Source organism: Candidatus Clostridium stratigraminis (assembly GCF_045310675.1).
GTDB lineage: Bacteria > Bacillota > Clostridia > Clostridiales > Clostridiaceae > Clostridium_AT > Clostridium_AT stratigraminis.
Genome location: NZ_JBJHZZ010000007.1, coordinates 1 through 115343, shown reverse-complemented (window position 1 = coordinate 115343; position 115343 = coordinate 1). Strand labels below are relative to the sequence as shown.

The window sequence follows — 115343 nt, the reverse complement described above, 5'->3', positions numbered from 1 at the left end:
CTGAAGTAGCTGCTAAGGCCGCAATGGAACATGGCTTAAGAAGTATTGAAGTATATGTTAAAGGACCAGGAGCAGGTAGAGAAGCTGCAATAAGATCTCTTCAAGCTGCAGGACTAGAAGTAACTTTAATAAAAGACGTAACTCCAATACCACATAATGGCTGCAGACCACCTAAGAGAAGAAGAGTTTAGTTAGCAGCTGTATTCACATATAAATACAGGAGGTGTAGAATTTAATGGCAAGATATACTGGAGCTCACTGCAGACAATGCAGAAGAGAAGGAATGAAGCTATTCCTTAAAGGGGATAGATGTTATACAGATAAATGTGCATTTGCTAGAAGAGGCTATGCGCCAGGACAGCACGGACAAGGTAAGAAAAAGTTATCTAACTATGGTGTTCAATTAAGAGAGAAGCAAAAAGCTAAGAGAATCTACGAATTACTTGAAGGTCAATTCAGAAAGTACTATGAAAAGGCTGAAAGAATGAGGGGAATCACTGGTGAAAATCTTTTAAAACTTCTAGAGATGAGACTTGATAATGTAGTATTTAGATTAGGTTATGGATCTTCAAGAAGAGAAGCTAGACAGTTAGTAAATCATGGACATTTCTTAGTAAACGGAAGAAAGGTGGATATTCCATCATTTGAAGTTTCAGTAGGTGATGTTATAACTGTTTCAGAAAAGAGCAGAAGTAGCGAGAGATTCAAAGTATTTGCTGAAAATCCTAAGGCTCTTCCAAATTGGATACAAGGAAATGTAGAAAATTTTGAAGGAAAAATTGTTGCTGAACCAGCTAGAGCTGACATAGACATTCCAGTAAATGAAACATTAATAGTTGAGTTATATAGCAAGTAATAAAAAGGAATCAGTTGCCCTCATAATAGAGATAAATTAATAAATAAGGAGGGTTATAATAATGTTAGAAATAGAAAAGCCAAAAATTGAATGTACTGAGCTTAATGAAGATGGCAGCTATGGTAAATTCGTAGTTGAGCCATTAGAACGTGGATATGGTATAACACTTGGCAATGCACTAAGAAGGATTTTATTGTCTTCACTACCTGGTGTTGCAGCAACTTCTGTAAAAATCGAAAATGTACTTCATGAATTCTCAACTGTTCAAGGGGTAAAAGAGGATGTAACAGAATTAGTGCTGAATATTAAAGGTTTAGCAATAACAATGATTGGTGAGGGTCCAAGAACAATATATATCGATGCTAAAGGCGAAGGCGAAGTAACAGCAGGAGATATTAAAACTGATGGAGATGTTGAAATAATCAATAAGGATTTACATATAGCAACCTTAGATAATAATGGCAGGCTTTATATGGAAATTATTATTGATAGGGGTAGAGGTTATGTATCTCAAACTAAGAATAAGAATGAGAACCTACCAATTAATACTATTCCTGTAGACTCAATTTATACACCAGTTAAAAGAGTTAATTTTACTGTTGAAAATACTAGAGTAGGTCAAATAACTGACTATGATAAATTAACTTTAGAAATATGGACTAATGGTACTATTAACCCTGATGAAGCTATAGGATTATCTGCAAGGATTCTTATAGAACATTTTAAACTATTTACTACATTAACTGATCATGCAAATAATGTAGAAATTATGGTTGAAAAAGAAGAAGATAAGAAAGAAAAAGTTTTAGAAATGACAATTGAGGAACTTGATCTTTCTGTTAGAAGCTATAATTGCTTAAAGAGAGCTGGAATTAATACAGTTCAAGAATTAACTCAGAGATCTATGGATGATATGATGAAGGTAAGAAACTTAGGTAAAAAGTCTTTAGAAGAAGTTGAGCAAAAGCTTGATGCTTTAGGACTAGGCTTAAGGGTAAGTGAAGAATAATAAGGCTGTTTGTAATTTCAAATGAGTCTTATAAACAACTTAACTTTCTAAATTGATTCGTATTTCACGAGTTTATAAAAGGAGGTAAAGACATGGCAGGATATCGTAAGTTAGGTCGTCCAACAGACCAAAGAAGAGCAATGCTTAGAAACTTAGTTACAAGTTTTCTTAAGCATGGAAAGATAGAAACTACTGATACTAGAGCAAAGGAAACTAGAAATATTGCAGAAAAGATGATCACTCTTGCAAAAAGAGGAGATCTTCATGCAAGAAGACAAGTACTTGCTTTTGTTACTGAAGAAACAGTAGTAAATGATTTATTTGAAAAGGTTGCACCAAAGTACGCTGAAAGAAACGGTGGATATACTAGAATGTACAAAGTAGGTCCAAGAAGAGGCGACGGAGCAGAAATGGTTATACTAGAGTTAGTATAATGTGAAAAGGGATTAAGTTACTAACTTAGTCCCTTTTTTGCAATAGAGGCATAACAATAGCAGATTGTTATGTGCCCTTGGGGAATACAAGGAGCAAAACAATGAATAATTGTTTTGTGCTCCAAAGGGATACTTGGAGGTTTTTTATGAATAACAATATGGTGGAGTGTAAGAATCTTCTGTACAAATATACTTCTGAAGATAATACTGCTGGTAAAATAGCAGTTAATGACATAAACTTAGAGGTTAAAAAAGGTGAGTTTATAGTTGTCCTAGGACGTAATGGTTCTGGGAAATCAACCCTAGCTAAACATATCAATGCCTTACTTTTACCTAGTGGTGGAAAAGTTTTAGTGGATGGCTTAGATACATCTAATCTATCAGAGGTCTGGAATATTAGAAATAAGGCAGGTATGGTATTTCAAAATCCAGATAATCAATTAGTTGCTACTATTGTGGAAGAGGATGTGGCTTTTGGACCGGAAAATTTGGGTATAGAACCTAAAGAAATTAGAAAAAGAGTAAATGAGGCTTTAAAAACTGTTGACATGCTGGAATACAGAAGACATGCACCTCATCTTTTATCTGGTGGTCAAAAGCAGAGAATAGCCATAGCAGGCATATTAGCTATGAGACCAGAGTGCATTGTTTTCGATGAACCTACAGCGATGCTGGATCCAATAGGTAGAAGAGAAGTTATGAAGACAATAAAGCAAATAAATAGAGATTTTGGAATTACTATTATTCTTATAACTCATTTTATGGAAGAAGCTGCACAAGCAGACAGAATTATAGTTATGGATGAAGGCAATATTATTATGCAGGGAAAACCAAGGGAAATTTTTAATCATGTATCTGAAATGAAAAAGATTGGCTTGGATGTTCCGCAGGTAACTGAGCTTGCCTATGAACTTAAGAAAAGCGGACTCAATATTAATACAGATATATTAACGATAAATGAGATGGTGAGTGCATTATGCCAATTAAAATAGAGAATTTAACGCATACTTATATGAAAAGATCTCCATTTGAAAAAAAAGCCTTAGATGATGTATCAATAGAAATAAGGGATGGAGAGTTTGTTGCACTTATAGGACATACAGGCTCCGGAAAGTCTACATTGATACAACATATTAATGGGCTTCTAAAAGCTGACAGCGGCAAAATATATGTTAATGATATTGACATTACTGAAAAAGGTGTAAAACTGAGTGATATTAGAAAGAAAGTTGGCCTTGTATTTCAATACCCAGAATACCAATTGTTTGAAGAGACAATTGAAAAAGATATAGCTTTTGGACCAAAAAATTTGGGCCTTTCTGAAGCTGATATAAATAAAAGGGTTAGAAAAGCTATGGAAATGGTTGGGCTTGACTATGAGACCTATAAAGATAAATCTCCCTTTGATCTAAGCGGAGGACAAAAAAGAAGAGTAGCTATTGCTGGGGTTGTAGCAATGGAACCTTCTGTGCTTATTTTAGATGAGCCAACTGCAGGATTAGATCCTAAGGGCAGAGATGATATATTAAATCAAGTCAAACTTCTTCATAATGAATACCATATGACAATCATATTGGTTTCACATAGCATGGAAGATGTTGCTAAGGTAGCAGATAGAATATTAGTAATGCATAAGGGTAAATGCATATTAGATGGCCCGCCAAGTAAAATATTTAATGAAATAGACACTCTGGAAAGTGTAGGGCTAGCTGTTCCTCAAGTTACTTATTTAATGCGAAGCCTTAATGAAAAAGGCTTTCCTGTATCTAAGGAAGCATATACAATTGATCAAGCTAAGAAAGAGATATTAAAGGTTTTAAGGGGGGCTGAAGATGATTAAAGATATTACTATTGGCCAATATATACCTGGCGAATCTTTCGTACATAAGTTAGATCCTAGGGTTAAAATATTAATCTCTATAGTCTACGTTATATCTCTATTCTTAGTCAATAATTTTGAAGGATATATTTTTGTTATAGCATTTACTGCAATTTCAATTGCTATATCTAAAATTCCTTTCAGGTATATTTATAAAGGCTTGAAACCTATTTTTGTGTTATTGTTATTTACTGCCATAATTAATATACTTATGACAAATGGAACTGGGGAGCCCTTGTTCCATTATGGAGTTATAAGAATATATAGAGAAGGCTTAGTGCTGGCTGCCTTTATGATACTGAGACTAACCTTTTTAATTATAGGAACTTCCTTATTGACCCTGGCAACTTCACCAATTGAGCTTACAGATGGTATAGAAAAATTATTAAATCCTTTTAAAAAAATTGGAGTTCCTGCTCACGAGCTTGCTATGATGATGACTATTGCATTAAGATTCATTCCCACACTTATGGATGAAACTGATAAAATAATGAAAGCTCAGAAGGCAAGAGGGGCAGATTTTGAAAGCGGAAATTTACTAAATAGGGCAAAAAATTTAATACCTTTACTAGTACCGTTGTTTATCAGCTCCTTTAGAAGAGCAGATGAGCTGGCAATGGCAATGGAAGCACGATGTTACAGGGGTGGAGAAGGCAGAACAAGAATGAAAGAACTGCATCTTACAAATAAAGATTTTCTTGGAGGCCTCTTTACAATTATATTTACCATATTGTGTATCGCAAGCAGGTTCTGGTGGAAGGCAGTATAGTGTAATTAATTATGAGAAATATTAAGCTTACCATTGAATATGATGGAACAAATTACGCAGGCTGGCAGAAACAAAAAAAGGTTATTACAATTCAGCAGAAACTAGAAGAGGCTATTGAATCAATTATTAATAATAGGGTTAAGGTTATTGGCTCAAGTAGAACAGATGCTGGTGTACATGCACGAGGCTTTGTTGCAAATTTTATGACAGAAAGCAATATAAGTATTAAAAGCTTTAAAGATGCAATAAATAGCAAGCTGCCAAAGGATATTGTAATTCTTAGTTCTGAAGAAGTTAATATGGATTTTCACTCTAGATATTCATCAATCGGTAAAAGGTATAGTTATACTATTTTAAATAGGCATGAGCCAACTGCACTGGAGAGAAATTATCTATATCATTATAAAAAGCAGCTTGATTTTCATGCTATGGAGGCGGCTTCCACCTATTTTATTGGTGAACATGATTTCTCTGCCTTTAAGGCTGCAGGAAGTTCTGTGAAAACTACTGTGAGAAATATTAAAAGTGCATATCTGCAAAAACATGAAGATAAAATTATATTTTACATTGAAGGCGACGGCTTTTTGTATAATATGGTTAGGATAATGACTGGTACACTTATAGATGTTGGAATTCATAAGCTTAAACCTTATGAGATTTTAAATATAATAAAATCTAAGGATAGAACTAAGGCAGGCAAGACAGCTCCTGCATCAGGGCTATGTTTAGAAGTTGTTTATTACTAGAGGAAAATTGTTGACACGCCTGGAAGAATGTATTATAATGAATAATGTTGTATTATGTTGTGTATAAGATCCACTAGCCCCGGATCTTGACATAGATAAAGTTTTTTATGTAAAGTTCAGGGAGGGAAAAAAATGAAATCATATCTAGCTAAGAAAAATGAAGTTGAAAGAAAATGGTATGTTATCGATGCAGCTGGAAAGCCACTAGGAAGAGTTGCTAGCCAAGTTGCTACAATATTAAGAGGAAAAAATAAGCCTACTTTTACACCAAATGTTGATACTGGAGATTTTGTTATAATTATTAATGCTGAAAAGGTGCTTTTAACAGGCAAAAAGCTTGATCAGAAGATGATGAGACATCACTCATTATATCCAGGTGGATTAAAAGAAACTCCTTATAGAGAAGTTTTAGCAAAGAAGCCTGAATTTGCTTTCCATGAAGCTGTAAGAAGAATGCTTCCAGATGGACCTTTAGGAAGAGATATGCTTAAGAAACTAAAGGTATTCAGAGGAGCAGAACACACTCATGAAGCTCAAAAACCAGAAGCACTTGAGTTAAAGTATTAATTGGAAGCAGGAGGGAATATATAAAATGGCTAAAGTTCAATATATAGGAACTGGAAGAAGAAAAAAATCAGTTGCAAGAGTTAGACTTGTACCTGGTGAAGGAAAAATCACAATCAACAAAAGAGATATCGAAACATATTTCGGATTAGACACTTTAAGATTTATAGTTAATCAACCATTAGTTTTAACTGGAACTAAAGAAAAATTCGATGTTATAGTAAATGTTCATGGCGGTGGCTTTACAGGTCAAGCTGGAGCAATCAGACATGGTATATCCAGAGCTTTACTAAAAGCTGATGAAAATTTAAGACCAGAGCTTAAAAAAGCAGGTTTCTTGACAAGAGATCCAAGAATGAAGGAAAGAAAGAAATACGGTCTTAAAAAGGCAAGAAGAGCTCCACAATTCTCAAAGAGATAATATTATACAAAAAAAGAACCCCACAAATGTCAGCATTTGTGGGGTTTATTTTTTTAAAAACTTATAAAAAAGCGTTGGATTTCTCATTAGATCATTAAACTCACTATGAAGTGGTGTTAGAGGCAACAATCTTTCGAAAAATTAGAAGGAAATATTAAACTAAGCTAGAATATAGTTATATTGGACCTATAGGTTAATATTACAGCAATAGAAAGAGAGTATAAATATATGTTAAGAAGCAGACGTATTTTTTCAGTAATATTAGCTATGCTCTTTTTGTGTATGGCTTTAAACACAACACCAGTTTTTGCACAGGATACCAACGTAGAAACTGCAAGGCTATATGGAAGTGATAGATATGCTACTTCAGTGGCTGTTAGTAGATATGGCTGGGTACAAGCTAATACAGTTATTATAGCTACAGGATTAGACTATCCAGACGCATTGTCAGCATCAGCTCTTGCAAAATCAAATAATGCACCAATATTATTAACCGAAAAAGATGCATTAAGATTGGATATTTTGACTGAAATAGAAAGATTAAAGGCCACAAAAGCTTTCCTTGTCGGTGGCACAGGTGCTATAGGTGTTAGGGTAGAGGAACAGCTGAAAGGTGCAGGAATAAACACTACCAGGATTGGGGGAGTTAATAGATACGAAACGTCAAAATTAGTAGCAGAGCAACTTGGAATAGATAATGGAATTATCATAACTACAGGACTAAACTTCCCAGATGCATTATCCATAGCTCCAATTGCGGGTATTAAATCTATGCCTATTTTGTTATCTCCAAATGCGTACCTAGATCCGTATGTATCGTCCTTTATTAAAGATAAGAATATATCTGTTTCGTATTTAGCAGGCGGAACAGGGGTTATAGCTCCTCAGATAGCTTCAACAGTAACAAACAGTAAGAGACTTGGCGGTGTTGATAGATATGAAACTAATCAGATTATTAATAATGAGTTTGCAGAGGACTTAAATTTTGATACAGTTTATTTAGTTACAGGCAACAATTTTCCAGATGCATTAAGTGGTTCAGCCTTAGCTGCTAAGAATAATGCTCCAATATTTCTAACTGATAAAAATTCAATATCTTCAAATGCAATTAATCAATTAAAAGATAAAGGTGTAAAGAAAGTAATAATCCTAGGTGGAACTGGTGTAGTTAGTCAAAATGTAGAAGATAGTATCACTAATATGTGGAAAAATCAATTAATAATTGATAAGATAAAAGGAAAGGGAGATGCTGAACAGGCCATAGTAGTTACTACCAGTGATTTTAATACTGCAAATGCTACAGTCACTACCTTTGAAAAAGCTAACGGCACTTGGAAGCAGATCCTTTCAGTTCCTGGAGTAATCGGTATAAATGGATTCTCCTCTAATAGACATGAAGGAGATTTAACTACACCTGTTGGTATTTATTCATTAGGGACAGGCTTTGGTAAGTACGGTAATCCGGGTACTGCAATGCCATATCGGCAAACTACTCCTAATGATATTTGGGCAGACGATGAAGCTCACTATAACACATGGGTAACGGATCCTTCAATTAGCGGGGAACATTTGTTAAGGTCAGATTGGCTTTATGATTACGCTTTTGTTATTAATTTCAACATCCCTGAGAGAACCCTTGGAAAGGGATCAGGTATCTTTTTTCATTGTTGGAGAAGTTATAATAACGGTACAGCAGGATGTGTAGCTACCGAAGAGAGCAATACCCTAAAAATTTTAAGATGGCTTGATCCATCAAAACAACCTGTGATTATAATGGGGCCAATATCATCAGTATTAGGGATGTAATAAAAGGTTGTGAAACATGTAAACAAATTACTTTCTTAGCCTAGTATGTAGCAGTACAATGATTTCTAATTCCATTATTAATGGGAGAGTCTTAAAATGAAAATAATAAGATTTTTTATTATATTTTTATACTTAATTTCTATTTTTACAGGATGCTCAATGGTAGAAAAACCTGTGAAAAATAACGATCCTGATAGTGCGATAGTTAAGCCTAAACCTAGTATTGTAGAAAAACCAGCTGTTAAACAACAAGAGATAACTAAATCAATAAATGAAAATCCCGAATTTATGGATATAATAAAGCAGTCCTATTCAGCTTATGCTTCCGATGAGCCAGTTAAGGAAATAGGTGGATTTGTTTTACTATCATCTTTAGATAAGGATATAGTAATTGACCTAAAATATGCTACAACTGATAATTTTACAAAGAGAGTTATTTATCCTAATAGTGTTTGTGTTTTAAAGAAAAACACAGCTGAGAAATTAGTTAAGGCCAATACTCAGTTAGAAAAGCTAGGATACAGAATTAAAGTTTGGGATGCATATAGACCTATTTATGTTCAGCAGATATTCTGGAATATTGTTAAGGATAGTCGTTTTGTTGCTAACCCTAAAACTGGAGGTTCCATCCATAATAAAGGTTGTGCTGTTGATATAACTCTTGTTGGTAAAGATGGGAAAGAATTAACTATGCCTTCAAAGTTTGATGACTTTTCCACCAATGCTTACAGAACTAACTCTAAAATTTCAATTGAGGCTAAGAAAAATATGAACTTATTAACTAAGTATATGGTAGACAGTGGATTTACTACAATTAATACTGAATGGTGGCATTTTGATGATTCTGATTCAAAAAAATATAAGGCTGCTGATATTAATTTAGAGCAGTTTAAAAATTAGTTATTAGTAAAGTTGCTTAAATGAATGGTTTATAATTATTAAAGAGATAATTTCTACAAATTGTATAATCCTCCAAACGCTTATGTTTGGGGGATTTTTACTCTAAAAAAATCTTTAAGAAAAAATGATGGTTTTAGAGTTTGGTAATGAGTACATTAATTATCAAAAGAAGACATTAATAAAAAATAAATTAAAAAAAGACATTATGCACAAACTATAACTAATTGCGACAGAATTACTTAATTGAAAATATAAATTATAATTTTTATCCCAAGGATAAATTTGATTGTTTACTTTAATTACAAATTAACTTCTCGTCGCAAAATTCCTTTAGGAGGATAAAAGATGAACTTTGGAAAAAATATTGTTATAGGCATAATGTTATTGTGCATTTTGTTAATTCCAACATATAATGTATTTGCTGAGAATTATGAAGAAGTGACTGCTGAAAAAAAAATAATATTAATAGACCCTGGTCATGGGGGCTATGATGGCGGGGCAGAAGGGAAAACTGGCATTAAGGAAAAGAATATTAATTTAAGTATAAGCATGAAATTAAAAGAAATGCTAAAAGCTGAGGGCTTTCAGGTTTTCATGACTAGAGAAAAAGACGAGGCTTTAATAGATCAAAGAAGTTCTAATTACAGTACTAAAAAAAGTCAAGACTTAGCCAATAGATGTAAAATTAAAAAAGAAGTAAATCCTGATTTATTTATTAGTATTCATCAAAATCATTTTCCTGAGGGACAATATTATGGTTCGCAAGTGTGGTATTCAGATTTCAAAGAAAGCAGTGTACTTGCACATCTTATTCAGGGAAATCTTATAATTGACTTAGACAAAAATAATAAACGTGTTGAAAAGCCCGCAAGGGACAACTATAAAATACTTAGGAATAATGATACTATGCCTTCTGTATTGGTAGAGTGTGGTTTTCTATCTAATTATAATGAGGAATTAAAGCTTAAGAGTGAGGATTATCAAGCTTTAATAGCAAAATCCTTAACAAGATCCATTAAAACCTATTTAGATGAAAATTAATATGAAAAGCGACATATTCCCTGGGAAATATGTCGCTTTAATTTTAATTTGCTAAATAATGATGAATTATAATACTCTAAGAAACAAAGTGAAAACCTTATATGTAGAATTTTCTTGTAATTTAACATATGAAGAAAATCTATCATTATTTATAAAATTTGCAATAAAAACTATCAAAATTATATTCAACATATTGAAGTGGATGGAGCTATGTGATACAATAAAGTTGACTAATGGATTAGTCCATTAGTCCATTAAAATTAACGCCCTAATATTGAAGCATTATTGAATTTAGAGGTGATTAAAATAAATATTCAAATTAAAAAACAAAGTGGTGTTCCGCTATATTTACAAGTCAAAAAACAGATAATGGATCAAATAAGAGATGGTTCTCTGAAAGTTGGATATAAAATGCCTACTGAAAGAGAGCTTTCTGAAAATTTAAAGGTAAGCAGAAATACTGTTAGTATGGCTTATAAGGAACTTGAACAGGAAAGGGTGCTAAAGTCCTATCAAGGCAAGGGAACCTTTGTAGCTGAAGAAGCCAGACCATGGAAAGCACAAGGCCTAAAAGATAAAATAATTAAACTTGTAGACTTAGGGCTTGAAGAGGCTTTAGAAGTTGGCATGGATGTCGATGAGTTCCTAGAAATGGTAGTACAAAGAGTAGAAGAAAAGAAGGAACACATGAGCAAGATGACAGCAGTTTATGTGGAATGTAATATTGAACAAGCTAGGATGTTTAGCCACCAGCTTAGTAAAGATACTAATATGAATATAATTCCACTAACCGTACCAGACCTCACAAGAATGGAACCTGAGACAAAGGACACTATAGAAAAGGCTCAAGTAATAATTGCCACCTTTAATCATGTTAACGAAGTAAAAGATCTTACAAGAGATTTTCATAGAGAAGTGCTAGGAATAGCAATTAAGCCGGATTTAGGAACAATTGTTAAAATTGCAAGATTTCCAGATGGCATAAAGTTTGGCTTTCTATGCATATCTGAGGAATTTAAGTTTAAAATCCGCGGCGCCATTGAAGAATCAGGGCTTGGAAATATAAATATAGTGTATTCAAATACTCAAAATGAGGAAGAACTAATAAATATAGTAGATAATTCTGACGTACTAATTGTATCTCCAGGTAGATACAAGGATGTTGAAAAATTTAATAAGGATAATAAAGAAATTATAAGATTTATATACACTTTAGATGATGGTTCAGTTAAAGCATTAAAATCAAAAATATTAGAAATAAATTATCAAAAATAAGGAAGGATGTCATTATGAAAACAATAGTTCTTGGAGTTATAGGTTCAGATTGCCACGCAGTAGGTAACAAAATATTAGATCATGCACTAACAGAAGCAGGCTACAATGTTATTAACATTGGAGTTTTATCACCACAAGAAGATTTTATAAATGCAGCTGTTGAAACAAGTGCAGACATGATTCTTGTTTCTTCCCTTTATGGACATGGAGAAATTGACTGCAGAGGCTTAAGAGAAAAATGCGATGAGGCAGGCCTTAAAGGCATAAAACTATATGTAGGTGGAAATATAGTTGTAGGAAAACAAAATTGGGAAGATGTTTATAATAGATTTAAAGCTATGGGCTTTGATCGAGTATATCCACCAGGAACTTCTACTGAGACTGCTATTAGAGATTTAAGAGAAGACCTTGGAGAATAATAATTAATAATGAAGCTTAGTAACTTATATACAATATATAATTAAGAATTTTAAGCATTAAACTTGTTTAATTCTTAATTTAGGAGTGGTAGAGTTGAAGGCATATTTGCTTATTGATTTTGGGAGTACTTATACAAAACTTACTGCAGTTGATATTGAAAATGAAGAAATTTTAGCAACAGCAAAGGATATTACAACTGTTGAAAGTGATATAATGCTCGGCTTTAATAAAGCCTATGAAAAGTTAATGGAAGAACTTAAAGGTAAGGAAATTAACTTTGTTAAAAAGCTGGCTTGTTCTTCTGCAGCAGGTGGACTTAAGATGGTAGCCGTTGGACTTGTTCCCGAGCTTACAGCAGAAGCAGCTAAAAGAGCTGCATTAGGAGCTGGTGCTAGAGTATTGAAAGTTTACAGCTATGAGCTTACTTCTAAGGAAATAAATGAAATAAAGAATTCAAATTTAGATATTCTTCTATTGGCAGGGGGCACTAATGGAGGCAACAAGGAATGTATAATTCACAATGCTAAAGCCCTTGCAGAGGCAGGAATAAAGCTTCCTGTAGTTGCAGCTGGTAACAAAGTTGCCATAGACGAAGTAGAAGAAATTTTAAATAGCAATTCGATTTTTTACAGAGCTACTGAAAATGTTATGCCAAGGCTAAACGAATTAAATGTAGAACCTGCTAGAGAAGAAATAAGAAAAATTTTTATGGAAAAGATAATAGAAGCAAAAGGTATGAAAAAAGCAGAGAGCTTTATAAGCGGCATTTTAATGCCAACTCCTGCTGCTGTACTAAAGGCTGCCAGGGTCCTTAGTGAAGGCAGTGATAAGGAAGAAGGTATTGGGGACTTAGTAGTTGTAGATATAGGCGGAGCCACTACAGATATTCATTCTATTGCAGACGGTGAACCTACTAAGCCGGGAGTTACCTTAAGAGGACTACAGGAACCCTTTGCCAAAAGAACAGTTGAAGGGGACTTAGGCATGAGATACTCAGCTCTCTCCTTATGGGAAGCCTCTGGAACAAGAAAACTTCAACAGTATCTTCAAGATAAAAGCATTAATGTAGAAGAAAACTGCAAATTTAGAGCTGAGAATATAAAAATGGTTCCAGATAATGAAGAAGAGATTAAATTTGATGAAGCTATGGCAAAGGTAGCAACTGATTTGGCTATGGAAAGACATGTAGGTGTTATTGAAAGTGTTTATACCCCTATGGGTGTTATTTATTCACAGGTCGGTAAGGATTTAATGCAAACTAAGTATTTCATTGGAACTGGAGGAGTACTTGTTCATAGTAATAATCCAGGTGAAATATTAAAGGCTGGAACCTTTAATATAAATAGTCCTACCTACTTAAAACCTGAGAATCCAGGGTATTTAATAGATAAAACTTATATAATGTCCGCTATGGGACTTTTAGCAGAGGATTATCCAGATATGGCAGTTAGAATCATGAAAAAATATTTAGTGAAATTAGCCTAATATAGGGGGAAAAAAACATGGAATTAAAGAATAAGAAATGGACAGAGGAACAATTTTTTACAACAAGAAAAGAAGTCTTAAATCAATGGAAAACAGGTAAGGATGTAGATTTAAATAAGGCAGTAGATTTTTTAAAGTCAGTTCCAGAACACAAAAACTTTTCTGCTAAATTAAGAAAAGCTAAAGAAGAAGGAATAACTTTAGCACAGCCAAGAGCTGGTGTTGCATTAATAGATGAGCATATTGAGCTTTTAACATACCTGCAGGATGTTGGAGAAGCAGATTTATTGCCTTCAACTATAGATAGTTATACAAGACAAAATAGATATGATGAGTGTGAAGTTGGAATAAAAGAAAGTTTAGCAGCAGGACGTTCTCTTCTAAATGGTTTTCCTGGAGTAAACCATGGAGTTGAAGGCTGCAGACGAATATATGAAGCAGTAAATCTTCCGCTGCAGGCAAGACATGGTACTCCAGATGCAAGACTTTTATCTGAAATAATTCATGCAGCTGGCTGGACTTCAAATGAAGGCGGCGGTATATCTTATAATATACCTTATGCTAAAAATGTAAGTATTGAAAAGACTTTATTAGATTGGCAGTATTGCGATAGATTAGTTGGCTTTTATGAAGAACAAGGAATTTCTATAAACAGAGAACCCTTTGGACCTTTAACAGGAACCTTAGTACCGCCAAGTACTTCAAATGCAGTCGCAATAATAGAAGCATTACTTGCAGCAGAACAGGGAGTAAAGAATGTAACTGTTGGTTATGGTATGTGTGGAAATATGATTCAAGACGTAGCTGCAATGAGAGCTCTTGAAGAACAAACAAATGAGTATCTAAAGAAATACGGCTACAATGATGTATTTGTTACTACAGTATTCCATCAATGGATGGGAGGCTTCCCAGTAGATGAAGCTAAGGCCTTTGGATTAATTTCCTTAGGAGCAGCAACAGCAGCACTTGCAGGAGCAACAAAGGTTATAGTAAAAACTCCTCATGAAGCAATAGGAATTCCAACTAAGGAAGCTAATGGACAGGGAATTAGAGCTACAAAAATGGCTTTAAACCTTCTTACTGGTCAAAGATTACCACTTTCTAAGGAATTAGAAACTGAAATAGCTATTATTAAAGCAGAAACTAAATGCATGCTTGATAAGGTATATGAAGTAGGTAATGGAGATTTAGCTATAGGAACTGTTAAGGCCTTTGCGGGTGGAGTTATTGACATTCCATTTGCGCCAAGTAAGTATAATGCAGGAAAGATGATGCCAGCAAGAGACAACAATGGTGCTGTTAGATATCTTCAATTTGGTAATATTCCATTATCAGAGGAATTAAAAGCTTATAACAAGAAAAAGCTAGAAGAAAGAGCTAAGTTTGAAGGAAGACAAGTAAGCTTCCAAATGAGTATTGATGATATCTTTGCTGTTGGTAAGGGAGTACTTATTGGAAGACCTGAGAAATAATTAAAATATAAAAGTTATTAGGCTTGAAAATTCCCAGCGGAATTTTCAAGCACTATATATAAAACGAAAGAGGGTTTTTTATATGAAAATTATTGATGTGGTTTGTTCTGGTGGAAGAACCGGATTTTATTTTGATGATCAAAGAGCAATTAAAAAAGGAGCTAAGCATGATGGCTTTACTTATGTTGGCGAACCTGTAACAGAAGGCTTTAAGGCTGTTAGAGTAGCTGGAGAATCAATATCTGTTATGCTTATTTTAGAAGATGGCCAGGTAGCTTATGGAGACTGTGCTGCAGTACAATATTCAGGAGCAGGCGGAAGAGATCCATTATTTTTAGCAGGAGATTTTATTCCAGTTATAGAAAAGGAAATAGCACCTAAGTTAATTGGAAGAGAGCTAAATAGCTTTAAGGCACTTGCAGAAGAATTTGACCATATGACTGTAAACGGAAAAAGACTTCATACCGCTATAAGATATGGTATAACTCAAGCAATTCTTGATGCAGTTGCAAAATCAAAAAAAGTTACAATGGCTGAAGTAGTTAGGGATGAATATAATACTGGAGTGGATATAAAGAGAATTCCAATATTTACTCAATCAGGTGATGATAGATACGATAACGCAGACAAGATGATAATTAAAAATGCAGACGTTATGCCTCATGCATTAATTAATCATGTTGAAGATAAATTAGGCTTAAAGGGAGAAAAGCTTCTTGCTTATGTAAGCTGGCTAAGAGACAGAGTATTAAAGCTAAGAACTAGTGGAAACTATCTTCCTGTATTCCATATTGATGTTTATGGAACAATAGGCGTTGCCTTTAATAACGATATTAAAGCTATGGCAGCTTATTTAAAGACATTAGAAGAAGCTGCAAAGCCATTCCATTTAAGAATTGAAGGACCAATGGATGTTGAACACAGAGAAAGACAAATGGAAGCTTTAAGAGATTTAAGAGCAGAGCTTGATAATAGAGGAATAAAGGTAGAATTAGTTGCAGATGAATGGTGCAATACCTATGAAGATGTTGTATTCTTTGCTGACAATAAGTCTGGTCACATGCTTCAAATTAAAACTCCAGATTTAGGCGGAGTAAATAATATTATAGAATCAATTCTATACTGCAAAAAACATGGTGTTGGGGCTTACTGTGGAGGAACTTGCAACGAAACAAATAGATCTGCAGAAGTTACAACTAATATAGCTATTGGCTGTGGAGCTGATCAATGTCTAGCAAAACCTGGAATGGGCGTTGATGAAGGATATATGATTGTAAATAATGAAATGAACAGAGTTGTTGCTCTTGTTAATAGAAGAAAGAACAAATAACTGAATTAATAATGTAGAAGATCCCCTAGGGGATTTTCTTATAATAAAATATTTATTTAACAGGTAAAACGGAAGAATCACTGAAAACACTGAAACAGATATTAAGATAATGACTTTTCTGTGCTTTCAGTGTCTTTTGTTTATTTTGTTACAAAATTTATGTTAATATTTTAGAGAGGAGATTAGTTATGAGAGAAATACATGTTTCAGAAATAATTAAGGCCATTAGAAAGCTTTGCATAGATGCTAATTATTATTTATCAGATGATATTAAAGAAAAATTAGAAGAGGCTCATAATGAGGAAGATTGGAATATAGCAAAAGATATTTTAGGAAAAATTTTAACTAATGCAGGTATAGCTAAAAGAGAGAATATGCCAATGTGTCAAGATACAGGAATGACATGTGTATTTATTGATCTAGGTCAAGAGGTTCATATAGTCGGCGGCAATCTTGAGGATGCAATAAATGAGGGTGTAAGAGAAGGTTATGATGAGGGTTTTTTAAGAAAGTCAGTAGTTAAAGACCCATTAAATAGGGTCAATACTGGAGATAACACTCCAGCAGTCATTCATTATAATATTGTACCAGGGGAAAGAATACATATCACAGTTTCTCCAAAAGGCTTTGGGTCAGAAAATATGAGCAAGCTTAAGATGTTAAAGCCAGCTGACGGAATTGAAGGCGTAAAAGCATTTATACTTCAGACAGTTAAAGAAGCAGGCCCAAATCCTTGTCCACCAATTATTGTAGGTGTGGGCATTGGAGGTACCTTCGAAAAAGCTGCTGCTATAGCTAAAAGATCATTACTTAGACCTGTAACTCAGAGAAATAGTGATCCATTTTATGCTGCACTTGAACAAGAACTTCTTCAAAAGGTTAATGCTTTAGGAATAGGACCTCAAGGCTTTGGTGGAAGAACAACGGCATTATGCGTGAATATAGAAACATATCCTACTCATATAGCAGGTCTTCCTGTTGCAGTTAATATTAGCTGCCATGCTACAAGACATGCTGAAATAGAACTTTAATATCGGGGGTAAAAGCTATGGAAAAGAGAATTACAACTCCACTTACTAAGGAAAAGGTAAAAGAATTAAAGGTTGGAGATACAGTACTTATTACAGGTACTATCTATACTGCCAGAGATGCAGCTCATAAAAGATTAGTTGAGCTTATAGATAAGGGAGAAAAACTCCCAATGAACGTAGAAGATTCTATTGTTTATTATGTAGGACCAACTCCTGCAAAACCAGGGCAAGCAATAGGTTCTGCAGGACCTACTACAAGCTATAGAATGGATTCATATTCCCCTAAGCTTATAGAGCTTGGCTTAAGAGGAATGATAGGTAAGGGGTTAAGAGGACCAGAAGTTATTGAGGCAATAAAAAAGCATACGGGAGTCTATTTTGGTGCCATTGGCGGAGCAGCTGCACTTATAGGCAAATCAGTTAAAAAGGCTGAGGTAATAGCATATGAAGACTTAGGAGCAGAGGCTATAAGAAAGCTGGAAATTGTAGATTTTCCAGTGGTTGTTGTCATAGACTGCGAAGGAAATAATCTTTATGAAATCGGACAAAAGAATTATTTAGATTCAGTAAATAAATAACAATTAATAAAGAATGAATGATGAATTATTAACATTCATCATTCGTTCTTTATTAATTATCATTACCTAAAGGCGGGTGAAAATATGAACATTACTAAAGTAGCTAAGGCAGGCACACTTGAATCAAATGATATATTAATTATGGTTATGCCTAATGAAAAGGGCGGAATTGAGCTTGAGCTTGAAAGCATAGTAATAAAGCAATTTGGCGAGCAAATTAAAAAAGTCATTATAGATAAAGTAAATGAGATGAAGGTTATGGATATTTCCATAAAGGCTCAGGATAAAGGAGCTTTGGATTATACAATTGCAGCAAGGGTAGAAACTGCAATTAAAAGGGCGGTGTAATAAAATGAAAAAATTAAGAAGAACAATGCTTTTTATGCCTGGTAATAATCCTGGAATGCTTCAAAATGCAGCAATATTAGGTGCTGATTCTATTATACTTGATTTAGAAGATGCTGTTAGTATTCCTGAAAAGGATAGTGCAAGAATCTTAGTAAGAGAAGCAATAAAAAACGTGGATTATTCAAAAGTTGAGGTAGTAGTTAGAGTAAATCCCTTAGATAATGAATTTGGTGCAGTAGATGTTGACACCATAGCTAGAGTGAAACCTGATACTATTATGGTTCCTAAAGCTGATGAGGAAGAAATTAAGTTAGTCCATGAAATGCTGAATAAAATTGAAAAAGAAGAAGGCTTTGAAGAAGGAAGCATTAAGCTAATTCCGTTAGTTGAAACTGCCTTTGGACTGGAAAATGTGTATAACATAATTAAGGCATCAAATAGAGTAACAGCAATTTTATTAGGCGGAGAAGATTTAACTGCTGATTTAGGCATAAAGAGAACTAAAGAGGGAGAGGAAATTTTTTACGCTAGAAACAAGGTTGCAACTGCCTGCAAGGCTTTAAAGGTGGATGCTATAGATACTCCCTTTACAGATACAAATGACTATGAGGGCTTAGAAAAGGATACTGCAAGGGCTAAGAGCCTTGGAATGACCGGGAAAGCTTCCATAAATCCAAGACAAATTGATACAATACATGCAGTGTTTGCACCTACAGAAATGGAAATAAAACATGCCCTAAGAATTTTAGATGCCATGGAAGAGGCAAAGAAGGAAGGCAAAGGAGTTTTCTCAGTTGATGGGAAGATGGTGGATGCACCTGTTATTAATAGAGCAGTCACAACAGTAGAATTAGCAAAAAGACTAGCACTAATTTAGTTAGCTAAAGGTGGGTGAAGATATGAAAAATATATTAGGCAGAGAAATTCCTGAATTTATTGAGGGCTACGGCAAGGTTAAGCCTTTTCAGGGAGCCTTTTCAAATATGGGAACTAAGGAAAGAAAAGCTGTTAAAGTAAATTCAGCTGTTCCAAATGATAAAAAAATACTCAAAAGCATTGATGAAGCAATAGACACTCTTAATATAAAAGATGGAATGACCATATCCTTTCATCATCATTTAAGAAATGGTGATTATGTATTAAACATGGTTCTTGAAGCAATAGCTAAAAAGGGAATTAGAGATATTACAGTTGCAGCAAGCTCAATATTTCCTATACATGCTCCTATGGTTGAACTAATAAAAAATGGTACAATAACAGGTATATATGCAAATTATATGTCAGGACCTGTGGCAGATGCGGTTTCTAAAGGTAATCTTAAAAAATGTGCTGTTATGCACACTCATGGAGGAAGGCCAAGGGCAATTGAAAGCGGAGACCTGCATATAGATGCAGCATTTATTGCTGCTCCTACTGCTGATATCTATGGAAACATTAATGGTGTTCAAGGGAAATCAGCCTGTGGTGCCCTAGGCTATGCAGTTTCAGATGCAGAATTTGCAGATAAGGTAGTTGCAGTAACAGATAATTTAGTACCTTATCCAGCATGTCCTATAGAAATAAGCCAAATTTATGTTGATTATGTAGTTTCGGTTGATTCTATTGGAAATCCTGAAGGCATTGTATCAGGAACTACAAGAATTACAAAGGACCCTGTTGGCCTTAAAATAGCTAAAATGGCCGCTGAGGTTATTAAGGCTTCCGGACTTATAAAAGACGGCTTATCCTTCCAAACAGGTGCAGGTGGAACATCACTTGCAGTGGCAGCAGAGCTTAAAGATATAATGAAAAAAGAAAAGGTAGTAGGAAGCTTTGCAGCTGGAGGCTCAACTGGATATATTGTTGAAATGCTTGAGGAAGGCTTATTTAATAGCATACTAGACGTCCAGTGTTTTGATTTAAAGGCAGTAGAATCCTATAGAGATAATCCAAAACATCAGCCAATGTCTGCTTCTATGTATGCAAATCCTCATAATAAGGGAGCAGTTGTTAATAACTTAGATATTATGATATTAGGTGCTACTGAAATAGATACAGACTTTAATGTAAATGTTACTACAGGTTCAAATGGAGTTATTATGGGAGGGTCAGGTGGACATAGTGATACTGCTGCAGGTGCTAAGCTTGCAATAATAGTTACTAACTTAGTTAAAGCAAGGCTTCCTATAATTAAAGATAAGGTTACAACTGTAACTACTCCAGGTGAAAGCATAGATGTAATAGTTACTGAGAGAGGTATTGCAGTTAATCCTAGAAGAGAGGATTTAATAGAAAGATTAAAGAAAACTAATCTTCCTATTATGACTATAGAAGAACTTAAAAATTTAGCTGAAAAAATGACAGGTAAGCCAAAGGAAATTCAGCTTTCTGATGATATTGTGGCAGTGGTTGAATATAGAGACGGCACTGTTATTGATGTAGTTAAAAAGGTTATTGAATAAGAGCTTAAGTACCCTAAATATACCTTTACGAGCGATCTACTTGATGGAAATTCATATAGTTTGCTCAATGTTTCTAGTGGAGGGAAAAACTATGTATAACATGGAAGTACAAGAAGTAAATTTAAAGGATGAGAAGGAGCTAAAAGAAGTAGAGAATTTCCTTAAAAGGTTTGATCTTATCTTAGATAAGGATGTAGATTATACTATAGTTATAAGGCAAGAAGAAATTATTAAAGCAACCTGCTCAAAGTCTCGTAACGTACTTAAATGTTTTGCAGTAGATAAGGAACTTAGGGGAGAAGGTATAACCTCTTCCCTAAGTTCCAACCTAATTGATAAACTCTTTGAAGAAGGTGTTTATCACAGCTTTATTTTTACTAGGCCTGAAAACATACAAATATTCTCTTCCTTAAATTATAAGCTGCTTCATGAGGTGAAGAAGGTAGCTCTTTTAGAAAATGGGATTTATAATATAAATAGCTATTTAGATAAATTAATAAAAAACTATAATATAGATAATAGTAAAAAGGCTGCAATTGTAATGAACTGCAATCCATTTACACTAGGACATAAATATCTAATTCAAAAAGCAGCATCAGAAAACGAGAATGTTATTGTTTTTATGGTAGAAGAAGATAGATCGTTATTTCCTTTTAATATTAGATACGAATTAGTTAAGAAAGGGACAGAGCATTTAAAAAATGTTACAGTAGTACCTGGAGGAGAATATATTATATCTTCAGCTACTTTTCCCTCCTATTTCCTCAGAGAAGAAAATGATAGACTAAGGGCATATACAGAGCTAGACGCTGGAATCTTTGGGAAGTATTTTTGCAGAAGACTTAATATAGAAAAAAGATATGTTGGAACAGAACCCTATGACAAGGTTACAAACAGTTATAATGAAGCACTAATTAGCACTTTAAAAAGTTATGAGGTTGAGGTAAGACTTACTCCGCGTAAAGAAATAGGTGGAAGTGCTATAAGCGCTTCCAGAGTAAGACAGCTTATTAAAGAAGATAATTTTACTGAGCTTAAAAATATACTTCCTGAAGTTACACTTGAATTTCTAAGCAGCGAAAAAGGCAGGGAGATTATTGAAAAAATAAAGGTAAGCAACTCGCCACACTAGAACTAGCGTGTGAGACATTTTGCTGATAGATAATGCTGATAATGATAAAATACTAGACATTATAAAATAATATTCAAAAAGCACCTTTACCATACAAAATGTAAGGGCGCTTTTGTTAATGTATATAATTATAAGGGGAATCAAAAGTTTACTTAATATATAACTTATTATAATATTCTTCTAGCATTCTCTTAGTTGAAAAGGTATCCTTTGTGGTTCTTATGCTTTCCTTCATCATTTCAACCCACTTTAAATTATTATTGTAATAGGTAGGGACTACCTTATTTAATAAAACATCATATAGAGCTTCTCTATCATGCTCATTAATATCCGGAATTTCTCCTTCAGAAGCTCCACCTCCAAATTGCCAGCCATTAACGCCATCAATGCATGCCTCTGGCCACCAGCCATCAAGTATGGAACAATTAAGTACACCATTCATAGCTGCTTTCATTCCTGAGGTACCTGACGCCTCCAAAGGTCTAATTGGATTATTAAGCCAAATGTCAGAGCCTCTAGTAAGCATTCTGCCAATATTCATATCATAGTTTTCCAGGAATACTACTGCCTTTGGATATTTCTTCATCATGGCAACTAAGTTAGCAACTATTTCCTTGCCTGTATCATCTAGTGGATGAGCTTTACCAGAGAAAACTATTTGGATTTTACCTTCTTTAAGGTAAGGCTCAATAACTTTTCTCTTGCTAAAGATTAAATCGCTTCTCTTATAAGGAGCTGCTCTTCTTGAAAAGCCTATTAGTAATTTATCTGCATCAAGCTCTATGCCTGATCTATCCTTTATAAAGGCTATTAAATCTCTCTTTACTTCCATATGGGCAGACCAAAGATCTCCATTTGATTGGTAAGCCTTTGTTATTCTTTCATCTACCCAAGTAGGAGTGTGGATAGCATTGGTTATTCCTATTATTTCAGAACGGCCAGCAACATTGTTCCACATTTTATTAGCTGTTTCAGCATGAAGTTGTGCAACTGCATTAGCCTTTCTTGAAAGTCTTAAGCCTGCAACTGTCATGTTAAAGGGACTACCCCCAAGGCTAATCATTTGATCTTTGGTGAGACCATTAAAGGCTCCCATATATTCAAGCTTGTCAATTGGGTGAGATTCGTTTCCTTGTATTATTGGAGTATGTGTTGTAAATACAACCTCATCCCTAGTGGCTTTTAAGGCTTCTTCAAAGCTTAAGCCAGAGCACATTTTTTCTCTTATTAGCTCTATTGCAGCTAAATCAGCATGTCCCTCATTAAAATGATAAACATCAACAGGTATCTCAAGTGCTCTTAGAGCTTTTATTCCACCTATACCAAGCACAATTTCCTGAGCTATTCTTTCTTCTCCAAACCAGCCATAAAGCTGACCAGTTATCCACTGTTCACTGTTTTCAGGAATATCAGTATCTAAAAGGTATAATGGATTATTTTCAAACTCTTCAGTTTTCCAAACCTTACATACTACATCCTCATTTCTTATTTTAACAGTTACCATAACGCCGGTATCTTCTAAGAAGTCATATTTATAGTTTTTGTAAGCATCATAAGGCCTTCCATCTGCTCCAATCACTTGATCACCATAGCCTTGCTTCCACTTTAGACCTATTGCTACTAGAGGAAGCTCTAAATCCTTAGCACCTTTTAAATGATCACCTGCAAGAATTCCAAGCCCTCCTGCGTACATTTTAAAGTCAGAATGAAGTCCATATTCCATACAGAAATATGCAACCCATGGAAGTTTTTTATTATCCATAATTTCCTCCTTTTTCTTAAATCCTTGATCTTAATATTTATTTAATAAGATTATACACTTTAATAATTCTATGTTCAATCGATTGCATAAAAATATTAAGTATTCTTTCCCCCAATAAAAAGCTGTATTTAGCAAATTATGTAGTATAATTAATTTAATATCTAATTAACATACGGAGGATTTTTATGTTCAGAAAGTTATCAATGGGGAGAAAAATAATTATATTTGCTATTGCAGCAGCAATAGGCATTGGAATAATAGTTTATAATGCTGTGAGCAATTGGAAAATAGCTCAGCTTAAAATAGAAAATAATAACGCCAGTGGTGCAATAATGGCTGTTAGTAGTAGCAAGGAGGCATTAGATAAGGAAAAGCAGCTAAGTGAAGAAGCGGCGAAGAAGAAAGAAGAAGAAGCTAAAAAGGCTGAACTAGAAAAACAGCTAGAAGAAAAATATCAAACAGCTTTTACAGACTTCCATAGTAAAAAGTACAGTACTGCTATAAAATTAGCTGACGAAATTATAAATGCTGATAATAATTTTTATAAGGCCTATAGTATTAAGGGAATTGCTCTATGTTATTCAAACAAATATATAGAAGGCATGAAAAATATTGACAAAGCTTTAGAAATAAAAAGTGATTATGGTTACGGACTCTTTAATAAGGCACTGGCACTAGAGCTTTACGCAAAATATGATGATGCCCTTGTATGGTATGATAAAGCTTTATCAGTAGAAAGCTACATTTGGAGCTATTATGGTAAAGCCAGTATATATGGAAGAAAAGGTGATGTTCCAAACACCATTAAAAACTTAAAAACTGCAATTGATATAGACAGCAGCGTAAAGGAACTTGCCAAAGAGGAGCCAGATTTTAATAATGTTAGAAACAGTCAGCAGTTTCAACAGCTGCTTAAGTAAAAAAGCAAATATAAGCATAATATAAATGCTTATATTTGCTTTTTTCATAGTCAGCATAGCAGGATTTCTCACTGCTTCTTTATTTTGAATATTACACTGTAACGTTTTAAAGGATAATTTTACTTTGTAGACTAATACCTTGACATACATGAGTTTATACATTATAATCTTAACAAATAATCATAAATAATCACATATGAGCATAAATAATTAATGAAAAGAGCTGTTATGCATGTTTTCTGAAGAAAGACATATTAAAATTTCAGAATTGTTAAAAGAAAAAAGCAGTATTAAGGTAAATGAATTATCAAATATATTTAAGGTATCAGAATCTACCATTAGAAGAGATCTGCAGGAAATGGAAGAAAAAGGACTCCTCAACAGAACTCATGGTGGAGCAGTAAGTAAGGGAAAATCCATTTTTGAACCTAGCTTTAAAGAAAAAGAAGATAGAAAGTATATTGAAAAATTATATATTGGAAAAATAGCTGCAGCCATGATTGAGGATGGAGATACAATAATACTGGATTCAGGAACCACAACCCTGCAGCTGGCAAATTGTATTAAAGCTAAGAATATTACTGTAATAACAAATTCCATAGATATTGCCTCAGCGCTTTCTAATAGAAGTGATATAGAGCTTATTGTAACTGGGGGAACCTTTAGAATAACTACAAGAGCTTTAGTTGGACCAATTTCAGAAGGGGTATTAAAGAATTTTAAAGTGGATAAGGCCTTTATCGGAGCAAATGGCATATCTATTAAGGAAGGTATAACTACTCCTAATATTTCGGAAGCTCATATTAAAAGGGAAATGATGAAGGCGGCTAGCAAGGTTATTATAGTCGCTGACAGCTCCAAGTTTAATCAAGTGAGCTTTGCTGTAGTAAGCCCAGTTACATTAGCAGATTTAATAATTACAAATTCAGATTTTAATGAAAATGTTGTTAAGGAATATCAAGAAATAGGGGTTGAAATTATTAAGAAAGGGAATGAAGAATTATGGTAATTACAGTTACTCTAAATCCAGCATTAGATAAGACTTTAACCATTGACAATTTTAATTTGGGCATAGTAAATAGAGCAGCCAGCGTTAGACATGATATTGGGGGAAAAGGTATTAATGTTTCTAAGGTATTGAAAAATTTCAATATTGATTCAGTCTGTACAGGCTTTTTAGGCGGGGTCTGGGAGAATTACTTTCTGGATGAACTTAATAAAAGAAAAATTGACACAAGCTTTGTTCATATAGATGGAAGCACAAGGACCAACACAAAGGTAGTAGACTCAATAAATAAGATTTACACTGATATAAATGAAGCAGGCCCAGAAATAAGTAATGAAGAATTAGCTTGTTTTTTAGATGAATTTGAAGCACTTTGCAGTAAAGGTGATATTGTGGTGCTTTCTGGGGGAGTAAGTTCTTCCATTCCTATAGACATTTATGGAAAACTAATAAAGCTTGCAAGAAAGAAGGACGCTATTACAGTGCTTGATGCAGATGGAGAGCTATTAAAGCATGGATTAAAGGAAGGACCTGATATAATAAAACCAAATATTCATGAACTTCAAAAGTTAATGGGCTTTAAAAAGGAAGATGAAGAAGCAGTAATTAATGCGGCAAAGCAGCTTATTGAAACTGGGGTTAAAAAGGTGTTGGTATCCTTAGGGGAAAAAGGAGCCATTTATGTTACTAAAGCTGGTATAAATTCCTGTGAAGGTTTAAAGGTAAATGTAAAAAGCACTGTTGGAGCAGGAGATTCCATGGTAGCAGCTCTTGTTTACAGCTTAATAAACAGCTTAAGTGATGAAGAAGCACTTGCCTTCGCGAATGCCTGTGGAGCGGCATCTGTTGAAACGGAAGGGACAGAGGCTTGTTCATTAGAGGAAGTAAATAAATTAGTACAAAAGGTTAACGTTAAGCATATATAAATTAATTTGTATATTTAAGCAATATTAAAAAGGACCTGTGAAACTACTTATTAGTGTAGTTTTATAAGTCCTTTTATTACAAAAAATGGAATTGTATAAAAGTTTTTATTATTATTTTTAATTAATTAATCTATTTATCTACATAGCTAATACCATATTTAACACACTTAAGAGACACAGTTCTATGGGTAAGCCCAAGGGCCTTTCCTGCCTTGTTGAAGCTTTTGTATTTTTTCATAGCAAGCTTTATAAGTTCTTTCTCGTATTCTTCTAAAGGAAGGATATCTCCATCTACTAAGTTAACTAGGCTAGTACTACTTTGCTTTATATTTGTTATATAAATAGGCAAGTCCTTTAGGGTTAATGAGCTGTTATCACATAGATTTATGGCTCTTTCAATTATATTCTGAAGTTCTCTTATATTGCCCGGCCAGTTATAGCTTTGCAAATATTGTATAGCCTCTTTATCAATATGAGAAATTTTCTTATTTAAGGTAAGGCTTAATTTATTGATAAAGTGCTCGATTAAAAGGTTTATATCTTCTTTTCTCTCTCGAAGGGGAGGAAGGGATATAGAGATAACATTTAATCTATAGTATAGGTCTTCTCTAAATTCGCCGCTTTTTAGCATTTCCTCTAAGTTTCTATTGGTAGCTGCTAGGACTCGTACATCTACCTTATGGGTTTCGTTGCTGCCTATGCTTTCAAATTCTTTTTCCTGAAGCACTCTTAAGAGTTTAACCTGCATAGTCCTTGGCATATCTCCAATTTCATCTAAGAAAATTGTACCCCCATCAGCTAGAAGGAATTTTCCAGGCTTATTTTTAGCGGCACCTGTAAAGGCTCCCTTTTCATAACCAAAAAGCTCGCTTTCCAAAAGATTTTCTGGGATAGCAGCACAATTTACACGTACAAAAGGCTTATCCTTCCTTTTGCTATGGTTGTGTATAGCCTTTGCAATTAGTTCCTTTCCTGTTCCGCTTTCACCTCGAATTAATACAGTGGAGGTGGAGTGTGATGCTTTTTCAGCAATTAGCAAGGCTTCCTTTAAGCTGCCACTTGAGCCAATAATATTAGCAAAGTGATTATTTTTTAAGGTGTGCTTTTGAAGCTCTTCTTTGTAGTAGTTTAGCTCTTCCTGATATTGCTCCAGTTTTTTAGCAAGCTCAGATATATCTTGAAATACACCAATAGCTCCTATTGCCTTATTATTTGAAATAATAGGAGAACGGTTTGTAATTACAATATGTTCATTTATCTGCATAGTTTCGCCAGTGCTCTTTTCTTTGGTTTTTATAACCTTTGGAAGACAGGAATAGGGAATAACTTCATTTATATTTCTTCCAAGTACCTCACTTATATTTTTATTTACTAGTTTTAAGGTATATTCATTTGCAGAGGTTACATTGGAATTGGCATCTATAACTATTACACCTAGAGGCAGGTTTTCTAAGATCTGTTCATTGGCAATTGTATTTTCTTCTATTAAGGCATCTATATTAGTCAATATTTTTCCTTGAGGCTCGATTTGTGTTGTTATAAAATTACATAATTCTAGAACAGAATTTCTTCCGGCTGTTGTTTCCTCAATTGAAGAAATTTCTACAATCTCGTTTTCTCTGATTTTTAAGGATAAAAGAGCAAGCATACTAATAGCTATAGGATCCTTACTATCTAGCTTTCTTATATAAAGATTTATATTATATTTTCCCTTAAGTTCTGCGGCCTTATGAACTATCATGGCAGCAATTCTTGTATGCACTCCGTTTTGAACATTTACAACTATACTATTTTTATACATGGCCTTCTCCTGTTGATAAAAAATATCAAGTATGCTATAATATTGATAAAAAGTATCAATATTATGATACACTAAGTATTTTATTATGTCTAGATTAATATTAGCACAAAAACTAAAGTATAAATATTGTTCCTTTGATAGAAAATATCAAGTGAAATATTAAGATTGCTTGAATTTAGGCATTTTTAAATTTGGCATAAAACTTGCTGTTAATATAATAGTATAGATATTATTATATTTTTATAAGGAGTGTATTGGTATATGAAGAAAGGAATTGCAGCTTCAAGAGGCTATGCTATTGGAAAGGTAGCTCTAAAAGTTAAAAAAGAGCAAACTATTATAGAAAGAAAAATTGAGAATATAGAAGAAGAGAAAATCAGATTTGATGAAGCTGTTGAAAAGTCAAGATTGCAGCTAACAAAGATTAAGGAAAAGACAAAAGTAGAAATGGGAGATGATAAGGCAGAGGTTTTTGAAAGTCATTTAATGCTTTTAGATGACCCTGAATTTACAGGCTCTGTTGTAAGCAGTATTGAAGGCAATCAGATAAATTCAGAAAAGGCTTTAAAGGATGTTGTAGATATGTTTCTTTCCATGTTTGAAGCTATGGATGATGAATACATGAGAGAAAGAGCAGCAGACGTTAAAGACGTAGGTAATAGAATACTCAATAACCTGCTTGGAATAGCTATGGAGGGTATGGGCAGCTTGGACAACAACACTGTTGTTGTTGCACATGACTTAACACCATCAGATACAGCAGAGCTTGATAAGAGTAAGGTTATAGCCTTTTTAACTAACATTGGAGGAAGAACCTCTCATAGTGCTATTATGGCTAGAACCTTAGAGATTCCAGCTGTTGTTGGACTCGGAGATATAACCGAGGCAGTTAAAAATGGGGATAGGATTATTGTTGATGGAATAGAGGGTACAGCAATTATAAATCCTACTGAGGCTGAAATAAAAGAATACACAGCTAAGAAGGAAAAATTAGAAGCTGAGAAGGAAGAACTGAAAAAGCTTATAAAGCTTGAGACTAGAACAAAACAAGGTAAGAGGGTTGAAGTTGTAGGTAATATAGGAAAGCCAGAGGATGTACTTAGGGTAATTGAAAATGGCGGAGAAGGAGTTGGTCTCTTTAGAACTGAATTCTTATATATGGATAGAGAAACAATGCCATCTGAAGAAGAACAGTTTAAAGCCTATAAATTTGTAGCGGAAAAGCTTGATGGAAAGCCTGTTGTTATAAGAACTCTAGATATTGGTGGGGATAAGAAGCTTCCTTATTTACCTTTGCCAGAGGAAATGAATCCATTCTTAGGCTATAGAGCTATAAGAATTTGTTTAGATAAGGTTGATTTATTTAAGATTCAGCTTAGAGCACTTTTAAGAGCCTCAGCCTTTGGAAACATAAAAATAATGTTTCCTATGATATCATCCTTATCAGAATTTATACAGGCAAAGGATATATTAAATCAGTGTAAAGAGGAATTAAAAAGTGAAGACAAAAATTTTAATGAAGCCTTAGAAACTGGAATAATGGTAGAAATTCCTGCTGCTGCAGTTATGGCAGATGAACTTGCAAAGCATGTAGACTTCTTCAGTATTGGGACAAATGATTTAATCCAGTACACATTAGCAGCTGACAGAATGAATGAGAAGATTTCTTATCTTTACAACCCAATGCACCCAGCTGTACTTAGACTTATAAAAATGACGATAGATGCAGCTCACAAGGAAGGCAAATGGTGTGGAATGTGCGGAGAAATGGCAGGAGAGGAAACAGCTATAGAAACACTATTAGAGTATGGATTAGATGAATTCTCCATGAGTGCTTCTTCAATATTAAGAGCTAAGCAGATAATTATAAATAAATAATACGTAACAAGAGCCGCCCTATTGCATATAAGACAATAGGCGGCTCTTGACTTATTGGTAACTTTCTATATAATTTTTCGTATATAATAATAAACATACATGAATTAACATATTAAAGGTGGGGATTTAATAATGGAGGAGGATCTTAAACTAGTTTTAGAAATACTAAAAGGCAATATTGACAGCTTTAACATATTAGTTAATAAATATGAGCTAAGTATACTGCGATTTGTATATAACACTGTAAAAGATAAGGAAGCTGCAGAAGATATAACTCAGGAAGTTTTTATTACAGTTTATAATAAATTATATACCTTTAATAAAGAATATAAATTCTCGAACTGGCTTTATCAAATTGCTAGAAATAAATGCATTGATTACATAAGAAAGTATAAAAGAGTATATGAAGCAAATGTTGAAGAGGTGGGAGAAATGGTATCTAAAGAGATATCCCCAGAACAAAGTACAGAATTTAAAGAAGTTAAGAAATTAGTGGAGGGTTTTATAGAGACCTTAAGCGATACAGATAAGCAGATTATTTTGCTTAGGTACTCAGACGAAAACATGACCTTTTCAGATATTGCAGAGGTACTTAGGCTTGGGGAGTCTGTTGTGAAAAAAAGGTATTATAAGACTAGGGAGAGATTTAGAGAATATAGAATCATAAAGGAAATGGGGTGTAGATAATGGATTGCAATATATTTAAGAAAAGAATCAACGATATGCTTGAAGATAATTTATCCTACGACCTCAGAAAGGCTATGCTTGAACATGCAGAGAGCTGTAATAACTGCAGTACCTTATTTAAGGAAGAGCTGGAGATGGACGATATATTTAAGGCAGGCTTAGTAGTAGAAATGCAAAATTTTAGAAGCTTAAGGAGTGATATTATGAAAAACATCGATAAAAATAAATATGGTACAGGTTCTGGTAAAAAGTTAATTAGGCATTTTAAAAGTCATATTACAACCTATAGCTCTTTAATAGCCATTGTAGCAGTTTTTGCCTTCCTAATTCCCTATGTTAAAACCCATGGACTTTTAGGCGTAAACAAAACAGCTAGTATGGCTCCACAAAATCAAGTAATGTCAACAAAAGAGGCGGCAAGCAGCAGTACCGCAGATAAGTCACAAACCGATAATTCCCAAAAATATGATCAAAAATCCGGCAGTGCTTTGAAAGTTAATTCCTATATGCCGCAATTTGAAAAGAAACAATTAAGTAAAGACTTTACTGTAAAATTTAATACTCCATGGGAAACATCTGTAAGTAATAAGTTTAGTGCAACTGTTGAAGGTAAGGGCACTGAAGCTATAGAAGAAGGTATTGCAAGCATTATAGTAAAAAATTCAAGCAGTAAAGATCAGTGGAGCTTTAGCCTAATTAATAATGATAAGCAATATACGCCTAAAGCAGTTAAATGGATTGATGATGAAAATCTTTTAGTAATTGTAGGACATGGCCAAGGCATGGTTGATCTTGGCGGAGAATTATATATTCTTAATGTAAATACTGGACATATTGCAAAGGCTGATCCACAAAATACAGCAAAATTAAATACACTATCTCAAATTACTAAAATTAAATCAGTTAAAGCCATTAATGCAAATACTCTAAGTATTAATACTGAGGTTCTTGTATATGAAGATAATACGATGAATAAGAATCACAGCGAAAATAGAACTATAACCTCACCCTTTGGTGAAATTGTTAATACAATTAAGTAATTCAAAATTAAAAGCAGGATAATTCTCCTGCTTCTTTTACTGTTCTTGAAGTTATATTATAATAAGTAGTATGAAAGATAAATGGTTAAATATGTATTTATAATATGAGGTAGCTGCATGAATAATTCAATTGAACTATATAATAAAGCTGTAAGATTTTACAACGAAGGGTATATTGATAAAGCACTTGAATATTGTGAAAAAAGTATATCAAGTAATTTAAAAAATACAGCTGCTATAAATCTTAAAGGATTGCTGTATTATTTTAAGGGCGACCTAGATTCCGCTGAGGCCCTATGGAAGATGAACTTTCAGGTAAACAGAGACTTGGTATCAAAAAAATATTTAGAGGATATTAGAAATGATAGAGATAAGCTCCTTATTTATAAGGAAGCTTTAGCAACTATAAATGAATTAAGGCTTAAAGAAGCAGTAAATTTGCTAAAGAAATGCAAAGAGAGTGATTTTAATTGTATTAATGTAAAAAATTCTTTAACTATTTGTTATATAAAGCAAGGGGATTATAATGCTGCAGTTAAATTCATTGAGGAAGTACTTAAAATTGACAGGAAAAATGATATTGCGATAAAAAATAAAAAAGAACTTATAAGTTTAGGTATAGTGAAGAAAAAATTAAAATTTAAGTATATTGCTATACCAATTGCATGTATAATCATAGGTTTGGCTTTAGGTTTTGTAGTCAAAAATATAAACAAGGCAATAGCAGCCAAAAACAACATAAGTGAACAAGCTAAAATATCTGCAGGTAAAAACAATACAAATGAACCTGCCAAAGCTCCTACAGTTAGTAGTACTAATGCTGCAAATGATACAATAGCAGCAAATGAAAATACTAAAACTGTAAATGAAAATATATTTAAAAGTGAAGAGTTTAAAAGTGCTGTAACTAATCAAGACTATGAAAAACTGTACAGCATGGCAAATGAGTGGAAGGACAAAGAATTAAATATAAATGATAAGACCTTGCTTCAAAAAGGTATAGAACTACTACAAAGCAGCGGTATAGAATATTTTTATGGTAAAGGCAGACAAGCATTAACGTCAAAGGATTACAAAACTTCCGAAAAATATTTTACTATGGCTTGTGATTATGGGAAAGAATATTATCTATATCAGGATATACTATATATGTTAGGCTTCAGCTTTAAAAATGATAATCAAATTGATAAGTGCATAAAATATTATGAAGAATATGATAGTAAGTTTTCTAATGGCACCTATGAGCAAACAGTTTTGTATGATATGAGTTTAATTTATAAATCTGTAGATGTAAAATTAGCTAAAAATTATGCTTCAAGACTTACTAAGCAGTATCCTAAGTCTATTTATAATAATAGTGTAATAAATAATATTTTAGCTAAATAACGTTACAATGCTACACTTGATATATTAATTATAATAATATATAATATTAATATAATAAAATACCATCTAGGGGTATGTAAAGAGGTTAGAGTCTAAATGGACTTTTACGAGTAATTTGCGAGCGGAAGCGAGTAATCTTAAATTACTCAGTGTGACCACTAAAAGGAGGAAATAAAATGATTAAAGAAATAATGGATAATAATTTTGAAGATGAAGTAATGAAAGGCAATGAAGCTGTAGTTGTTGATTTTTGGGCTCCTTGGTGCGGACCTTGCAAAATGCTTGGACCAGTTTTAGAAGAACTAGAAAAGGACTATAACGGAAAAGTAAAGTTTGTAAAGGTTAATGTTGATAATAATCCAGTAGTATCACAAAAGTATAGGGTATCAAGTATACCAACAGTCATGGTGTTTAAGAATGGGTCTACTGTAGATACAATGGTTGGTTTTAGACCAAAGATAGCTGTTAAGGATTTAATTGAAAAGCATATTTAAGTTAAAGCTGCTTTAAGGCTGATAGGGGTGAAGGGTGTGTCGCAAAGATATGATATAGCAATTGTGGGCAGTGGACCAGCTGGGTTATCTGCTGCTGTGAATGCTAAAATAAGAAATAAAAATATCATTGTTTTTGGAAGCAAGGATTTAAGTGCAAAGCTAACAATTGCTCCAAAGATTAATAACTACTTAGGGCTTCCTAATATAAGCGGCAGGGAATTAAAACATGAATTTGAAAAACACATTAAAGCTATGAACATCCATATAACTTATGAAAGAATCAATTCTATTTACGCAATGGGAGACTATTTTGCTTTAATGGTTAATGAGAAACTTTACGAAGCAAAAACAGTAATATTGGCAACTGGAGTTGAATACACAAAAGCCTTAAAGGGAGAAGAAAAATTTTTGGGCAAAGGTGTAGGCTATTGCGCTACCTGTGATGCACCCCTATATAAGGGTAAAATAGTAACTATCATAGGCTATAATAAAGATGCTGAAGAAGATGCTAATTATGTTAGTGAACTTGCTGCAAAAACCTATTATGTTCCAATGTATAAGAATGTGGGAAATCTAAAGGATATTATAGAAATTGTAGTTGATAGACCTATAGAAATAGCAGGAGATGATTTGGCTCACAGCTTATTACTTAAAAATAAGATTATAAAAACTGATGGTATCTTTATCTTAAAGGACAGTGTTCCGCCTGGGCAATTGGTTCCAGGTCTTACTATTGAAGAAGGTCATATAAAAGTAAATAGAAGCATGTTAACAAACATTGAAGGCTTATATGCAGCTGGTGATTGTATTGGAAAACCTTATCAATATATTAAGGCTGCAGGGGAAGGACAGGTTGCGGCATTAAACGCAGTTTCATACCTTGATAGTAAATAAATTTCACATAAAAGAACTCCTCAAAATTATTTGAGGAGTTCTTTTATGCCTATTTAATTTTTAAAAATTATTGATTAACTACGAAAAAAACATGGTTTCCTATAGGTTTTACATTAGCTTTTTCTATGTTCTTCATCCAATATGAAGTTGCAATTTTAGGATTATAGAAGAAAACTGCTTTATTTGTAGGATCTTTACCACTTAAAGCTTCTAATACTGCATCATAACTTGCTTTATCTGGTATGACATCTATTCGACCATTAACTAAACAAGAAAAGGCGTTTTTTTGCTTTATTACACCTTCAATAGATTTTGGAAAGCCTGGGCTTTGCAATCTGTTTAGTATAACAGAGGCAACAGCAACCTTTCCTTCATAGGGCTCAGACCTGCTTTCAGCATAAACTATTTGAGCCATTAAATAAACGTCGCTTTCTGTTACATAAATAGACTTTTGGTTATAGTTTAAAACTTGTATTGCGTCTATCTGCTCCTTGTATAAATCACAATCTAATTCACTAGCTGCTTTTACATTGGACAATGGTATAAATAAAAAGAAACATAAAAATAAAAATACTAAAGTGTATTTTTTCATTACAATCCTCCTTTTGCCTACGGGGTTAGCTGACGGGTTCGGTAAAGGCATAACCTACGAAATAACGATTCACCCCAAAAAAGTGGTTTCCCCGTGTTTTAAAATAAAAATAAAACTTAGGCTAATGATATTATTCCTCTATTTTTAAAAAAAATACAATATTTAAATAAAAAAATGACATACCATAAAAGGTATGCCAATATTGGTAATTTTAAGACTGTAATAAGTTTTTAAAATCAGTGTATGCTTTTAAAAAGTCACTATAATCCTTTATTACATTATTATATTTAGAAGTTGGTGATGCATATAATTCAGTAATTCTACTGCTGGTTAAATTGGCTTGGGAAAGTTTTTCATTATTTATAGAGTATAAAAGGCTTTCCATATAATTGTTGTATTCGTCTATACTTGTATTAAATGCCTTGTAACAGGTTATGGCCTTAGAAGGCACAGTTATATTTGAGAACTCCTGAGAAAGTTTGTCTAAGTTTGTTTTGTTATTATTAATATCAGAAATAACTGAATCAAAGTTTGAATTATTGGCCCTTGCAGCTATTATCTTATCTGAAAAATCAATTTTAATAGGTAAAAACTTTGCTATTATACCTTCCATGCTATCAACAAAGTCTAAATTCTGTTTTTGAATAATTTCATTATCTCTTTTAAGCCTTACTAGTTCGTTAACGTAGCTAGAGGTATTAACCACTAGAGTGCTTAGCTTATTATTAACTAAAGGTTTTATAGCTTTTAGCTTTATAAGGGAGTAGTATTTATTACAATCATCTTTGTATTTATTTAAATCGGCTCCTGCCTTATCTAAGTCATTTCCGTTAGGATTACTTAAAATTAAGTTAATCTGCTTGAAAATAAGTATATTTTTATCTATACCATTAAGTAGGTTATCATGATCTGCTTTATATTTCTCAACTGGAATAATTCCTTGAAGGCTATCCTTAATTTTCGACAAATTATCTATTTTTGCAGGTAGGTCTTTTCTAATTTTATCAGGATCAATAGTTTGTCCAACAATAAATGCTTCCGTGCTTGTGTTTTCTTGATTTATCTGATCCACGTAAGACTTAACAGCTTTTTCGTAAGTATTTAGGGACTTTCCAATTGAAAGATAATATGTGCCATAAAAGACCATGGATACTATTAATGCAAAGGCTAAAACTGACAAAATAATAATTAAATTTTTGTTTTTCTTTCGCTTCAATTTTGTGACCTCCTCTATGTTCCTAAGTAATGGCTTATAAATTATTTATACTATATTATTCTAGCATTCATATTAAAATTCCTTCTATGTTTAATTTTATTATAAATATATTTAATTTTATAATTCTGCGTATACTACTACAGCGTTTATTAGTGTATAATTGTATATATATATTGAAAAGAACAGGAGGGCGAAATCACTTGACAGAATTTTTTAAGATTATTTTTAACAGTATAAAGACAATAAGTCCATTTAACATTTTGGATATTATAGTGGTTTCCTATATATTTTATAAGGCTTATATGTTGATTAAAGAGACAAGGGCCGTCCAGCTACTAAAAGGAATTCTGCTAATTTTACTTTTACTTCCTATTAGTTCTTTTCTGCAGCTAAATATGCTTAACTGGATTTTAAGCAAAACCATAACTATAGGTGTACTTTCTATGATAATTATTTTTCAGCCTGAAATTAGAAGAGGTTTAGAGCACCTAGGAAGAAGTGCCTTTAATGATAGACATATATTAGAAGATGAAGAAATAATGGAGAAGGTAGTAGGCGAAGTAGTTGACGCTGTTGAGAATTTATCTAAATCTAAGACAGGGGCTCTTATTATAATTGAAAATCGTACTGGACTTGGTGATGTTATAGCAACGGGTACTAAACTTGATGCCATAGTTTCTTCAGCACTTTTAGAAAACATATTTGTTGTAAATACACCACTCCATGATGGAGCTACAATAATACGAAATGATAAGATTATCGCCTCTGGCTGTTTTCTTCCATTAACTAATAATGATGAGATTAGTAAAGCCCTTGGAACAAGACATAGAGCTGGACTAGGGATATCGGAGAATTCGGATGCGCTAACCATAATTGTATCTGAAGAAACTGGAAACATATCACTTGCGGTAAATGGTAAATTAACAAGAAATTATACAAAGGATAGGCTTAAAGATATTCTTGTAAGAATATTAAAAAGCAGGCAAAAAAAGAAATTAACCTTGAGAGAGAGGGTGAGGTTATGGAGCAAAAAAATACTTGGTTAATTAAAATATGCTGTATTATAGCGGCTTTTGCCCTTTGGCTTTACGTGACTAATGTTGAAAACAATAACAACTCTCAACCAATTTCTGTACCTGTAACTTTAGTAGGACAAGAAAACGTAACCTCACAAAAGCTTCAAATTCTTCCACCTTCTCAGCCCTATACTGTAACGTTGCACGTGAGAGGATCTCTATCAGATATAGCAATAGGCAAGGAACAATTTAAGGTAGTAGCAGATTTAAGTGAATTTCAATTTTCAAAGGGTACAAAAAATATACCTGTAAGGATTGAAAGGCAGCCGACTAACGTGTCAGTTTTAAATAGTGAAAGCTTATATGTAACTGTAAGCTTTGATACACTAGTAGAAAAAACATTACCTGTAAAGATAAATATTAATGGGAAGGTTAAAGATGGATACTATGCCCCTCAAAACTACTATATTAATCCAACTGATGTAGTTGTAAGCGGTGCTGCAAAGTATGTAGAACAAGTTAATAGTGTAGAAACAACTGTTGATTTAAAGTCTGCAGAAAAGGACTTAGGTTTTAAGCTTCCGCTTAAAGCTTTAGATGCCTCTGGGAAGGAAGTTAAAAATGTTGATATTAATCCTTCATATGTTGATGTTTCTATAGCCGTAAAAAAGATAAAGACTGTGAACATAAACGTAAAGACGAAGGGCAGCGTAAGTGGTGATTTAGCATTAAAATCTCTGCAGCTAGTACCTGATAAGATAGATATTGCCGGAGGAGATAATATTAATGATATTACTTCACTTGATACTGAGCCAATAGATTTAAGCACACTTACTCCAAATAAAACAGTAGTACTTAAGATTATTGTTCCAGATGGTGTGATTTTAACAAATAGTGATGGTACAGTAAAGGTAAAAGCCATAATGGATAAAATAATTCAAAAGAATTTTTCCTTAGATATAGGAATTAAAAATCTTAATGACTCTTATACTGCAGCTTTAAATAATCAAAGTGTTTCCTTAATTATCTCGGGACCTGAAAGTAAGGTAAATGCCCTTACTAATGCAGATTTTAATTGTTATATTGATTTAAATTCAATTGTAACTGAAGGGGAACACACTGTACCAGTTAGTCTAACAATTCCTGATGGAATTACAAAAATATCACAAAATCCGCAAAGTATAATTGCAAGTGTAAAGAAAAAGGCTTCACAAACTACAACTGGAAGTGGAGGACAATAATAGATGCCCATAAGAGTAAACAATATAATACTTGACATAGAGGAAGATAAAAATATATTAGAAGAAAAAGTTTTGAAAAAGCTGAGACTCACAAAGTCTCAGCTTAAATCAATTAAGGTCTTAAGAGAAAGTATTGATGCAAGAAAAAAGGATGATGTGAAATTTAATTACACATTAGAAGTTACTACAGAAAATGAGAAAGCACTTCTTGCAAAACTTAAAGATAAGGATTTAAAGCTTGAGACTATAAAATATACGGATGAAGTAATTTTTGGCACAAGAAAAATGAGAAACAGGCCAATAGTAGTTGGTATGGGACCGGCAGGTATATTTGCCGGCCTTTTATTAGCTAGAAAGGGATATAAGCCAATTATTATAGAAAGAGGACAAAAGGTAGAAGAAAGAACTATAAGCGTAAATAAGTTTTGGAGTACAGGTAAGCTTAATAAAGAAACCAATGTTCAATTTGGGGAAGGTGGAGCCGGTACCTTTTCAGACGGGAAATTAACAACAAGAATAAAGGATAATCGATGTGATTATGTACTAGAAGCCTTTGTTAAAGCTGGGGCACCCGAGGAAATACTTTACTTAAGCAAGCCCCATGTTGGGACAGATATTTTAAAGACCGTAGTAAGGAATATTAGAGAAGAGATTATAGAGCTTGGTGGGGAAGTAAGATTTAACAGTAAATTAGAGGATATAATCACTAAAAATGGCTATATTTGTGAAGCTATAGTTAATGGTGAAGGAATTCCCTGTGAAAACTTAGTACTGGCAATAGGACATAGCTCTAGGGATACCTATGAGATGCTGCAAAAGAATAATTTAAAGCTAACACCTAAACCTTTTGCTATTGGAGTTAGAATTGAACATCTTCAAAGCCTAATTGATGAAGCCCAATATGGCAGGTTTGCAGGGCATGAAAGATTAAAGGCTGCAGATTATAGACTTAGCTATTCCTCTAATAAATTAAATAGATCAATTTACAGCTTCTGTATGTGTCCTGGAGGAGAAGTAGTGGCAGCTGCTTCTGAGGAAAACAGATTAGTCACTAATGGTATGAGTTTTTATAGAAGAGATAAGGCAAATGCAAATTCAGCATTGGTAGTAAATGTAACACCTGAGGATTTTAAATCAGAAAGTCCTTTAAGCGGTATGGCATTTCAAAGGCATTACGAAGAATTAGCTTATAAATTAGGTGGAGGAAATTATACAGCTCCTATTCAATTAGTAGGTGACTTTTTAAAGGATAGACCCAGCAGTACAATAGGAAAAGTCCTTCCTAGCTATAAACCTGGTTGTGAGTTTCGGGAATTAAAAAACTGTCTCCCTGGATTTGTTACTGATGCTTTAAAGGAAGGATTAATAAATTTTGATAAAAAAATTAGAGGCTATGCTTCTGAAGATGCAGTTATGACTGGGATTGAAACAAGAACCTCTGCACCAGTTAGAATAGAAAGGAATGAAAACTTGCAGGTAAATAGAGCTTTAGGCCTATACCCAGCTGGAGAAGGTGCAGGTTATGCCGGTGGAATCATATCTGCTGCTGTAGATGGACTAAAGACAGCTGAGTCAATTATGAAGGAATGGGCACCTATAGAATAATTTTTTGAAGGCTTGAATTTCATTTATAATCTGATAAAATGGAATTATGGGGAAAATATTTATATTCTGAAAATAACGAACTTTTCAATGGGGGAAATTTATGAATAAAGAGGGGCTTATTCTTGTTATTAATCCAGGGTCTACTTCCACAAAAATAGCTTTATATTCAAAGGACACCAATCTATTAAATTCAAACTTAATTCATCCTCTAGAGGAAATTAAAAAGTTTGATAGAATTTATGACCAAAAAGAGATGAGGGTAAATATTATATTAGATTGGTTAAAGGAAAATAAAGTGGATTTTACCAAGCTTAATGCAGTAGTAGGCAGAGGCGGACTTTTAAAATCTATGCCTGGTGGAACCTACAATGTTACAGAGGAAATGTTAAAGGATTTAAAGATGGGCATACAAGGAGAACATGCCTCTAACTTAGGAGGTATAATTGCCTATGAGATAGCTAATATGGCAAAGGTTCCAGCCTTTATAGTGGATCCGGTAGCAGTAGATGAATTTGAAGAGGTTGCTAGAATTTCTGGCCACCCTTGTTTACCTCGAAGATCCCTTGTTCATGCTCTTAATATAAAAGCAGTAACAAGAAGGGTGTGTAATAAATTAGGGAAAAGCTTTGATAACAGTTCTTTTGTAGTTGTTCATTTAGGCGGTGGAATATCAATAGCACCAATAAAAAATGGAAGAATAATCGATGTGAATAATGCAAATGAAGATGGTCCTTTTTCGCCTGAAAGAGCTGGAGGCTTACCAGTAGGTGAAGTAGCCAAATTAGCATTTAGCGGTAAATACACTTACAAGGAACTGAAAAAGAAAATAGTAAGTGAAGCTGGTTTTATAGCTTATTTAGGGACAAATGACGGTAGAGAAGTAAATAGAAGAATAGATGAAGGAGACAAGAAGGCAGAACTTATTTTAAAAGCTCTTGCCTATCAAATTTCAAAGGAAATAGGTGCCTATGCAACAGCTCTATATGGGGAAATAGATGCAGTGATTATTACCGGAGGACTGGCTAACAATAAAAGATTAATGGACTTAATAGAAGAAATGGTAAGCTTTATAGCACCTGTAGAATACGTTCCTGGAGAGGATGAAATGACAGCTCTTTATGAAGGAGCCTTAAGAGTTTTAATGGGTCAGGAAAAAGCTAAAATATACGAAGACGAAGTTTATATAGATAGACAGCTTTAACTTAAGTTATCAGAATATTAAAAAACGAGGGAAAATTATCTACTTTCAAACTTGAATAAATTAATATATTTATATTTTTATAATTTTATTTAAAGATAGGGGGAAGAACAAATGAGTAATTGTTTCGCAGAAATACTAGATAAAGTAAAAAATAACAGCCGTAAAACTATTGCTGTAGCAGCAGCGCAAGATGAGCCTGTTTTAGAAGCAATAAGAGATGCGAAAAACTTAGGACTTATTAATGCTATATTAGTAGGAGATAAAAATAAAATAATTGAAATTGCAAAATCTATAGATTTAGATGTAAACGATTTAGAAATTATTCATGAGCCAGATAATAACAAAGCAGCTCTTAAGGCTGTAGAATTAGTTTCCACGGGAAAAGCTCAAATGGTAATGAAAGGACTTCTTGACACTGCAACTATTCTAAGAGCTGTATTAAATAAAGAAATTGGTCTTAGGACTGGAAGATTAATGTCACATGTAGCAGTATTCGAAATACCAGGCTATGATAGGCTTATATTTATAACTGATGCAGCACTTAATATGTATCCAGATCTAAAAGCAAAAATAGATATATTAAATAATGCAGTAACTGTAGCAAAGGCTGCAGGAGTAGAAATTCCAAAAGTTGCACCAATATGTGCAGTTGAGGTTGTTAATCCTGATATGGCAGCCACTATTGATGCTTCTATACTTTCTAAAATGAATGAAAGAGGACAAATAAAGGGCTGCATAGTGGACGGGCCTTTAGCGGTAGACAACGCCTTGTCAGAAGAGGCTGCAAAACATAAGAAAATTGTAAGTAAAGTTGCTGGAAAAGCGGATATCTTATTACTTCCTAATATTGAGGCTGGTAATGTAATGTATAAGACTTTAACTTACACTACAAGTTCTAAAAGCGGTGGAATAATTGTAGGTGCTGCTGCACCTGTAGTATTAACATCAAGAGCAGACAGCCCAGAATCAAAGTTAAATGCAATTGCTCTTGCTGCATTAGTTTCAGAAATATAGGGGGATAAATATGTCTTTCAAATTACTTATAATTAATCCAGGTTCAACCTCAACAAAAATTGGTGTATATGAGGATGAAACACCATTATTAATCGAAACCTTAAGACATTCTACTGAAGAAATTGGAAAGTATAATAGTATATATGAACAGCTAGAATTTAGAAAAGCTATTATATTAGACATACTAAGAGAAAAATCCTTCGATGTATCTTCTTTAGATGCGGTAATCGGGCGAGGAGGGCTATTAAAGCCAATTGAAGGAGGAACTTATAAGGTTAATGATGCTATGCTCAAAGATTTAAAAGTTGGTTTCTTAGGTCAGCATGCCTCAAACCTTGGGGGAATTTTAGCAAATGAGATAGCAAAAGAGCACAATATACCTGCTTTTATAGTGGATCCTGTTGTAGTTGATGAACTTCAGGAAGTTGCTCGAGTTTCAGGAATTCCCGAAATACAAAGAGTAAGTATTTTTCATGCATTGAATCAAAAGGCTATAGCAAAGAGATACGCTAAAGATGTTAATAAAAAATATGAAGACATAAACATTATAGTTGCACATCTAGGAGGCGGCATCTCTGTTGGAGCTCATAAAAATGGTAGAGTAGTGGATGTAAACAATGCCTTAGATGGGGAAGGCCCATTTTCTCCGGAACGTTCAGGGAGTCTTCCTGTTGGAGATTTAATTAAGTTGTGTTATAGTTCTAAATATACCTATGAAGAAATAAAAAAAATAATAAATGGTAAAGGCGGTTTTGTTGCTCATCTTAATACAAATGATGCTAGAGCTGTAGCAAAAGCTATGAATGAGGGAGACAAGAAGGCAGAATTAATTTTAAAGGCTATGGCTTACCAAGTAGCTAAAGAAATTGGGAAATGTGCTGCAGTACTTTGTGGAAAGGTAGAAACTATCATTCTAACCGGGGGAATTGCCTATGGTAAGGAAATAGTTGGGCTCATAACAGAACGAGTGAAATTTATTGCACCTGTTATTGTTTACCCTGGAGAGGATGAGCTTTTAGCACTAGCTCAAGGTGGAATTAGAGTTTTAAATGGAGAAGAAAAAGCAAAAGACTACAATTAATCTATGAAGTGAGGTGTTTTATGAGCAGAATTAGAATTTTCACTGGGCATTTTGGAAGTGGTAAAACAGAAATAGCTATAAATTATGCAATCAATTTAGCAAAGCAGGGTAAAAAGGTAGCAATTGCAGACATAGATATCGTTAATCCCTACTTTTGTGTAAGGGATATCAGTGAATATTTAAATAGTGAATATGGAATAAGGGTAATATCCTCAAATCCCCATTATTCAAATGCAGAGCTTGCCGTTGTACCTGCAGAAATCATATCAGCCTTTAATGATAAATCCTATGAGGTTATCATGGACATAGGCGGAGATGATATGGGTGCTGTTGTTCTTGGACAATATAGCAGATTTTTTAAGGATGAGCCCTATGATATGTATTTTGTAATTAATAATAACAGACCTCAAACTTCAAATGTAGAAGACACTGAAGAATATATTAATGCTATACAATATACTTCTAGACTTAAAGTGACACATTTAATATCAAACACCAATTTATCCTATGAAACAGCTTTAGAGGATATATTAAAGGGGGATAAGGAGGTTAGTGAGCTTTCAGAAAAACTCACAATTCCTTATAAATATACAGTTTGCAGAAGAGATTTTGCAGAAGAAATTAAAAATAAAGTGCAGGGGGAAATTTTACCGATTGACATTTATATGAAACCACCATGGAGGTAAATACAATTAAAAGGATGGAGGGAAGATTATGCCACGAGTTACTTTTAACGAAGAGAGATGTAAAGGCTGCGGTAATTGTATTGCAGTTTGTCCAACAAAAATTATAGCTTTTTCATCAAAATTAAATGTTAAGGGTTATCATCCAGCAGAGGTTACAGAGGATAAAATGAGTAAATGCATAGGCTGTATTTCTTGTGCTAGAATGTGTCCAGACTGCGTTATAGTTGTTGAAAAATAAGGGAGGGTTCATAATGAGTGAAAAGGTATTAATGAAGGGAAATGAGGCTATAGGCGAAGCAGCTATTAGAGCTAACTGCCAATGCTTCTTTGGTTACCCTATTACACCGCAAACTGAAGTAGCTGCATATATGTCAAAGATGATGCCTAAGCTTGGGAGAGTTTTTGTACAGGCTGAAAGCGAAGTAGCTGCAATTAATATGGTTTATGGTGCAGCTGGGAGTGGAGTTAGAGTGCTAACTTCTTCATCAAGCCCAGGAATAAGCTTAAAGGCAGAGGGTATATCTTATATAGCAGGTGCTGAACTTCCCTGTGTTATTATAAATATTGTTAGAGGTGGTCCAGGACTTGGAGGAATTCAGCCTGCTCAATCTGACTATTTTCAAGCTACAAAAGGAGGCGGACATGGCGATTACCAAATGCCTGTATATGCTCCGGCTTCAATTCAAGAAATGGTGGATTTAGTTCAAGAAGCTTTTGATGTTGCCGATATGTACAGAACTCCCTGTATGGTTATGGGAGATGGAATGCTTGGACAAATGATGGAACCAGTTGAATTCAAAGAAAGATCAAAGAGAGAACTTCCTAATAAAGATTGGGCTGCTAATGGTTTAAAGGGAAGAAAGACTCATAATGTTATAAATTCATTATATTTAGATCCAGAATCCTTAGAAAATCACAATATTAAGCTTAAGGCTAAATATGATGATATTAAAAAGAATGAAACTAGATATGAATTATACAATTGCAATGAAGATTGCGATTTAATTATAGTTGCCTATGGTACAACTTCAAGAATATGCAAGAATGTTATTAAGATGGCTAAGGAATGCAACATAAAGCTTGGTCTTATTAGACCAATAACACTATGGCCATTCCCAGTAGAAGCTTTTGAAAAAACAATAAACAATACAAAGCATGGATATATCTCTGTAGAAATGAGTATGGGACAAATGGTTGAGGATGTTAAACTTTCAGTTAACGGAAGAAAACCAGTTCATTTCTACGGAAGATCAGGTGGAATGGTTCCACATCCTGAGGAAATATTAAATAAAGTAAAAGAAATTGTAGGCTTTAAAGAAGCAAGCGAAGAAGTAGCAGGAGGTAGAGAATAATGGCAATAGTATTTCAACCACCTAAGGCTCTATTAGATGTACCTACTCATTACTGTCCTGGATGTACTCATGGGGTAATCCATAGACTTATTGCTGAAGTTATAGATGAATTAGATATATTAGATAAAACTATTGGCGTTGCACCAGTAGGATGCTCAGTTTTAGCCTATGACTATTTTGCCTGTGATATGTTCGAAGCAGCACATGGAAGAGCACCAGCAGTAGCAACAGGGATAAAAAGATCACATCCTGATAGCGTAGTATTTACCTATCAAGGTGATGGAGATTTAGCTGCAATTGGAACAGCTGAAATTGTTCATGCAGCAACAAGAGGAGAAAATATAGTTTCTATATTTGTGAATAATTGCATATACGGAATGACAGGAGGGCAAATGGCTCCTACAACTCTTCCAGGGCAAGTTACTGAAACAACGCCTTATGGAAGAGATGTTAAAACAGCTGGCCATCCAATTAGAGTTTCAGAGATGATAGCTACCTTAGATGGAGCTGCTTATATTGAAAGGGTATCTGTTGACAGTGTACCAAATGTTATAAAAGCAAAAAAGGCTATAAAAAAGGCATTTGAAAACCAATTAGCTGGGAAGGGTTTCTCCATGGTAGAGGTTTTATCAATTTGTCCAACTAACTGGGGTTTATCAACTTCAGAGTCCTTTAAATGGCTAAGAGAAAATATGATACCTTATTATCCATTAGGTGTTAAAAAAGATACCACTGGAACAGAGGGGGTAAAATAAAATGGCAGCACAAGAAATTTTATTTGCAGGCTTTGGAGGCCAAGGTATTCTTTCAATGGGAAAGTTCTTAGCTTATGCTGGAATGGATGCTGGACTTAATGTTTCCTGGTTACCTTCTTATGGCCCAGAAATGAGAGGAGGTACTGCTAACTGTTCAGTAATTCTTACTGAAGAGGCTGTTGGTTCACCAATAGTAAATGAAGCTACTACCTTGGTTGTAATGAATAGACCTTCCTTAGATAAATTTGAAAATGCTATTAAAGCAAATGGTTTATTAATAGTGGATAGTGACCTTGTAAGCAGGGTTCCAGAGAGAAAGGACTTAGAGGTAATAAGCATCCCGGCTCAATCAATTGCAGAGGAAATAGGGAGTAAGACTATTGCAAATATGGTACTTCTAGGAGCCCTAGTTGCTAAAACTGGAATAGTTTCAATGGAGGATTTACTTAAGGCACTAAAGGATCATGGTAAAGAAAAATTCTATGAGTCAAATAAAAAAGCATTAGAAAAAGGTGCGCAGTACGTTGCTTAATTTTATTGGCAAACTATAAATTAAATGTTAGTTTTAACAAGGTGCTTTACTATGTAGTAACCACCTTGTTTTTATTTAATAAGAAAAGTATCAAAAAAAAGAATATTATAATAGAAGAATTGAGACATATACACTTAATGAAAAATGAATTTGTATATCAATAATTAATTATGAAAAATGGAGTGAATGTTATGATAAATTATAAAAGATGCAGTGAGGTTGATTTACAAAAGGTATATGATGCCTTTAGTATAGGTTTTTCTGACTATATTATTAAAATTGAAATGCCAATGGACGTATTTATAGAAAGGTTTTTTGGTGCTGAGGGAAATAGCCTAGAAACTTCATTTATAGCTTTAGATAATGAAAGACCTATAGGTTTGGTACTTGGCGGAGTAAAGGTCTATGAGGGCATCAAAACTATGAGATGCGGAACAATGGCTATTGACCCAAGTTATAGAGGGCTAGGGGTAAGCAAAGAACTTATGAGACTTCATAGAAAAGAGGCAATTAAAAAAGAGTGTAAGCAACTATTTTTAGAGGTAATTGTGGGAAATGACAGAGCTATAAATTTTTATAAAAAAACAGGCTATGAAAAAATATATGATCTATATTATTTCAGTACAGATAATTTAAATATAATTGAGCAAAAGTTTAATAGTGAAGTTGACATTAAAGAAATTAATTTTCAGGAATTAAAGAGTTTCTCGGAAAAAAGTATAGATGTACATATAAATTGGCAAAATGCTATGGATTATATTGAAAAGTTAAAAGGACAGAAAAATTACGGGGTTTATTTTAATAATGAGCTTGTTGCAGTTATTAGTGCTAATATAAATTCAAAAATTAATTATATTTATGTTGCTAAAAAGTATAGAGGAAAGAATATAGCAGCATCACTTATTAGGCATGCAATTATGGAGCTAAATTTAAGTAAGCTTAGTATTGGTTTACCAAATAATGCATCAATAATTGGCTTCTTAAAGAAAATAGGATTTTCTAGGGATAATATATCCCAGTATGAAATGTATTGTAACCTTTAAAATTTCTACTCTTAGTCTGTAGTAATTATTTAACATTGTAATAAAATAACAAATATAATATAATAAAATTGTATGTTTACGTAAAGACGAAAAGTGAGGTTTAATAAATGAGTAGAATGTTTGGAACTGATGGAGTAAGAGGTATAGCAAATAAAGAATTAACATCACAAATAGCCTATGATTTAGGAAGAGCAGGTGCTTATGTACTTACAGAAGGAGCTCATAAACCTAAAATAATAGTTGGAATGGATACAAGGATATCAGGAGATATGCTTGAAGCTGCCCTTGTAGCTGGAATACTCTCAGTAGGGGCAGAAGCTATTAGGCTCGGAGTTGTGCCAACACCAGCAGTAGCTTATTTAACAAGAAAATATGGAGCAGATGCAGGAGTAGTTATTTCAGCTTCTCATAATCCGGTAGAATATAATGGCATTAAGTTTTTTAATTCACAAGGATACAAGCTTTCAGATGAATTAGAGGATAGGATACAAGCAGTAATTGAAAGTAACTTTGAAGGAGTACCTTCACCCGTTGGCGGAGATCTCGGAAGAAAGAAAACAGAGGAAGCTGGCTTAGATGAATATATAGAATTTGCAAAATCCACAATTGATGTTGATTTAAAAGATATGAAAATTGCTTTAGACTGTGCTAATGGAGCTAACTATATAGCGGCAGTTGAGACCTTTAGAAGTCTTGGTGCAGAAGTTGTAGTTATTAATAATGACCCAGATGGAGTAAATATAAATAAAAATTGCGGCTCTACTCATCCTGAAGAACTTATGGAATATGTAGTAAAGAAGAGCTGTGACTTAGGACTTGCCTTTGATGGTGACGCTGATAGATGTCTTGCTATTGATGAAAAAGGAAATTTAGTTAATGGAGACTTTATGATAGCAATCTGCGGAAAATATCTTAAGGAACAGAGAAAACTTAATAAGGATGCTGTAGTTGTAACAGTAATGAGTAATTTAGGCCTTGAGATTGCCTTAAATAAAGAAGGTATTAAAACTGTTAAAACTAAGGTTGGAGACAGATATGTCCTTGAAGAAATGGTTAAGGAAGGTTATAAGCTAGGCGGAGAACAGTCTGGACATGTAATATTTCTAGATTATAATACAACTGGGGATGGACTTGTAACTGGACTTCAAATAGCATCTATAGTTAAGAAAAGTGGCAAGAAACTATCTGAACTTGCTTCTATGATGAAAGAGCTTCCACAGGTTTTAGTTAATGCTAAGATACCAAATGATAAGAAGAATATCTACGAAACTGATGAAGAAATTATAAATGAAATAAAAAGCATGGAAGAAAAGCTTCATGGCTGTGGAAGAGTTTTAATAAGACCTTCTGGAACAGAACCTCTTGTTAGAGTTATGCTAGAAGGAGAAAATCAAGAAGAAATAGATAAAATGGCACATGATTTAGCAAAAATGATTGCAGAAAAGGCTAATAGATAAAAATTATTTATTAAGTATAATAAACATTGTGATATATAATTAAAATATTAAGTATTAAAATATAAAAGACCGCAATTTGCGGTCTTTTATCATACTAGAAGCTTAATATTCTTTTAAAAAGTTATATTAATAAACCTGTAAAGGTTAAATGCTTCATACATATTATACAGGCTTAACATTAATTGCCTGATCTCCCTTTTGACCCTGAGTTAAATCAAAGCTTACTTTATCTCCTTCATTAAGTGTCTTAAAGCCGCTTGATTCAATACCTGAATAATGTACAAAAACATCCTTACCATCATCTGTTGTAATAAAACCAAAGCCCTTTTGTGAATTAAACCATTTTACTGTTCCTTGCATTTAAATAAACCTCCTAAATGTTAAAAAACTACAGTCAATATTATCTTAATAAAATATCAACATCTATAGTTTACCACTTAATCTAATATTTATTCAAATGTTTACTATTTTTCTAAAGTAAATTAATAGGTAAAAAATGAAAACAATAAAAACTATGGATATTTTACATAAAGGATATAATAATTGTTATAAAGGTTTTAATTTCCTAATAAATAGCTTAGAATATAAAGAGGTAGCCTTTAATAATGAGCTTACTACCGCAAATTCAGCTTACGGAAAGCTGCAATTTACTTAAAGGAAGGCCTATTATTAAGTAAATATATATATTTTGGAGGTAAGTAATGGAAAAATCAAAAGTGTACTTTACAGATCTTAGAACAAAACCAGGAGTAAATCTATTAGACAAGGTAGAGAAATTAGTAAAAAAAGCAGGTATGGATCAAATTGATTTTAAAAATAAATTTGTAGCTATAAAAATTCATTTTGGAGAGCCAGGAAATCTAGCTTATATAAGACCAAACTATGCTGCAAAGATAGTAAAGCTTATAAAGGATTTAGGTGGAATGCCTTTTCTTACTGATTCTAATACACTTTATTCAGGAAGAAGAGCAAATGCAGTTGAGCATTTGGAAGCTGCTTACGAAAATGGATTTAATCCCTTAGCAGTAGGCTGTCATGTAATGATTGCAGATGGTTTAAAGGGAACAGATTATAGAGAAGTTGAAATAAATAAGAAACACTGCAGGACAGCTAAAATAGGAACAGCAATTGCTGATGCAGATATAATAATATCGATGAATCACTTTAAAGGACATGAAATGACAGGTTTTGGGGGAGCCTTAAAGAATTTAGGTATGGGCTCAGGTTCTAGAGGCGGTAAGCTAGAAATGCACTCAGCTTCCAAACCTACAATTGTGGGAGAAAACTGTGTAAGCTGTGGTCAGTGTATTAAGAATTGTGCACAGGAGGCAATGGAATTTAATGAAAGAAGAAAGGCAGCTATTGATTACGATAAGTGTGTTGGATGTGGACAATGTGTTGCTGTTTGTCAATTTGATGCAGCACAAGTCATTTGGAACCAGTCTGCAGATACCGCAAATGAAAAAATAGCAGAATATACTTATGCAGTTGTGAATGATAAGCCTAATTTTCATATTAACTTTATTATGAATGTTTCACCTAACTGCGACTGCTGGGACAGCAACGATGTACCTATTGTTCCTGACCTAGGAATTATGGCTTCCTATGACCTTGTAGCCTTAGACAAGGCTTCTATTGATATGGTAAATAATGCTCCTGTAGCAAAAGGAAGTATGCTTGAGGAAAGAGTCTTTGAAAATCACGACCATGAGACAGGAGATAAAATACACCATATTCACCCAAATACAGATTGGAGAGTTGGCTTAAATTACGCAGAAAAAATTGGCCTAGGGCATCAAGACTATGAGCTTATAGTAGTGAAATAAAACTTTTTAGTTTATTTTTACTAAAGCTATTTTCATGGAAGGAAGATAAATATGCTAAATATTTTTGATTCACATGCACATTATGATGATGAAAGCTTTAATGAGGATAGGGAAACAGTAATAAAAGAATTAAAAGCTAATGGTATAGTTGGAGTGTTAAATTGCGGAGCAACACTTGAGGGAGCTAGAGCCTCAGTAAGACTTGCTAATACCTATGATTTCTTCTATGCTGCTGTAGGCATACATCCAGAAGATGCAAATTCTTTTGACGATTCAGTACTGGCTGAGCTTAGAAATATGGCGAAAAACGAGAAGGTAAGAGCTATAGGAGAAATAGGGCTAGATTATTATTATAAAGAAAACCCTCCTAGGGAGATACAGAAAAGTGTATTTAGAGCACAAATGCGGTTAGCCGGTGAATTAAAGCTTCCTGTAGTAATTCATGATAGAGATGCTCATGAGGATACCATAAACATTCTAAAGGATTATCCTGAAGTTAAAGGAGTGCTGCACTGCTTCGGAGGCAGCATAGAATTTGCAAGAGAGTGTCTAAAACTTGGGTATTATATTGGCTTTACAGGAGTTGTAACTTTTAAAAACGCAAAAAAAATTGTTGAAGTGGCTAAGGAAGTCCCCCTTGAAAGAATTCTTGTTGAAACAGATTGTCCATATATGGCTCCGGCTCCTTATAGAGGTGAGAGAAATAGATCAGATTTTATAAAGTATATAATAGAAAAGCTTTCTGAACTAAAAGGAATCTCCGAGGAAGAAATAGCTGCAGCTACAATAAATAATGTTAAGAAAATGCTTAAATTAATTTAATATGTGAATAAATAGGAAGCTACCTGCACGATTAACATAAATATCTTAATAATAATAGATAAAATAGACTAAAATTATAGTCTATTTTTATTTTTTTGATTAAAAATTAAATATTTGGCATATAATTAAATATCTTGTAAATTATTACATTAAGTATATATTGGTGCTGTCATATGAAATACCTCCTAGAAAGGCTGTGTTATTTAAACTTTGAACTCATTTTAATTTTTCCTTATGCATAGTCATGCATTTTTCAGTGAAATAACAAGCGTTAGTGGATAAAGTGCCGCTTTTGCTTAGGGAGGTAATTAGTATGGATAAGTTGAAGGCTGCTTTTAAAAGCTGCTTTACAAATGGTCCAAAGGCAATATTTATGGTAATGCTGTTTTTAATGAGCGTTACAATAGGTATAGATGCCAATAGAAAAACTATAATAGTAGCCATAGACGGTAAAGAGACAAAAATAACTACCTTTAGGAGCACCTTTGAGGATGCTTTAAAGGTAAACAACATAGTCTTAGGAGCTAAGGATAAGACAACGCCAAGTATAAACAATAAACTCCAAAAAAATGACAGAATAGACATTAAAAAAGCTGTTAATGTAACAGTAGAAGTTGATGGTGAGGAACTTAATATTAAAACAACAGAAGCTACTGCAGACAAAATGTTTAATTCAGAGGGAATAAAAATATTTGAAGAAGACAAGGTAACTCCATCAAAGGACGCAGTAGTGAAGGAAGGATTAAAATTAATAGTGACTAGGGTTGAAACAAAAATTTTAGAGGAAAAGCAGGTTTTAGATTTTGCAACTGTTGTAAAAAAAGATGAGAATGCAAAGAAAGGTTCAACCAAAGTACTTCAAGATGGTCAGGAAGGCGAGAAAGTTATTACTACAAAGTTAGTATATGAAAATGGCAAAGAAATAAAAAGAGATATTATTGATGAAACTATAACAAAACAGCCAGTTCAAAAGATAGTTGCTGTAGGTACACTTTCAACAGTAAGTTTGTCCCGCGGTGGAGATGTTATGTTTAAATCATCCTTTAGAGCCAGAGCGACAGCTTATTCTGCTGGTTTTTCAAGTACAGGCAAGAGACCTGGTGATAAGAATTATGGAAAAACCGCTTCAGGAACTATTGCAAAAAGAGACGCTAAGGGCTACAGTTCAGTTGCCGTAGACCCTCGTGTTATTCCGCTTGGAACAAAGCTTTTTATTGAAGGTTATGGGTATGCTGTAGCGGAGGACACTGGGGGTGCCATAAAAGGAAATGCTATTGATGTATTTTTTGAAACAGATAGTGAATGTTTTAATTGGGGAGTAAGAAACGTAAATGTATATATCTTGAAGTAAAAAATAGGAGCATAGGTCTCCTAATTTTTTTTGCCTTGACAATTATAAACACTTAATTCAAAATATAATAAGCATAAAAAGTACATTTAAATTTCTATAGGAGGATCCATGATTAAAGAAGTAATTGTTGTTGAAGGCAGAGATGACATAACTGCTGTTAAGAGAGCAGTAGATGCTGAAATAATTGCAGTTGGTGGTTTTGGAATAAATGCAAAAGTTATCGCTAGAATAAAAGAAGCTCAAAAAAGACAAGGGGTTATCATACTTACCGATCCAGATTATGCAGGAGATAAAATAAGAAGGATTATTGCTAAAAGAGTACAGGGTATTAAACATGCTTATATAACAAAGCAGGAAGGATTAAAAGGCGATGATATAGGTGTTGAAAATGCCTCACCAGACTCTATATTAAGAGCCCTTAACTTAGCAAAATGTGAAGTGAAAGAAAAAAGAGAGGAATTTAATATTCAAGACTTGGTATTTTTTAAACTCACAGGGGACAACAAAGCTAAGGAAAGAAGAGATGCCTTGGGCAAGGAGCTTGGTATAGGGTACTGTAACTCTAATCAATTCCTTACTAGACTTAATAACTATGGTATAACAAGAGAAGAGTTTATTGAAGCTATAAAGCGCATAAATATATAGGAGAAAAAATATGGAATTATCTACTAAGGATATAGTTAAAAAATACGGTTTTAAATTTACTAAAAGCCTTGGACAAAATTTTCTCATAGATGATAGTGTACTTATGGATATTGTAAAAGGTGCAGATGTAAATAAAGAGGATTTTATTATCGAAATTGGACCTGGAGTAGGTACTCTTACTAGAGAATTATTAAAGAAGGCTAAAAAAGTCTGCTCCATAGAATTGGATGCTGACCTTCTTCCAATACTTAATGAAGAGTTAAAGAATTTTGATAATTTTCAGCTTATCCATAAGGATGCTTTAAAAGTTAATTTTAATGAGCTTATAGGAGAAGAGAAATCTGTAAAAGTAGTGGCTAATCTGCCCTATTATGTTACAACACCCATAATAGTAAAGCTTTTAACTGAAGGTTACAATTTTAAATCCTTAACTATCATGATTCAAAAGGAAGTAGGAGAGAGAATAGCAGCAGACCCTAATACAAAAGAATATGGTGCCTTTTCTATTTTAACGCAGTATTACTGCACTGCTGAAGTTATAAGGAAGGTAACACCTGCTAGCTTTATTCCTCAGCCTAAGGTGGATTCAATAGTTGTAAAGTTAAATAAATTAGATTGTCCTAGTGTTCGGGTTAAGGATGAAAAGCTATTCTTTAGGATATCACGTGAGGCCTTTAATATGAGAAGAAAAACACTTTGGAATGCTATGAAAAATTTAGGTGTAAATAGTGAACTTATGAAAGAAGCATTTCTAAAGGCAAAGGTAGACCCTAAAAGAAGAGGGGAAACCCTTTCACTTCAGGAGTTTGCAAATTTAGCTGACGCTGTTTATGAAATAAGGCAGTGATTTTATCTTAGCTTTCTTTATTATTCTAATTACTCATTATAGATTATCCAATTAAAATAGTGAAATATTGTGTTAAAAAAACAACAGGAATAGGTCCTGTTGTTTTTTTATTATATATTTGTTCACTTTTATTATCTGCATTCATATACTATATTGAATAAATTTTTTGGAGGGACAAGAGTTGACGCAAAAAAAGAGTTACAGCAGATATTTTATTATATTACAGGAAGATGAGAAAGGCTATGCTCTAGGCTCAGATAAATTACCTTCTGGATATGCTAAGTTAGAAATAAAAAACGATAAATGTAAAATATCTTACTATGTTCAAAACTTAAAGAAAGAAAGCACACCTTATCTCATGGTTTTAATCTGCAATAAAAAAGATGTAAAGAAGATAATTAGAATTGGGGAAATGAACATAGATGAGTATGGCAGGACTGAAGTTTTTTATGAGTATCCTACAGATAATGTGGCAAACAGCAGTATTGGTGTTGATAAAGTTGTAGGAGCAGCTATTGTTAGGCTTATGAATACTAGCTTAATTTCTGTTATGAGCGGATTTACAAGTACTGACATACCTGAATGGAAGAACTTTGAAATCACAGAGGATGAAAATAAGAAAGATGAAGTATTACAGGAAGTAAGAGCAGAGGTAAAACCTATAGAACCAGTTGAGATTATAGAACCAATTGAGCGTATAGAGCCTGTTGAACCTATAGAACCAGTTGAAACTTTAAATCAAGTTGAAATAGAAAAGGAAAGAGAAAATATTTTTGAGGAATATGAAAAGAAGATTGAAGAAGCTAAGAATAACGAAGAAGAATCTTTGAGAGAGATTTTAGATTCAGAAGAAGAAATTAATACACTCCCAGAGGAGCAAGAAGAAATTGATGACGATGTTATAAATAATGCAGAAGAGGAATATCCGCTGTTAAATGAAGATGAATACTATAACAATGAGGATCTAAGACATAAAACGAAAAATCAAAAGGGGTATGAGGATAACTATTTTTCAGGGGAAGTGGGCAGTTTCTTTAGAAATCTAGTTTCAGATTTTGAAGAATTAGAAGGCTATTTTAATGAAATAAAAAGATGTAAATGGTATAAGGTACCTGTAAACGGACCAGAAGATATGCATAGCTGCAGTGATTATAGCAGACACACCATAGTATACAATCCTATGACGAATTACTACCCTTATATAGGGAAACATAAACACTATCTTATGGGATATAAATTTGATAAGGACAATAATATGAAGTATTTTATTTATGGTATTCCCGGAACTAAAGCTAGGATGGATCAGCCTTTTGGCGGGAAATCAGGCTTTGTTACTTGGGTTCCGCTAGTTCCTCACGAGGAAAATGAAGATAGTATGGGTTATTGGCTAATGTTTTATGATTTTAATAATTCTACAATTGTTATTCCCATTAGATAACCAATTATGATAAATGAACAATAAAAGAAGGGTTAATGAAGAATGAAGAATGAAGGTGTTTAAGAAAAAGACATGTTTATTCATCATTCTTCAACTTTTATTTCCACATTCATAATTAAATGAGCTTGTACATATAATTTATTGAGTAAACATACGCTTGGGGGATGTAAATGAAATTAATTATTGTAAATAAAAAGAGGCTTGGAGTGACTGTCATTATTATAGGATTAATGTTAGTCCTATTTGGGTTAGAAAATAAATTTGATGGAAGATTGAAATATGCTGCCTTAATTCAAAGTAATATAAATTCTTTAAAGAAATATGATATTCCAGAAGTAAGATTCAGCTATAAGTTACCTTCTAATTGGCAGACAAAGAGGCAGAGCTTTTCGGGAAGTGAAGTTTTATATCATAATGATTTTAAATCTGAGGATGGAATTATTCATGGGTTTGTGCAAGTTTGGTCAATCAATGAAGATTTAAAAAGCTTTTTAGATAAAAGTCAAAAGCTGAATCAAAAGTATGCTGAATATACAGAGTATAAAATAGCTCCTATTGTAGTAAAAAAGCATGATGGTTACTTAATCACATATAGCATGACGACCTCTAAGGAAGGAAATTATAAAGGTTATGAGTATTTTATAAAGGACAAGGACAAATTTATTAGATTTGCCTTTTATGTTAGGGATATAAATTTTAAAGAAAATATGCCAACTATTTTCAAGGCAATTGTAGATACCTTTGAACAAAACGAATAAAACATTGCTTTAATAGTTTTATAGTATTATAATTTTATTTAATGAAATAAGAGAAGCTTTAAGCTTCTCTTATTTATTAAGGATTTTTCAAATTTAATTTAAGCTTAAGGATAAGGAGAGAATAAACGTTGATTATTAAGAAACGTTTCATAAGTATATTATTAATTATTTTAGTAACGCCCCTATTATATGGCTGTACTAAGGTGGATGCTTTAAAAATTAAACTAGGTATGAAGAATAATGATTTTGAATATATTAAGCAAGGAAAAATTAAAAAAATAGTAATACAAAATGTGAGGGATCCTGGGTTCAGATTTGTTGTAACGGATAAAAAAGCTATTGCTGATCTCTATGATATTTTATCAACAGCAAAGGAAGTTACTAATAAATCCACATTAGATCCCGATTATGAGTTTCAAATGGAGGAAAGTTCAAGTAAAATTTATAAGTTTAATTATATAGCAGGACTTGATAAAAAGGATGCAGGAAATCTTTATAGTTCTGATAAGATTTATGTTGTTTCTAAAAGAATTGACAACGATATAATTAAGAATTTTTGGAACATAAGAAAACCTAAGGATTTTAACAAAATTTATTATGGGCTGCTATTAGATCAAGCAGATGCTTATGCCAAAGGAAATGGAAAAGGGAAAACCATAGGAATTAATTTGAATAATGATGTGGAAGCTGCAAAATTTATTTTTTCCACAGATTTAGAAGATTTTAAAGCGAATCTAGCTTCAAGAGTCAGCAGCGCAGAGCTTATGCCTCCTTCCACTGCAAATGTTCAAACCAAGTCCTATGATACAGTTATGGAAATTAAAACTATAGGGTACAAAACTTTTATTTACAAGGGTGAAATAACTTTTACTAATAAACAAAACAATAGCCAGAAAAAGTATTATATTACAATACAAGATACAGATAAGACAGGTAACTGGACTACCACCGTAGTTGAAAAGAAGCCACCTGAATGGTAGCCTTATTAAAGGCCCTAGTTAATTCTAGGGCTATTATTTTAAATAAATTTTAGTTATTAAATAAATATTAATTCAAGAGGTCTTTATAGAAAAGTAAATTAAAGGCTTGTATAATTAAATGGTTGGCAATAATAATAATTTTAAAAGATTTTTTTATGAAGCTTAAAATAAAATTCACATAAAAATTATTAATTTACTTAAAAGAAAAAAGAGCAGAGGAGAGAACTATGAAAAAGAAATATGTTATATGGGCAATTATAATAGTTGTAATAGGAGGAGTAATTTTTCTTAGAGTTCAAAGCCAAAACAAGCTTAAGTATACCTCAATTAAAACTACAAAGGCTGTAAAAGGAGATATTAAATCCTATTTATCTACTACTGCCTCTATTAAATCTAAAAACAGCAAGGATTATTATGGACTATCAGGAAAAGTATCAGCAGTTAATGTAAAGGTTGGAGATACAGTAAAAAGTGGCGCGGTTCTAGTTAAATATGATACACCTGATTTAAATTCATCAGTTAAACAAGCGCAAATTCAATATGATAATGCGGTACTTGCAAAACAAAGTGAAGTTAATGCAAATAATGATATGAACAACAAAATATCAGATTTAAATAAGCAAATAGCTGATTTAGATGCCAAGATTTCAGCTGCTGAATCAAGTAAAAATCCTCAGGATATTGCAAATATATCTGCTCTTCAAAGTCAGAGTTTGCAATTAAAGCAGACTAGGGATTCTTTAAAACTTCCATTTTCTAATGAGCAGCTAAAGCAGGCTGATAATTCAATTGCACTTGCTAAAATAACCTTAGATAATGCAAAAACAAGTCTAGCTAAAAATTCAGATTCTATAACAGCTGATTTTGATGGAGTGGTAACAGCAGTAAATGCAGTGGTAGGTTCTACTGGTAATCCTGCAATGGCAGCTATAACTATACAGGACTTAAGCAATTTAAAAGGTGTTATTTCTGTTGGCAAATATGATGCCGCAAAGCTTTCTTTAGGTCAAACTGCCATAATTAAAACTCAAAATAATCAATATAATGGCAAGGTTTCTTTTATAGACCCTGCAGCCAAGCAGACGGTTTCAGCTTCAGGAACAGATAGCAGCTTAAATGTGGAAATAGATATTACAAATCCAGGAAATGACTTAAAGGTAGGCTTTGACAATGATGTAGATATACTTTTAGGAGAAGCAAATAGCGTATTGATGGTACCTGTTGAGGCAATAAAAACTGATAAGAATGATAAAAATTATGTCTATGTTGTTCAAGGAAATAAGGCTTACGAAAAGGAAGTTAAGCTAGGAATTCAATCTGACACAGATGTACAGATTATAAGCGGAGTAAATGAGGGAGATAGTGTAATACTAAATCCAAGCGCCTCCATTCATGACGGCAGCTTCGTAAAAGAATCAGGAGTTGGTAAATAATGATAGAGGTTAAGGACATAGTTAAAAAATACGTGACAGGAGATATTGATTTTACAGCACTTAAGAATATTAATCTAAAAATAGAAAAAGGTGAGTTCACAGCAATAATGGGACCATCTGGATCAGGAAAATCTACATTTATGAATATTCTTGGCTGCCTTGATAGATTTGACAGCGGAAAATATATTTTGAATGGCAATGAAGTAACCAATTTAAATGATAAAGAGCTTGCTTATATAAGAAATAAAGAAATTGGCTTTGTATTTCAAGCCTTTAATTTGCTGCCGAGAATGAATATCTTAGAAAATGTAGAACTTCCTATGACCTACGCAGGAATTCCAGCAAAGCAAAGAAGAGAGAAAGCTATGACGGCCCTTGATAAAGTAGGCCTAAGCGATAGAATCAAGCATAGACCAAATGAAATCTCAGGTGGACAAAAGCAGAGAGTAGCAATTGCAAGGGCTATAGTAAATGACCCGGCTGTAATTATGGCTGATGAGCCTACAGGAAACTTGGATACAAAGTCTTCAATAGAAATAATGAGGATATTTCAAGAGCTTAATAATGAAGGGGCAACAGTTATAATGGTTACTCATGAGCCAGATATTGCAATGCACTGCAAAAGGATTGTAAGGTTTAGGGATGGAGAAATTATCTCTGATGAAGAAGTGAAAGATAGAATCCTTTTATAAAGGTGGTAAAGAAATGAATTTTGTTGAAAATTTTAAAATGGCTCTAGAAAGCATTAAAGCTAATAAACTTCGTTCCTTCCTGACTATGCTTGGTATAATTATTGGTATAAGTTCGGTTATAACCATAGAATCTCTCGGTGCGGGAGGCAAAAACTCAATAAATACCCAATTTGAAAAGCTTGGAGCTGCAACTGTTAATATAGGGATTGATCCCACAGAAGCGCAGATAGAGGATTATTTTACCTTTGAAGATGTTAAGCAAATTAAGAGTAAAGTAGATGCAGTTAAGTATGCCAGCATAACTTCTACTAAAAGAGGTCAGGTGGCTTCAGCTTCAACATCTAAAATGGCAATTTTGCTTGGCGGTAACTCAGATGTTTCAAGCATAAATAATTATGATATTACCTATGGAAGGTTTTTCAATGACAAAGAGGTTGATGAAAGTAAGAACGTAGTTGTTGTAGATGATAATACTGCAAAGGCACTCTTTGGCTATGAGGATGTAGTTGGAAAAACCATAAAAATTGGCACTTTGAATGCAAACAAAACTGTAACCATTATTGGCGTTAGAAGTTCTGGAAATATGTTTGCGGCAAATCCTAATGCACCTTCCTTTATAGATGTACCCATTACAGTTTTGAAGGAAATGTACTCAGGAGATTTCACTATGGACACCATTTCTCTCATGGCTTCTTCAAAGGATGCTGGTGAAGCCGCAGGTAATGGTGCTAAAAATATTTTAGAAAGTAGGCATAATAACAGGGGGAAGGATGTATATACTGTAACAAGCCTCCTTCAATCTTTAGATCAAGTTAATAATGCTCTTAGTATATTTACAACCTTTATAAGTGCCGTAGCTGCAATTTCTCTGGTTGTAGGAGGAATAGGAGTTATGAACATTATGCTTGTATCGGTTACTGAAAGAACAAGGGAAATAGGCTTAAGAAAAGCTATTGGAGCTACAACGAAAACAATATTATTTCAATTTTTGACGGAATCAGTTATCGTTTCACTTATAGGTGGATTAATAGGCATGATTCTTGGCATATCCTTAGCACAGTTAATAGGATATTTTGTTAATATTGTACCTTCTTTATCAATAACAGCTATTTTAGGTGCAATTTTATTCTCCTCAGCTGTTGGAATATTCTTTGGAATATATCCTGCAAGGAAGGCAGCGCAGCTTAATCCTATTGATGCTCTAAGATATGAATAAGGAAGACAAGGATGAGATATTATGAAAATTATTGAAGATTTCAAGATGGCTCTTGAAAGCATAAAATCTAATAAAATGCGCTCCTTTCTTACCATGCTAGGTATAATAATTGGTATCAGTTCAGTTATTACAATAGTGGCTTTAGGACAAGGAGGACAAAATAAAGTAAATGATGAGTTCCTATCTCTTGGAGCTACAGCTGTAAGTATTTCTGTAGATACCTCTAAGGCGCAAAATACTGATTATATCACACTTTCTGATGTAAAAGCAGTTAAGGATAGAGTAGAAACAGCAATTTATGCGGGAGTTTCTGTAAGTAAACGTGGATTAATTACAACAGATAAAAAGACAGTGCAAGCTACGTTTACAGGCGCAGATGAAGATTATGTAAGTCTAAAGAATTTAGAAATTTCCTATGGAAGGTTCTTTAATAATAGGGATGTAAATGAGGCTAAAGCAGTGGCAGTTATAGATGACAGTTCTGCCAAAACTCTGTTTGGCTACGAGGATTGCATTGGAAAAACGGTAAAAATAGGAGCATTATCAGCAAATACAAAGGTTACTATTATCGGAGTTCGGAAAAACACTAATTTATTTGGTAACTTTAATAAATCCATTAATTTATATATGCCAATTACATTTTTACAGACCATGTACTCCAATAATTTTACTATTACTAGTATGAGCATTTCTGCTTCTTCTAAAAATACCACTGAAATCACTGGAGATGCAGCAAAGAGTATATTAGAAGCGAGACATAACAATAAAAATCAAGAAATCTACAGCGTAGATAATTCCTTTAAGAATATGGCACAATTAAATCAGGTATTAGGAATTTTTACAGGTTTTATTGGGGCTGTAGCAGCAATTTCCCTAATAGTAGGTGGAATTGGTGTAATGAATATTATGTTAGTTTCGGTAACTGAAAGAACTAGGGAAATAGGAATTAGAAAAGCTATTGGAGCTACTACTAGTAATATTTTATTTCAATTTTTAATGGAGGCTGTAATATTGTCCATTATAGGAGGAGTAATAGGTATTGTTTCCGGGATAGCTATAGCTCAAATTGCAGGTTATTTTATAGGAGTTATACCAAGTATTTCGTACCTAGTAATAGCAGGAACACTAATCTTTTCTTCTGCAGTAGGTATTTTCTTTGGAATATATCCAGCAAGAAAGGCTGCAATGTTAAATCCAATTGATGCTTTAAGATATGAATAATAAATGAAATGAAATGCATTCATAAATTAATTTATGAATGCATTTTTTATTTGCATATGAAAATAATAATATTAGCCTTTGTAATTTTTTTTGTAATCAATCATCAGTTTTTACAAATTCTACATTTTACTGTTAAGTTTATTTAACATTGCTATAATATTTCATTAACGTAGAACCTGTACAATAAAATCATAAACAATAGAATTGAACATTTAAATTTTCGCGGAGGATAATTTAAAATGAAAAAAAATAATTTAAAACTATTAATTATGGCACTATCAATAACTATTTCAACAGGCCTATTAGTTGGCTGCGGCAGCAGCGCAGGTCAGGGAAGTTCCAGTACAGGTTCAGTTAGCGGTTCAATAACTGCATCTGGTTCCACAGCACTACAGCCTTTAGCTGAACAGGCTGCAAAAAAATTTAGTGATGCTAATCCAAACGCCACTATAAATGTTCAAGGTGGTGGAAGCGGAACAGGACTTACTCAAGTTATGCAGGGTGCAGTAGATATAGGTAACTCTGACATATTTGCAGAGGATAAATTAAAACCTGAGGAAGCAAAGCAATTAACAGACCATAAGGTTGCTGTTGTAGGAATAGCAATCGTAGTAAACAGCAAGGTTAAAGTAGATAATATAAAAAAGGATGATTTAATTAAGATATTTACAGGTCAAATAACTAACTGGAAAGAAGTTGGCGGAGATGATATGCCAATAAACATAATAAACAGACCAAAATCTTCAGGAACTAGAGCTACCTTTAAGAAATATGCATTGGATGGAAAAGATGAGGTTGAAGGAAAGGCCTTAACAGAAGATTCAAGCGGCGCTGTAAAGAAGACCATTGAAACAACTTCAGGCTCAATTGGCTATCTTGCATCTTCCTTCGTATACGATCCAGCAAATTTAACTGGGGTTAAGGTAATAAAACTTGACGATGTAGAAATGAATAAGGATAGCATTACAAGTGGAAAGTATCCAATTTGGGCATATGAACACATGTATGTCAAAGGTGAGGCTAAAGATTTAACTAAAGCATTTATAGACTATATGGGCAGTTCAGATGCTAAGACACTTATTGAAAAGTTGGGTTACATTCCAACTGCTGATATGAAGGTTACTAGATAATACAAAGGGGCTGGCTGCTGGGCAGCCGGTCTTATGTGCTTTTAAAAAATTTATATATATATTTTGCTAGAAGCTCAGATAATGATTTACAATACTTAACTAATAACTAGATAGAAATAAAAGCAGAGTATGTAGATGAGGATGATAAAGTTATGATGAAAAATAATTTGACTAAAAAACTAAAAAATGAATATATTGGCCGCGGGTATGCAATTATCTGTGGGATACTAATTATTATTTTAACTCTAGCTATTATAATTTTTGTCGCTTCAAAAGGAATGGCCACCTTTACTCAAGACAAATATTCATTTGGTAAGTTTTTATTTTCTACAATTTGGGCCCCTGATGCATCACCTGATAAGGGTGGACCTCAGTTTGGTATATTAATTTTTGTATTAGGTTCAGTTTTTGTTTCCATAGGAGCTGTTTTAATAAGTGCACCATTAAGTATAGCACTTGCTATTTTTATGAATTTAATTTCTCCAAAGCTTGGAGAAAAAGTAATACAGCCTGCCATGGAGCTATTTGTAGGTATACCTTCAGTTGTATATGGTTTTGTCGGTATTTCAATTTTGGTTCCTGCCATCAAAAAAGGCTTTGGCGGGTTAGGATTTAGTCTTTTAGCAGGTATTTTAGTATTGAGTATAATGATACTACCTACCATAACAAGTATTGCTTCTGATGCAATTAAAACTATACCAAGAGATTACGTAGAAGCTTCATATGGACTAGGAGCTACAAGATGGCAGACAATAAGCAAGGTTATTATTCCAGCTTCTAAAAGTGGAGTTTTAACAGGGGTAGTTTTAGGTATAGCAAGGGCTTTTGGAGAAGCTTTGGCTGTCCAAATGGTAATAGGAAATTCAATAAAAATACCGGGCAATCTGCTTGACACAACTTCAACTATGACAAGCATTTTAACAATGGATATGGCTAATACTACCTTTGGTTCAGAATGGAATAATGCCCTTTGGTCTATGGCATTTATTCTGCTTATTATATCCTTTATATTTATTATTATAGTAAGAAGATTAGGAAAGAGGGGTGAGGCATAATGAATGCTAATGTTAAGGATAAAATAGCTACTGCAGTGTTATATATAATTTCAGCATTAGTTTTGCTTTTACTCATCTGCCTCATAGGTTATATTATATATAATGGAAGAGAATCCCTTAATTTAAGCTTCCTCTTTGGAAATCCTAAGTTTGGGGAGGCAGGAGGAGGCATTGCACCACAACTTTATAATTCTTTTTATCTTTTAGTAGTATCACTTTTAATTACTATTCCTCTTGGTTTAGGAGCAGGGATTTATCTAGCTGAATATGCAAAAGAAGGACGTCTTTTAAATTTAATCAGATTGTGTATTGAAACAATGTCCTCACTTCCTTCAATAGTTGTTGGATTATTTGGACTTTTAATATTTGTAAAGATGACAGGAGGATATAACTTGCTTTCTGGTGCTCTTGCTATAACCATAATTAATCTTCCTGCTATGACTAGAGTTAGTGAAAATTCAATTAAGGCAGCTTCTGCTGGTGTAAAGGAAGCAAGTCTAGGACTTGGTGCTACAAGGTGGCAGACCATTAGAAGAGTTGTGCTTCCATCAGCAATTCCACAAATACTTACTGGAATAATACTTGCTGCAGGAAGAATTTTTGGAGAAGCTGCCGCACTTTTATACACAGCTGGTATGAGTGCACCAGCCTTACGTTTTAACAATGTTAGTCTTATTAATAAAGCATCTGCTTTCAGCCTATTTAGACCAGCCGAAACCTTGGCTGTTTATATATGGCAGCTTAATTCAGAGGCTTCAGTACCAGATGCTGCTAAAATAGCAAGCGGAGCAGCTGCAGTTCTTGTAATTATGGTTTTGCTATTTAATCTACTAGCTAGATTATTAGGCAGAAAGCTTCATAAATCCTATACAGGTACCAAATAAGTAACATAGGAGAGATTTATATGGGTATAATGATAACAAAAAATTTAAATTTGCATTATGGAAATGTTCATGCCTTGAAAAATATTAATCTTGATATAAAAGAAAAGTCTGTAACTGCACTAATTGGACCTTCTGGCTGTGGTAAATCAACATTTCTAAGAACACTTAACAGAATGAATGATTTAATAGAAAGTGTCAAGATAGATGGAGAAGTATTATACGAAGAAAAAGATATATATAATAACTACGATGTAACAGAGCTTAGAAAAAAAGTGGGAATGGTATTTCAAAAGGCAAATCCTTTTCCAATGTCTATATATGATAATATAGCCTATGGGCCAAGAATACATGGAACTACTAATAAAGCTGTGCTTGACGAAATTGTAGAAAAGAGCTTAAAAGGAGCAGCGTTATGGGATGAAGCAAAGGATAGACTTAAAAAAAGTGCTTTAGGTCTTTCAGGTGGGCAGCAGCAAAGACTTTGTATAGCTAGAGTTTTAGCCGTAGAGCCAAACGTACTTTTAATGGATGAACCTACCTCAGCTCTTGACCCAATATCAACTGCAAAGATTGAGGATTTAATGGATGAGCTTAAGAAAAAGTATACTGTAATTATTGTAACTCACAACATGCAGCAGGCAGGCAGAATATCTGATTATACAGCATTTTTCTTAAATGGTGAAATTGTTGAAAGTGGTAAAACTGAAGACATTTTTTATAAACCAAGAGATAAAAGAACAGAGGATTATATAACTGGTAGATTTGGTTAATAAAAGTATCATTATATATTTACAAAACATAAGGTATACTATAATATGGAATAAAGCTATTCTATTTATAGTAAAAGCATTATTGAATTGAGAGGGTGAATTTCAATGACAAGGGGATCCTTTGATACGAATTTACATGGACTTCACAATGACATTCTGAGAATGGGAAGTATTGTGGAAAAACAAATATATCAATGTATCGAGGCTTTGGTCAATCAAGACACGGAATTAGCTAGCAAGGTTGTTGAAAATGATGATTTAGTAGACGATCTTCAAAAGGAAATTGAAGACAAGTGTATCAGGCTTATTGCCACTCAGCAGCCACTTGCATTAGATTTAAGAACCATTTTTACTACAATAAAGCTCGTAACTGATCTAGAAAGAATGGCTGATCATGCTGTAGATATAGCTAAGATAACCTTTAGATTAAAGGGAGAAAAGTATATTAAGCAGCTAATAGACATTCCAAAAATGGCTGATCTAGTAAAGGAAATGATAAAGTCTTCACTAGATGCCTACGTAATGGGCAGTGTAGAGAAAGCTTATGCAACCTGTAAAATGGATGATGAAATTGATGCTATTTACAAACGAGTATTTACTGAATTACTCACTTTAATGGCAGAGGATTCAACTACTATTAAGCAGGCTACACAATTCTTGTTCGTTTGCAAATTCCTTGAAAGAGTTGCAGACCATACCACTAATATATGTGAGTGGACTATATATTTAGTTACAGGCGAACAAAAGGATTTAAATGAATAGATAGAAAAAGCACATCCGAGTTTGAATTGCCTCTTGTCTTATTGACAGGAGGCAATTTAGTTTTTACTTGGATGTGCTTTTGTATTTAGAAAGCCTCCGTTAGACAAGGGATTCAGTAAAGCTAATTGCTTTGAGGCTGAATTGGGTAAATTTATAAAAAAATAAATGAGAAATAATATAATTTACAATAAAATACAGATGTATTTATATGTCGGAAAAATACGATAAAGAACAAGATTATTACAACCAGATATTACAAAAAAATACAACGGCTTATGTTATACTACAATTGTGGACAAGCTTGAAAACAAAAATATAAATAATTATAAAAGTAGAGGTTGTTATGAAAAAAATTATTACATCGTTATTTTTAATGGTTGCAGTTTTAGCTTCAGTGAGTTTAATTGCTTACGCTGATCAAGGCGCAACAGTTGCTGGAATATCTGGCGGTGGTACACAGTATAAAGGAGCTGTTGATGGAGAAAGTACACAGTATGGCTGCTATGCAGAAACTAAGTGCTATAGAGTTTCGGGTACCGAATCTGTATATGCGTATGTAGAGATTGTTAATTATGGCGGATATCTAATTGGTAATGGAAAATCAAGTACCGGTACTTCATATGCGTGTTCAGGAACACAAAGTATGAGTGGAGGATATAATGCTTACGGAAGTATTGGTACTGCAAGCGGAACTTCAAGAACATTTTGCAGGCTATACTAAACTTTCTTATGGTAATTAATACAGATAATTTAAATAAATAGGTTATGGGAAACCATAACCTATTTTGCAAAGGTGATGCTTATGATAAATTTGAAAAAATATAAAAATCTTATATATGTAATAATGATATTTTCGTTGATAATATTTACTTTTTCATTAGTAACTAGCATTATACTAACTGATTATAAAAATAATAGGGAATTAAATGCCTTGAAAAATAGTGAAACAAAGTATTTTAAGTTTACAGATTCTCAAAAGATATCTTTTGATAGCCTAGTACAAGTTCTTGGCGATTATAACAAATCTAATATTTATTTAGAATACAATCCTGTGCCTAAATATTTGCAGAATAATACTTTGTTTGGGAAATCCATATATTATAATTACAATATAGATAATAAGCTTCCTATTCTTAAAGGCAGAGCATTCACACTAGACCAAATAAAATCAAATGAAAAGCTTATATTAGTTGGGAAAAATCTAACACAATACATTATAAAGGAAAATGGCATTGATTACTTTATAATAGACGACATTAAATATAAGGTTATAGGTATATTAGGGAATAATAGTAATAAAACAGGCTATGATGATACCTTTTTAATAAATATGAAATCTATGGATTATTATTCAGATAAAAGGGCAACGTGGAGTTTAAATGTATCTAATAAAATAGATTTAAATAATATTTTAAAAATGTATCAGAAAGTAGGGATAAATAATAATACTACCTTAGAATTTGTTAGTAGTGATTTTAATGACAAGAAAATAAGTATAAAGGATTTACTTCAAAATTATCAGGATTTTATATTTATTTTTGAGATAGTATTTGGATTTGGCTTATTAAACTTAATCATTGTTGTATATTTCTGGATTGATAAGAGCGTAAAAGAGATAGGAGTTAGAAAAGCATATGGAGCAACAAATTTTAATATAGCAAAGCTAATAGTAATAAGATATGAGATAGGTGTATTAATTTCTGTAGTAATTGGAATAACTTTACACGGTTTCTTTAGAAAAGTATTGACTGCTATGTTTCCGAATTTCTCCTTTGATATATATATAGAAAATGTAACAATTGCTACAGTAATATTTATGCTTATTGGTCTCTTAGCTGCTATAATACCACTTATAAAGGCAAGAGAAGTTCAACCGATAATTATTATGAAAGGAAGACTAAAATGAATAATTTATGGTATTCTTTTAGGGAATTTAAAAATAGTATAATTTTTAAATTAATAATATTGGTTCAAATAATACTATCTATTATACTATTATATAGGGTAAATGAAATAAGAAATTATGAATATGGTAAATTAGATTTAATTCAGAAAATTACAAAGGATAAAACGATATATACATTTATATCAAATTATAATTCTGCGCAAGACCTATTAAAAGACAGTTTGGATTCTAGCAAATTTGGTGAATTTTATTCAGCAATTGTGGAAAATTACAGCTTAGTAACAGTTACGCCTGGGGAAGTATTTATGGATGTTTTTCAAAATAATAGCCAGTTTATAGATAATGATTATATTCAAATCGACAAATATAAACTAATTAATTCACTTCAGTGTAGTTCAAATTTCTTTAGCGTTTTTGATATTAAGCTTTCACAGGGAAATTTAAGTGAATTTACTGACTATACTAAATTGAATGATGATGATACCAAAGAAAAATTAGAACCTGTAATCTTGGGAGATTCATACAAGAGTTTTTTTAAGTTAAATGATATAATTAAAACTAAATATAAAACATTAAAAGTCGTAGGTTTTTTAAGGCAAAATCAATTCTATTTGGACAAAGGCATATATGATCCAAGTAGAGCTAAAAATTTAAATACATATATTATATGCCCTATTCCCTATCAAATCCAAATTGCAAATCTAAATAATGCTTTGTTAGTTTGTGATAATAGCAAAAATATAAGTTTTTCTTATATACAAAACGATATAAAGGAATTATCAAAAAAAAGTGATATAAAGTTATCTATCAACAATCCAAGTGATGCTATAACTAATTTTGTAAATACGATAACCTATAATGCTAATATCAAAATATTAATTGTATATATAATTATGTTTTTTGTTGTTATAGGGTTACTCGCTATTTTTATAAATAGGATTAATGCTAGACGAAAAGAATTTTCAGTACATTTAATGCATGGAGCAACATACATGGATATATATATAAGGATACTTTTAGAAAATTTATATTTACTAATCATGTCAACAGTATTGGCCTTTTATTATCTCCAGAGAGCTCAGGTTCGAGTATTATTTGAAATAATTAAGTTTGATTTTGGAGCATTTGAAAAAAGTGTAATAATAATTTTTATTATTATGATAATTGTAGCAATGGTTCCTATTCACAATATAAGGAAAAATAGGCTGAATTATTTAATAAAAGGAGAGTAATTATGGAGTTAATTAGTATGAAAGCTATATCTAGATTTTATGGTAAAGATGAGAATAAGGTAAATGCCCTAAAGGGTATTGATTTATCTATAAATGCTGGTGAGTTAGTAGCTATAGTTGGACCATCAGGTTCCGGTAAAACAACTCTATTGAATATTTTAGGATGCTTGGATTCACCAAGCTTTGGAGAATATTTAATAGATGGAGTAGATACTAGTAAGCTAAAAGCAAAGGAACTTGCAAAAATAAGAAATCAAAAATTTGGATTTATAGTACAAAATTTTGCATTGCTAGATGATTATACAGTTTATGAGAATATAAAAATACCATTAGATTATAGTGATGTAGCTATGAAAAATAAAAAGCAAAAAGTTAAAGAAATGTTAGGAAAGTTAAATATTGAGGATAAGTTTAACAAATATCCTACAGAATTATCTGGTGGGCAATGTCAGAGGGTATCTATTGCAAGAGCTTTGATGAATAATCCAGAAATAATCTTAGCTGATGAACCAACAGGGGCGCTAGATAGAGAAATGGGACAACAAGTAATAGATATTTTTAAAGAAATAAATAAAGAAAATAAAACCATAATAATAGTAACCCACGATTCTAATATTGCTTCACAGTGTGATAGAATAATCTCAATAGAGGACGGGAGTATAAAAAGTTAATTTTTTCTTTTGATATTTTATTAAGCTAGATTGGTAGAGTAAGAGTTTTCTTTACAATCCTATTGGCCATTTTCTCATGTAACAAAGGCATATAAGCTTCAATAGGAGCTACGAAACAACTTGGCTCAGTTTCATATGTTTTTATTCTTATATTAAAGCATCCTTCTATGACTTGGTAACTTTTTCATAGAAGACTATGCTTTTTTTATATTCGGTAGGTAATGGTCTACCCTAAATGTATTATTCTTAACTTATGTTAATTTTAGTTAACCTCCTTATAATATTAGTTTAATGCAGTTTCTGTATAATAAAATTTGTAAAGAGTAAAAATAATTTTTTTAATTTGGATGGAGGTTATTAAAATATGAAAAAGAATTTAAAAGTGCTAGTGGCCGCATTAGCAGTAACCATGACTGCAGGTATGTTTGTAGGTTGTGGAAAGCAAACTGATAATACTGCTGCTACAAATGATACAAAGAAAGCAACTGTAAGCGGATCAATAACTGCATCAGGATCTACAGCACTTCAACCATTAGCAGAGCAAGCTGCAAAGAAATTTACTGATGCTAATCCAGATGCTACAATAAATGTACAAGGCGGCGGAAGCGGAACAGGACTAACTCAGGTTATGCAGGGTGCAGTAGATATAGGAAACTCAGATTTGTTTGCAGAAGATAAATTAAAGCCAGAAGAAGCAAAACAATTAGTTGATCATAAAGTTGCAGTTGTGGGCATAGGCGTAATAGTAAACAGCAAAGTTAAGGTTGACAGCATTAAGAAAGATGACTTAATAAAGATATTCACTGGTCAAATTACTAACTGGAAAGAAGTTGGTGGAGATGACATGAAAATAACTATAATAAACAGACCATTGTCATCAGGAACAAGAGGTACATTTAAGAAATTCGCTTTAGATGGTAAGGATGAAGTCCAAGGAAAAGCATTAACAGAAGATTCAAGTGGAGCTGTTAAGAAAGCTATAGAAACAACAGATGGCTCAATAGGATACCTAGCATCTTCATATGTAAATGATCCAGCTAACTTAAGCGGTGTAAAAGTAGAAAAGCTTGATAATGTTGAAATGAACAAAGACAATATAACAAGTGGAAAATATCCTGTATGGGCATATGAGCACATGTATACAAAAGGTGAGGCTAAAGATTTAACAAAAGCATTTATTGACTACATGGGCAGTGCAGATGTAAAAACACTTATAGAGAAATTAGGCTATATTCCAACTGCAGATATGAAAGTATCTAGATAATAAAGGAAGATCAGCTTCATTTGAAGCTGGTCTTATTTTTATTATAAATTAACGATGATGGCTGTTTTGCATTGATGGCCTATTAATTAATTAAATTGGCGTAATTACTAGTTATTTATTGTTAATAAAAAAATACAACGCGCCTTTTTAAAGTGCGTTGTAGAGCTCATAAGGCAATTTTTTTGTTTTAGCGTTTTTTATTAAAGTAATTAAGGCATTTGTAATATATTCTTTTGCATCCATGAATTTATCGTAGGTAAACAGTTTTTTGGCCTCAAAATTATTATCCAGAAGTTCTAGAACATCATTATATATGTAGACTATAATTTGGCCATCCTTATCAACTGCGAAAGTTATAATATCTCCAAATTTAAATTTTAGAAGCTCCACAGTAAAACCTTGTTGATCATTTTTAATAAATGATTTTATTAAACCATCTATAGGTTTTAATCTTTTATCAAGTCTAAGAAGCCTTAAAATACAATCTGCTAAAATTAAATTGTCAGTTTTGTGTAACATAAGAATTCACCTCACCAAGGTAATTATCTACAAAGTTTACCTTGTTTATATGATAATACTTTTATATTTTTTAAAAATTTAGTTTATGTTAAGTCTATGTAAAATATACTTCAAATAAGTTTAAATTCATTATTCTTAGAAATTAACGTATACTTAACAAGAATTTCTCTTACCTATAACTATGAAATGGTATATTTTACGTGAGAATTAAAAGATATTATTTATTAATGATGAGAGGAAAATCAATTTTAAATTCAATAATAAAATAAAAATATCATTAAGTAAGATTTTAAATTTTAAACTTAGAGTTCCCTTCAAGAACAAAATGCCATGGTAAATGAACTTTCCAAGTCAATTTCTATGTTTAGAATTTAAAGCCCAAATGTACAACTTAATAAATATTTAAGGTTTGCTTTATAAGTAATTTATAAACTGAATGTAAACTTGAATTGTGGAAAGAATTATTAAAAACAGGAGGCTGGACAATTAGTAATTATTCAGTTCCCAGAGAATAACAGGAGGGATAGTAATGAACAAAAAAATAGTGGCTCTTGTCACTAGCTTGGCACTTGGTGGTACAATGCTCATAACTACTGCCTTTGCAAGTGCAAATGAAGTGTCTGGTTACGACACCTACAAAGCAGCTTTACTTAATATGCAAAATGTAAAAAGTCTAACTTGTAAGGCAGACGTATCTGTAAAGGACAATGGTAATAGTTTAATTGCAGCTGATTCACAGGTTAAAGTGAACCTAGACAATAAAACTATGAGCAGTACTGTAGATTTAAAGAACGGCAGCATAGAAAAATCTGTTAGCGTGTTTAAGGAAATAGACAAAACTATTACTAAAACAAGCGATAGCGATGTCTATAATGTAATTCAGCTTAACAAATCAAATGAAAATAAAGCTTCTAACAAAAAAGATGAGAAAATAAGTCCTGAAAGGCTGCAAAGCTTAACTAACATAGTGGATGCTTTAGTAGGAAACATGAAGAGTTACTTTACATTAAGCAATAATACTGATGGAAACAAGACAGTAACAGTTAAGCTTTCTGAAAGTCAGGTATTACCTGTAGCTAATGCCGTAGCTTCAGCTATTATGAAGGATAAAGGCGCCTTTGAAGTAAAGGAAAATAAACTAGGAAGTAATTTTACAGTTAATGTTCCAAAACTTGAGAGTGATATTAGAGTAACTAGCATAGATGTAACAGCTAATATTAATAAAGATAATATTATAGATAGCCAGGTTATCAATGTTACTTTAGTTGGAAAAGATGCAAATGGTATAGAACATAATTTAACGGCTGTAGTAAATATGAACATATCTAACATGAATAATACTACACCAGATTTTGTCAATTTAAGTGGGAAACAGACAAAGACAGTAACAGAGCAGAATTTTAGATATAGAAATTAGTTTTAATACTAAATAGCGAGGCAGCATTGCCTCGCTTAGTTTTAATTGGAGATGATTGCTTGGAAAAAGTTTTAGAAGTAAAAGAAGTTACCAAGAAATATAAAAATGGCAGAGGTATAGAAAATATAAGTTTTGACATATATAAAGGAGACATTTATGGTTTTCTTGGGCCAAATGGTGCTGGAAAGACAACCTTAATGAAAATTATCACTGGACTAGTTAAAGCTGATAAAGGTGAGGTGAAAATTTTTAAATACAATCTTAATACTGATTTTGAAAAAGCAATGAAAAGAGTAGGAGCAATTGTAGAAGATGCTTCAGCTTATGAATACATGAGTGCATATAATAATTTAAAGCTATCAGCAAGGCTATACTCAAATGTAAATAAAAAGGACATTGAAGAAGTTCTAGAGCTTGTGGGACTATCAAAATATAAAGATGAAAAGGTTTCTGACTTCTCTTTAGGAATGAAGCAAAGATTAGCCATAGCATCAGCTCTATTAGCCAGACCAGATTTTGTTATTTTAGATGAGCCAACTAATGGATTAGATATAGAGGGTGTAGTAGAAATAAGAAATGCTATAAAAGATTTGGCAGAAAGTAAAGGAATAAGCTTTTTTATTTCAAGTCATCAAATTCATGAGATTGAGCTTGTTTGTAACAGAGTAGGAATTATTTATAACGGAAGATTAATTCGAGAGGGTCAAGTTTCAGAAATTTTAAATAATAATAAAGAATCCTTAGAAGACTTCTTTATAAGACAGCTTAAAGAAAGCAGGATGGAGGCGTAAATGAATATTGTAATTAAAAACTCAATTAATGAGTTAAACAAGATGTTTTTAAGGAAAAAGAATGTATTCTTTTTATCTTTAACTGCAATAATTACATTGTTTTTTTCTATTGTCTTAAATTTATTTCAAAACAAGTTTGGGATTACAGCTGTTATTGGATCAAATTATTCCATAGCAGTATTAGGGTTTTTCGTAAAAATCTTTTTGCCATTATTCATATTTCTAGCTTCAGCAGATGTATTATCTGGCGAACTGCAGCATAAAACCCTAAAGCTTTCAATAACAAGGCCCATAAGCAGATTTAAGATATATCTATCTAAAAATCTTGCTATTGCAGCATATACAATAATTTACTTACTGGCAGTTTTTATAATCTCAAATTTAGGAGCCTTGTTTTTTAGCGTAAAAGGAGATATGGTTAGCGGGATTTTAAGAAGCTTCGCTGCATATGCCATAGATATTATTCCATGCGTAGTACTTACTACTACAGCAGTTTTTATAGCACAATTTTTTAAAAGCAGCAGTACCGCTTTAATAAGCAGTATTTTTATTTATATAGCACTATACTTTTTATCTATGTTTTTTCCAATGGTGCTTCGTTTAAGCTTTACGAATTATTTAGATTTGCACGTTTTATGGCTTTCAGGTAGTGTTGGGGTACTTAAAATTATAAATACCCTTATGATGGTTGTATCATATGGTATAATATTCTTTAGTGCAGGGTTTTATTTCTTTGATAAAAGGAATCTGTAGAATACAGGTTTAAGGTGATAGATATGTCCTTAAGAATAAGGCTGATAATTTCATATGTTGCAATGATAGTAGTTCCAATTGTTTTATCAATTATTACATCGATAATAATCATGGTTCTTTTTTTGAGAAGTGCTGCTGGAATTTACAACATTAATTTAACTATTAACCCCTATAAACAAATAATAGAAAAGGGTGTTAACTTATACAATGATATTAAAACAACTGCAGGAAGTAATCCGGAAAAATTTGAGGACAAAAGTTATATTTCTGAGCTAGACAGCAAATTAAGCAGGGTTAATTCAGGAATTATAATTAGGAAAAATAATGAAGTTATATACAATTCTAAAATTCTTGATAACTCTCCAATTATAAAAAATCTACCTAAGTTTGGCAGAAGTGACGAAGATAAAGTTGATCGCATGGAGCTGCGAGGGGATTCCTCATTAATAAGACAGCAGGATTTTTATTTTAAAGATAAAAGTGAAGGGACTATTTTTTTAGTTACTTATATTGGTCCCCTAGAGAAAATAATAGAAAGACTTATTACTACAATAATTATTGCAATTATACTTATTTTAATTTTAACTGATGGAGTCCTAACCTTTTTAGTTTCTAGAAGCGTTTTTAAACCTATAGAAGAATTAAAAAATGCAGCTAATCAAATTAAAGAGGGAAATTTGGACTTTGAAATAAAGACAAATGCTAAAGATGAAATAGGAGAACTTTGTCTAGCCTTCGAAGAAATGCGGGGTAAACTCAAAGAGTCTGTAGATATGCAATTCCAATATGAAAATAATAGGAAGGAATTGATTTCTAATATTTCACATGATTTAAAAACACCTGTTACAGCCATTAAAGGCTATGTTGAAGGCATTATGGATGGAGTAGCGGCATCACCTGAAAAGATGGATAAATATATTAAGACCATTTATAGCAAAACTACTGATATTGACAGGCTCATTGATGAATTATTTTTATTTTCAAAGCTTGATTTAAATAAACTTCCCTTTAATTTTGAAATAACTGACATTACTTCTTATATGCTAGATTGTGTGGAAGAACTTCAATTAGATTTAGAAAAGAAAAACTTTGAATTAATATATCACAATTATATTAAGGGCAGCAGTACTGTTTTAGCTGACAGAGAGAGAATAAAAAGAGTAATTACTAATATTGTAGAAAACGCTATTAAGTACACAAAAAAAGATAAAGGAAAAATTGAAATAAATTTAAGTGAAAATAATAACTATATACAATTTCAAATTAAAGATAATGGGCAAGGTATTCCGGAAAAAGATATTCCATATATTTTTGATAGATTTTTTAGAGCAGATTTATCAAGAAATACATTAACTGGAGGCAGCGGGCTTGGACTTGCAATTGCAAAGCTAATTATTGAGGAACATGGCGGTAGAATTTGGGCTGAGAGCACTGAAGGAATAGGAACAAGTATATATTTTACATTAAGACAGAAAGATATATAAAAAGGTAGTGGGATAATATGAAGAAAATACTCATAATTGAAGATGAAAGAAGCATTGCAGAGCTTGAAAGAGATTATTTAGAAATTGATGGTTTTCAAGTTGAAATTGAGGAAGATGGGGAAAAAGGTCTTAATCGAGGAAAGAGCGGGGATTATGCTTTGATAATCCTGGACTTAATGCTGCCTAGAATGGACGGTTTTGAAATATGCAAGCAGATACGCTTAGAAAAGGATATTCCAATTCTTATGGTATCGGCAAAAAAAGAGGATATTGATAAAATAAGAGGCTTGGGCCTGGGTGCTGATGATTACATAACAAAACCTTTTAGCCCAAGTGAATTAGTAGCAAGGGTAAAGGCCCATCTATCAAGATATGAAAGACTTATGGGTAAAACAGATAATAAAAAGGAGGAAATTAGAATAAGAGGCCTTTTCATAGATAAGGTTTCAAGAAGAGTTTTTATAAATAACAAGGAAGTAACTCTAACTGCAAAAGAATTTGATCTTTTAACACTTTTAGCTATGAATCCTAATAGGGTATTTAGCAAGGAGGAATTATTTGAACGTATTTGGGACTTGGATTCTATAGGTGATATAGCTACAGTTACTGTTCACATTAGAAAATTAAGGGAGAAAATCGAAGCTGATCCCTCCAACCCTCAATACGTAGAAACTTTATGGGGAGCAGGATACAGGTTTAAAATATAAATGATATTTATTTTCATTAGAAAGTGTTATAATGTTATTATCTTAAAAGGAATACAGGAGGCACAATGATTAATAATCATTGTGTACAGAATAAGGAATACAGGAGGCGTAACAATTGATAATTGTTACGTACAAATAAGGAATACAGGAGGGTTTATATGAGCAAATGTGATAACTGTGCTAGTAAAGGAAAATGCGGCAGCAATGAAGCTACCTGTTCTGCATTAATTCCTAGCTACGGCAGCATTAAAAATATAATTGGAGTAATGAGTGGGAAAGGCGGAGTAGGTAAATCTACTGTTACAGGTATTCTTGCAACTAAGCTTAGAAGTCTTGGATACAAAGTTGGAGTTTTAGATGGTGATATAACAGGACCTTCTATGCCTAGATTCTTTGGTATAAATGAAAAGAGAGCAGATATAGTCCAAGGTAAAACTGAAGAAGAGGCTAAATTTATTCCAGTTGAAACAACTACTGGGATAAAGGTAATTTCTTTAAACCTATTAACAGAGGAAGAAGAACAACCAGTCATTTGGAGAGGTCCAGTGCTTACTGGCGTTATGACTCAAATGTTTAGAGATACTGAATGGGGAGAACTTGACTATCTATTAATAGATATGCCTCCTGGAACAGGGGATTTAGCACTTACAGTTATGCAGAGCATTCCTCTTAATGGTGTTGTAATAGCAGCTACTCCACAGGATATGGTTACTATGATTGTTAAAAAGGTAGTTATTATGGCACAAAAGATGAAGATAAGGGTATTTGGTGTTGTAGAAAATATGTCTTATATTAAATGTGGAAACTGCGGTGAAAAGCTAAAGGTATTTAGTAAAAAATCCGGCAAAGAACAGGCGGAAATCTTAGGAATTCCTTTAATAGCAGAGCTTCCAATTGACCTTGACTTAGTAGAAAGCATGGAAAGTGGAAAAATTGAAGACTTTATTAATCTATCCTCAGAATATAATGACTTATTAAGAAACTTCATGACCCTACAATAATTTTTGTTATAATTAGTTTAATATAGGAAACAATATTATTGTTAATTATAAATTTTTGCATTTTCTTTAAGAAAGAGGAGGATTTTTATGAAAGCTTATGTTGATAAAGAGACTTGTATTTCCTGTGGATTATGTCCATCCTTATGCCCTGAGGTTTTTGAAATGGAGGATGACGGCAAGGCTGGTGTTATTACTGATACAGTTCCAGCTGATGCTGAAGGAAGTGCTAAGGAAGCAGAAGAGTCCTGCCCGGTAAATGCTATTTCTGTATCCTAAAGAATATTAAAGACACTGAATTTTAATAGTTCAGTGTCTTTTTTAAAAATAATATAATAATTTTAGGTTTCTTGAGCTAAAAATTAATTTTTAACTGAAGATATATTTTGCTTATTTATTACTGAAAATATTTGTTTTAAAGGCAGTATAGCAAGTACAATTAAGCAGAGAATTGCATCTGGTGCAAGGTAGCCGAAATTATAGAAAAAGGAGTAATAAGCTGCAGACATACCTTGGGGAGCATAGCTGCCGTAGAATATAAGACCAGATATAAAATGAAAAATAAATCTTACAGCAATAGATATAAGTACTCCAGCAAGCATGGTGAACTTTGACTTATTTCTAAAATAGCCAGCTATACCAATAGCAGAAAAAGCTAAAGGATAATCAAAAAGAACTTGCACAGGATGTAATATATATGGTGCTAGAATAAAATCAATTACTCCAAAAATAATTCCTGTAAGAAAACCAATTTCTGGTCCATAAAATAGGGCAATAATAAAAATGGGTACCATACTTCCTAGTGTGGCACTGCCACCCATAGGAGCTTGATAAAATTTAACCATTTTTAAAACTGCTCCTAATGCAAGAGCAACCCCCACATTTGTAATTATTGAGGTTGAGAACTTAATATTTTTTACTTTAATAAAAATAACTGCTAATATTATTAAACCAATAATAGCGAAAATTGCCGATGGATGTTTGGGGACATCTGCAAACCCTTGACTAATACCACTAAAATCAATTCCTGAAAATTTTAAACTAAAACCATTCATACAAACTCTCCTCTTTTCTTTGTTGTGAAAGAAACGCCTTAGATAATATCGCCACACTATTAAGTAAAATAAAAAAACCGTATTTTGGAATACGGTTTTATATCTAACAAAATCGCTTTCCTACGCTGGTATTAACCAGATCAGGTATGAGGGTTATTGGATTAAATCCTTTTCTCAGCCTATAGGCACCCCTAGCACAAAAATATTTATTTACATCCATTATAATATATTTAGCAGCTTTTAACAATAATTTTTAAATTATAATCTGACCAATTGTGTGGTTAACCATTTGAAGCTTACTAGGCTCAAAGTTAATAGTAGAACCAGCTTTTACATTCGAAGGTAAATGAGCTAAACCGATGCTGATGTTTCTACCATCAGGAAGGGAAACATATGCTTCAGTACTAAACACTTCAATTACTATTCCTTGCATTAGCGTTCTTTCCTATTCTTAATAGTTTTATCGATGTCATGAGCATTAGTTAGGCTATTATCCATTATATCTATTCCTTCACCAACTGGTCCTTTTCTCTTGTTTGCCATAGGTACCTTTCCTACAATACCTTTTTTGCTTTTTCCTGTAGCCATTTCATCAGCTCCTAATTTAATATAAACTATATTAAATATTAAAAAGGTTTATATATTTAATATAGTAATCATAATTATTTTTGACTATTGTCTTTTAATTATTCAATTAAATTAAAAGTTAGTAATACTTTGAGGGCTATTTGAAAAAAATTAATTTGTAATATAAAAGTTAGAGAAACATCGGGTTATTTATTATATAAGTCATTATAAATAATTTTAAAAACCTCTAGTGCTTCTTCAATTTTTTCCTTCAAAAGTGTTTTCTTACTTTCAAATTCTTTAATTCCTTCTTCCGTTAAGGTGTATATTTTTTGTATTTTCTTTTTTTCATCATCCCACTTACCAATAACAAGATTATTTTTTTCAAATTTTTTCAATAGGGGATATATGCCTCCAGTACTAGGAATCCAGTTGCCGTTGGTATTTTCTCCGATTTTATGTGATATATCATTACCATTTGTGGGACCTAAGCTTAGAATATAGAGAACATATAAAGGAAGAAGGCCCTTTGTAAAAACTTGACCAACAGCCTCTTTCTCGTTTTTAATCCTTTTAAGCTCATTTAGTTTTTGCTTATATTCCTCATAAAGCCGCTTTTCTTCAGCTTTTATATCTCTATCCAACTATTACACATCCCTTACTACAACCACTCCTAAAAGGCCTGGGCCAGTATGAACACCTAAGGCAGGACTTATATCTCCAAAATGAAGAGCAGTTAAATTGGCTTCGCCTAAGAAGGAATCATAAAGCTTTTTACCTTCCTCTAGGGCACCTCCTTGCAGAACAAAAAGCTTTGCTTTGGTAGTTTTAATTGTCTCTTTAGCAATATCTATTAATTTATTTATAGACTGCTTTCTTCCCCTTACTTTTGCATAAGTAAAATATTTACCCTCCTCATCAACTGATATTATTGGCTTTATATGAAGAAATTCTCCAATAGTAGCAGACACTTTACCTATTCTGCCGCCTTTTTTTAAATATTCTAGGGTTTCTACCACATAGTATACCGAAATGCGACTTTTAATAGAGGGGAGCTCATCTACTATCTCTTCAAAACTTTTACCTTCATTTATAAGATTACCGCATTCCTCAACTATTGCACCCAATCCAGCAGAAAGGGTTTTGGAATCAAATAAACAGGTTATTAAATTTGGATGATTCTCACTTACAAGCTTAACTGCATTAAAGGTCCCAGATAAGCCTGAAGAAATTGTTATAGCAATAACATGAGTAAAGTCTTCCATTTCAAGTGTGCTATAAATGTTTTCCATATCTTGAATTGAAGGCATTGAGGTAGTTGGGATTTCTATATTTAGGTAGTCATACACCTCTTTAGGAGTAATATTAACCCGGTCTATATACTCTTTCTCCTTATAAATAATTCTTAAAGGCATTATTTTTACATTGTATTTATTTATTAACTCTACTGTTAAATCACAGGAACTATCAGAAATCAAAGCTATTTTACTCAAAATATTTACAACCTCCATATAAATTATTAGTATTATTATATATCACTATTGATATCATTATCAATAGTGATAATGATATGTTATACATTATAATTAAAATATTTATTAGAGTATTAATACCATTACAATTTAAAGCTTCGAAAATGATTGTAAACCATTAGATTTAGAATTATAATTTTCAGTAGATATATAAAAAATGGCCAGCATTAAAATAATTTATTTTATTATTAAATTATTAGGATTAGGAGTTGAACTTAATGGAAGGAAGCTTAATTTATATTTTAATTTCTATAACAGGTGTTGTGGTCATTTTAGTTATTTTACAATTTTTAGAACTAAAAAAAATAAGAAGCAGAATGGAATACACTGACAAAGTAAAAAATATATTATTTGAAGTTGCAGAAAAAATTATTAAAACTACTTCAGAAAATGAAGTTTATAGTCTTATTTTAGATACAGCCATAGAACTTGTACCAGGTGCTTCAAAAGGAAGTATTTTATTAATTGAAGAAGATAGCTTATTTCATTTTAAGACTGTTAGAGGATTTTCAGAGGAATTAAAGAAGATGACTTTAAAAAAGGAAGAGGCTTATTTATATAGTATTAATAACTTTTGTGAGACTGCTATAATTAAAAATCCAAATAGATTTGACGAAGATGTAATGAAAGAGGAGAATGTAAGAAATCTCAAAAGTTTAGAAGCCTTAGATATAAGCTGTACATTAACCTCTCCAATTTATATAGATGAGAAACTAATAGGTATGATGAGTGTAGATAGTACTTTAGCTGGAAAGACCTTTACCAATGAGGATTTGAAACTTATGAATTATATTAAAAATGAACTTCAGTTAGCTCTTAAGAATTCTTTTATTCAAAGCAAACTTAAGTATATGGCAAACTTTGATGAACTTACTGGGCTTTATAATAGGAGACTTTTCAAACAGTTTTTAACAAATGAATGCTTAAAAATAATGAGATATAAAACTGAGGGCTGCTTGGTGCTTATTGATTTGGATAATTTCAAAGTTATTAATGATAACTATGGACATAATGTGGGAGATAGGGCTTTGAAGCTGTTTGCAAATGTATTAAGAGAAAATATAAGAAAAACTGATATATATGCAAGAATGTCAGGTGACGAGTTTGTTATTTTATTTGTAAATTGTGATAAAGCTAATGCAATTGAAAGAATGGAATGTATTAGGAAGGTTGCAATAAAGGAAAAAATTGAAAATATCCCCCTTGGCTTTAGTTATGGTATTTGTAGCATTGAAGCTGATTCTAATTTGAATTCTGATGATATATTCGGCATAGCAGATAAGGAAATGTATCTAGATAAGACTGAAAAAATCAACAGATCAGCTGCAGTTTAGTTAACCGAGAGTTAAATTATGATTAAGGATAGTATTATTGGGAAACAAAGATGAAACTTAACTTGCTAATATTTGAACTTGTTTCCCTATAATAGATGAGGAATGTAATATGTAGACCACATTCCACTTTTTTTATTATTTTATAGTTCCATATCTTATAATATTTACAGCAACATCAATATTAAAAACTGCTTTAGAATAAAAATCCTTCCAATTATTATTTGACCAGTAGGTATTATATTTAGCTCGTATTATATCACCAATACCAATAGGATCACTGCCAACCTCTTGAGTATATTGTAGTAACTTTAAGCACTCGCTTTTAATTTCCTGTGACATAAGTTTCTCGTATTTTACTTGTACAGCCTTCTTATCAATATGATCCCATTGGTGCTCTTCATAAATTCCATCTAGTTTTAAACTTATATTAATTATTGGAATATTGTCTTTTATACTTACCTTAATTTTCTGTTTAGGTTTATATAAAAACATTGCAGTACCTGTTTTACCTGAAATGTCCTTTTCGGGAGGGCCTAAGCTTGTAAAATTATATTCACTTGACTTTACCTTTCCTTTCATTGCAAGTAGTAAGGATGTATCCTTTTGATTAAGTTTTCCTACCATTTTATCGTAATTAAATAAAGCACATCCCATAACACGAATGCCTTTTGTTTCCTTATTTTCAGCCTTAACTAATGGTACAATTGAGTCTATGCCTTCTGCAAAGCTGAAGCAAGTAAATTCGGAAACCGAAGTTTGCGGGCAGAAACCTGATCTAGAATTATTATCAATAAGCTGCTTTAGATAGAATGAGGGCAGAGGCTTGTCGCCTAGTTTCTGAGAAAAATCGAATAAGTCTTTTGGGCTACTTTCACTTATTACTATATATGCAATTGTTGGATTGGAGGAATCTCGCTCAGATACTTCGAGAAGGTTTATTATCCCCTTTTCGGCTAATTCTTGAGAAATAACAATCTGTTGTATTTTTCCTGCTTCTAAAAATTTAGAGGATATATTTCTAGCTTTAGATCTAAATTCTCTAAGGGTTCCTGCATTTCCGTAAATAAATTCTACTTGTTCATATTTCTTAGGATCAGCTACAGGAGTAGTATAGGAAATAAGAAGCATTCCATCTTTAGAACTTTCCAGACCAAGCTGCAATATAAAACCTATATCCTCGTATATTTTTTGATCCCAGCATCCTGTTAAAATTATTACAGGTATTATAATTAAACACAGAAACTTAGTTACTTTTATTCTTTTCAATTTTAACCCCCCTTTTGTTTATAAAGGAAAATCCAAAAGAAAATAGTAATAGACTAATTACAAGTAAACCCGTTACTCCTATAATATCTGTAAAACTGTATATGTCTACTAAATCCTTAGGCATATTGCCAAGCAGGATAATTATAATGGTTAGTAAAAGAATAGGATATTTTTTATTATTAATGGCTAGTAGTATGTCTAAAAAGTGGTATGAGCAAAAAAAATAATTTCTAATAGAGGAGCCCATTACAGGATACCAAAGCATGATAAAAAGCAAATCCAATCTTTCAATTATGGGTATTCTCATTGATGTTATTACATTGAATAGTGGAAATGCTAAAAGCTTTAATTTCCACTCGCCAACATATATATTTGTAATAAATACTATTAAGGTTGAAAATAAAGTAGTAAAAATATTGGCCGAAATGGAAAATTTGGTAAAGTTTTGTTTGTCTGTTACATATGGATAAATAACAGGTAAAAGCTCGATACCTAAAAAACTAAAACCAGATAACATCATTCCGCTTATAATTCCTTTTGTGCCAGCTTGACCAACAGGCATAATAAAAGTTAATCTGCCATTTTTGGTTAGAACCAAAAAAAATATAATGGTTATTATATAAACTGGTAATAAGGTAATAGTAAATTTAGCTATTGGATTTAATCCTTTAAAGCATAAATAAATTGTTGGTATAGATGTAAACAGCGATAACACAGTCAAAGGAGTTAAGGGTAGAACTGTTATTTTAATTAATTCGCTATATAATCGAAAGATTACAATGCATGTAAAAACAAAATATAAAAATAAACTAAAATTAATAAGCATACCTATATATTTTCCGTAAAGAAGTATATTAATTTGAAAAATAGATTTATCAGAATATCTTTTTAAAAATCTACAAATTAAAAAAGTACATATGATAGATATTATTCCTGACAAAAAAACTGATATCCAACCATCGTGACCTATCTTATTAGCTAAAGTAGTTGGCAGGGTAATAATACCAAAGCCTATTTGTGATGAAATAAGAAAACACATCATTTGCATTGAAGAAATTAAATGCTTTTTATTATTTGTCATCATCAAATCCTCTTTTCTCATTTAAAGGCTTAGCAATACTTGGCCTTTTCTTTAAAAATTTAAATGGTGCTCTAATAAAGACATTTTTAAAATCCATAGGCACTAAAGGGGCTATTGGTTGAAAGTAAGGCTGGCCAAGGGTTTCTAAGGATATAAGATGAGCCATTAAAAAAATTATACATACTAATATACCTACAGCTCCAAATACTGCAGATACTAGCATAACCATAAATCTATAAAACCTAATAGCAAAGCCCATATCATTTAATGGTGTTACATAGGACGCTATGGCAGTTATTGACACTACAATTATCATTAAAACACTAACTATCCCAGCTTGAACTGCAGCCTGGCCTATAACAATACCACCAATAATACCTATAGAAGTTCCTATGTAAGTAGGAAGTCTAACAGAGGCTTCTCGTAATAATTCTATGGTTGTTTCCATAATAACTGCTTCAAGATAGGGTGGAAAAGGAACTTTTCCTCTTGACTCAGCTAAAGGAATTAAAAGTTTTAATGGTACCATATAGTAATGAAAGTAAGTTACAGCTATATATATTGCAGGTAATAATAATGCAACTAAAAGAGCAATTAGCCTTATAATTCCAAGAAAGGTACCAAGTATCCAATGACCATTAAAATCATCTTGAGATTGAAAAAAGGAAAAAAAACTTACAGGTGCGGCAATGACTACAGGAGTCCCATCAACAATAACAGCATAACGTCCTTCTAACAGCATAGAAACTATTTTATCAGGCCTTTCAGTTGCCACAAATTGAGGGAATGGAGAGTTTGGTGAGTCTGAAATCATTTGTTCCAAGTATCCGCTTCCTAATAATCCATCATAATTGACCTTGCTAATTCTATCTTCTAATTCCTTTAATATTTCTGGATTGGCAATTTTATTAATATACGAAATATAAACATCTTGATTTGTTGAAGTTCCCAATCGTAGTAGCTTAAATTTAAGATCATTATTGCGAATCTTTCTCCTTAATATGGATATATTGGTATTGGCACATTCTACAAAACCTTCATGTGATCCTCTTACATTTTTCTCTGATTCAGGTTCGCTTATTTCTCTTTTTTCAAATTTTGCAAGATCAGAAGAAATTGCAAAATTTAATCCTTGAGCTATGAATACTGCTTTACCTTGAGTAACATCACTTAATATTGAGTTTGTATAATATATAATTGATAATTTTGCTATAGGAATTGATTTAATAAATTTTTCGCTTTTTAAATTATCATAGGTAAGTGACATTAAGTATTTAAAAAAATCACGCTGAAATAGATCTAAGTCAATAAGACCTGAAATAAAAATAAAATAGCCTTTCATGCCATTATTTAGAAACACCTGTCTTAGGATAATGTCAGGGCAATCTTCAAATTTATTTTTTAAAATATTTATTACATCTTCAATATTAGTATTTATTAAAGTCACAATCCTCACCTCAATATGTGAACGTAAGTGTATAAATTAGGTTTATACTTTTTGACCAAATTTATACTTCAATGCAGTTTGTATAAAAGAAAAAAGGTTTTGCAGAAGCAAAACCTTTTAATATATTAGTGTCACATATTTTCTTATTTTATATAACAGTTTACAATTTCCCCGTAATAAATAGTGTGGTAGTCGTCATCCTTGTAGCTGCTATTTTTTATTTCTTCAGAAAGCAAATTAGCATCCATTTTTTGTTTATAAACTATTTTACATTCATAATGGAGTTCGCATTCTCCAATTACAGGTGTTGAAACAGATTTTCCTGGTTCTAGAGTTAATGGGCACTCTTCATATTTATTCATATCTCTTCCTGATTTAGAACCATAAAATCCAAGAGCCTTTTTTAAATCGTTATTTAGTGGAATACTAACCGTAAATTCATTAGAGTTCTCTATAAGCTCATAAGTATATCTTGATTTTCTAACCAATACAGTAAAAATAGGTTTATTCCATTCAAAACCAATATTTCCCCAACTTATAGTCATAGTATTAGTTTTATTTCCACTTTTTACAGTAAGGAAGGCTCCTTGCTTATGTAAATAATTCATGGCTTCTTCAAGCTTTTGGGTAAAATTAACTGACATTATATTCTCTCCCTTCAATGATATTACTTTTATTTTTTATCATAAATTATATTTATTAAGTATAAAAGTAATGTAGCTGATTAAAAATTTATGCAGAAATATGCTAAATTTAAAATGAAAATATATTGTAATATATAAAATCATTAATATAACAGGGGAGAGTGTAAAAGGATGAAACTTCAAAGGGAACTGGATGTGATTTTTATTGTTCATTTCAGCTTATAGAGATAAGCAGAAGCTTTAATAACAGAAGTGAAAATGTAAGTGCAATATCAAAGGAACTTAATATTATTAAAATTTTGGAAAATGTGTATGATATGTATTGCAAACGCTTGCACAACATGTTATTATTAGTTTATGGTTATTGAAAACGGTACCGAAAACGATACCAAATACATAAAAGAAATCAGCTACAAAAACATCAAGGTTAATCCTAAAAATTATAATGGGAGGGGATTTATATGAATAAAAAACTTCTAAGTATTGTACTGACAGTTGCAGTGGGAACAACTTTATTAGCTGGATGTGGAAGCAAGTCCACAGCAGGAACATCAAGCAGTGATGGAAGCAAGTCGTCAGGAGCTAAGGAGATTTATTTCTTAAACTTTAAACCGGAAATTGCAGACAAGTATAATCAAATTGCTGCTGAGTATGAAAAGGAAACTGGTGTTAAGGTAAAGATTAACACAGCTGCAGCAGGTACTTATGAAACAACTTTAAAGTCAGAAGTAGCTAAGTCAGATGCACCAACAATATTCCAAATCAACGGACCAGTTGGATATCAGGCTTGGAAGGACTATACTCTGGATTTAAAGGATACAAAGCTTTACAGCTATCTTACAGATAAGAGTTTGGCTGTAAAAGATGGAGAAGGAGTTTATGGTATTCCTTATGTTGTAGAAGGCTATGGAATTATTTACAACGAGTCAATTATGCAGAAGTATTTTGCACTTTCTGATAAAACAGTTTCAATAAAATCAACATCGGAAATAACAAACTATAATTTATTAAAGCAGGTAGTTGAAGATATGACTAAGCATAAAGCTGCTTTAGGAATAAAGGGAGTATTTGCATCCACGTCCCTAAAAGCTGGAGAACAGTGGAGATGGCAGACACACCTTGCAGACATTCCTTTCTTCTATGAATTCAAAGACAATACTAAATATGACAATACAGTATTAGCTGGACTTGCAGCAGACAATATTGAATTCAAATATGCAAATAACTATAAAAACATATTTGATTTATACTTAAATAACTCCAGTACTGACAGAAAACTATTAGGAAGTAAATCCGTTGATGATTCCATGGCTGAATTTGCTTTAGGTAATGTTGCTATGGTTCAAAATGGTAACTGGGCTTGGGGGCAAATTTCCAAGGTTAGCGGAAATACTGTAAAAGAATCTGATATCAAGTTTATGCCTATATACACTGGAGTAGCTGGTGAAGAAAATCAGGGCTTAGCAGTTGGAACAGAAAACTTCTTTGCAATCAATAAGAAGGTTTCAAAGGATAAACAGGATGCTTCTATAGCTTTCCTTGAGTGGTTATTCTCAAGCGATGCCGGTAAGAAGTTTGTAACCAATGACTTAGGCTTTATAGCTCCATTCAATACCTTTAAAGATAATGAAAAGCCGACAGATCCACTAGCTAAAGAAGTTTTAGCTTGGATGGCTAAGGGTAAGACCAATGTAGCTTGGACTTTCGCAGCATTCCCAAGTGAAGATTTCAAAAATTACTTTGGTGATGCATTACTTGAATATGCCCAAGGCACCAAAACCTGGAATGACGTTGTAAAAGTAGTTAAAGATTCATGGGCTTCTGAAAGAGTAAAAAATAAAAAATAATTGAATGTGCAGATGGTGGGCTGGAGGTGACTCTGACTCACCATTTTAAAATTATTATTAGGAGTAGATAGTGTGGAAAAGAGACTTAAAAAATATTTCCCAATCTTTGTACTGCCCACATTGATAGCCTTTTTAATAGCTTTTTTAATACCGTTTGTTATGGGACTCTATTTATCATTTACAGAGTTTACTACAGTAACAAACTCCAAGTGGGTGGGTCTCAGCAATTATATTAAAGCTTTTCAAAATAAAGAGTTTATAAATGCCCTTTGGTTTACAGCAAGATTTACGGTTGTGTCTGTTATAACTATCAATGTGTTTGCCTTTCTTCTGGCACTGCTTTTAACAAGGGGTATGAAGAGTTCAAATTTTTTCAGATCAGTATTTTTTATGCCTAACTTAATAGGCGGTATAGTACTTGGGTATATATGGCAGCTGATAATTAACGGTGTGCTGTACAAGTTTGGTGTAACCTTGACAGTGGATCCTAAGTACGGCTTTTGGGGTCTTGTAATACTTATGAATTGGCAGTTAATAGGCTACATGATGATTATATACATTGCAGGAATTCAGAATGTGCCTGAAGATTTGATTGAAGCAGCAAAGATAGATGGAGCAGGTACTTTTAAGATACTAAAAGATATCAAAATTCCAATGATTATGTCATCTGTAACAATATGTTTATTTTTAACTTTGTCAAATTCTTTTAAGCTATTTGACCAGAACTTAGCTTTGACAGCAGGCGCACCATCTAGAAAGACAGCTATGATGGCGCTGGATATTTATAATACCTTTTATGGCAAGACAGGCTGGGAAGGCGTAGGACAGGCGAAAGCAGTAGTATTCTTCCTTTTAGTAGCTGTATTTGCATTTACACAGCTTATATTTACAAGGAGTAAGGAGGTAGAGAACTAATGGAGACAAACACCACTCAGGAATTGATCACAAAGGAATTAAGGCCTAGAAAAGCTTCAAGGTGGATCAATAAATTGATATTTACAGCACTTTTGATAGCATCAGCTGCATTTTTAGTTCCTATTTTAACAGTATTAATGAACTCATTTAAAGGAAAGTTCTTTATTAGTGATACTCCTTTTTTACTACCTAACAGTAAGACCTTTGTGGGACTTGGAAATTACGTTAATGGACTAGAAAAAACAGGTTTTATAAAAGCCTTTGGATGGTCGCTATTTATAACAGTAGCTTCTGTTTTAGTTATTGTTTTATTTACCTCCATGACCGGATGGTTTATTACAAGAGTTAAAACAAAGTTTACTAAAACATTATATTATTTATGTGTATTCTCAATGATTGTACCTTTCCAAATGGTTATGTTTACAATGAGTAAGGTTGCAAATATACTGCATTTGGATAATCCTTTTGGTATTATTGTTGTATACTTGGGTTTTGCCGCTGGACTATCAGTGTTTATGTTTTCCGGATTTGTAAAATCAGTTCCTCTTGAGATTGAAGAAGCAGCTCTGATTGACGGCTGTAATCCGATACAGACTTTTTTCTTGGTAGTGTTACCAATATTGAAGCCAATAGCAATAACAGTTTCAATATTAAATACAATGTGGATTTGGAATGACTATCTGCTGCCATACCTTTTAATAGGCAGTGAATATAAAACAATACCAATTGCAATTCAATATCTTCAGGGCGGATACGGCTCTATAGATATGGGGGCTATGATGGCAATGCTCATACTAGCTATAGTTCCAATTGTAATCTTCTACTTAGCCTGTCAGAAGTATATTGTTAAAGGTGTTGTAGCAGGAGCAGTCAAGGGTTAAAGTTACTTACAATAATTTGATGCTAAGAATGTGGAAGATATGATAGAAAGCGGCATACTTTTACCGGTTGCCAGTTTACCGGGAAGGTTATCAAATAAGAAAAACTTGCTAAAATTAAGTTTTAGCAAGTTTTTTCTTTTAAAAGCTTTTTATCTATTATTAAATTATAGGAAAGCCCTAAAATTACTAGCAGCCCTCCAATTACTTTACCCATTGAGATTAATCCCTGAGAGAAAAAGTCAATTATTACCCCTGAAAAAAGCTGTCCTATAAATAAAATTAATGTGAGATAGAAAGCAGATATCTTTGGTGTAACTAAATTTGAAATAGACACAACTATAACACCAAGGAATCCTCCAAGGAAAGCCCATATGGGTACAGCTTTTAAGATGCTAGTAGAAAAACTTAAATAATCATTACTAAATACTAAAAATATTAAGGAAAAAGATAAACCTACTATATAATTAAAAAAGGTGCCTTCAAATAATCCTATTTTATTTGCTAAGATTGAATTTATATTTCTGCCTAAAACAATAGTAGCACCTGCTATAATTGAAGCTATAGCAATCATTAACATAGATAAACCTCCTAACTGTTAAACTATTAATAAAAAGTCATAATCACTATACCTAAAGTTATTATTATTAAACCTATTAGCTTTTGTTTTTTAAACTTATAAACCTCTGCTCCCAAGAGTCCATAGTGATCAATAACTATGGAAGTTATTGATTGACCCAGTAATCCTAAAGCTAGAGTTAAAGAAGCTCCAATATTATTAAAGCTTAAATTATTAAGTAATACAGTAAAAACCCCAATAGCTCCTGCACTATAAAGGTAAACAGGAATATTATTATGTAGCTTAAGTTTTATTCTTTTAATAAGCAAAATACAACTTATGCATATTAGCCCTATTATATGGATGATTACTATTGATGAGTAGGTACCGGTATTTTTTGATAGTGCTCCATTTACTACTAGCATAACAGTAATTAAAATACCAATAAATCCTGAAAGTAGTTTATACATAAAATCCCTCCACTTAAATCTATCTTAAAATTAGCATAGATTTATTGGATATTACTATGACATATGTCATAGTAATAATGATATACTATATTTAGTTTATATTATAAATGGCCTAGGAGAATGAGCTAAATGAGGAAAATAGCTAATATTAAAAAGTTGAATTATTACGTTTTAAAATATAATATAGATAGTATTTTTAGTACTGATATGAAACCATATATGGAACTATTCTTTTTTAATAAAAACGAATATATATGTAAAGTAGATGAAAAATTAAATTATTTGTTATTCTTTGTTAAGGGCAAGGCTAAAGTATATGCTCCTTTAAGCAATGGGAAGTCGCTGCTTTTATGCTTTTATAAGCCCTTTATGGTAATAGGTGATGTTGAATTTTTGCGTACTGAAACTGCAAATTCAAATGTTCAAGTAATAGAAGATACCTATTGCGTTGGAATATCTTTTGATAACATTATGAAATTTGCTTTTAATGATTCCAAGTTTTTAAGATTTGCATGTGTTTGTTTAAGTGAGAAGCTTATTAGGCTTAGCAAGAATAGCTCAATTAATTTGCTATATCCACTTGAGAATAGGCTAGCAAGTTTTATTTTAGCTACTTGTACTGAAAGTAAGGAAAAGAACAAAGTTATTTTTCAGGGTAATTTAACAGAGGTTTCAGAACTTTTAGGTACAAGCTATAGACATCTTTTAAGAACTTTAAATATACTTTGTAGTGAAGATGCTATTAAAAAGAATGAAGACTATTATGAAATTGAAAATGTAAATATATTAAAGAAGCTTGCAGGGGAATTGTATGAATAAAGATAGAGAATAATTAAATTTAAAAAGTAATTACTGATGATAAAGAAGAATAATAGATTATATTAAAAAAATTAGCTGTAATAAAAGTAAAACCATTTTGGTTAACTAATATCACAGCATTTTTTATATCTTTCCTAACTTTAGCTTTTCAAGACTTTGCATTACTTCATTAATAGGTAATCCTAAACTTATTTGAACTACTGCAGTTATAGCACCTTCCACTAAAGCAGCATCTACTATATGAATTTTATCTTTTCCTTCAAGTATTAATGTTTCTTTTACAAGCTCAGCAGTCATATAGGAGCTTCCAAGATCAAAGAGCACTAAAACTCCATCTTCGGTGTAAATATCAGATAGTGCTGTATATATTTTATCATAGCTGCTTCCAAGTTTGCCGTCTATTGTACCGCCTGCAGAGGCTAATTTAACCTCTGGAGCCATTTCTAAAGCTAACTCTTTAACTCCATGAGCAATTTTTTCACTATGAGATACTATAAACAGTGATACCATAACTAAGTCTCCTTTATAGCTTTAACAGTTTCGTATATGGAGGTCAATATTAAATAGCTTGAAGCAGCCCCAGGATCTTGATGGCCTATACTTCTATCGCCTAAATAGCTTGCTCTGCCTTTTCTAGCGGCAATGGTTTTAGTAAATTCCACTCCAGCTTCTGCTGCTAGGCAGGCATTTTTTAATGCATCCATAGTACTAAGGTTATTTTCAATTGAATTATTTATTTCTTCAAAGGCTGGAATAAGAGCATCCAACATGGTTTTATCACCTTTTTCAGCTCCGCCTCTTAGTTTAATACCACCAATTGCAGCTTTTAATATGTCTCTAAAGTCAAATAAAGTAACCACCGATTTCCCTGTTAGTAAAGGTGCAGCTTTCATAAGGGCAGTTCCGTAAAGGGGGCCTGAAGCGCCACCTACATTTGATACAATTGCCATGCCAGATAGCTTAAATATATCAGACAAGTCTCTAATAGGGGAAGTTTTAAGTTTCTCAGAAGCAGCCTTAAAGCCCTTATTTAAATTAATGCCATGGTCCCCATCCCCTATTGCAGCATCAAGGTCTGTTAAGAACTGTTTATTTAGCAATATAGTCTTTTCTATATTGTTAAATACGTGTATTACATCATTTAAAGCAAGTGTCATACTAATTCCTCCAAATGGTCAAAATTGCTTGAAAGTTGGTGTATCAGCTGAAGCATCAAGTAATTCCTTTAACTCCTCATCAAGTTTAAGAACACTTATTGAAAAACCTGCCATCTCAATTGAAGTCATATACTCTCCAACAAAGGTTTTATAAATCTTTACTCCTTTTTCTTCTAATAACTTGTTCACTTTTCTGTTAATAATAAATAGCTCCATTAATGGAGTTGCTCCCAAGCCATTTATCATAATAGCTACCTCATTATTTTCATCTAGTGGCATATCTTCAAGAATTCTTCCCATTAGATCGCTGACAATTTCATCTGCAGCTTTTAATATTTCTCTATGAGTTCCTGGCTCACCATGGATACCCATACCAACTTCCATCTCATTATCAGACAAGGTAAAGTTTGGCTTTCCTGCTGCAGGCACTATACAAGGCGTTAAGGCCATGCCCATACTTCTAACATTACCTATTACCTTAAGTGCTGCTGACTTTACTTCCTCTAGATTAGCACCATTTTCAGCTTTTGCCCCAGCAATTTTGTGAACAAAGACTGTACCTGCTATACCTCTTCTTCCAATGGTCCAGGTGCTGTTTTGAACAGCCACATCATCATTCACTATGACGCTTTCAACCTTTATACCTTCCATTTCTGCCATTTCCCTAGCCATGTTGAAATTCATAACGTCGCCGGTATAATTCTTTATAATAAGCAGTACACCAGCATCTGTAGCTACAGCTTTTATAGCTTCATAAATCTGATCAGGTGTTGGAGACGTGAAGACAGCTCCGGCTACAGATCCATCAAGCATTCCTTTTCCAACAAAGCCGCCATGTGAAGGCTCATGACCACTTCCACCACCACTAACAAGTGAAACTTTATCTTTCTTTTTATCGTTTCTAACTAAAACATTAGCATTTTCAAGTTTTTTAAGATACTGAGGATAAGCGTACACCATACCTTCTAGAAGTTCTTCAACTACAAGTTCAGGGTTATTAATTACCTTTTTCATTTATTATAGCCCCTTCCAATAATAATTTCAAAATAGAGTAAGGCTCTTTACCTTACTCTACAAATTTACAATAGTTTTTTAGTTATTTAACAATTTTAGAATATTAAATGGAAGACTAGTGCTGCTAGTAAAGCACCACAAATAGGACCTAAAACGGGAATCCATGAATAAGCCCAATCGGAATCACGTTTGCCAGCAACAGGAAGTACAAAGTGGGATAAACGGGGACCAAGGTCTCTTGCAGGGTTCATTGCATACCCTGTAGTTCCACCGTAAGAAAGTCCTAGTCCAAAAATTAACAAACCAACAGTTAGTGGACCAAATCCTTGAACCATATTAGTTGTTCCTAAACCTAAAATACCGAACATTAGTATGAAGGTTGCTATTACTTCACTTATAAAGTTTGTTTGATAGTTCCTAATAGCTGGACCTGTGCAGAATACTCCAAGTTTTGCATCTTTGTCATCTGTAACTTCCCAGTGGCTTCTGAAGTTAATCCAAACTATAACGCCTCCAATAAATCCTCCCAGCATCTGAGCTATGATGTAACCAGGCACATCAGCCCATGCAAATTTACCTAAAGAAGCTAATGCAATTGTTACTGCAGGATTAAAATGACCACCACTTATTGGTCCAAAGATGTATACTGCTAAAGCAACTCCGATTGCCCAGCTAGTTGTAATTACAATCCATCCAGAGCCGTTACCTTTAGTTTTATTTAAAACAACATTACCAACAACAGCATCTCCAAACAATACTATTATCATTGTTCCTAAACACTCAGCTAATAAATGTGACATTTAAAATTACCCCCTTTTATTTTTATAATAAATTTATTATGACTTTACTTAGCCCAGCCTATTGACCTGTCCACCGCTTTATGCCAGCCCTCTAAAAGTTCTTCTCTCCTAGCAGCATTCATATCAGGAGCAAAGCTTCTTGATATTGCCCAATTTTTAGATATATCTTCTTTATCTTTCCAATATCCTACAGCAAGACCGGCAAGATATGCTGCACCTAGAGCCGTTGTTTCTATAACCTCTGGTCTGTCAACCTGAACACCTAATATATCTGATTGAAATTGCATTAAGAAGTTATTAGCACAAGCACCGCCATCTACCTTTAAGGCTTCAAGTTTAATGCCTGAATCTTCTTCCATAGCTTTTAATACATCGTTAGTCTGATAAGCTAAGGATTCAAGGGTAGCTCTAATTAAATGTTCCTTCTTAGCTCCTCTTGTAAGACCTACGATAGTTCCTCTTGCATACTGATCCCAATAAGGTGCTCCAAGTCCAACAAAAGCAGGTACAACATAAACACCATTAGTATCTTCAACTGCTTCAGCGAAGCTTTCAGAATCTGAAGCTTTCTCAACAATTTTAAGCTCATCTCTAAGCCATTGAATAGCAGCACCAGCAATGAATATACTTCCTTCAAGTGCATATTCAACCTTACCATCTGCTCCCCAAGCAATAGTGGTTAATAGACCATTCTTTGAAGCAACTGCTTTTTCACCTGTGTTCATAAGCATGAAGCAGCCAGTTCCATAGGTGTTTTTTGCAGTTCCTGGTTTATGACAAACTTGGCCAAATAGGGCAGCCTGCTGATCTCCAGCAGCTCCGGCTATAGCTATTTCTCCGCCTAGTAATGCAGCATCTGTATGGCCGTATATGCAGCTTGAAGGTTTAGCTTCTGGAAGCATAGCAGCAGGTATGTTTAATCTTTCTAGTATTTCTTTGTCCCATTCTAAGGTGTGTATGTTAAAAAGCATAGTTCTAGAAGCATTGCTATAATCTGTTACATGAACCTTTCCCTTAGTTAGATTCCAAATTAGCCAAGTATCAATGTTTCCAAATAACAAGTTGCCTTTTTCAGCTTCTTCTCTGGCACCTTCAACATTATCAAGTATCCATTTAACCTTAGTACCTGAAAAATATGCATCTACTATAAGCCCAGTTTTTTCTCTGATATTTTTATCAAAGCCTTCTGCCTTAAGTTCGTCACAGAAGCCAGCTGTTCTTCTGCACTGCCAAACTATTGCATTATAAACTGGTTTGCCAGTGTTCTTATTCCAAACTACTGTTGTTTCTCTTTGATTAGTAATACCAATAGCTGCAATGTCTTCTGCAGTAACATTAAGCTTTTGCATAGCTTCTACAGCAACGCTTATTTGTGTTGACCATATTTCCATAGGATCATGCTCAACCCAGCCAGCTTTTGGATAAATTTGTGTAAATTCCTTTTGTGCTACACTTTGAATTAAGCCTTTTTCATTAAAAAGAATACATCTTGAACTGGTTGTCCCTTGATCTAAAGCCATTACATATTTACTCATTATTAATTAACCCCCTAAGTTTTTTTATCAAAAGAGACTTTAAGAAATTAAATGTCTTAAAGGCTCATTTCTTCAAATTCCCAAAGCTCTACTGTGGATGTAGAAATTGCCATAGCACCGGCACTAAGTGCTTCAATGGCATCTCTTTTATTTTTTATAAGACCTCCTGCAATTATAGGCTGCTTTATTTTCTCTCCTAATGTGTTTATAGCTTTGATGGCTATTCCGGGAAGTACCTCTACTGCATTAGGTGAGAAGGTATGAATATTTTTAATACTTGTTTCGAAGGACAGAGAATCTAGCATAAATATTCTTTGAATAGTAAACATGCCTAAATTTAATGCGTACTTTAAACAAATTCCTTTGGTAGATATAACTCCATACGGGTGAATAGTTTCTTTTATAAATTCAACGCCTTTTTGATCTGATTTAAGTCCTTCAATCATATCAAGATGAATGAAGACTATTTTCTTTCTTGTGAGTAAAGCTTCGCATATTTTTTTAATGTTTAAAACGTTTCCATATAAAACAAAAACTATTTTTATATTGCTTGTTAATATAAGTCTTAAATCTTCATTATTTCTAATAGCACCTACCACAGGATTATCAGCTAATAGTCCTTCGAAACTATCCATAACTATACACCCTCTATATTGAATTTTTATGACAAGCACCTTGCAATTATTACAGTATATTTCTGTTAAGTATTAAATTTTTTTTATATTTCTTGTAGCTACTACATTGACACCAGTATCCAAAATGTTTTTATATATTAAATCACCTATTGCAACTGGTGCAGTTACAACAATGTTTTTTAGTAATCTTATACATTCAAAAACCTTATTTTTAGGAATATCCTTTTCTGTTTTTACTGAAAGGGTCGGGTAATCCCCATTAATAACAGCAACTGTTGTAGTTACAATTCTTGTAGGATTTGTACATTCCTTAATAGCATAGGTATCTCCAATTTTGCAGGAACTGCCTGTAACCTTTATATTTCCTTTATTATCAAGCTCTACGAGTAAGGAGCAGCCAAGGGGGCAGCCAATGCAGGTTAATTCTTTCTTTTCCATATCTAAATGCTCCTTTCTACCTTAAAAGTAACTGAAGCTGTGTTTGGGTATTTTGAAAACATATCGCTAGTAAGTCTTATTTCCTCCATTTCCCCAGGGGTCAAGATTTTTTTCTTTCTTGTAATAACCTTTTCATTATCAAAATAAACAGCGATAGAAGCTCCTTTATATACATTGTCTACTCTAAAACGTACAGTAATATTATCAGATATAGCTGAAGGAACTATAAACTGAGGAACAGTGTAACGTACTCCATCTATAGCCTTAATAGTTACTTTATTATCATTTTTTAGTAAGCCCTTAATATAAGCTCTTGCATTTTTACCTGCTATACGGCTTTCAGTAGTTACATTATCAACTAAATCATGTACATGAAGCACATTGCCGCAGGCAAAGATACCAGGAATATTTGTTTGAAGATAACTATCTACCAAAGCACCACCAGTTATTTGAGAAAGTTCAACATCTGCTTTTCTTGAAAGCTCATTTTCAGGTAAAAGCCCAACAGAAAGCAGTAAAGTATCACACTTTATATATTCTTCACTTCCCTTAATTGGTTTTCTATCACTTCCTATCTGTGCTATTGTTACTCCTTGAAGCCGGTCTTTACCGTGTATTTTTACCACGGTATGGCTGAGCAATAGAGGAATATCGTAATCATCTAGGCATTGAACTATATTTCTTTTTAAACCACTAGAATAAGGAAGCAATTCAACCACAGCTTTTACCTTGGCTCCTTCAAAACTCATTCTTCTTGCCATTATGAGACCAATATCCCCTGAACCTAATACTACTACTTCTGTTCCTGGCATAAAGCCCTTCATATTAACAAACTTTTGTGCTGAGCCTGCTGTCATTATTCCTGTACACCTAGTACCAGGAATAGTAAGTGCACCTCTAGGTCTTTCTCTGCAGCCCATTGCAAGTATAATTGTCTTAGCTTTAATCTCTAATAGTCCCTCATCTGGATTTACTGCGCAAATTGTTTTATCCTCTGTAATATCAAGCACCATGGTGTTTAGTTTATATGGAATTGAAAGCTCATGTATTTTATCGATAAACCTTTGGGCATATTCAGGCCCTGTAAGCTCTTCTTTAAAGGTGTGAAGACCAAAGCCGTTATGAATACATTGAATTAATATACCTCCAAGATAAGCTTCCCTATCCAATATTAAAAGCTTATCTATTCCGATTTCTTTAGCAGCTACAGCAGCAGCCATCCCAGCTGGGCCTCCGCCTATAATTACTAGATCATAATTCATTTTCCATCCTCCCGCTAAATATTTTCTTTGCTTAGGCCAACTAATATTTTTGATTGCCTGCCAAATTTGGTGATTTCAGTTGGAGGAACATTAAGCTCAGTTTGTAGAATTTCCATAACTCTTGGCATGCAAAAGCCTGCCTGGCACCTTCCAGCTCCAGCTCGAGTTCTTCTTTTGACTCCATCTAGATCCTTTGCACCTAAAGGCCTTCTAATTGCATCTAAGATTTCGCCTTCAGTTACATATTCACATCTGCAAACTATTCTGCCGTATTCAGGTTTCTTTCTTATAATTTTCGTTTTTTCTTCTAGATTAAGTTCATTAAACCTTACTATGGTTTTACGCTTTGGATTAAAAGCTTTATTTACTTCAGGCTTTAATTTATTAACAACAATTTCAGAAATAATTTCACCAATTAGAGGTGAGCAGGTTAAACCAGGAGATTCGATGCTGGCTGCATTTATAAACCCAGGAACATCAGGAGCTTCTCCTAAAATAAAATCATCTTTATCACTTCTTGCTCTTAAACCGCTAAAGGAGGTAATTACACTGCCAAGCGGAATATGTTTTACACTTAGTAAAGCCTTCTCCATTATGTCATCTAAACCTTCTCGGGTAGTGCTTACATCTTCCTTATCTTCTATATCTATAGCATTTGGTCCAACTATTAAGTTTCCATCAGTAGTGGGAGATACTAAAATTCCTTTTCCAAGCTTCGTTGGAAGCTGGAAGAAGGTCTTGTCTGCAATATAACCAATATATTTATCAAATAAATTATATTCACCCTTCCTAGGTATAATGGTGAATTTATTTTCACTAAGCATATTGTTAAACTTGTCGCTGTATACACCAGCTGCATTTACTAAAAGTTTTGAGAATATAACCTCACTAGCTGTTTTTATTTCAAAAATATTATCTAGTTTTTTTAGCTCTAAAACTTCGGAATTAAAGCTAAATTCCACACCATTTACATAGGCGTTTTCAGCTAAAGCTATAGTTAAATTAAAAGGGCAAACTATTCCTCCAGTAGGGGCATAAAGAGCAGCCACTACCTTATCTGTTACTGATGGTTCCATCCTCCTTACTTCTTCACCTGTTAGAATTTCTAAGAAAGGAACCCCATTTTTTTCTCCTCTTTCCTTTAATTCATATAGCTTATCTATATCCATTTCATCAAGGCAAAGTACCATGGAACCATTTCTTCTAAAATGAAAGTTCAAATCCTCTGATAGCTTATCAAACATTAGGTTAGCCTTTGCATTTAGGCTGCCTTTTAGAGTTCCAGGCTTTGCATCAAAACCTGCATGGACTATAGCACTGTTTGCTTTACTTGTACCACAGCATACATCATTTTCTTTTTCTAACACCAAGGATTTAAGCTTATATTTAGATAACTCTCTTGCAATTGAGCATCCAATTACACCTGCACCAATAATGACTACATCATACATTTTCATCACCTCTATGCTAAAATAGGGCAAAAAAACCTTAGGACAACTTTTCAGTGAATCCTAAGGTTCTCATAATCTCTACCTTAACTTTTTTATTCTTTTCTTTACATATATATTATAAATTTTTTGAAATATTATTGATTTATAAAACTTAATATTATAATTTTTAAATATAAAAAAAGACTTATTCAATTGTAACAGTATTATTTTTATCGATAATATGCCACCAGGTATTACCAGGAGCAAGTGGTATATTTAAGCCGTTTTCATCTTTGATTACCGTTTGAGAAGTTAAATCTTTTCTAGTCCATTTCATCTTTGTATATTTTCCATTGCTTACGACATAGCCATTTCCTTCTCCTACAAGTGAAATATCTAGGTGCTGATTATCCTTCTGAAGTTTTATATCCGTTATTTGTATGATTATATTGGCAGTCGTAATAGGGGCATTATTTTCTTTATCTGTTGAAGCTTTTCCATCCATGAATTTATAATATTTGCCTTCTTTATAAATATAATTAGTTTTATAATACTTATTTAAGTTAAGAGAAACACTATTTGCTGGCAATAAATTATCACTAGCCCAAAAATCTTTATTAAAGGTTAACTTAACAGCAGATGGTCTTATAAAATCTTTTTCTGTAATTAATTTTCTAAGATTCTCCGCAGAAGTATAAAGGTTGTGAGGTGCTTTTCTTACTGTATCTCTCCAGTAGTATTTTCCGAAAGTAAACTCATTAAGGCTCATAAGCTTTTCATTTTCAATCATGGCTTTAGCTTCATCACTATAGCCGCAGTGAGCAAAAGGCAGAGAATATTCCTTTGAAATATTTAGAAAATATGGACGGGCACTTCTGATAGGTCCTATTTTACTAGGACTGTTCTTTTGAAAAAGTGCAATGAATCTAGGAATTCCGCCTTCAGCCATGGTTTCATATACAATATCAGCTTCTGAAAGCCCAGACTGAGGTCTCGCATCTTTAGAATTTTCTATAATTGCCATGAAAGGAACATTATTATAGGTGCTTTTATCTACTTCTTCGCCTGTATAGGTAGAAAAATAATGTGCTTCCTCAGGGCTTGGTTTTATATTGTTGCTAATGGCATCCAAGGCTTTATCCCGCTGCCTTAAATAGCTATATGAGAAACTAATTATTAAAATGATTATCAAAAATATATATTTTTTATGTTTCATTCTTATATCTCCTAAATTTTTTATTTTTAATATAAAATTAATCTCTGAAATTGAAAAGTATTCTTTAATAGCTAATTTATATTCTTTATAAAATTTTTTTATGTCTGTAAATTTAAGTAGATAAGTTTTTTTATATAAAGCAACAGCATAATATATTTCAAAAATGAAAGAAATAAGAGGTAAATTAACCTAATATGCTATATCTTACCTTTAAGGTTATTTATGAAATTGCTGAAAAATTTTTCACAAGTTATAATTATTAAGATACAATATATGGTGCCTAAGGAGGGGGATATATGCTACATGTTGTAAAAAGAGATGGCAGAAGGGTTGAGTTTAATTCCCTTAAAATTACAAAGGCTATTAAAGGCGCTGCTGAGGAGATTGCATTTAACTTAAAGGATAGTGAAGCAATAGAATTATCTCAGAGGGCAATTAAAAAAATTGAAGACTTAGAAAAAGAAGAAATTGATGTAGAGGAGATCCAGAATATAGTAGAAAGTGTGCTTTCTGAAAGTGAGTTCCCGCTTTTAAAAACTACATATGAGAGCTACAGAAAAGAGAGAACTAAGGTAAGAGAAATTAAATCTGATTTAATGAGAGCTATTGAACAAATTGGTGTTGAAACAGATCGTGACAATGCAAATATTGGAAACAATTTCAGCTCAAAGCTTTTAAGAATAGCAAGTGAGTCAAACAAGTGGCACAACTTAGCTATAATGCCAAAGCATTTGGCAAAATCTCATGAAAATGGTGATATTTACTTTCACGACCTAGACTCATATAACTTGACCACAAATTGCTTACATCTGCCAACAAGAGAAATTCTTGAAAAAGGTTTTAACACAGGTTATGGTACTATAAATAAGCCAAGAAGAATAGAATCAGCTGCAGAACTTTCCTGCATATTGCTGCAGAGTACACAAAATGATATGTTTGGTGGACAATCCCATCCAGACTTTGATAATGACATGGGTGTTTTTGTTGAACCTACAAGATTAGAAATAAGAGAAGAATTGATGGAATTAGGACTAGAGGGAAGAATTCTTGGTGAGGCAGTAGAGAAAAAGCTTAACAAAACTGTTCATCAAGCAATGCAGGGTATTGTTTACAACCTCAATACCATGCATTCACGTGCGGGATCTCAGGTGCCATTTTCCTCCATAAACATAGGAATACCAAATACAAAAGATGCAGCCTTAGTATGTGAGATATTTTTACTAGAATATGAGAAGGGGTTAGGTAAAGGAGAACAACCAATCTTCCCAAATATAATCTTTAGGGTTAAAGAAGGAGTAAATAGGGAGCCAAAGGATCCATATCACTATTTATTTAAGCTAGCTTGCAGAGTTGCAAGTAAGAGAATGAACCCTACCTTTATGAATATTGATGCTGATTTTAATAAGGTATATTTTGATAAAGGATATATGCCTGCTACAATGGGTTAACATGAAAAGTTACACTTTATTCTACAGCCCATTTAAAACCTCCTGAATTGCTGGAAGTCTTAGCTATGAATGAATAAAATATCATTAAACTGGAGAACATATGTTCATAGAAAGATAATCAGCAGCTAAGCTAGGGGAGATTCAAAATGAATGAGAAATTACTTGTAGTTTGTGATGAATGTAATAAGAATTTTGAGATGTTAAAAAATAGCATTGAAAGAAGAAAAGAACGTTATGGTAAGATATTGTGCATGTCTTGTTCTCAAAAGGGAGAAAGAAATCCTATATTTAACAGGAAGGGAATTCTCAGCTATAAAGAGAAAAGGGAAAAAATAAATACTATATGTACTGATTGTGGTAAAGAATATTGCATGACACATGAAAGAATCTTATCAAGAAGAGAAAAGTATGGAAAAGATTTATGTTTATCTTGTTCTAAAATTGGAGAAAGAAACCCTTTCTATAATAAACGATTTACATCGGATCAACTTCAATTATTTAGTTCAATTAGGAAAAGCTTTTATAATGATAAGTTATTTGGTGAGTATAGAAGAGCTCAGCAATCCCTTAGATTTATGGGAAAAGATAATCCTATGTACAAAGAAGATGTCGAAAAGGTAAATTGGAGAAGTAGATGTTTAAGAGAATTAGTTTTAAAGGTAAACAATTATACTTGTCAGAAATGCAAAACACAAAAACATCCATTAGAATTAGATACTCATCACATAGTAAGTATTAATCATAATAAAGATAAGCGAATAGATATTGAAAATACAGCATGTTTATGTGTGAAATGCCATAGGGCTTTTCATATGTTGTATGGTTGGAATACTATAAGTAAAGATTTTGAATCCTTCATAGAAAGTTCAGAGACTATCGAAACAATGCTTGAAAAGCATAATGGAGTAGAGTAGGTTTCAAGAGAAACCGAAGCGGGAGGCCTTCTAAATTAGAAGTGAAGATATAGTCCGACACCACCAGAGATGGTGGAAGATTACGGAATCGGTAATTTTATCAAAACAGAAAGTGTAGAACCTATATAATGTCAAATATTAACGGGGAACCAGGAGCAAAGGGAAGAGGTAATATAGCACCAACTACAATTAACCTTCCTAGACTTGGAATACTTGCAAAGGGCGACATAGAAAAGTTCTTTTCCCTGTTAGATTCTAGATTAGAGCTTTCAAAGGAATCCCTTATGCATAGGTATGGCGTACTTAAGAGGTTAAAAATAAAAGATTTACCTTTTGTTGCAGGTCAGGGACTTATGAAAGGCTCAGAGAACTTAGCTCCAAATGATTCAATAGAACCTATTTTAAAGCAGGGAACCTGGTCTATAGGCTTTATTGGTCTTGCTGAAACCTTAACTGCCTTAGTTGGCAAGCATCATGGAGAAGACGAAAGAGCTAGAGAATTGGGATTTAAAATAATATCCTATATTAGAAATTATACCGATAAGCTTACGCAGGAAACCAAGCTTAACTGGAGTACTTATGCAACGCCTGCAGAGGGTTTAAGCGGTAAATTTATTCTTCAGGATAGAAAGGTGTTTGGAGATATAAAAGGAGTTACAGACAAGGAATACTATTCGAATAGCTATCATATTCCTGTTGGCTTCTCAGTATCTATAAAGGATAAAATAGACATAGAAGCACCTTATCATAAGCTTTGCAATGCAGGACACATTAGCTACATTGAGCTAGATGACTACCCAACAGAGGATGTAATAAGGAATATTCTTGATTATGCCTATAAAAATACTAACATAAGTTATATAGGTATTAACTTTCATATTAGGTACTGCAAGGACTGTGGTACTTACTTAAGCCATGGAGAGCATAAGTGCAACAAATGTGGAAGTTATAATATCCAGGGAATTTCTCGAATTACAGGTTATCTTAGCTTAGACGAAAGATTTGGTACAGGAAAAAATGCTGAAAGGGCAGATAGGGTATCTCATTTAGATAATCACATTAATGTTTATGAAGATGTAAACTTGCGAAGGTGTAATTTGTGATAGAGAATAATAAAATCAGGCTTGCGGCTATACTTCCTGAAAGTTTGGTAAATGGTACAGGAATTAGAAGAGTATTATTCAGCCAAGGCTGTCCTCATAATTGTGAAGGCTGCTTTAGTCCTCATACACATTCCTTTGAAGGCGGAGCCTTAATAGATATGGATGAAATAGTTAATGACATAAAGATTAATCCAATGCTTAATGGTGTTACCTTCAGTGGTGGAGAACCTTTTGAACAGGCAGATAAATTTGCACATATAGCAAAAGCAGTAAAAGCTTTAGGACTAAATGTTTGGTGCTACACAGGCTATACCTTTGAATATATATTAGAAAATCAGTATAAAAGAAAAGGCTGGCTGGAGCTTTTAAATAATATTGACATATTGGTTGACGGTAAGTTTCAAAAGAATAAAACAGATGCCAAGCTTAAATTTAGAGGGTCAAGTAATCAGAGAATAATAGATGTTAAGGAAAGCCTTGATATACTCAGTGTTGTAGCTATAGATTTTGATGTTAAAAATTAGTTTTGGTTCAATAAGCAAAAAATGTTTAGATTTTTTAATGAAGGATATTGACTTTAAAGCTTCAAAGTAATAAAATATAAACAATATAAAATTAAAGGCGTTGATAAGAAGAGTAATTGTACGGCTTTATTCACAGAGAACTGGTCACTTGGTGAAAGTCCAGTATAAAGTATATAATGAAGAACATCTTTGAGCCTCCAACCGAAATTAAGCATATTAAGTGTTTAAAAAGTAGGCTTGGACGGAACCAATCCGTTACAATTTGGACAGTATCGAATTTTACTTTAAATTCCGTACTGATTAGAGTTGAGCTTAATAAGCTAAATTAGGTGGTACCGCGAAACATAGTCTTTCGTCCTATTAAGGATGGAAGACTTTTTTATTTATCTAAAATACTGGCCATATTTGGGACGAGTAAAAAATTTAAAGGTTTTATTAAAAGGAGGCTATATTATGAATACATTAATTCTTCCGAAAGGATATTCATCCTTGCTAAATATAAGAGAAACAGAAGTTGCAATAAAGAAGGTTAAAGATTACTTTGAAAAGAGTCTCTCAGAGGCTTTAAATTTAACTAGGGTATCAGCGCCTTTATTTGTTGAAAGGGGCACAGGTATAAATGATAATTTAAATGGTGTAGAAAGACCTGTAGTCTTTGATGCTAAAGAGATACCGGATTCAGATGTTGAAATAATACATTCACTAGCAAAGTGGAAAAGAATGGCTCTTTATAAATATGGTTTCTTACCAGAAGAAGGTCTTTATACTGACATGAATGCCATAAGAAGAGATGAGGATATGGATAACCTTCATTCTATCTATGTAGATCAGTGGGATTGGGAGAAGGTATTAATAAAAGAGGACAGAACGATAGAAAAGCTAAAAGAAATTGTAAGAACCATTTACGAAGTTTTTAAAGAAACTGAAAGCTATGTTAATAGTGAATATAGTGAAATTGAAAAAGTGCTTCCTGAGGAATTATTTTTTATTACCTCTCAAGAGCTGGAGGACTTATATCCTGACAAAATTTCAAAGGAAAGAGAAGACTTAATTTGCAAGGAAAAAGGTGCAGTTTTTGTAATGCAGATCGGCGGAGAATTAAAGTCTGGAGAAAAGCATGATGGAAGGTCTCCAGATTACGATGATTGGACCTTAAATGGAGATATATTATTTTGGTATCCGCTTTTAAATAGAGCAATAGAACTTTCATCTATGGGTATAAGAGTTGATGAAGGGGCACTTACTAGACAGCTGAAATTAGCTCACTGTGAAGACAGAAAAGAGTTGGAATTTCATCAGTTACTTTTAAATAAAAAACTACCTTATACAATTGGTGGCGGCATTGGGCAGTCAAGAATATGTATGTATTTTTTGAGAAAAGCACATGTTGGCGAAGTTCAAGCTTCTATTTGGCCTCATGCAATGATTACGGAGTGCCATGAAGCTGGAATTCAGCTGCTATAAATTAACAAAATTATCGCAAGAGATATTTACTTGCGATGTTTTTAATTTTTTTGAAATGTTACATATATTTCCAGAACTTATTCAGTTAAAGAATATACATCAGAAAACTCAATATGAATTCTTTCAATATTACTGGAGATACTGTCACGGATAATGTTTTCAGGGGTAATATGAGCAACTAAAGCAGGAAGCAATATAGAAAACTTACTGCCCTTTCCTAAGGTGCTTTGGATATCTATAGTTCCGCCATGCATTTCAACCAAGGATTTTACAATGGATAAGCCAATACCGCTTCCTTCATGATTACGCTGTAAAGACTTGTCAACTTGCTTAAATCTATCAAAAATTATAGTGTATTTATCCTCGGGAATTCCAATACCCGTATCTTCTATTACTATATTTATAGATTGTCCCTTGTCATAGATGTTAACCTTAATTTCTCCTCCTGGATTAGTAAATTTTATTGCATTTGAAAGGAGATTTAAAATTATTCTTTCTATTTTATCAGGATCACAGGAGATAACTTTCTCTTCCACATCTGTATCAAAAATAATACTTAGGCCTTTAGCTTCTATAAAGTCTGTTACTGATAAAGTAATTTCTTCAATTATTTCAATAATATTATAATTACCCAAATTAAGAGTTAAATAACCTGAATCAATTTTTGACATATCAATTAGATTATTAATGAGTCTTAAAAGCCTATAGCAATTCTGCTTCATAATATTAGAATACTTAATTGTTTTATCATTAGAATTATATAAGTCAAGAACTTGCAGAGCACTAAAGATAACATTTAGAGGAGTTTTAAGCTCATGGGACATACTTGAAAAAAATTCTTCTTTTTCTTTTAAGGTTTTTTGCAAAAGCTCATTTTGTTCACTAATAACTTTTGCTTGTTCTTCCAATTGATGTCTGCTTAGCACCTTATCTGTAACATTAGTGCAATTAAAAATTAAGAATTTTAACTTTGAATATTCAAACATGGGGGTAATAGCAGCGTCCCAATAGGTAATCCCATATTTAACAGTGTTAAGTTTAAGTTCGTGTATTATAATAGATTTCTTTATTTTATTTTGTTCTTCATTTAATAAATTTAAAGTTTCAAAAGGCAAATTATGATTTAACTCATGGAGGCATTTTCCAATGCAGTTTTCCATATTATTATCTTCATTAAAATATTTTATGTACATATCGCTAGCTTTTAATAACCTCATATCTGAGGTACTGAAAATAGCAATGGCTGAAAGGTTATCATAACATATTCTACTTGAATAAGGAAACCTTTCGCTTATACGACTAAAGTTTCTTTCTATAATAGTTATTAATTTTGTTTCATTATTTATATTTTTAATATTAATATCAACTTCAACTGCATCTAGTTGTTTTGTGAATATGTAACTGTGATATTTCCCAATAAGATTTGAAATATTCATTAAGCTAGACTTTAAAATTATAAAGGCATCAGCTAAGGATTTTCCCATAAAATCTGAATATGAAAATCCTGTGATTTTATAAAAATCTTTAGTTATATTAACAATGGTATTATTTTTAGTAGTAAGCTCAGCACGATAAGAACATGACCCACTTTCAAAAAAATCCATACACATTATAGATATCCTCACTAGTTTATAAAGTACTATTATTTTTTAGTAATTATACCATAATATGACTCAAGTGTTAATAAAAAATTCAGAAAATTTATATTTATTTAATATATTATGATGAAATAACAATAAATTGAATTCTAACTGTATTTTCTATAATATATATATTATAGTGATTATTTTTTAATTGGTATTAAAATTAAAAAATAATAATTTAGAAAAAATTTTGAGTTAAAGGGGATGCTGATTATGAAATGTATAAGAGTTTTTTTCCTAATAACTTTAATTATTGGTGCTTCTATATTATCAGGCTGCGGAAATAATATAAATGCTTCAGAAGTGAGAAATTATTCAGATTCAATACTTGAAAATATTCTTATTTCAGGTAATAAGGATAATTATGCCGATTATTCTAAAGACTTCAGTGACAACATGAAAACTGCAATACCTGAGGATATGTTTAAAAAGAATAATGCTCTAATAAAAGATAAAATTGGGGAATATGTTTCTAAAGATTTTATAAAAATAAATACAAAAAAGGAAAAGGGAATAAATTATATAATTATAATTTATAACGCAAAATATTCAAAAGAGCCTCAAGGAGCACTTGTTTCAATTACCTTTAAGGAAAAGGATGAAAATCATAAAGTTGAGGGCTTATTTATGACTTCTCCTAAGCTTACAGGTAATTAAACTATTAAGCTAATTTTTTAAGAAGGTGAACTTTTTTATGATAAAAATAATAGTCGATAGTACATGTGATTTACCTGAAGAAATATTAGAAAAGTATAGTATTAGAACCTTACCATTAAGAATATTAATTAAAGATAAGGAATACCTAGATAAAAGAACAATAAAAATAGAAGAGGTATACTCTGCAATGCGAGAAGGTATTTTACCTAGAACCTCTCAGCCGAGACCAAAAGATATATACAATTTATTTCTGGAATATTGTAATAAGGGAATAGATTTTATATATCTTGCATTCTCCTCAGCTCTTTCAGGAACTTTTCAGGTAGCAGAAAGTATTAGTGATGAATTTAAAAGTAAGTTTCCTAAGGTTAAAATTGCTGTAATAGATTCAAAGGGTGGTTCAACTGCAACGGGATTAATAGCCCTTCAAGCTGCAAAGCTTGCTAAAGCATACAATGATTTTGATATAGTAGTTAAAGAAGTATCAGAACTAGTTATGCATGTGGAACATATTTTCACTATTTCTGATTTAAACTGGCTCATTAAGGGTGGACGAATAAGCAAAACTAAAGGGCTTTTAGGCAGTATGCTGGACATTAAACCTATTTTAGATGTTAAGGATGGAGAAATGGAGGTTATTCAAAAGGTTAGAGGAAGAAAAAGAGCGTTAAATGCGGTTGTAGATGTATTAGAAAAGCGAATTCAGAAATTCCCTGACCAGATGATTGGAATTAGCCATGCAGATGACATTGACACTGCAAATGTACTTATGGAAATTATAAAAAAACGTATAGGTAACAATAATTTTATGGTAAATAAAATTGGCAGTGTACTTGGGAGCCATCTAGGAATCGGAGGCGTAGGAGTGTTTTTCTTTAACAATAAAAGTAAACTTTATATTGACTAAAGAAATGGATATGTTAAAGATAAATTTTTATAAAGTATATGGAGACTAAAGAAAGCTTAAGCTTTTATTAGACACTGAATGCGGCAGGAAACGCAGAAGGGTTATTAATAAAAGACCTTCAACGTTCCACGTGGCTTCCCTTATTCAGTGTCAAGAAATCTTCTTAACATTCTTTTGTAATAAAGCTATATTTAATAAAACATACAGTCAATAAAATCATCTATTGATATTCCAGCAAAATAGCTTTCAAAGTCTGTATTTTCAAGAGCAGCTCTAACGTCAGACTCTCTATATTTCATGCCTAATAAAGTAGTCTCCAGCTCATCTACTTCTTTCCTGCCAAAGAAATCTCCATTTATTTTAAGTTCTTTAATTTTACCATCATTTACATTAAATTTTAGTTCAAGCTTTCCGCCAGCATATCTCTTTCCCTTTTCAAGGTCAAAGGCAGGGGATTCACCGTAGTTCCATTCCCAGGTTGAAAACCGGGTTTTCATTAAATTATGAATCTTTTTTATGTCATCCTCTGTAAGAATATATTCCTTGTCTTTATAATTTTCATCCTGCATAAAGAATTTTAAAAGTGTATCCTTAAATTCATCTATAGATATATCCTTTTTTAAATATGGATACACATTTGTTACTCTGCTTTTAACAGATTTTATTCCTTTAGACTCTATTTTTTCCTGTTTTACATTTAAGGCATCTTGAACTACAGATAAATTTGAGTTGAATAAAATAGTACCATGATGTAATAGTCTATCACCATAATAATATTGGGCATTTCCAGAAAATTTCTTACCATCTATAGTTATATCATTTCTACCAGAAAACTCAGCTTCAATGTCTAATTTGCTTAAGGCATTAATCACTGGTTCAGTAAATATCCTAAAATTACTTGCCACATCATTTTCATTTTTAACTATAAAGGTAAAGTTTAAATTTCCAAGATCGTGGTAAACTGCGCCACCACCAGATAATCTTCTTACAACATTAATATTATTATCATTTATATATTTAGAATTAATTTCTTCGATAGTATTTTGATTTCTTCCTATTATTACAGAGGGCTCATTTTGCCATAAGATAATATAATCTTCTGCAGAGCTTAAATACTTAGTTACATATTCTTCAAGTGCAAGATTAAAATGTGGATCCTTTGAATTATTTCTTATACTAATCATAGCTTGTCTCCTTATTAATAAAATTATCTGTAATGTAAGAATAGAAAGAATTTTTAAAAATGTCAATGGATTAATAATACAATGCTTTTTTGCTAATTTAGCAAAAGAATATTTTATTTGTAAATAATACTGCATAAATTTGGAACACTAATCATAGCGTAGGTTTATCTATTAAAGGCTATCATGAAAAGGATGTAATGAGGATGAAAATAGCTTCTTTAAAAGTGTTTGAAGGTAATAACATTAAGGGACATAAAAAGATAATAAAGGTATGTTTCAAAAACTCGGATAGTTTGGAAATTAGAACATATTTAAAAATGTATTTTCAAATTTGCTACATGTGTGGGTTTAAGGAAAAATTAATCGACATTGAAAGTAAAGCTGGAGCACGTTATATATGGCTTACTTATACTGAGGAAGAGTTTTCTAAGTATTTATTGAGCAATATACAATATTATTTAGATAATCCAAAGTTCCTTGCGGAAAAGTCAGAGAATTTAATAAAAAAAGATTTTTTATATTACATAATTAACTTGGTTAGACAAAGAGGAGTTCCTACAATTGAACTTAGTGAAGATTTATTTCAAGTTGGCTATGGTAAAAATTCAATAATACTTGGAAGAGATTATCAGAGCTATGAAAACACACTGATGACTCAGCTTTCCAGGAACAGAATGGGCCTTTGGGAGAAATTAAGATATTCTCAAATACCTAAGGTTCAAGGAAGGGTTTTATATGGGACTAACGAAATAAAAGAGATTGCAGATCTTAATTATCCAATAAATATAAGGAATATTAATAAATGTAAGGAAGTTAAAGTAACTATAAATAGTGAAGAAGAATTAAACACTGTCTTAGATAATGTGCTAAAGACTTACACTAGAGCTTTTGTTTATAATGGAATGGTTAAATATAGGGTTATTTGCTTTAAGGGTCAGGTTTTATTAGTTTTAAAAAAGGATGGGATTTATAAGGTTATGGAAGTAGAAAGTGAAAGTTTAGAAGTCCTTGAAGTAGTTACTGCATTAAAGGGACTAGAGAGTTTTTGTGCAAAGGTATATAGGGATTTTCCAATGGAATTTATGTACATCGATCTTCAAGAGGATAAAGAGCTTATGCTGGTGGACTTAGGAAACGTTTTTGACGTTTACGAAGAATTAGATAATGTAAAGGATAAAATTGCTAATTGTTTTTTTAATAAATTAATAGAAGAAGGAATTGGGGCAATACCTATTTTCTCTGTTACAGGTACAAATGGTAAAACAACTACTGCACGTCTTATAAATTATATATTAGATAATCTTGGCTTTAATACTGCTCTTACCTCTACTGGTGGAATTTATATAAATGGAAAAAAAATAAGAAATGGAGATACTACAGGGTTTTTAAGTGCAAGATCAGTTTTATGCAACAATACTGTGGAAGCAGCAGTTATGGAAACAGCACGTGGTGGAATTTTGAAAAATGGTCTTGGCTACGAAAAAGCAAGTGCAGCTGTTATTACTTCTTTATCTGAAGACCATATTGGGATGTCTGGTATTAAGGATGTTCAGGATCTACTTAAAATTAAGGCTGTTGTACTTGAAGAACTCGATTGTAATGGAAAGATTGTGGTTAAAGCTCAGGAGGATCTAGTAAACTATACAAAAAATAAAAAAAATGTATGTCTTTTTAACATACAAAAAAATAAATATATACTAGAACATATAAAAAATGGAGGAGAATGCTTTTATATAGCAGAGGATTACTTAATTTATAATAAAAATAGAAAAGAAAATAAACTTTTAAATGTAAAATATATTCCATTCACTCATGGTGGATATTCGAAAGGAAATATATTAAATATTATGGCAGCTACGGCTGCTGTACTTAATATCTATGATGATATAGATAAAATCATGGAAATAATAATGAAAGCAAAATGTGATCTGTATTTTAATCCTGGAAGGCAAAATATTCTTCAGATAGAAGGCTTTAAGTTAATTTTAGATTATGGCCATAATTCAGAGGCATTTCATGAAGTATTAAGTATAGCAAAATCCCTTAAACCAACAAGATTTACAGCCATAATTGCAGCTCCTGGAGATAGAATGGATAAATATATAAAAGAGCTTGGAAGTATTGCAGCTGGGTATTGTGATAATATTATTATAAGAGAGCAGGCGGATTTAAGGGGAAGAAATGTAGGAGAAAGTGCAAGCTTATTAAAGATAGGCGCATTAGAGAAAGGGTTTAATGAGAAAAATTTAAATATAATTTATAAGGAAGAGGAAGCAATTAAATCAGCTATGGAAGCTGCCATTGAAGGTGAGGTCATAGTGTTGTTTACCCAATGCTTAGATGTAATTATACCTGCTGTAAATGAATTCTTGGAGAAGCGTGGTAAAACATCTATTGCAGCTGACTTGGATTTCTCACATTAAAATGGAGCCTGTGAAGAAAAGTCTGTAAAATGCAGCTTTCTATGATAAAATAAAAAATCATAGGAGGCTGTTTTATTATGG

General features: G+C 32.6%; 115 protein-coding genes, 2 pseudogenes, 2 riboswitches and 1 other annotated feature (1 of these 120 running past the window's edge). Of the genes and pseudogenes, 88 read left to right on the top strand and 29 right to left on the bottom strand.

Annotated features, from left to right (window positions below; translation table 11 throughout):
• The 24 genes from rpsK to citC form a co-directional block, all read left to right on the top strand.
• Window positions 1–191: the end of a 30S ribosomal protein S11 gene (gene rpsK / locus ACJDUG_RS11510; protein ID WP_406763123.1), read on the top strand. It extends 208 nt beyond the left edge of the window; 191 of the gene's 399 nt are visible here — the last part of the coding sequence; its start codon lies off the left edge, out of view; its stop codon occupies window positions 189–191.
• A gap of 44 nt (window positions 192–235) precedes the next feature.
• Window positions 236–856 (top strand): 30S ribosomal protein S4, encoded by a 621-nt coding sequence (gene rpsD, locus ACJDUG_RS11505; protein WP_406770039.1) that lies wholly within the window; start codon window positions 236–238, stop codon window positions 854–856.
• A 61-nt stretch (window positions 857–917) separates the two neighbouring features.
• Complete coding sequence (locus tag ACJDUG_RS11500; RefSeq protein ID WP_406770038.1) at window positions 918–1865, top strand: DNA-directed RNA polymerase subunit alpha; 948 nt, start codon at window positions 918–920, stop codon at window positions 1863–1865.
• 92 nt (window positions 1866–1957) lie between these two features.
• Window positions 1958–2299 (top strand): 50S ribosomal protein L17, encoded by a 342-nt coding sequence (gene rplQ, locus ACJDUG_RS11495; protein ID WP_406763126.1) that lies wholly within the window; start codon window positions 1958–1960, stop codon window positions 2297–2299.
• Window positions 2300–2445: 146 nt separating this feature from the next.
• Window positions 2446–3291 carry an energy-coupling factor transporter ATPase gene (locus ACJDUG_RS11490; protein ID WP_406770037.1) on the top strand — a complete coding sequence of 282 codons (846 nt, stop codon included), beginning with the start codon at window positions 2446–2448 and terminating at the stop codon, window positions 3289–3291.
• Window positions 3276–4139 (top strand): energy-coupling factor transporter ATPase, encoded by an 864-nt coding sequence (locus ACJDUG_RS11485; protein WP_406770036.1) that lies wholly within the window; start codon window positions 3276–3278, stop codon window positions 4137–4139. The genes ACJDUG_RS11490 and ACJDUG_RS11485 overlap by 16 nt, the downstream gene beginning before the upstream one ends.
• Entirely contained in the window at window positions 4132–4947 is an 816-nt protein-coding gene (locus ACJDUG_RS11480) for an energy-coupling factor transporter transmembrane component T family protein (RefSeq protein WP_406770035.1), read from the top strand. The genes ACJDUG_RS11485 and ACJDUG_RS11480 overlap by 8 nt, the downstream gene beginning before the upstream one ends.
• An 11-nt stretch (window positions 4948–4958) precedes the next feature.
• A complete protein-coding gene (gene truA, locus ACJDUG_RS11475) occupies window positions 4959–5693 on the top strand; it encodes a tRNA pseudouridine(38-40) synthase TruA (RefSeq protein WP_406770034.1) in 735 nt (244 codons plus the stop codon).
• 132 nt (window positions 5694–5825) lie between these two features.
• Window positions 5826–6260 carry a 50S ribosomal protein L13 gene (gene rplM, locus ACJDUG_RS11470; protein ID WP_406763131.1) on the top strand — a complete coding sequence of 145 codons (435 nt, stop codon included), beginning with the start codon at window positions 5826–5828 and terminating at the stop codon, window positions 6258–6260.
• Window positions 6261–6285: 25 nt separating this feature from the next.
• Entirely contained in the window at window positions 6286–6678 is a 393-nt protein-coding gene (gene rpsI / locus ACJDUG_RS11465) for a 30S ribosomal protein S9 (protein ID WP_406770033.1), read from the top strand.
• A 228-nt stretch (window positions 6679–6906) separates the two neighbouring features.
• The gene (locus ACJDUG_RS11460; protein WP_406770032.1) at window positions 6907–8484 is read left to right on the top strand and encodes a cell wall-binding repeat-containing protein; all 1578 of its coding nucleotides are present in this window, start codon (window positions 6907–6909) and stop codon (window positions 8482–8484) included.
• A gap of 96 nt (window positions 8485–8580) precedes the next feature.
• Window positions 8581–9384 (top strand): M15 family metallopeptidase, encoded by an 804-nt coding sequence (locus ACJDUG_RS11455; RefSeq protein WP_406770031.1) that lies wholly within the window; start codon window positions 8581–8583, stop codon window positions 9382–9384.
• A gap of 345 nt (window positions 9385–9729) precedes the next feature.
• The gene (gene cwlD, locus ACJDUG_RS11450) at window positions 9730–10425 is read left to right on the top strand and encodes an N-acetylmuramoyl-L-alanine amidase CwlD (protein WP_406770030.1); all 696 of its coding nucleotides are present in this window, start codon (window positions 9730–9732) and stop codon (window positions 10423–10425) included.
• Between the two features lie 297 nt (window positions 10426–10722).
• Window positions 10723–11700 carry a GntR family transcriptional regulator gene (locus tag ACJDUG_RS11445; protein ID WP_406770029.1) on the top strand — a complete coding sequence of 326 codons (978 nt, stop codon included), beginning with the start codon at window positions 10723–10725 and terminating at the stop codon, window positions 11698–11700.
• A 14-nt stretch (window positions 11701–11714) separates the two neighbouring features.
• The gene (gene glmS, locus ACJDUG_RS11440; RefSeq protein WP_406770028.1) at window positions 11715–12119 is read left to right on the top strand and encodes a methylaspartate mutase subunit S; all 405 of its coding nucleotides are present in this window, start codon (window positions 11715–11717) and stop codon (window positions 12117–12119) included.
• 94 nt (window positions 12120–12213) lie between these two features.
• Window positions 12214–13605, top strand: a complete 1392-nt coding sequence (gene glmL / locus ACJDUG_RS11435) for a methylaspartate mutase accessory protein GlmL (protein ID WP_406770027.1) — start codon at window positions 12214–12216, stop codon at window positions 13603–13605.
• Between the two features lie 17 nt (window positions 13606–13622).
• Entirely contained in the window at window positions 13623–15077 is a 1455-nt protein-coding gene (locus ACJDUG_RS11430) for a methylaspartate mutase subunit E (protein WP_406770026.1), read from the top strand.
• An 82-nt stretch (window positions 15078–15159) separates the two neighbouring features.
• Complete coding sequence (locus tag ACJDUG_RS11425; protein WP_406770025.1) at window positions 15160–16407, top strand: methylaspartate ammonia-lyase; 1248 nt, start codon at window positions 15160–15162, stop codon at window positions 16405–16407.
• 188 nt (window positions 16408–16595) lie between these two features.
• Window positions 16596–17438, top strand: coding sequence for a fumarate hydratase (locus ACJDUG_RS11420; protein ID WP_406770024.1), 843 nt, complete (start codon window positions 16596–16598; stop codon window positions 17436–17438).
• 17 nt (window positions 17439–17455) lie between these two features.
• Window positions 17456–18016, top strand: coding sequence for a Fe-S-containing hydro-lyase (locus ACJDUG_RS11415; protein WP_406770023.1), 561 nt, complete (start codon window positions 17456–17458; stop codon window positions 18014–18016).
• An 84-nt stretch (window positions 18017–18100) separates the two neighbouring features.
• Window positions 18101–18364 carry a citrate lyase acyl carrier protein gene (gene citD / locus ACJDUG_RS11410; RefSeq protein WP_406770022.1) on the top strand — a complete coding sequence of 88 codons (264 nt, stop codon included), beginning with the start codon at window positions 18101–18103 and terminating at the stop codon, window positions 18362–18364.
• Window positions 18365–18368: 4 nt separating this feature from the next.
• The gene (locus tag ACJDUG_RS11405; RefSeq protein WP_406770021.1) at window positions 18369–19241 is read left to right on the top strand and encodes an HpcH/HpaI aldolase/citrate lyase family protein; all 873 of its coding nucleotides are present in this window, start codon (window positions 18369–18371) and stop codon (window positions 19239–19241) included.
• 22 nt (window positions 19242–19263) lie between these two features.
• Complete coding sequence (citF, locus tag ACJDUG_RS11400) at window positions 19264–20805, top strand: citrate lyase subunit alpha (RefSeq protein ID WP_406770020.1); 1542 nt, start codon at window positions 19264–19266, stop codon at window positions 20803–20805.
• Between the two features lie 91 nt (window positions 20806–20896).
• Complete coding sequence (citC, locus tag ACJDUG_RS11395) at window positions 20897–21937, top strand: [citrate (pro-3S)-lyase] ligase (RefSeq protein WP_406770019.1); 1041 nt, start codon at window positions 20897–20899, stop codon at window positions 21935–21937.
• Window positions 21938–22085: 148 nt separating this feature from the next.
• Here the strand turns inward: citC and glgP are convergent, their stop codons facing one another.
• Entirely contained in the window at window positions 22086–23699 is a 1614-nt protein-coding gene (glgP, locus tag ACJDUG_RS11390; RefSeq protein WP_406770018.1) for an alpha-glucan family phosphorylase, read from the bottom strand.
• A 185-nt stretch (window positions 23700–23884) separates the two neighbouring features.
• Between glgP and ACJDUG_RS11385 the strand changes: the two genes are divergently transcribed.
• The 3 genes from ACJDUG_RS11385 to pfkB all read left to right on the top strand — a co-directional run bounded on the left by ACJDUG_RS11385 (window position 23885) and on the right by pfkB (window position 26551).
• Complete coding sequence (locus tag ACJDUG_RS11385; RefSeq protein WP_406770017.1) at window positions 23885–24619, top strand: tetratricopeptide repeat protein; 735 nt, start codon at window positions 23885–23887, stop codon at window positions 24617–24619.
• 232 nt (window positions 24620–24851) lie between these two features.
• Window positions 24852–25628 carry a DeoR/GlpR family DNA-binding transcription regulator gene (locus ACJDUG_RS11380; RefSeq protein WP_406770016.1) on the top strand — a complete coding sequence of 259 codons (777 nt, stop codon included), beginning with the start codon at window positions 24852–24854 and terminating at the stop codon, window positions 25626–25628.
• Window positions 25622–26551, top strand: coding sequence for a 1-phosphofructokinase (gene pfkB, locus ACJDUG_RS11375; RefSeq protein WP_406770015.1), 930 nt, complete (start codon window positions 25622–25624; stop codon window positions 26549–26551). The genes ACJDUG_RS11380 and pfkB overlap by 7 nt, the downstream gene beginning before the upstream one ends.
• Before the next feature lie 130 nt (window positions 26552–26681).
• On the opposite strand, the gene ACJDUG_RS11370 is transcribed toward pfkB, so the two are convergent.
• Window positions 26682–28352 carry a sigma 54-interacting transcriptional regulator gene (locus ACJDUG_RS11370; RefSeq protein WP_406770014.1) on the bottom strand — a complete coding sequence of 557 codons (1671 nt, stop codon included), beginning with the start codon at window positions 28350–28352 and terminating at the stop codon, window positions 26682–26684.
• Between the two features lie 261 nt (window positions 28353–28613).
• Here ACJDUG_RS11370 and ptsP point away from each other — a divergent pair, with 261 nt between their 5' ends.
• From ptsP to ACJDUG_RS11340, 6 genes are all read left to right on the top strand, one after another.
• Window positions 28614–30230 carry a phosphoenolpyruvate--protein phosphotransferase gene (gene ptsP / locus ACJDUG_RS11365; protein WP_406770013.1) on the top strand — a complete coding sequence of 539 codons (1617 nt, stop codon included), beginning with the start codon at window positions 28614–28616 and terminating at the stop codon, window positions 30228–30230.
• 132 nt (window positions 30231–30362) lie between these two features.
• Entirely contained in the window at window positions 30363–30917 is a 555-nt protein-coding gene (locus tag ACJDUG_RS11360; protein WP_406770012.1) for an RNA polymerase sigma factor, read from the top strand.
• A complete protein-coding gene (locus ACJDUG_RS11355) occupies window positions 30917–31957 on the top strand; it encodes a DUF4652 domain-containing protein (protein WP_406770011.1) in 1041 nt (346 codons plus the stop codon). The genes ACJDUG_RS11360 and ACJDUG_RS11355 overlap by 1 nt, the downstream gene beginning before the upstream one ends.
• 117 nt (window positions 31958–32074) lie before the next feature.
• A complete protein-coding gene (locus tag ACJDUG_RS11350; RefSeq protein WP_406770010.1) occupies window positions 32075–33343 on the top strand; it encodes a tetratricopeptide repeat protein in 1269 nt (422 codons plus the stop codon).
• A 176-nt stretch (window positions 33344–33519) separates the two neighbouring features.
• Entirely contained in the window at window positions 33520–33837 is a 318-nt protein-coding gene (gene trxA / locus ACJDUG_RS11345; protein ID WP_406770009.1) for a thioredoxin, read from the top strand.
• Between the two features lie 36 nt (window positions 33838–33873).
• Window positions 33874–34731, top strand: a complete 858-nt coding sequence (locus ACJDUG_RS11340) for an NAD(P)/FAD-dependent oxidoreductase (protein ID WP_406770008.1) — start codon at window positions 33874–33876, stop codon at window positions 34729–34731.
• A gap of 67 nt (window positions 34732–34798) precedes the next feature.
• On the opposite strand, the gene ACJDUG_RS11335 is transcribed toward ACJDUG_RS11340, so the two are convergent.
• Both ACJDUG_RS11335 and ACJDUG_RS11330 read right to left on the bottom strand, forming a co-directional pair.
• Window positions 34799–35323: a cell wall hydrolase gene (locus tag ACJDUG_RS11335; protein WP_406770007.1), complete on the bottom strand. Its 525-nt coding sequence runs from the start codon at window positions 35321–35323 to the stop codon at window positions 34799–34801.
• Window positions 35324–35456, bottom strand: a riboswitch (cyclic di-AMP (ydaO/yuaA leader).
• 78 nt (window positions 35457–35534) lie between these two features.
• Window positions 35535–36539: a hypothetical protein gene (locus tag ACJDUG_RS11330; protein WP_406770006.1), complete on the bottom strand. Its 1005-nt coding sequence runs from the start codon at window positions 36537–36539 to the stop codon at window positions 35535–35537.
• Window positions 36540–36739: 200 nt separating this feature from the next.
• On the opposite strand from ACJDUG_RS11330, the gene cdaA reads away from it, so the two are divergent.
• The 13 genes from cdaA to glmM all read left to right on the top strand — a co-directional run bounded on the left by cdaA (window position 36740) and on the right by glmM (window position 49522).
• Entirely contained in the window at window positions 36740–37585 is an 846-nt protein-coding gene (cdaA, locus tag ACJDUG_RS11325; RefSeq protein WP_406770005.1) for a diadenylate cyclase CdaA, read from the top strand.
• Window positions 37561–38796 (top strand): CdaR family protein, encoded by a 1236-nt coding sequence (locus ACJDUG_RS11320; RefSeq protein ID WP_406770004.1) that lies wholly within the window; start codon window positions 37561–37563, stop codon window positions 38794–38796. The genes cdaA and ACJDUG_RS11320 overlap by 25 nt, the downstream gene beginning before the upstream one ends.
• Before the next feature lie 3 nt (window positions 38797–38799).
• Window positions 38800–40401, top strand: coding sequence for an NAD(P)/FAD-dependent oxidoreductase (locus ACJDUG_RS11315; protein WP_406770003.1), 1602 nt, complete (start codon window positions 38800–38802; stop codon window positions 40399–40401).
• Window positions 40402–40501: 100 nt separating this feature from the next.
• Window positions 40502–41602 (top strand): butyrate kinase, encoded by a 1101-nt coding sequence (gene buk, locus ACJDUG_RS11310; protein ID WP_406770002.1) that lies wholly within the window; start codon window positions 40502–40504, stop codon window positions 41600–41602.
• Between the two features lie 111 nt (window positions 41603–41713).
• Window positions 41714–42616, top strand: a complete 903-nt coding sequence (gene ptb, locus ACJDUG_RS11305; RefSeq protein WP_406770001.1) for a phosphate butyryltransferase — start codon at window positions 41714–41716, stop codon at window positions 42614–42616.
• 10 nt (window positions 42617–42626) lie between these two features.
• Entirely contained in the window at window positions 42627–43697 is a 1071-nt protein-coding gene (gene buk, locus ACJDUG_RS11300) for a butyrate kinase (RefSeq protein WP_406770000.1), read from the top strand.
• Between the two features lie 20 nt (window positions 43698–43717).
• A complete protein-coding gene (locus ACJDUG_RS11295; protein WP_406769999.1) occupies window positions 43718–44383 on the top strand; it encodes a nucleotide-binding protein in 666 nt (221 codons plus the stop codon).
• A 28-nt stretch (window positions 44384–44411) separates the two neighbouring features.
• Window positions 44412–44621, top strand: coding sequence for a 4Fe-4S dicluster domain-containing protein (locus tag ACJDUG_RS11290; RefSeq protein WP_406769998.1), 210 nt, complete (start codon window positions 44412–44414; stop codon window positions 44619–44621).
• A gap of 13 nt (window positions 44622–44634) precedes the next feature.
• Entirely contained in the window at window positions 44635–45735 is a 1101-nt protein-coding gene (locus ACJDUG_RS11285) for a 3-methyl-2-oxobutanoate dehydrogenase subunit VorB (protein WP_406769997.1), read from the top strand.
• On the top strand, window positions 45735–46490 hold the full coding sequence (locus ACJDUG_RS11280; RefSeq protein WP_406769996.1) for a thiamine pyrophosphate-dependent enzyme: 756 nt from the start codon (window positions 45735–45737) through the stop codon (window positions 46488–46490). The genes ACJDUG_RS11285 and ACJDUG_RS11280 overlap by 1 nt, the downstream gene beginning before the upstream one ends.
• A gap of 1 nt (window position 46491) precedes the next feature.
• Entirely contained in the window at window positions 46492–47022 is a 531-nt protein-coding gene (locus ACJDUG_RS11275; protein WP_406769995.1) for a 2-oxoacid:acceptor oxidoreductase family protein, read from the top strand.
• A gap of 191 nt (window positions 47023–47213) precedes the next feature.
• Window positions 47214–48065, top strand: a complete 852-nt coding sequence (locus tag ACJDUG_RS11270; protein WP_406769994.1) for a GNAT family N-acetyltransferase — start codon at window positions 47214–47216, stop codon at window positions 48063–48065.
• A 107-nt stretch (window positions 48066–48172) separates the two neighbouring features.
• Complete coding sequence (gene glmM / locus ACJDUG_RS11265; protein WP_406769993.1) at window positions 48173–49522, top strand: phosphoglucosamine mutase; 1350 nt, start codon at window positions 48173–48175, stop codon at window positions 49520–49522.
• Window positions 49523–49684: 162 nt separating this feature from the next.
• Here glmM and ACJDUG_RS11260 read toward each other — a convergent pair whose 3' ends face one another.
• Window positions 49685–49882 carry a cold-shock protein gene (locus ACJDUG_RS11260; protein WP_406769992.1) on the bottom strand — a complete coding sequence of 66 codons (198 nt, stop codon included), beginning with the start codon at window positions 49880–49882 and terminating at the stop codon, window positions 49685–49687.
• 341 nt (window positions 49883–50223) lie between these two features.
• Between ACJDUG_RS11260 and ACJDUG_RS11255 the strand changes: the two genes are divergently transcribed.
• The 22 genes from ACJDUG_RS11255 to ACJDUG_RS11150 all read left to right on the top strand — a co-directional run bounded on the left by ACJDUG_RS11255 (window position 50224) and on the right by ACJDUG_RS11150 (window position 72425).
• Window positions 50224–51348, top strand: a complete 1125-nt coding sequence (locus tag ACJDUG_RS11255) for a DUF362 domain-containing protein (RefSeq protein WP_406769991.1) — start codon at window positions 50224–50226, stop codon at window positions 51346–51348.
• 51 nt (window positions 51349–51399) lie between these two features.
• Entirely contained in the window at window positions 51400–52170 is a 771-nt protein-coding gene (locus tag ACJDUG_RS11250; RefSeq protein WP_406769990.1) for a TatD family hydrolase, read from the top strand.
• Window positions 52171–52483: 313 nt separating this feature from the next.
• Window positions 52484–53521: a 3D domain-containing protein gene (locus ACJDUG_RS11245; protein WP_406769989.1), complete on the top strand. Its 1038-nt coding sequence runs from the start codon at window positions 52484–52486 to the stop codon at window positions 53519–53521.
• Window positions 53522–53629: 108 nt separating this feature from the next.
• On the top strand, window positions 53630–54166 hold the full coding sequence (gene rnmV, locus ACJDUG_RS11240) for a ribonuclease M5 (protein WP_406769988.1): 537 nt from the start codon (window positions 53630–53632) through the stop codon (window positions 54164–54166).
• Window positions 54167–54176: 10 nt separating this feature from the next.
• Window positions 54177–55013 (top strand): 16S rRNA (adenine(1518)-N(6)/adenine(1519)-N(6))-dimethyltransferase RsmA, encoded by an 837-nt coding sequence (gene rsmA, locus ACJDUG_RS11235; RefSeq protein WP_406769987.1) that lies wholly within the window; start codon window positions 54177–54179, stop codon window positions 55011–55013.
• 181 nt (window positions 55014–55194) lie between these two features.
• Window positions 55195–56451, top strand: a complete 1257-nt coding sequence (locus ACJDUG_RS11230; RefSeq protein WP_406769986.1) for a DUF7922 domain-containing protein — start codon at window positions 55195–55197, stop codon at window positions 56449–56451.
• A gap of 170 nt (window positions 56452–56621) precedes the next feature.
• Window positions 56622–57209, top strand: coding sequence for a hypothetical protein (locus tag ACJDUG_RS11225; RefSeq protein WP_406769985.1), 588 nt, complete (start codon window positions 56622–56624; stop codon window positions 57207–57209).
• Between the two features lie 128 nt (window positions 57210–57337).
• Window positions 57338–58189: a YhfM domain-containing protein gene (locus ACJDUG_RS11220; protein ID WP_406769984.1), complete on the top strand. Its 852-nt coding sequence runs from the start codon at window positions 57338–57340 to the stop codon at window positions 58187–58189.
• Window positions 58190–58416: 227 nt separating this feature from the next.
• Window positions 58417–59622: an efflux RND transporter periplasmic adaptor subunit gene (locus tag ACJDUG_RS11215; RefSeq protein WP_406769983.1), complete on the top strand. Its 1206-nt coding sequence runs from the start codon at window positions 58417–58419 to the stop codon at window positions 59620–59622.
• On the top strand, window positions 59622–60314 hold the full coding sequence (locus tag ACJDUG_RS11210; protein WP_406769982.1) for an ABC transporter ATP-binding protein: 693 nt from the start codon (window positions 59622–59624) through the stop codon (window positions 60312–60314). The genes ACJDUG_RS11215 and ACJDUG_RS11210 overlap by 1 nt, the downstream gene beginning before the upstream one ends.
• 13 nt (window positions 60315–60327) lie before the next feature.
• Window positions 60328–61530, top strand: coding sequence for an ABC transporter permease (locus ACJDUG_RS11205; RefSeq protein WP_406769981.1), 1203 nt, complete (start codon window positions 60328–60330; stop codon window positions 61528–61530).
• Between the two features lie 21 nt (window positions 61531–61551).
• The gene (locus tag ACJDUG_RS11200) at window positions 61552–62751 is read left to right on the top strand and encodes an ABC transporter permease (protein WP_406769980.1); all 1200 of its coding nucleotides are present in this window, start codon (window positions 61552–61554) and stop codon (window positions 62749–62751) included.
• A gap of 239 nt (window positions 62752–62990) precedes the next feature.
• Entirely contained in the window at window positions 62991–63881 is an 891-nt protein-coding gene (locus tag ACJDUG_RS11195) for a phosphate ABC transporter substrate-binding protein (protein WP_406769979.1), read from the top strand.
• Window positions 63882–64033: 152 nt separating this feature from the next.
• A complete protein-coding gene (pstC, locus tag ACJDUG_RS11190) occupies window positions 64034–64936 on the top strand; it encodes a phosphate ABC transporter permease subunit PstC (RefSeq protein WP_406769978.1) in 903 nt (300 codons plus the stop codon).
• Window positions 64936–65820, top strand: a complete 885-nt coding sequence (pstA, locus tag ACJDUG_RS11185; RefSeq protein ID WP_406769977.1) for a phosphate ABC transporter permease PstA — start codon at window positions 64936–64938, stop codon at window positions 65818–65820. The genes pstC and pstA overlap by 1 nt, the downstream gene beginning before the upstream one ends.
• Before the next feature lie 20 nt (window positions 65821–65840).
• On the top strand, window positions 65841–66590 hold the full coding sequence (pstB, locus tag ACJDUG_RS11180; protein ID WP_406769976.1) for a phosphate ABC transporter ATP-binding protein PstB: 750 nt from the start codon (window positions 65841–65843) through the stop codon (window positions 66588–66590).
• Between the two features lie 105 nt (window positions 66591–66695).
• A complete protein-coding gene (gene phoU, locus ACJDUG_RS11175) occupies window positions 66696–67352 on the top strand; it encodes a phosphate signaling complex protein PhoU (protein ID WP_406769975.1) in 657 nt (218 codons plus the stop codon).
• A gap of 343 nt (window positions 67353–67695) precedes the next feature.
• The gene (locus tag ACJDUG_RS11170) at window positions 67696–68073 is read left to right on the top strand and encodes a hypothetical protein (RefSeq protein ID WP_406769974.1); all 378 of its coding nucleotides are present in this window, start codon (window positions 67696–67698) and stop codon (window positions 68071–68073) included.
• Window positions 68074–68154: 81 nt separating this feature from the next.
• Entirely contained in the window at window positions 68155–69258 is a 1104-nt protein-coding gene (locus ACJDUG_RS11165) for an ABC transporter permease (protein ID WP_406769973.1), read from the top strand.
• Window positions 69255–70490, top strand: coding sequence for a hypothetical protein (locus ACJDUG_RS11160; RefSeq protein WP_406769972.1), 1236 nt, complete (start codon window positions 69255–69257; stop codon window positions 70488–70490). Before ACJDUG_RS11165 ends, ACJDUG_RS11160 begins: the two co-directional genes overlap by 4 nt.
• A 2-nt stretch (window positions 70491–70492) precedes the next feature.
• A complete protein-coding gene (locus ACJDUG_RS11155) occupies window positions 70493–71161 on the top strand; it encodes an ABC transporter ATP-binding protein (RefSeq protein ID WP_406769971.1) in 669 nt (222 codons plus the stop codon).
• A gap of 364 nt (window positions 71162–71525) precedes the next feature.
• A complete protein-coding gene (locus ACJDUG_RS11150; RefSeq protein WP_406769970.1) occupies window positions 71526–72425 on the top strand; it encodes a phosphate ABC transporter substrate-binding protein in 900 nt (299 codons plus the stop codon).
• A gap of 147 nt (window positions 72426–72572) precedes the next feature.
• On the opposite strand, the gene ACJDUG_RS11145 is transcribed toward ACJDUG_RS11150, so the two are convergent.
• On the bottom strand, window positions 72573–72944 hold the full coding sequence (locus ACJDUG_RS11145) for a hypothetical protein (protein ID WP_406769969.1): 372 nt from the start codon (window positions 72942–72944) through the stop codon (window positions 72573–72575).
• A gap of 529 nt (window positions 72945–73473) precedes the next feature.
• On the opposite strand from ACJDUG_RS11145, the gene ACJDUG_RS11140 reads away from it, so the two are divergent.
• The 7 genes from ACJDUG_RS11140 to ACJDUG_RS11110 all read left to right on the top strand — a co-directional run bounded on the left by ACJDUG_RS11140 (window position 73474) and on the right by ACJDUG_RS11110 (window position 79373).
• Window positions 73474–74361: a hypothetical protein gene (locus tag ACJDUG_RS11140; protein WP_406769968.1), complete on the top strand. Its 888-nt coding sequence runs from the start codon at window positions 73474–73476 to the stop codon at window positions 74359–74361.
• 59 nt (window positions 74362–74420) lie between these two features.
• A complete protein-coding gene (locus tag ACJDUG_RS11135; RefSeq protein ID WP_406769967.1) occupies window positions 74421–75152 on the top strand; it encodes an ABC transporter ATP-binding protein in 732 nt (243 codons plus the stop codon).
• Entirely contained in the window at window positions 75153–75905 is a 753-nt protein-coding gene (locus ACJDUG_RS11130; RefSeq protein WP_406769966.1) for an ABC transporter permease, read from the top strand.
• Between the two features lie 23 nt (window positions 75906–75928).
• Window positions 75929–77389 carry a HAMP domain-containing sensor histidine kinase gene (locus tag ACJDUG_RS11125; RefSeq protein WP_406769965.1) on the top strand — a complete coding sequence of 487 codons (1461 nt, stop codon included), beginning with the start codon at window positions 75929–75931 and terminating at the stop codon, window positions 77387–77389.
• Window positions 77390–77406: 17 nt separating this feature from the next.
• Entirely contained in the window at window positions 77407–78096 is a 690-nt protein-coding gene (locus tag ACJDUG_RS11120; protein WP_406769964.1) for a response regulator transcription factor, read from the top strand.
• A gap of 158 nt (window positions 78097–78254) precedes the next feature.
• Window positions 78255–79097, top strand: a complete 843-nt coding sequence (locus tag ACJDUG_RS11115; protein WP_406769963.1) for an Mrp/NBP35 family ATP-binding protein — start codon at window positions 78255–78257, stop codon at window positions 79095–79097.
• A gap of 87 nt (window positions 79098–79184) precedes the next feature.
• Entirely contained in the window at window positions 79185–79373 is a 189-nt protein-coding gene (locus ACJDUG_RS11110) for a ferredoxin (RefSeq protein WP_406769962.1), read from the top strand.
• A gap of 83 nt (window positions 79374–79456) precedes the next feature.
• On the opposite strand, the gene thiT is transcribed toward ACJDUG_RS11110, so the two are convergent.
• The 5 genes from thiT to ACJDUG_RS11085 all read right to left on the bottom strand — a co-directional run bounded on the left by thiT (window position 79457) and on the right by ACJDUG_RS11085 (window position 82209).
• Window positions 79457–80149, bottom strand: coding sequence for an energy-coupled thiamine transporter ThiT (gene thiT, locus ACJDUG_RS11105; RefSeq protein WP_406769961.1), 693 nt, complete (start codon window positions 80147–80149; stop codon window positions 79457–79459).
• 100 nt (window positions 80150–80249) lie between these two features.
• Window positions 80250–80352: riboswitch (TPP riboswitch) on the bottom strand.
• Window positions 80353–80402: 50 nt separating this feature from the next.
• The gene (locus tag ACJDUG_RS11100) at window positions 80403–80582 is read right to left on the bottom strand and encodes a hypothetical protein (RefSeq protein ID WP_406769960.1); all 180 of its coding nucleotides are present in this window, start codon (window positions 80580–80582) and stop codon (window positions 80403–80405) included.
• Window positions 80582–80737, bottom strand: coding sequence for a hypothetical protein (locus tag ACJDUG_RS11095; RefSeq protein WP_406769959.1), 156 nt, complete (start codon window positions 80735–80737; stop codon window positions 80582–80584). The genes ACJDUG_RS11100 and ACJDUG_RS11095 overlap by 1 nt, the downstream gene beginning before the upstream one ends.
• 185 nt (window positions 80738–80922) lie before the next feature.
• Window positions 80923–81360 carry a PadR family transcriptional regulator gene (locus tag ACJDUG_RS11090; protein WP_406769958.1) on the bottom strand — a complete coding sequence of 146 codons (438 nt, stop codon included), beginning with the start codon at window positions 81358–81360 and terminating at the stop codon, window positions 80923–80925.
• 3 nt (window positions 81361–81363) lie between these two features.
• Window positions 81364–82209, bottom strand: coding sequence for a DegV family protein (locus ACJDUG_RS11085; RefSeq protein ID WP_406769957.1), 846 nt, complete (start codon window positions 82207–82209; stop codon window positions 81364–81366).
• A 257-nt stretch (window positions 82210–82466) separates the two neighbouring features.
• Between ACJDUG_RS11085 and ACJDUG_RS11080 the strand changes: the two genes are divergently transcribed.
• A complete protein-coding gene (locus ACJDUG_RS11080) occupies window positions 82467–83582 on the top strand; it encodes a sensor domain-containing diguanylate cyclase (RefSeq protein ID WP_406769956.1) in 1116 nt (371 codons plus the stop codon).
• A 135-nt stretch (window positions 83583–83717) separates the two neighbouring features.
• Here ACJDUG_RS11080 and ACJDUG_RS11075 read toward each other — a convergent pair whose 3' ends face one another.
• From ACJDUG_RS11075 to ACJDUG_RS11060, 4 genes are all read right to left on the bottom strand, one after another.
• Window positions 83718–84848 (bottom strand): Ger(x)C family spore germination protein, encoded by a 1131-nt coding sequence (locus ACJDUG_RS11075; RefSeq protein ID WP_406769955.1) that lies wholly within the window; start codon window positions 84846–84848, stop codon window positions 83718–83720.
• Window positions 84826–85950: a GerAB/ArcD/ProY family transporter gene (locus tag ACJDUG_RS11070; protein ID WP_406769954.1), complete on the bottom strand. Its 1125-nt coding sequence runs from the start codon at window positions 85948–85950 to the stop codon at window positions 84826–84828. The genes ACJDUG_RS11075 and ACJDUG_RS11070 overlap by 23 nt, the downstream gene beginning before the upstream one ends.
• On the bottom strand, window positions 85919–87376 hold the full coding sequence (locus ACJDUG_RS11065) for a spore germination protein (protein ID WP_406769953.1): 1458 nt from the start codon (window positions 87374–87376) through the stop codon (window positions 85919–85921). Before ACJDUG_RS11065 ends, ACJDUG_RS11070 begins: the two co-directional genes overlap by 32 nt.
• A 143-nt stretch (window positions 87377–87519) precedes the next feature.
• Window positions 87520–88020: a flavin reductase family protein gene (locus ACJDUG_RS11060; RefSeq protein WP_406769952.1), complete on the bottom strand. Its 501-nt coding sequence runs from the start codon at window positions 88018–88020 to the stop codon at window positions 87520–87522.
• Window positions 88021–88481: 461 nt separating this feature from the next.
• Here ACJDUG_RS11060 and ACJDUG_RS11055 point away from each other — a divergent pair, with 461 nt between their 5' ends.
• The 3 genes from ACJDUG_RS11055 to ACJDUG_RS11045 all read left to right on the top strand — a co-directional run bounded on the left by ACJDUG_RS11055 (window position 88482) and on the right by ACJDUG_RS11045 (window position 91663).
• Window positions 88482–89867 (top strand): ABC transporter substrate-binding protein, encoded by a 1386-nt coding sequence (locus tag ACJDUG_RS11055; RefSeq protein WP_406769951.1) that lies wholly within the window; start codon window positions 88482–88484, stop codon window positions 89865–89867.
• A gap of 72 nt (window positions 89868–89939) precedes the next feature.
• Window positions 89940–90782, top strand: a complete 843-nt coding sequence (locus ACJDUG_RS11050; protein WP_406769950.1) for a carbohydrate ABC transporter permease — start codon at window positions 89940–89942, stop codon at window positions 90780–90782.
• The gene (locus tag ACJDUG_RS11045) at window positions 90782–91663 is read left to right on the top strand and encodes a carbohydrate ABC transporter permease (RefSeq protein WP_406769949.1); all 882 of its coding nucleotides are present in this window, start codon (window positions 90782–90784) and stop codon (window positions 91661–91663) included. The genes ACJDUG_RS11050 and ACJDUG_RS11045 overlap by 1 nt, the downstream gene beginning before the upstream one ends.
• Before the next feature lie 121 nt (window positions 91664–91784).
• On the opposite strand, the gene ACJDUG_RS11040 is transcribed toward ACJDUG_RS11045, so the two are convergent.
• Together ACJDUG_RS11040 and ACJDUG_RS11035 are read right to left on the bottom strand one after the other, a co-directional pair.
• Window positions 91785–92240: a DMT family transporter gene (locus ACJDUG_RS11040; RefSeq protein ID WP_406769948.1), complete on the bottom strand. Its 456-nt coding sequence runs from the start codon at window positions 92238–92240 to the stop codon at window positions 91785–91787.
• 26 nt (window positions 92241–92266) lie between these two features.
• On the bottom strand, window positions 92267–92689 hold the full coding sequence (locus ACJDUG_RS11035) for a DMT family transporter (protein ID WP_406769947.1): 423 nt from the start codon (window positions 92687–92689) through the stop codon (window positions 92267–92269).
• Between the two features lie 129 nt (window positions 92690–92818).
• Between ACJDUG_RS11035 and ACJDUG_RS11030 the strand changes: the two genes are divergently transcribed.
• Complete coding sequence (locus tag ACJDUG_RS11030) at window positions 92819–93508, top strand: cyclic nucleotide-binding domain-containing protein (RefSeq protein WP_406769946.1); 690 nt, start codon at window positions 92819–92821, stop codon at window positions 93506–93508.
• 123 nt (window positions 93509–93631) lie between these two features.
• Here the strand turns inward: ACJDUG_RS11030 and dhaM are convergent, their stop codons facing one another.
• The 10 genes from dhaM to ACJDUG_RS10980 all read right to left on the bottom strand — a co-directional run bounded on the left by dhaM (window position 93632) and on the right by ACJDUG_RS10980 (window position 102995).
• Window positions 93632–94018: a dihydroxyacetone kinase phosphoryl donor subunit DhaM gene (gene dhaM, locus ACJDUG_RS11025; protein ID WP_406769945.1), complete on the bottom strand. Its 387-nt coding sequence runs from the start codon at window positions 94016–94018 to the stop codon at window positions 93632–93634.
• Window positions 94019–94020: 2 nt separating this feature from the next.
• Entirely contained in the window at window positions 94021–94665 is a 645-nt protein-coding gene (dhaL, locus tag ACJDUG_RS11020) for a dihydroxyacetone kinase subunit DhaL (protein ID WP_406769944.1), read from the bottom strand.
• A gap of 18 nt (window positions 94666–94683) precedes the next feature.
• A complete protein-coding gene (gene dhaK, locus ACJDUG_RS11015; protein WP_406769943.1) occupies window positions 94684–95679 on the bottom strand; it encodes a dihydroxyacetone kinase subunit DhaK in 996 nt (331 codons plus the stop codon).
• Window positions 95680–95774: 95 nt separating this feature from the next.
• Window positions 95775–96479, bottom strand: a complete 705-nt coding sequence (locus tag ACJDUG_RS11010) for an MIP/aquaporin family protein (RefSeq protein ID WP_406769942.1) — start codon at window positions 96477–96479, stop codon at window positions 95775–95777.
• Window positions 96480–96523: 44 nt separating this feature from the next.
• Complete coding sequence (glpK, locus tag ACJDUG_RS11005; protein ID WP_406769941.1) at window positions 96524–98014, bottom strand: glycerol kinase GlpK; 1491 nt, start codon at window positions 98012–98014, stop codon at window positions 96524–96526.
• A 56-nt stretch (window positions 98015–98070) separates the two neighbouring features.
• Window positions 98071–98649 (bottom strand): glycerol-3-phosphate responsive antiterminator, encoded by a 579-nt coding sequence (locus tag ACJDUG_RS11000; protein ID WP_406769940.1) that lies wholly within the window; start codon window positions 98647–98649, stop codon window positions 98071–98073.
• A 72-nt stretch (window positions 98650–98721) separates the two neighbouring features.
• Window positions 98722–99087, bottom strand: coding sequence for a DUF1667 domain-containing protein (locus ACJDUG_RS10995; RefSeq protein WP_406769939.1), 366 nt, complete (start codon window positions 99085–99087; stop codon window positions 98722–98724).
• Window positions 99088–99089: 2 nt separating this feature from the next.
• Window positions 99090–100349, bottom strand: a complete 1260-nt coding sequence (locus tag ACJDUG_RS10990; protein WP_406769938.1) for an NAD(P)/FAD-dependent oxidoreductase — start codon at window positions 100347–100349, stop codon at window positions 99090–99092.
• A 14-nt stretch (window positions 100350–100363) separates the two neighbouring features.
• Window positions 100364–101800 (bottom strand): NAD(P)/FAD-dependent oxidoreductase, encoded by a 1437-nt coding sequence (locus ACJDUG_RS10985; RefSeq protein ID WP_406769937.1) that lies wholly within the window; start codon window positions 101798–101800, stop codon window positions 100364–100366.
• 184 nt (window positions 101801–101984) lie between these two features.
• A complete protein-coding gene (locus ACJDUG_RS10980; RefSeq protein ID WP_406769936.1) occupies window positions 101985–102995 on the bottom strand; it encodes a DUF3048 domain-containing protein in 1011 nt (336 codons plus the stop codon).
• Window positions 102996–103291: 296 nt separating this feature from the next.
• On the opposite strand from ACJDUG_RS10980, the pseudogene nrdD (ACJDUG_RS10975) reads away from it, so the two are divergent.
• From nrdD (ACJDUG_RS10975) to asnA, 5 genes and pseudogenes are all read left to right on the top strand, one after another.
• Window positions 103292–104440 (top strand): annotated as a pseudogene (gene nrdD, locus ACJDUG_RS10975) (anaerobic ribonucleoside-triphosphate reductase); the annotation flags it as partial.
• Window positions 104441–104589: 149 nt separating this feature from the next.
• Window positions 104590–105357, top strand: coding sequence for an HNH endonuclease (locus ACJDUG_RS10970; RefSeq protein WP_406769935.1), 768 nt, complete (start codon window positions 104590–104592; stop codon window positions 105355–105357).
• 113 nt (window positions 105358–105470) lie between these two features.
• Window positions 105471–106460, top strand: a pseudogene (nrdD, locus tag ACJDUG_RS10965) (anaerobic ribonucleoside-triphosphate reductase); the annotation flags it as partial.
• Window positions 106460–106984, top strand: coding sequence for an anaerobic ribonucleoside-triphosphate reductase activating protein (gene nrdG / locus ACJDUG_RS10960; protein WP_406770053.1), 525 nt, complete (start codon window positions 106460–106462; stop codon window positions 106982–106984). The pseudogene nrdD (ACJDUG_RS10965) and the gene nrdG, both read left to right, overlap by 1 nt.
• A 91-nt stretch (window positions 106985–107075) precedes the next feature.
• Window positions 107076–107347: a binding site (T-box leader), on the top strand.
• Window positions 107348–107437: 90 nt separating this feature from the next.
• Entirely contained in the window at window positions 107438–108448 is a 1011-nt protein-coding gene (gene asnA, locus ACJDUG_RS10955) for an aspartate--ammonia ligase (RefSeq protein WP_406769934.1), read from the top strand.
• 77 nt (window positions 108449–108525) lie between these two features.
• On the opposite strand, the gene ACJDUG_RS10950 is transcribed toward asnA, so the two are convergent.
• Window positions 108526–110052, bottom strand: a complete 1527-nt coding sequence (locus ACJDUG_RS10950; protein ID WP_406769933.1) for a sensor histidine kinase — start codon at window positions 110050–110052, stop codon at window positions 108526–108528.
• A 252-nt stretch (window positions 110053–110304) separates the two neighbouring features.
• Here ACJDUG_RS10950 and ACJDUG_RS10945 point away from each other — a divergent pair, with 252 nt between their 5' ends.
• Window positions 110305–110748, top strand: a complete 444-nt coding sequence (locus ACJDUG_RS10945) for a DUF3887 domain-containing protein (RefSeq protein WP_406769932.1) — start codon at window positions 110305–110307, stop codon at window positions 110746–110748.
• A gap of 37 nt (window positions 110749–110785) precedes the next feature.
• Complete coding sequence (locus ACJDUG_RS10940) at window positions 110786–111655, top strand: DegV family protein (RefSeq protein WP_406769931.1); 870 nt, start codon at window positions 110786–110788, stop codon at window positions 111653–111655.
• A 191-nt stretch (window positions 111656–111846) separates the two neighbouring features.
• Here ACJDUG_RS10940 and lplA read toward each other — a convergent pair whose 3' ends face one another.
• Window positions 111847–112839: a lipoate--protein ligase gene (gene lplA / locus ACJDUG_RS10935; RefSeq protein ID WP_406769930.1), complete on the bottom strand. Its 993-nt coding sequence runs from the start codon at window positions 112837–112839 to the stop codon at window positions 111847–111849.
• 203 nt (window positions 112840–113042) lie between these two features.
• On the opposite strand from lplA, the gene ACJDUG_RS10930 reads away from it, so the two are divergent.
• On the top strand, window positions 113043–115262 hold the full coding sequence (locus ACJDUG_RS10930) for a Mur ligase family protein (protein ID WP_406769929.1): 2220 nt from the start codon (window positions 113043–113045) through the stop codon (window positions 115260–115262).
• Window positions 115263–115343 lie beyond the last annotated feature (81 nt).

Bases quoted from the DNA above. Each gene is read 5' to 3' on its own strand.
- rpsD (WP_406770039.1), top strand. From the start codon at position 236: ATGGCAAGATATACTGGAGCTCACTGCAGACAATGCAGAAGAGAAGGA.
- ACJDUG_RS11500 (WP_406770038.1), top strand. From the start codon at position 918: ATGTTAGAAATAGAAAAGCCAAAAATTGAATGTACTGAGCTTAATGAA.
- rplQ (WP_406763126.1), top strand. From the start codon at position 1,958: ATGGCAGGATATCGTAAGTTAGGTCGTCCAACAGACCAAAGAAGAGCA.
- ACJDUG_RS11490 (WP_406770037.1), top strand. From the start codon at position 2,446: ATGAATAACAATATGGTGGAGTGTAAGAATCTTCTGTACAAATATACT.
- ACJDUG_RS11485 (WP_406770036.1), top strand. From the start codon at position 3,276: ATGCCAATTAAAATAGAGAATTTAACGCATACTTATATGAAAAGATCT.
- ACJDUG_RS11480 (WP_406770035.1), top strand. From the start codon at position 4,132: ATGATTAAAGATATTACTATTGGCCAATATATACCTGGCGAATCTTTC.
- truA (WP_406770034.1), top strand. From the start codon at position 4,959: ATGAGAAATATTAAGCTTACCATTGAATATGATGGAACAAATTACGCA.
- rplM (WP_406763131.1), top strand. From the start codon at position 5,826: ATGAAATCATATCTAGCTAAGAAAAATGAAGTTGAAAGAAAATGGTAT.
- rpsI (WP_406770033.1), top strand. From the start codon at position 6,286: ATGGCTAAAGTTCAATATATAGGAACTGGAAGAAGAAAAAAATCAGTT.
- ACJDUG_RS11460 (WP_406770032.1), top strand. From the start codon at position 6,907: ATGTTAAGAAGCAGACGTATTTTTTCAGTAATATTAGCTATGCTCTTT.
- ACJDUG_RS11455 (WP_406770031.1), top strand. From the start codon at position 8,581: ATGAAAATAATAAGATTTTTTATTATATTTTTATACTTAATTTCTATT.
- cwlD (WP_406770030.1), top strand. From the start codon at position 9,730: ATGAACTTTGGAAAAAATATTGTTATAGGCATAATGTTATTGTGCATT.
- glmS (WP_406770028.1), top strand. From the start codon at position 11,715: ATGAAAACAATAGTTCTTGGAGTTATAGGTTCAGATTGCCACGCAGTA.
- ACJDUG_RS11430 (WP_406770026.1), top strand. From the start codon at position 13,623: ATGGAATTAAAGAATAAGAAATGGACAGAGGAACAATTTTTTACAACA.
- ACJDUG_RS11425 (WP_406770025.1), top strand. From the start codon at position 15,160: ATGAAAATTATTGATGTGGTTTGTTCTGGTGGAAGAACCGGATTTTAT.
- ACJDUG_RS11420 (WP_406770024.1), top strand. From the start codon at position 16,596: ATGAGAGAAATACATGTTTCAGAAATAATTAAGGCCATTAGAAAGCTT.
- ACJDUG_RS11415 (WP_406770023.1), top strand. From the start codon at position 17,456: ATGGAAAAGAGAATTACAACTCCACTTACTAAGGAAAAGGTAAAAGAA.
- citD (WP_406770022.1), top strand. From the start codon at position 18,101: ATGAACATTACTAAAGTAGCTAAGGCAGGCACACTTGAATCAAATGAT.
- ACJDUG_RS11405 (WP_406770021.1), top strand. From the start codon at position 18,369: ATGAAAAAATTAAGAAGAACAATGCTTTTTATGCCTGGTAATAATCCT.
- citF (WP_406770020.1), top strand. From the start codon at position 19,264: ATGAAAAATATATTAGGCAGAGAAATTCCTGAATTTATTGAGGGCTAC.
- citC (WP_406770019.1), top strand. From the start codon at position 20,897: ATGTATAACATGGAAGTACAAGAAGTAAATTTAAAGGATGAGAAGGAG.
- glgP (WP_406770018.1), bottom strand. From the start codon at position 23,699: ATGGATAATAAAAAACTTCCATGGGTTGCATATTTCTGTATGGAATAT.
- ACJDUG_RS11385 (WP_406770017.1), top strand. From the start codon at position 23,885: ATGTTCAGAAAGTTATCAATGGGGAGAAAAATAATTATATTTGCTATT.
- ACJDUG_RS11380 (WP_406770016.1), top strand. From the start codon at position 24,852: ATGTTTTCTGAAGAAAGACATATTAAAATTTCAGAATTGTTAAAAGAA.
- pfkB (WP_406770015.1), top strand. From the start codon at position 25,622: ATGGTAATTACAGTTACTCTAAATCCAGCATTAGATAAGACTTTAACC.
- ACJDUG_RS11370 (WP_406770014.1), bottom strand. From the start codon at position 28,352: ATGTATAAAAATAGTATAGTTGTAAATGTTCAAAACGGAGTGCATACA.
- ptsP (WP_406770013.1), top strand. From the start codon at position 28,614: ATGAAGAAAGGAATTGCAGCTTCAAGAGGCTATGCTATTGGAAAGGTA.
- ACJDUG_RS11360 (WP_406770012.1), top strand. From the start codon at position 30,363: ATGGAGGAGGATCTTAAACTAGTTTTAGAAATACTAAAAGGCAATATT.
- ACJDUG_RS11355 (WP_406770011.1), top strand. From the start codon at position 30,917: ATGGATTGCAATATATTTAAGAAAAGAATCAACGATATGCTTGAAGAT.
- ACJDUG_RS11350 (WP_406770010.1), top strand. From the start codon at position 32,075: ATGAATAATTCAATTGAACTATATAATAAAGCTGTAAGATTTTACAAC.
- trxA (WP_406770009.1), top strand. From the start codon at position 33,520: ATGATTAAAGAAATAATGGATAATAATTTTGAAGATGAAGTAATGAAA.
- ACJDUG_RS11335 (WP_406770007.1), bottom strand. From the start codon at position 35,323: ATGAAAAAATACACTTTAGTATTTTTATTTTTATGTTTCTTTTTATTT.
- ACJDUG_RS11320 (WP_406770004.1), top strand. From the start codon at position 37,561: ATGGAGCAAAAAAATACTTGGTTAATTAAAATATGCTGTATTATAGCG.
- ACJDUG_RS11315 (WP_406770003.1), top strand. From the start codon at position 38,800: ATGCCCATAAGAGTAAACAATATAATACTTGACATAGAGGAAGATAAA.
- buk (WP_406770002.1), top strand. From the start codon at position 40,502: ATGAATAAAGAGGGGCTTATTCTTGTTATTAATCCAGGGTCTACTTCC.
- ptb (WP_406770001.1), top strand. From the start codon at position 41,714: ATGAGTAATTGTTTCGCAGAAATACTAGATAAAGTAAAAAATAACAGC.
- buk (WP_406770000.1), top strand. From the start codon at position 42,627: ATGTCTTTCAAATTACTTATAATTAATCCAGGTTCAACCTCAACAAAA.
- ACJDUG_RS11295 (WP_406769999.1), top strand. From the start codon at position 43,718: ATGAGCAGAATTAGAATTTTCACTGGGCATTTTGGAAGTGGTAAAACA.
- ACJDUG_RS11290 (WP_406769998.1), top strand. From the start codon at position 44,412: ATGCCACGAGTTACTTTTAACGAAGAGAGATGTAAAGGCTGCGGTAAT.
- ACJDUG_RS11285 (WP_406769997.1), top strand. From the start codon at position 44,635: ATGAGTGAAAAGGTATTAATGAAGGGAAATGAGGCTATAGGCGAAGCA.
- ACJDUG_RS11280 (WP_406769996.1), top strand. From the start codon at position 45,735: ATGGCAATAGTATTTCAACCACCTAAGGCTCTATTAGATGTACCTACT.
- ACJDUG_RS11275 (WP_406769995.1), top strand. From the start codon at position 46,492: ATGGCAGCACAAGAAATTTTATTTGCAGGCTTTGGAGGCCAAGGTATT.
- ACJDUG_RS11270 (WP_406769994.1), top strand. From the start codon at position 47,214: ATGATAAATTATAAAAGATGCAGTGAGGTTGATTTACAAAAGGTATAT.
- glmM (WP_406769993.1), top strand. From the start codon at position 48,173: ATGAGTAGAATGTTTGGAACTGATGGAGTAAGAGGTATAGCAAATAAA.
- ACJDUG_RS11260 (WP_406769992.1), bottom strand. From the start codon at position 49,882: ATGCAAGGAACAGTAAAATGGTTTAATTCACAAAAGGGCTTTGGTTTT.
- ACJDUG_RS11255 (WP_406769991.1), top strand. From the start codon at position 50,224: ATGGAAAAATCAAAAGTGTACTTTACAGATCTTAGAACAAAACCAGGA.
- ACJDUG_RS11250 (WP_406769990.1), top strand. From the start codon at position 51,400: ATGCTAAATATTTTTGATTCACATGCACATTATGATGATGAAAGCTTT.
- ACJDUG_RS11245 (WP_406769989.1), top strand. From the start codon at position 52,484: ATGGATAAGTTGAAGGCTGCTTTTAAAAGCTGCTTTACAAATGGTCCA.
- rnmV (WP_406769988.1), top strand. From the start codon at position 53,630: ATGATTAAAGAAGTAATTGTTGTTGAAGGCAGAGATGACATAACTGCT.
- rsmA (WP_406769987.1), top strand. From the start codon at position 54,177: ATGGAATTATCTACTAAGGATATAGTTAAAAAATACGGTTTTAAATTT.
- ACJDUG_RS11225 (WP_406769985.1), top strand. From the start codon at position 56,622: ATGAAATTAATTATTGTAAATAAAAAGAGGCTTGGAGTGACTGTCATT.
- ACJDUG_RS11215 (WP_406769983.1), top strand. From the start codon at position 58,417: ATGAAAAAGAAATATGTTATATGGGCAATTATAATAGTTGTAATAGGA.
- ACJDUG_RS11210 (WP_406769982.1), top strand. From the start codon at position 59,622: ATGATAGAGGTTAAGGACATAGTTAAAAAATACGTGACAGGAGATATT.
- ACJDUG_RS11205 (WP_406769981.1), top strand. From the start codon at position 60,328: ATGAATTTTGTTGAAAATTTTAAAATGGCTCTAGAAAGCATTAAAGCT.
- ACJDUG_RS11200 (WP_406769980.1), top strand. From the start codon at position 61,552: ATGAAAATTATTGAAGATTTCAAGATGGCTCTTGAAAGCATAAAATCT.
- ACJDUG_RS11195 (WP_406769979.1), top strand. From the start codon at position 62,991: ATGAAAAAAAATAATTTAAAACTATTAATTATGGCACTATCAATAACT.
- pstC (WP_406769978.1), top strand. From the start codon at position 64,034: ATGATGAAAAATAATTTGACTAAAAAACTAAAAAATGAATATATTGGC.
- pstA (WP_406769977.1), top strand. From the start codon at position 64,936: ATGAATGCTAATGTTAAGGATAAAATAGCTACTGCAGTGTTATATATA.
- pstB (WP_406769976.1), top strand. From the start codon at position 65,841: ATGGGTATAATGATAACAAAAAATTTAAATTTGCATTATGGAAATGTT.
- phoU (WP_406769975.1), top strand. From the start codon at position 66,696: ATGACAAGGGGATCCTTTGATACGAATTTACATGGACTTCACAATGAC.
- ACJDUG_RS11170 (WP_406769974.1), top strand. From the start codon at position 67,696: ATGAAAAAAATTATTACATCGTTATTTTTAATGGTTGCAGTTTTAGCT.
- ACJDUG_RS11165 (WP_406769973.1), top strand. From the start codon at position 68,155: ATGATAAATTTGAAAAAATATAAAAATCTTATATATGTAATAATGATA.
- ACJDUG_RS11160 (WP_406769972.1), top strand. From the start codon at position 69,255: ATGAATAATTTATGGTATTCTTTTAGGGAATTTAAAAATAGTATAATT.
- ACJDUG_RS11155 (WP_406769971.1), top strand. From the start codon at position 70,493: ATGGAGTTAATTAGTATGAAAGCTATATCTAGATTTTATGGTAAAGAT.
- ACJDUG_RS11150 (WP_406769970.1), top strand. From the start codon at position 71,526: ATGAAAAAGAATTTAAAAGTGCTAGTGGCCGCATTAGCAGTAACCATG.
- ACJDUG_RS11145 (WP_406769969.1), bottom strand. From the start codon at position 72,944: ATGTTACACAAAACTGACAATTTAATTTTAGCAGATTGTATTTTAAGG.
- ACJDUG_RS11140 (WP_406769968.1), top strand. From the start codon at position 73,474: ATGAACAAAAAAATAGTGGCTCTTGTCACTAGCTTGGCACTTGGTGGT.
- ACJDUG_RS11130 (WP_406769966.1), top strand. From the start codon at position 75,153: ATGAATATTGTAATTAAAAACTCAATTAATGAGTTAAACAAGATGTTT.
- ACJDUG_RS11125 (WP_406769965.1), top strand. From the start codon at position 75,929: ATGTCCTTAAGAATAAGGCTGATAATTTCATATGTTGCAATGATAGTA.
- ACJDUG_RS11120 (WP_406769964.1), top strand. From the start codon at position 77,407: ATGAAGAAAATACTCATAATTGAAGATGAAAGAAGCATTGCAGAGCTT.
- ACJDUG_RS11115 (WP_406769963.1), top strand. From the start codon at position 78,255: ATGAGCAAATGTGATAACTGTGCTAGTAAAGGAAAATGCGGCAGCAAT.
- ACJDUG_RS11110 (WP_406769962.1), top strand. From the start codon at position 79,185: ATGAAAGCTTATGTTGATAAAGAGACTTGTATTTCCTGTGGATTATGT.
- thiT (WP_406769961.1), bottom strand. From the start codon at position 80,149: ATGAATGGTTTTAGTTTAAAATTTTCAGGAATTGATTTTAGTGGTATT.
- ACJDUG_RS11100 (WP_406769960.1), bottom strand. From the start codon at position 80,582: ATGCAAGGAATAGTAATTGAAGTGTTTAGTACTGAAGCATATGTTTCC.
- ACJDUG_RS11095 (WP_406769959.1), bottom strand. From the start codon at position 80,737: ATGGCTACAGGAAAAAGCAAAAAAGGTATTGTAGGAAAGGTACCTATG.
- ACJDUG_RS11080 (WP_406769956.1), top strand. From the start codon at position 82,467: ATGGAAGGAAGCTTAATTTATATTTTAATTTCTATAACAGGTGTTGTG.
- ACJDUG_RS11070 (WP_406769954.1), bottom strand. From the start codon at position 85,950: ATGAGAAAAGAGGATTTGATGATGACAAATAATAAAAAGCATTTAATT.
- ACJDUG_RS11060 (WP_406769952.1), bottom strand. From the start codon at position 88,020: ATGTCAGTTAATTTTACCCAAAAGCTTGAAGAAGCCATGAATTATTTA.
- ACJDUG_RS11055 (WP_406769951.1), top strand. From the start codon at position 88,482: ATGAATAAAAAACTTCTAAGTATTGTACTGACAGTTGCAGTGGGAACA.
- ACJDUG_RS11045 (WP_406769949.1), top strand. From the start codon at position 90,782: ATGGAGACAAACACCACTCAGGAATTGATCACAAAGGAATTAAGGCCT.
- ACJDUG_RS11040 (WP_406769948.1), bottom strand. From the start codon at position 92,240: ATGTTAATGATTGCTATAGCTTCAATTATAGCAGGTGCTACTATTGTT.
- ACJDUG_RS11035 (WP_406769947.1), bottom strand. From the start codon at position 92,689: ATGTATAAACTACTTTCAGGATTTATTGGTATTTTAATTACTGTTATG.
- ACJDUG_RS11030 (WP_406769946.1), top strand. From the start codon at position 92,819: ATGAGGAAAATAGCTAATATTAAAAAGTTGAATTATTACGTTTTAAAA.
- dhaM (WP_406769945.1), bottom strand. From the start codon at position 94,018: ATGGTATCACTGTTTATAGTATCTCATAGTGAAAAAATTGCTCATGGA.
- dhaL (WP_406769944.1), bottom strand. From the start codon at position 94,665: ATGACACTTGCTTTAAATGATGTAATACACGTATTTAACAATATAGAA.
- dhaK (WP_406769943.1), bottom strand. From the start codon at position 95,679: ATGAAAAAGGTAATTAATAACCCTGAACTTGTAGTTGAAGAACTTCTA.
- ACJDUG_RS11010 (WP_406769942.1), bottom strand. From the start codon at position 96,479: ATGTCACATTTATTAGCTGAGTGTTTAGGAACAATGATAATAGTATTG.
- glpK (WP_406769941.1), bottom strand. From the start codon at position 98,014: ATGAGTAAATATGTAATGGCTTTAGATCAAGGGACAACCAGTTCAAGA.
- ACJDUG_RS11000 (WP_406769940.1), bottom strand. From the start codon at position 98,649: ATGGATAGTTTCGAAGGACTATTAGCTGATAATCCTGTGGTAGGTGCT.
- ACJDUG_RS10995 (WP_406769939.1), bottom strand. From the start codon at position 99,087: ATGGAAAAGAAAGAATTAACCTGCATTGGCTGCCCCCTTGGCTGCTCC.
- ACJDUG_RS10990 (WP_406769938.1), bottom strand. From the start codon at position 100,349: ATGAATTATGATCTAGTAATTATAGGCGGAGGCCCAGCTGGGATGGCT.
- ACJDUG_RS10985 (WP_406769937.1), bottom strand. From the start codon at position 101,800: ATGTATGATGTAGTCATTATTGGTGCAGGTGTAATTGGATGCTCAATT.
- ACJDUG_RS10980 (WP_406769936.1), bottom strand. From the start codon at position 102,995: ATGAAACATAAAAAATATATATTTTTGATAATCATTTTAATAATTAGT.
- ACJDUG_RS10970 (WP_406769935.1), top strand. From the start codon at position 104,590: ATGAATGAGAAATTACTTGTAGTTTGTGATGAATGTAATAAGAATTTT.
- asnA (WP_406769934.1), top strand. From the start codon at position 107,438: ATGAATACATTAATTCTTCCGAAAGGATATTCATCCTTGCTAAATATA.
- ACJDUG_RS10950 (WP_406769933.1), bottom strand. From the start codon at position 110,052: ATGGATTTTTTTGAAAGTGGGTCATGTTCTTATCGTGCTGAGCTTACT.
- ACJDUG_RS10945 (WP_406769932.1), top strand. From the start codon at position 110,305: ATGAAATGTATAAGAGTTTTTTTCCTAATAACTTTAATTATTGGTGCT.
- ACJDUG_RS10940 (WP_406769931.1), top strand. From the start codon at position 110,786: ATGATAAAAATAATAGTCGATAGTACATGTGATTTACCTGAAGAAATA.
- lplA (WP_406769930.1), bottom strand. From the start codon at position 112,839: ATGATTAGTATAAGAAATAATTCAAAGGATCCACATTTTAATCTTGCA.
- ACJDUG_RS10930 (WP_406769929.1), top strand. From the start codon at position 113,043: ATGAAAATAGCTTCTTTAAAAGTGTTTGAAGGTAATAACATTAAGGGA.